The organism is Candidatus Pantoea deserta (assembly GCF_003813865.1).
In the GTDB taxonomy this organism is placed as follows: Bacteria; Pseudomonadota; Gammaproteobacteria; order Enterobacterales; family Enterobacteriaceae; genus Pantoea; species Pantoea deserta.
Genome location: NZ_RMVG01000002.1, coordinates 339535 through 453125 on the forward strand (window position 1 = coordinate 339535; position 113591 = coordinate 453125).

Annotated in this window: 107 protein-coding genes, 10 tRNA genes and 1 riboswitch (2 of these 118 only partly in view); of the genes, 63 read left to right on the top strand and 54 right to left on the bottom strand. The window is 58.0% G+C overall.

Annotated features, from left to right (window positions below; all coding sequences use genetic code 11):
* From rsfS to leuS, 5 genes are all read right to left on the bottom strand, one after another.
* A protein-coding gene (rsfS, locus tag BBB56_RS04230) for a ribosome silencing factor (RefSeq protein ID WP_123799090.1) crosses the window boundary here: on the bottom strand, positions 1-124 show its 5' portion. The gene continues 194 nt to the left of window position 1, outside the view; only the first 124 of its 318 coding nucleotides appear in the window; it begins with the start codon at positions 122-124; its stop codon lies beyond the left edge, outside the window.
* 120 nt (positions 125-244) lie between these two features.
* Complete coding sequence (gene nadD / locus BBB56_RS04235) at positions 245-889, bottom strand: nicotinate-nucleotide adenylyltransferase (RefSeq protein ID WP_123799092.1); 645 nt, start codon at positions 887-889, stop codon at positions 245-247.
* The gene (holA, locus tag BBB56_RS04240) at positions 882-1913 is read right to left on the bottom strand and encodes a DNA polymerase III subunit delta (protein WP_123799094.1); all 1032 of its coding nucleotides are present in this window, start codon (positions 1911-1913) and stop codon (positions 882-884) included. Before holA ends, nadD begins: the two co-directional genes overlap by 8 nt.
* The gene (gene lptE / locus BBB56_RS04245; RefSeq protein WP_123799096.1) at positions 1910-2503 is read right to left on the bottom strand and encodes an LPS assembly lipoprotein LptE; all 594 of its coding nucleotides are present in this window, start codon (positions 2501-2503) and stop codon (positions 1910-1912) included. The genes holA and lptE overlap by 4 nt, the downstream gene beginning before the upstream one ends.
* A gap of 14 nt (positions 2504-2517) precedes the next feature.
* Positions 2518-5100 carry a leucine--tRNA ligase gene (gene leuS / locus BBB56_RS04250; RefSeq protein ID WP_123799098.1) on the bottom strand — a complete coding sequence of 861 codons (2583 nt, stop codon included), beginning with the start codon at positions 5098-5100 and terminating at the stop codon, positions 2518-2520.
* 224 nt (positions 5101-5324) lie between these two features.
* On the opposite strand from leuS, the gene BBB56_RS04255 reads away from it, so the two are divergent.
* The gene (locus BBB56_RS04255) at positions 5325-5813 is read left to right on the top strand and encodes a zinc ribbon-containing protein (protein WP_123799100.1); all 489 of its coding nucleotides are present in this window, start codon (positions 5325-5327) and stop codon (positions 5811-5813) included.
* Between the two features lie 249 nt (positions 5814-6062).
* On the opposite strand, the gene BBB56_RS04260 is transcribed toward BBB56_RS04255, so the two are convergent.
* The 9 genes from BBB56_RS04260 to miaB all read right to left on the bottom strand — a co-directional run bounded on the left by BBB56_RS04260 (position 6063) and on the right by miaB (position 15329).
* Positions 6063-6788: an amino acid ABC transporter ATP-binding protein gene (locus BBB56_RS04260; protein WP_123799102.1), complete on the bottom strand. Its 726-nt coding sequence runs from the start codon at positions 6786-6788 to the stop codon at positions 6063-6065.
* Positions 6789-7466: a glutamate/aspartate ABC transporter permease GltK gene (gene gltK / locus BBB56_RS04265; RefSeq protein ID WP_123799104.1), complete on the bottom strand. Its 678-nt coding sequence runs from the start codon at positions 7464-7466 to the stop codon at positions 6789-6791.
* Complete coding sequence (locus BBB56_RS04270) at positions 7466-8206, bottom strand: amino acid ABC transporter permease (RefSeq protein WP_123799106.1); 741 nt, start codon at positions 8204-8206, stop codon at positions 7466-7468. The genes gltK and BBB56_RS04270 overlap by 1 nt, the downstream gene beginning before the upstream one ends.
* Positions 8207-8361: 155 nt before the next feature.
* Complete coding sequence (locus tag BBB56_RS04275; RefSeq protein WP_123799108.1) at positions 8362-9261, bottom strand: glutamate/aspartate ABC transporter substrate-binding protein; 900 nt, start codon at positions 9259-9261, stop codon at positions 8362-8364.
* Positions 9262-9681: 420 nt separating this feature from the next.
* A complete protein-coding gene (gene lnt / locus BBB56_RS04280; RefSeq protein ID WP_123799110.1) occupies positions 9682-11205 on the bottom strand; it encodes an apolipoprotein N-acyltransferase in 1524 nt (507 codons plus the stop codon).
* A 4-nt stretch (positions 11206-11209) separates the two neighbouring features.
* Positions 11210-12091, bottom strand: coding sequence for a CNNM family magnesium/cobalt transport protein CorC (gene corC / locus BBB56_RS04285; RefSeq protein WP_123799112.1), 882 nt, complete (start codon positions 12089-12091; stop codon positions 11210-11212).
* Positions 12092-12173: 82 nt separating this feature from the next.
* Positions 12174-12647 carry an rRNA maturation RNase YbeY gene (gene ybeY, locus BBB56_RS04290; protein WP_123799114.1) on the bottom strand — a complete coding sequence of 158 codons (474 nt, stop codon included), beginning with the start codon at positions 12645-12647 and terminating at the stop codon, positions 12174-12176.
* Positions 12644-13705 carry a PhoH family protein gene (locus BBB56_RS04295; protein ID WP_123799116.1) on the bottom strand — a complete coding sequence of 354 codons (1062 nt, stop codon included), beginning with the start codon at positions 13703-13705 and terminating at the stop codon, positions 12644-12646. Before BBB56_RS04295 ends, ybeY begins: the two co-directional genes overlap by 4 nt.
* Positions 13706-13904: 199 nt before the next feature.
* Positions 13905-15329, bottom strand: coding sequence for a tRNA (N6-isopentenyl adenosine(37)-C2)-methylthiotransferase MiaB (gene miaB / locus BBB56_RS04300; protein WP_123799436.1), 1425 nt, complete (start codon positions 15327-15329; stop codon positions 13905-13907).
* Between the two features lie 224 nt (positions 15330-15553).
* Here miaB and ubiF point away from each other — a divergent pair, with 224 nt between their 5' ends.
* Positions 15554-16726, top strand: a complete 1173-nt coding sequence (gene ubiF / locus BBB56_RS04305) for a 3-demethoxyubiquinol 3-hydroxylase (protein ID WP_123799119.1) — start codon at positions 15554-15556, stop codon at positions 16724-16726.
* A 301-nt stretch (positions 16727-17027) separates the two neighbouring features.
* Here ubiF and BBB56_RS04310 read toward each other — a convergent pair.
* From BBB56_RS04310 to nagB, 12 genes are all read right to left on the bottom strand, one after another.
* Positions 17028-17102 (bottom strand) — tRNA-Gln (locus BBB56_RS04310).
* Positions 17103-17129: 27 nt separating this feature from the next.
* A tRNA-Gln gene (locus BBB56_RS04315) sits at positions 17130-17204 on the bottom strand.
* 6 nt (positions 17205-17210) lie between these two features.
* Positions 17211-17287, bottom strand: a tRNA-Met gene (locus tag BBB56_RS04320).
* A gap of 25 nt (positions 17288-17312) precedes the next feature.
* Positions 17313-17387, bottom strand: a tRNA-Gln gene (locus tag BBB56_RS04325).
* 35 nt (positions 17388-17422) lie between these two features.
* Positions 17423-17497 (bottom strand) — tRNA-Gln (locus tag BBB56_RS04330).
* Positions 17498-17518: 21 nt separating this feature from the next.
* Positions 17519-17603 (bottom strand) — tRNA-Leu (locus tag BBB56_RS04335).
* Between the two features lie 8 nt (positions 17604-17611).
* Positions 17612-17688: transfer RNA gene (locus BBB56_RS04340), tRNA-Met, on the bottom strand.
* A gap of 217 nt (positions 17689-17905) precedes the next feature.
* The gene (gene asnB, locus BBB56_RS04345) at positions 17906-19573 is read right to left on the bottom strand and encodes an asparagine synthase B (protein ID WP_123799121.1); all 1668 of its coding nucleotides are present in this window, start codon (positions 19571-19573) and stop codon (positions 17906-17908) included.
* Positions 19574-19873: 300 nt separating this feature from the next.
* Positions 19874-20626, bottom strand: coding sequence for an HAD-IIA family hydrolase (locus BBB56_RS04350; RefSeq protein ID WP_033751787.1), 753 nt, complete (start codon positions 20624-20626; stop codon positions 19874-19876).
* Between the two features lie 20 nt (positions 20627-20646).
* Positions 20647-21867, bottom strand: coding sequence for a DNA-binding transcriptional regulator NagC (nagC, locus tag BBB56_RS04355; protein WP_123799123.1), 1221 nt, complete (start codon positions 21865-21867; stop codon positions 20647-20649).
* Between the two features lie 7 nt (positions 21868-21874).
* Complete coding sequence (gene nagA / locus BBB56_RS04360) at positions 21875-23023, bottom strand: N-acetylglucosamine-6-phosphate deacetylase (RefSeq protein WP_123799126.1); 1149 nt, start codon at positions 23021-23023, stop codon at positions 21875-21877.
* A gap of 57 nt (positions 23024-23080) precedes the next feature.
* The gene (gene nagB / locus BBB56_RS04365) at positions 23081-23881 is read right to left on the bottom strand and encodes a glucosamine-6-phosphate deaminase (RefSeq protein ID WP_123799128.1); all 801 of its coding nucleotides are present in this window, start codon (positions 23879-23881) and stop codon (positions 23081-23083) included.
* Positions 23882-24192: 311 nt separating this feature from the next.
* Between nagB and nagE the strand changes: the two genes are divergently transcribed.
* From nagE to BBB56_RS04380, 3 genes are all read left to right on the top strand, one after another.
* Positions 24193-26226, top strand: a complete 2034-nt coding sequence (gene nagE, locus BBB56_RS04370) for an N-acetylglucosamine-specific PTS transporter subunit IIBC (protein WP_123799130.1) — start codon at positions 24193-24195, stop codon at positions 26224-26226.
* Between the two features lie 162 nt (positions 26227-26388).
* Positions 26389-28056 (top strand): glutamine--tRNA ligase, encoded by a 1668-nt coding sequence (glnS, locus tag BBB56_RS04375; RefSeq protein WP_123799132.1) that lies wholly within the window; start codon positions 26389-26391, stop codon positions 28054-28056.
* Between the two features lie 233 nt (positions 28057-28289).
* On the top strand, positions 28290-28685 hold the full coding sequence (locus BBB56_RS04380) for a hypothetical protein (RefSeq protein ID WP_123799134.1): 396 nt from the start codon (positions 28290-28292) through the stop codon (positions 28683-28685).
* Between the two features lie 58 nt (positions 28686-28743).
* Here the strand turns inward: BBB56_RS04380 and fur are convergent, their stop codons facing one another.
* The 4 genes from fur to ybfF form a co-directional block, all read right to left on the bottom strand.
* Complete coding sequence (gene fur / locus BBB56_RS04385) at positions 28744-29187, bottom strand: ferric iron uptake transcriptional regulator (protein WP_123799136.1); 444 nt, start codon at positions 29185-29187, stop codon at positions 28744-28746.
* 354 nt (positions 29188-29541) lie between these two features.
* On the bottom strand, positions 29542-30072 hold the full coding sequence (gene fldA, locus BBB56_RS04390) for a flavodoxin FldA (protein WP_123799138.1): 531 nt from the start codon (positions 30070-30072) through the stop codon (positions 29542-29544).
* Between the two features lie 135 nt (positions 30073-30207).
* Positions 30208-30483 carry a LexA regulated protein gene (ybfE, locus tag BBB56_RS04395; protein ID WP_123799140.1) on the bottom strand — a complete coding sequence of 92 codons (276 nt, stop codon included), beginning with the start codon at positions 30481-30483 and terminating at the stop codon, positions 30208-30210.
* A 155-nt stretch (positions 30484-30638) separates the two neighbouring features.
* Positions 30639-31403 carry an esterase gene (ybfF, locus tag BBB56_RS04400; protein WP_123799142.1) on the bottom strand — a complete coding sequence of 255 codons (765 nt, stop codon included), beginning with the start codon at positions 31401-31403 and terminating at the stop codon, positions 30639-30641.
* Between the two features lie 250 nt (positions 31404-31653).
* On the opposite strand from ybfF, the gene seqA reads away from it, so the two are divergent.
* Together seqA and pgm are read left to right on the top strand one after the other, a co-directional pair.
* Positions 31654-32208, top strand: a complete 555-nt coding sequence (seqA, locus tag BBB56_RS04405) for a replication initiation negative regulator SeqA (protein WP_123799144.1) — start codon at positions 31654-31656, stop codon at positions 32206-32208.
* A gap of 25 nt (positions 32209-32233) precedes the next feature.
* Positions 32234-33874: a phosphoglucomutase (alpha-D-glucose-1,6-bisphosphate-dependent) gene (gene pgm / locus BBB56_RS04410; protein ID WP_123799146.1), complete on the top strand. Its 1641-nt coding sequence runs from the start codon at positions 32234-32236 to the stop codon at positions 33872-33874.
* 195 nt (positions 33875-34069) lie between these two features.
* On the opposite strand, the gene kdpE is transcribed toward pgm, so the two are convergent.
* Positions 34070-34744, bottom strand: coding sequence for a two-component system response regulator KdpE (gene kdpE, locus BBB56_RS04415; RefSeq protein WP_123799148.1), 675 nt, complete (start codon positions 34742-34744; stop codon positions 34070-34072).
* 234 nt (positions 34745-34978) lie between these two features.
* On the opposite strand from kdpE, the gene BBB56_RS04420 reads away from it, so the two are divergent.
* From BBB56_RS04420 to nei, 11 genes are all read left to right on the top strand, one after another.
* Positions 34979-35179 (top strand): YbfA family protein, encoded by a 201-nt coding sequence (locus BBB56_RS04420; protein ID WP_123799151.1) that lies wholly within the window; start codon positions 34979-34981, stop codon positions 35177-35179.
* Positions 35180-35339: 160 nt separating this feature from the next.
* Positions 35340-36296: a YbgA family protein gene (locus tag BBB56_RS04425; RefSeq protein WP_123799153.1), complete on the top strand. Its 957-nt coding sequence runs from the start codon at positions 35340-35342 to the stop codon at positions 36294-36296.
* A gap of 4 nt (positions 36297-36300) precedes the next feature.
* Positions 36301-37728 (top strand): deoxyribodipyrimidine photo-lyase, encoded by a 1428-nt coding sequence (phrB, locus tag BBB56_RS04430; RefSeq protein ID WP_123799155.1) that lies wholly within the window; start codon positions 36301-36303, stop codon positions 37726-37728.
* A 17-nt stretch (positions 37729-37745) separates the two neighbouring features.
* Positions 37746-38489 carry a type 2 GTP cyclohydrolase I gene (locus BBB56_RS04435; RefSeq protein ID WP_123799157.1) on the top strand — a complete coding sequence of 248 codons (744 nt, stop codon included), beginning with the start codon at positions 37746-37748 and terminating at the stop codon, positions 38487-38489.
* A 136-nt stretch (positions 38490-38625) separates the two neighbouring features.
* Positions 38626-39282: a 5-oxoprolinase subunit PxpB gene (gene pxpB / locus BBB56_RS04440; protein WP_123799159.1), complete on the top strand. Its 657-nt coding sequence runs from the start codon at positions 38626-38628 to the stop codon at positions 39280-39282.
* A complete protein-coding gene (pxpC, locus tag BBB56_RS04445; protein ID WP_123799161.1) occupies positions 39276-40208 on the top strand; it encodes a 5-oxoprolinase subunit PxpC in 933 nt (310 codons plus the stop codon). The genes pxpB and pxpC overlap by 7 nt, the downstream gene beginning before the upstream one ends.
* A complete protein-coding gene (pxpA, locus tag BBB56_RS04450) occupies positions 40198-40935 on the top strand; it encodes a 5-oxoprolinase subunit PxpA (RefSeq protein WP_123799163.1) in 738 nt (245 codons plus the stop codon). Before pxpC ends, pxpA begins: the two co-directional genes overlap by 11 nt.
* A 54-nt stretch (positions 40936-40989) precedes the next feature.
* A complete protein-coding gene (locus BBB56_RS04455; protein WP_123799165.1) occupies positions 40990-41718 on the top strand; it encodes a DUF969 domain-containing protein in 729 nt (242 codons plus the stop codon).
* A complete protein-coding gene (locus BBB56_RS04460) occupies positions 41715-42734 on the top strand; it encodes a DUF979 domain-containing protein (protein ID WP_199756194.1) in 1020 nt (339 codons plus the stop codon). The genes BBB56_RS04455 and BBB56_RS04460 overlap by 4 nt, the downstream gene beginning before the upstream one ends.
* 7 nt (positions 42735-42741) lie before the next feature.
* Positions 42742-43389 (top strand): pyroglutamyl-peptidase I, encoded by a 648-nt coding sequence (pcp, locus tag BBB56_RS04465; protein WP_123799169.1) that lies wholly within the window; start codon positions 42742-42744, stop codon positions 43387-43389.
* Positions 43390-43399: 10 nt separating this feature from the next.
* Positions 43400-44188, top strand: coding sequence for an endonuclease VIII (gene nei / locus BBB56_RS04470; RefSeq protein ID WP_123799171.1), 789 nt, complete (start codon positions 43400-43402; stop codon positions 44186-44188).
* A 393-nt stretch (positions 44189-44581) separates the two neighbouring features.
* Here nei and BBB56_RS04475 read toward each other — a convergent pair whose 3' ends face one another.
* The gene (locus tag BBB56_RS04475; RefSeq protein ID WP_123799173.1) at positions 44582-45865 is read right to left on the bottom strand and encodes a citrate synthase; all 1284 of its coding nucleotides are present in this window, start codon (positions 45863-45865) and stop codon (positions 44582-44584) included.
* A gap of 632 nt (positions 45866-46497) precedes the next feature.
* On the opposite strand from BBB56_RS04475, the gene sdhC reads away from it, so the two are divergent.
* The 22 genes from sdhC (at position 46498) to BBB56_RS04585 (ending at position 66194) form a co-directional block, all read left to right on the top strand.
* On the top strand, positions 46498-46887 hold the full coding sequence (gene sdhC, locus BBB56_RS04480) for a succinate dehydrogenase cytochrome b556 subunit (protein ID WP_123799175.1): 390 nt from the start codon (positions 46498-46500) through the stop codon (positions 46885-46887).
* On the top strand, positions 46881-47228 hold the full coding sequence (gene sdhD, locus BBB56_RS04485; RefSeq protein ID WP_123799177.1) for a succinate dehydrogenase membrane anchor subunit: 348 nt from the start codon (positions 46881-46883) through the stop codon (positions 47226-47228). The genes sdhC and sdhD overlap by 7 nt, the downstream gene beginning before the upstream one ends.
* Positions 47229-48995 (top strand): succinate dehydrogenase flavoprotein subunit, encoded by a 1767-nt coding sequence (gene sdhA / locus BBB56_RS04490; protein ID WP_123799179.1) that lies wholly within the window; start codon positions 47229-47231, stop codon positions 48993-48995.
* Positions 48996-49009: 14 nt separating this feature from the next.
* Positions 49010-49726 carry a succinate dehydrogenase iron-sulfur subunit gene (locus BBB56_RS04495; protein WP_123799181.1) on the top strand — a complete coding sequence of 239 codons (717 nt, stop codon included), beginning with the start codon at positions 49010-49012 and terminating at the stop codon, positions 49724-49726.
* 202 nt (positions 49727-49928) lie between these two features.
* The gene (sucA, locus tag BBB56_RS04500; protein ID WP_123799183.1) at positions 49929-52736 is read left to right on the top strand and encodes a 2-oxoglutarate dehydrogenase E1 component; all 2808 of its coding nucleotides are present in this window, start codon (positions 49929-49931) and stop codon (positions 52734-52736) included.
* A gap of 16 nt (positions 52737-52752) precedes the next feature.
* A complete protein-coding gene (gene odhB, locus BBB56_RS04505) occupies positions 52753-53973 on the top strand; it encodes a 2-oxoglutarate dehydrogenase complex dihydrolipoyllysine-residue succinyltransferase (protein WP_123799184.1) in 1221 nt (406 codons plus the stop codon).
* A gap of 73 nt (positions 53974-54046) precedes the next feature.
* The gene (gene sucC, locus BBB56_RS04510; protein WP_123799186.1) at positions 54047-55213 is read left to right on the top strand and encodes an ADP-forming succinate--CoA ligase subunit beta; all 1167 of its coding nucleotides are present in this window, start codon (positions 54047-54049) and stop codon (positions 55211-55213) included.
* Positions 55213-56088 carry a succinate--CoA ligase subunit alpha gene (sucD, locus tag BBB56_RS04515; RefSeq protein WP_013025067.1) on the top strand — a complete coding sequence of 292 codons (876 nt, stop codon included), beginning with the start codon at positions 55213-55215 and terminating at the stop codon, positions 56086-56088. The genes sucC and sucD overlap by 1 nt, the downstream gene beginning before the upstream one ends.
* 614 nt (positions 56089-56702) lie before the next feature.
* Positions 56703-58274, top strand: coding sequence for a cytochrome ubiquinol oxidase subunit I (cydA, locus tag BBB56_RS04520; RefSeq protein ID WP_123799188.1), 1572 nt, complete (start codon positions 56703-56705; stop codon positions 58272-58274).
* Between the two features lie 11 nt (positions 58275-58285).
* The gene (cydB, locus tag BBB56_RS04525) at positions 58286-59425 is read left to right on the top strand and encodes a cytochrome d ubiquinol oxidase subunit II (RefSeq protein ID WP_123799191.1); all 1140 of its coding nucleotides are present in this window, start codon (positions 58286-58288) and stop codon (positions 59423-59425) included.
* Positions 59426-59440: 15 nt separating this feature from the next.
* Positions 59441-59554: a cytochrome bd-I oxidase subunit CydX gene (gene cydX, locus BBB56_RS04530; RefSeq protein ID WP_123799194.1), complete on the top strand. Its 114-nt coding sequence runs from the start codon at positions 59441-59443 to the stop codon at positions 59552-59554.
* Positions 59554-59847 (top strand): cyd operon protein YbgE, encoded by a 294-nt coding sequence (ybgE, locus tag BBB56_RS04535; RefSeq protein ID WP_123799196.1) that lies wholly within the window; start codon positions 59554-59556, stop codon positions 59845-59847. Before cydX ends, ybgE begins: the two co-directional genes overlap by 1 nt.
* A 177-nt stretch (positions 59848-60024) precedes the next feature.
* The gene (ybgC, locus tag BBB56_RS04540) at positions 60025-60429 is read left to right on the top strand and encodes a tol-pal system-associated acyl-CoA thioesterase (RefSeq protein ID WP_120451485.1); all 405 of its coding nucleotides are present in this window, start codon (positions 60025-60027) and stop codon (positions 60427-60429) included.
* The gene (gene tolQ, locus BBB56_RS04545; RefSeq protein ID WP_123799199.1) at positions 60426-61112 is read left to right on the top strand and encodes a Tol-Pal system protein TolQ; all 687 of its coding nucleotides are present in this window, start codon (positions 60426-60428) and stop codon (positions 61110-61112) included. The genes ybgC and tolQ overlap by 4 nt, the downstream gene beginning before the upstream one ends.
* Positions 61113-61125: 13 nt before the next feature.
* Positions 61126-61554: a colicin uptake protein TolR gene (gene tolR, locus BBB56_RS04550; protein WP_033751683.1), complete on the top strand. Its 429-nt coding sequence runs from the start codon at positions 61126-61128 to the stop codon at positions 61552-61554.
* Between the two features lie 26 nt (positions 61555-61580).
* Positions 61581-62888, top strand: a complete 1308-nt coding sequence (gene tolA / locus BBB56_RS04555; protein WP_123799201.1) for a cell envelope integrity protein TolA — start codon at positions 61581-61583, stop codon at positions 62886-62888.
* Between the two features lie 112 nt (positions 62889-63000).
* A complete protein-coding gene (gene tolB, locus BBB56_RS04560; RefSeq protein ID WP_123799204.1) occupies positions 63001-64296 on the top strand; it encodes a Tol-Pal system beta propeller repeat protein TolB in 1296 nt (431 codons plus the stop codon).
* Between the two features lie 51 nt (positions 64297-64347).
* Complete coding sequence (gene pal / locus BBB56_RS04565) at positions 64348-64872, top strand: peptidoglycan-associated lipoprotein Pal (RefSeq protein ID WP_123799207.1); 525 nt, start codon at positions 64348-64350, stop codon at positions 64870-64872.
* Between the two features lie 9 nt (positions 64873-64881).
* On the top strand, positions 64882-65688 hold the full coding sequence (gene cpoB, locus BBB56_RS04570; RefSeq protein ID WP_123799210.1) for a cell division protein CpoB: 807 nt from the start codon (positions 64882-64884) through the stop codon (positions 65686-65688).
* A gap of 166 nt (positions 65689-65854) precedes the next feature.
* Positions 65855-65930, top strand: a tRNA-Lys gene (locus BBB56_RS04575).
* A 68-nt stretch (positions 65931-65998) separates the two neighbouring features.
* Positions 65999-66074 (top strand) — tRNA-Lys (locus BBB56_RS04580).
* A 44-nt stretch (positions 66075-66118) separates the two neighbouring features.
* A tRNA-Lys gene (locus tag BBB56_RS04585) sits at positions 66119-66194 on the top strand.
* Between the two features lie 487 nt (positions 66195-66681).
* Here the strand turns inward: BBB56_RS04585 and BBB56_RS04590 are convergent.
* Entirely contained in the window at positions 66682-68157 is a 1476-nt protein-coding gene (locus tag BBB56_RS04590) for a DNA-3-methyladenine glycosylase 2 family protein (RefSeq protein WP_123799213.1), read from the bottom strand.
* 157 nt (positions 68158-68314) lie between these two features.
* On the opposite strand from BBB56_RS04590, the gene BBB56_RS04595 reads away from it, so the two are divergent.
* The 3 genes from BBB56_RS04595 (at position 68315) to pnuC (ending at position 70766) form a co-directional block, all read left to right on the top strand.
* Positions 68315-68845 (top strand): methylated-DNA--[protein]-cysteine S-methyltransferase, encoded by a 531-nt coding sequence (locus BBB56_RS04595; RefSeq protein WP_123799216.1) that lies wholly within the window; start codon positions 68315-68317, stop codon positions 68843-68845.
* Positions 68846-68971: 126 nt separating this feature from the next.
* Positions 68972-70033, top strand: coding sequence for a quinolinate synthase NadA (gene nadA, locus BBB56_RS04600; protein ID WP_123799219.1), 1062 nt, complete (start codon positions 68972-68974; stop codon positions 70031-70033).
* A gap of 10 nt (positions 70034-70043) precedes the next feature.
* Entirely contained in the window at positions 70044-70766 is a 723-nt protein-coding gene (gene pnuC / locus BBB56_RS04605) for a nicotinamide riboside transporter PnuC (protein WP_123799438.1), read from the top strand.
* Here pnuC and zitB read toward each other — a convergent pair.
* The 4 genes from zitB to BBB56_RS04625 form a co-directional block, all read right to left on the bottom strand.
* Positions 70760-71722 (bottom strand): CDF family zinc transporter ZitB, encoded by a 963-nt coding sequence (gene zitB, locus BBB56_RS04610; protein ID WP_123799222.1) that lies wholly within the window; start codon positions 71720-71722, stop codon positions 70760-70762. The two genes, pnuC and zitB, sit on opposite strands and share 7 nt — an antisense overlap.
* On the bottom strand, positions 71712-74774 hold the full coding sequence (locus tag BBB56_RS04615; RefSeq protein ID WP_123799225.1) for a hybrid sensor histidine kinase/response regulator: 3063 nt from the start codon (positions 74772-74774) through the stop codon (positions 71712-71714). The genes zitB and BBB56_RS04615 overlap by 11 nt, the downstream gene beginning before the upstream one ends.
* Positions 74756-75337, bottom strand: a complete 582-nt coding sequence (locus tag BBB56_RS04620) for a response regulator transcription factor (protein WP_123799228.1) — start codon at positions 75335-75337, stop codon at positions 74756-74758. The genes BBB56_RS04615 and BBB56_RS04620 overlap by 19 nt, the downstream gene beginning before the upstream one ends.
* A gap of 88 nt (positions 75338-75425) precedes the next feature.
* Positions 75426-75782 carry a YbgS-like family protein gene (locus tag BBB56_RS04625; RefSeq protein ID WP_123799231.1) on the bottom strand — a complete coding sequence of 119 codons (357 nt, stop codon included), beginning with the start codon at positions 75780-75782 and terminating at the stop codon, positions 75426-75428.
* A 288-nt stretch (positions 75783-76070) separates the two neighbouring features.
* Here BBB56_RS04625 and aroG point away from each other — a divergent pair, with 288 nt between their 5' ends.
* Positions 76071-77123: a 3-deoxy-7-phosphoheptulonate synthase AroG gene (gene aroG / locus BBB56_RS04630; protein ID WP_123799233.1), complete on the top strand. Its 1053-nt coding sequence runs from the start codon at positions 76071-76073 to the stop codon at positions 77121-77123.
* A 215-nt stretch (positions 77124-77338) separates the two neighbouring features.
* Here aroG and gpmA read toward each other — a convergent pair whose 3' ends face one another.
* From gpmA to modE, 6 genes are all read right to left on the bottom strand, one after another.
* A complete protein-coding gene (gene gpmA, locus BBB56_RS04635) occupies positions 77339-78091 on the bottom strand; it encodes a 2,3-diphosphoglycerate-dependent phosphoglycerate mutase (RefSeq protein WP_103794935.1) in 753 nt (250 codons plus the stop codon).
* Positions 78092-78248: 157 nt separating this feature from the next.
* Entirely contained in the window at positions 78249-79283 is a 1035-nt protein-coding gene (gene galM, locus BBB56_RS04640) for a galactose-1-epimerase (protein WP_123799235.1), read from the bottom strand.
* On the bottom strand, positions 79277-80425 hold the full coding sequence (gene galK / locus BBB56_RS04645; protein WP_123799237.1) for a galactokinase: 1149 nt from the start codon (positions 80423-80425) through the stop codon (positions 79277-79279). Before galK ends, galM begins: the two co-directional genes overlap by 7 nt.
* Positions 80425-81468, bottom strand: coding sequence for a galactose-1-phosphate uridylyltransferase (galT, locus tag BBB56_RS04650; protein WP_123799239.1), 1044 nt, complete (start codon positions 81466-81468; stop codon positions 80425-80427). The genes galK and galT overlap by 1 nt, the downstream gene beginning before the upstream one ends.
* A gap of 299 nt (positions 81469-81767) precedes the next feature.
* Positions 81768-83240, bottom strand: coding sequence for a molybdate ABC transporter ATP-binding protein ModF (gene modF, locus BBB56_RS04655; protein WP_123799241.1), 1473 nt, complete (start codon positions 83238-83240; stop codon positions 81768-81770).
* 76 nt (positions 83241-83316) lie between these two features.
* Entirely contained in the window at positions 83317-84099 is a 783-nt protein-coding gene (modE, locus tag BBB56_RS04660) for a molybdenum-dependent transcriptional regulator (RefSeq protein ID WP_123799243.1), read from the bottom strand.
* Positions 84100-84232: 133 nt separating this feature from the next.
* On the opposite strand from modE, the gene BBB56_RS04665 reads away from it, so the two are divergent.
* From BBB56_RS04665 to modC, 4 genes are all read left to right on the top strand, one after another.
* Positions 84233-84385 carry an AcrZ family multidrug efflux pump-associated protein gene (locus BBB56_RS04665; protein WP_123799245.1) on the top strand — a complete coding sequence of 51 codons (153 nt, stop codon included), beginning with the start codon at positions 84233-84235 and terminating at the stop codon, positions 84383-84385.
* 134 nt (positions 84386-84519) lie between these two features.
* Complete coding sequence (modA, locus tag BBB56_RS04670; protein ID WP_123799247.1) at positions 84520-85293, top strand: molybdate ABC transporter substrate-binding protein; 774 nt, start codon at positions 84520-84522, stop codon at positions 85291-85293.
* The gene (gene modB / locus BBB56_RS04675) at positions 85290-85979 is read left to right on the top strand and encodes a molybdate ABC transporter permease subunit (protein ID WP_123799249.1); all 690 of its coding nucleotides are present in this window, start codon (positions 85290-85292) and stop codon (positions 85977-85979) included. Before modA ends, modB begins: the two co-directional genes overlap by 4 nt.
* Positions 85979-87037: a molybdenum ABC transporter ATP-binding protein ModC gene (gene modC / locus BBB56_RS04680; RefSeq protein WP_123799251.1), complete on the top strand. Its 1059-nt coding sequence runs from the start codon at positions 85979-85981 to the stop codon at positions 87035-87037. Before modB ends, modC begins: the two co-directional genes overlap by 1 nt.
* Here modC and BBB56_RS04685 read toward each other — a convergent pair whose 3' ends face one another.
* Positions 87038-87856, bottom strand: a complete 819-nt coding sequence (locus tag BBB56_RS04685; protein ID WP_123799253.1) for a pyridoxal phosphatase — start codon at positions 87854-87856, stop codon at positions 87038-87040.
* A 157-nt stretch (positions 87857-88013) separates the two neighbouring features.
* On the opposite strand from BBB56_RS04685, the gene pgl reads away from it, so the two are divergent.
* Complete coding sequence (gene pgl, locus BBB56_RS04690) at positions 88014-89012, top strand: 6-phosphogluconolactonase (RefSeq protein ID WP_123799255.1); 999 nt, start codon at positions 88014-88016, stop codon at positions 89010-89012.
* Positions 89013-89197: 185 nt separating this feature from the next.
* Here pgl and BBB56_RS04695 read toward each other — a convergent pair whose 3' ends face one another.
* Complete coding sequence (locus tag BBB56_RS04695) at positions 89198-89674, bottom strand: kinase inhibitor (RefSeq protein WP_123799257.1); 477 nt, start codon at positions 89672-89674, stop codon at positions 89198-89200.
* A gap of 87 nt (positions 89675-89761) precedes the next feature.
* Positions 89762-91054 (bottom strand): adenosylmethionine--8-amino-7-oxononanoate transaminase, encoded by a 1293-nt coding sequence (gene bioA, locus BBB56_RS04700; RefSeq protein WP_123799259.1) that lies wholly within the window; start codon positions 91052-91054, stop codon positions 89762-89764.
* 87 nt (positions 91055-91141) lie between these two features.
* On the opposite strand from bioA, the gene bioB reads away from it, so the two are divergent.
* From bioB to bioD, 4 genes are read left to right on the top strand one after another with little or no spacing between them, the layout of a single operon-like run.
* On the top strand, positions 91142-92173 hold the full coding sequence (gene bioB, locus BBB56_RS04705) for a biotin synthase BioB (RefSeq protein WP_123799261.1): 1032 nt from the start codon (positions 91142-91144) through the stop codon (positions 92171-92173).
* Positions 92173-93315 (top strand): 8-amino-7-oxononanoate synthase, encoded by a 1143-nt coding sequence (gene bioF, locus BBB56_RS04710; RefSeq protein ID WP_123799263.1) that lies wholly within the window; start codon positions 92173-92175, stop codon positions 93313-93315. Before bioB ends, bioF begins: the two co-directional genes overlap by 1 nt.
* Positions 93296-94051: a malonyl-ACP O-methyltransferase BioC gene (bioC, locus tag BBB56_RS04715; protein ID WP_123799265.1), complete on the top strand. Its 756-nt coding sequence runs from the start codon at positions 93296-93298 to the stop codon at positions 94049-94051. Before bioF ends, bioC begins: the two co-directional genes overlap by 20 nt.
* On the top strand, positions 94048-94716 hold the full coding sequence (gene bioD / locus BBB56_RS04720; RefSeq protein ID WP_123799267.1) for a dethiobiotin synthase: 669 nt from the start codon (positions 94048-94050) through the stop codon (positions 94714-94716). Before bioC ends, bioD begins: the two co-directional genes overlap by 4 nt.
* 3 nt (positions 94717-94719) lie before the next feature.
* On the opposite strand, the gene BBB56_RS04725 is transcribed toward bioD, so the two are convergent.
* Positions 94720-95442, bottom strand: coding sequence for an ABC transporter ATP-binding protein (locus tag BBB56_RS04725; RefSeq protein WP_123799269.1), 723 nt, complete (start codon positions 95440-95442; stop codon positions 94720-94722).
* An 881-nt stretch (positions 95443-96323) separates the two neighbouring features.
* Here BBB56_RS04725 and uvrB point away from each other — a divergent pair.
* On the top strand, positions 96324-98345 hold the full coding sequence (gene uvrB / locus BBB56_RS04730; protein WP_123799271.1) for an excinuclease ABC subunit UvrB: 2022 nt from the start codon (positions 96324-96326) through the stop codon (positions 98343-98345).
* Positions 98346-98349: 4 nt separating this feature from the next.
* Here the strand turns inward: uvrB and BBB56_RS04735 are convergent, their stop codons facing one another.
* The gene (locus BBB56_RS04735) at positions 98350-99255 is read right to left on the bottom strand and encodes a gluconeogenesis factor YvcK family protein (RefSeq protein ID WP_123799273.1); all 906 of its coding nucleotides are present in this window, start codon (positions 99253-99255) and stop codon (positions 98350-98352) included.
* Between the two features lie 176 nt (positions 99256-99431).
* A riboswitch (molybdenum cofactor riboswitch) is annotated at positions 99432-99568 on the top strand.
* Here BBB56_RS04735 and moaA point away from each other — a divergent pair.
* From moaA to moaE, 5 genes are all read left to right on the top strand, one after another.
* Positions 99558-100544 carry a GTP 3',8-cyclase MoaA gene (moaA, locus tag BBB56_RS04740; protein ID WP_123799275.1) on the top strand — a complete coding sequence of 329 codons (987 nt, stop codon included), beginning with the start codon at positions 99558-99560 and terminating at the stop codon, positions 100542-100544. Its footprint overlaps the riboswitch before it by 11 nt.
* Before the next feature lie 15 nt (positions 100545-100559).
* Positions 100560-101075 carry a molybdenum cofactor biosynthesis protein B gene (gene moaB / locus BBB56_RS04745; protein WP_123799277.1) on the top strand — a complete coding sequence of 172 codons (516 nt, stop codon included), beginning with the start codon at positions 100560-100562 and terminating at the stop codon, positions 101073-101075.
* Between the two features lie 3 nt (positions 101076-101078).
* A complete protein-coding gene (moaC, locus tag BBB56_RS04750; protein WP_123799279.1) occupies positions 101079-101561 on the top strand; it encodes a cyclic pyranopterin monophosphate synthase MoaC in 483 nt (160 codons plus the stop codon).
* A complete protein-coding gene (gene moaD / locus BBB56_RS04755; RefSeq protein ID WP_123799282.1) occupies positions 101554-101799 on the top strand; it encodes a molybdopterin synthase sulfur carrier subunit in 246 nt (81 codons plus the stop codon). The genes moaC and moaD overlap by 8 nt, the downstream gene beginning before the upstream one ends.
* 1 nt (position 101800) lies before the next feature.
* Positions 101801-102253, top strand: a complete 453-nt coding sequence (moaE, locus tag BBB56_RS04760; protein WP_123799285.1) for a molybdopterin synthase catalytic subunit MoaE — start codon at positions 101801-101803, stop codon at positions 102251-102253.
* Here the strand turns inward: moaE and BBB56_RS04765 are convergent.
* A complete protein-coding gene (locus BBB56_RS04765) occupies positions 102250-103035 on the bottom strand; it encodes an OBAP family protein (protein WP_123799289.1) in 786 nt (261 codons plus the stop codon). The genes moaE and BBB56_RS04765 overlap by 4 nt on opposite strands.
* A gap of 150 nt (positions 103036-103185) precedes the next feature.
* On the opposite strand from BBB56_RS04765, the gene BBB56_RS04770 reads away from it, so the two are divergent.
* Together BBB56_RS04770 and BBB56_RS04775 are read left to right on the top strand one after the other, a co-directional pair.
* Entirely contained in the window at positions 103186-104280 is a 1095-nt protein-coding gene (locus BBB56_RS04770; protein ID WP_123799292.1) for a DUF1615 domain-containing protein, read from the top strand.
* 91 nt (positions 104281-104371) lie between these two features.
* A complete protein-coding gene (locus BBB56_RS04775; protein ID WP_123799294.1) occupies positions 104372-105079 on the top strand; it encodes a Bax inhibitor-1/YccA family protein in 708 nt (235 codons plus the stop codon).
* 47 nt (positions 105080-105126) lie between these two features.
* Here BBB56_RS04775 and BBB56_RS04780 read toward each other — a convergent pair whose 3' ends face one another.
* The 3 genes from BBB56_RS04780 to BBB56_RS04790 are packed head-to-tail and all read right to left on the bottom strand — an operon-like array spanning position 105127 to position 108097.
* On the bottom strand, positions 105127-106095 hold the full coding sequence (locus BBB56_RS04780; RefSeq protein WP_123799296.1) for a lysylphosphatidylglycerol synthase domain-containing protein: 969 nt from the start codon (positions 106093-106095) through the stop codon (positions 105127-105129).
* Entirely contained in the window at positions 106095-107339 is a 1245-nt protein-coding gene (clsB, locus tag BBB56_RS04785) for a cardiolipin synthase ClsB (protein ID WP_123799298.1), read from the bottom strand. The genes BBB56_RS04780 and clsB overlap by 1 nt, the downstream gene beginning before the upstream one ends.
* A complete protein-coding gene (locus tag BBB56_RS04790; protein WP_123799300.1) occupies positions 107336-108097 on the bottom strand; it encodes an endonuclease/exonuclease/phosphatase family protein in 762 nt (253 codons plus the stop codon). Before BBB56_RS04790 ends, clsB begins: the two co-directional genes overlap by 4 nt.
* A 179-nt stretch (positions 108098-108276) precedes the next feature.
* Here BBB56_RS04790 and BBB56_RS04795 point away from each other — a divergent pair, with 179 nt between their 5' ends.
* Positions 108277-108669 carry a YbhQ family protein gene (locus tag BBB56_RS04795; RefSeq protein ID WP_123799302.1) on the top strand — a complete coding sequence of 131 codons (393 nt, stop codon included), beginning with the start codon at positions 108277-108279 and terminating at the stop codon, positions 108667-108669.
* Positions 108670-108948: 279 nt separating this feature from the next.
* Here the strand turns inward: BBB56_RS04795 and BBB56_RS04800 are convergent, their stop codons facing one another.
* Positions 108949-110655, bottom strand: coding sequence for an amidase (locus tag BBB56_RS04800; protein ID WP_123799304.1), 1707 nt, complete (start codon positions 110653-110655; stop codon positions 108949-108951).
* Between the two features lie 157 nt (positions 110656-110812).
* Positions 110813-112210, bottom strand: a complete 1398-nt coding sequence (locus BBB56_RS04805; protein ID WP_123799306.1) for an APC family permease — start codon at positions 112208-112210, stop codon at positions 110813-110815.
* A 238-nt stretch (positions 112211-112448) separates the two neighbouring features.
* Between BBB56_RS04805 and BBB56_RS04810 the strand changes: the two genes are divergently transcribed.
* Positions 112449-113591, top strand: the 5' portion of a protein-coding gene (locus tag BBB56_RS04810; protein WP_123799308.1) for a sigma-54 interaction domain-containing protein. 309 nt of this gene lie beyond the right edge of the window; 1143 of the gene's 1452 nt are visible here — the first part of the coding sequence; its start codon is at positions 112449-112451; its stop codon lies off the right edge, out of view.

Consider the following 113591-nt stretch of genomic DNA (forward strand, 5'->3'; position numbering starts at 1 on the left):
CGGTGCAGATAATCATGCAGTCGGTAATACTGGATTTGCCCTGAACGTTGAGTGCGACGATGTCCTGACCTTTAAGATCATCAATCTTATCAATAACGAAATCTTGGAGTGCTTTACCTTGCAAAAGGTTCCCCTTCAATACGGATAGTAGCGGGCCGGCTGCTGGCCCCGATGACGCAGCCAAAAAATTAAGCCGCGCAGTATACCACGGCATTAACCTGCGCGATATATGCCCGGCTTGCGGTTATTTGAGATAAAGACCCGCCTGGTCGATATAGTCAATGACCGCTGGCGGCAGCAGATGGGCGCACGATAGCCCCTGGTGACGGCGCTGACGGATTTCCGTCGCAGAGATGGCGACCAGCGGCGTATCGGCCAGCCAGATCAGGCCGGCGGGCTGCTGATGCAGCTGTTGAGGGGCGTCGGCAAGATGGGCGTCCAGCCAGTGCTGCATCTCTGGCGACGCCATTTCCGCCGCGTAGCCCGGCCGTTTGCACACCAGCAGGTGGCACAGCGACAGCAGATCCTGCCAGCGATGCCAGCCTGACAGGCTTAACAGCGAGTCCTGCCCGATAATAAACCCCAGCGGCTGCTGCGGGCCGCGTTCGGCGCGCAGTTCTTCCAGCGTCGCCACCGTCCAGGACGGGGTTTCGCGTCGCAGTTCGCGGGTATCGATGTCGAACAGCGGGCGATCGCGTATGGCGCAGCGCAGCATCTCAAGGCGCTGCGTCGAGCTGGCTTCGGGCTGCGGACGATGCGGCGGCACGTTATTCGGCAGCAGCAGCACGCGCGCCAGCCCGATCTGCTGCGCCAGCGCTTCCACCGGGCGCAGATGGCCGAAGTGCACGGGATCGAAAGTGCCGCCGAACAGGGCATGCAGTTCAGACATAAACGAAACCTGTTGGGAAGTGGCGATGGCAGAGCATCAGCGACAGGGTCTCCAGCTGCGGCCAGATACGCTGTCCGTAATCCTGCTTCAGGGATAATTCAATCTGCGCCAGCAGGTGGACCGCGCGTTGCAGACGAGCGCCGTCAACCCTTTGCAGCGCCTCGGTAAACAGGCCGCGGCGGTTCTGCCAGATACGCTGCTGATCCATTAATGTCCGCAGCGGCTGCTGCGCCTGGTGTCGTTGCAGATGCAGCAGCGTCATCAGGTCGCGCTGGAGGGTGCGCAGCAAAATAACCGGTTCGCTCTCCTCTTTTTCCAGCTGATGCAGGATATGCAGGGCGCGTTTGCTTTTTCCCGCCAGCAGCGCGTCTACCCAGTGGAACGGGGTAAAGTGCGCGGCGTCGCTGACCGCCTCTTCCACGCGCGGCAGCGTCAGTTTGCCGTCGGGCCACAGCAGAGACAGGCGCTCCAGCGCCTGCGCCAGCGCCAGCAGGTTGCCTTCATAGCAGTAGCAGAGCAGCTGAATAGCCGCATCATCAACCGATAGCTTCAGGCTTTTCGCGCGCGCCGCCACCCAGCGCGGCAGCTGCGCCTGTTCCGGGGTCTGGCACGGCACCAGCACCGCCTGCGCGGAGAGCGCCTTAAACCAGGCGCTGTTCTCCTGAGCTTTGGTGAGCTTCGCCATATGGCAAATCAGCAGAATATCGCTGTGCAGCAAAGCTGCCAGCTTGCTGAGCTGTTCAGCCATCGCCGCGTTAGGGCCGTTTTCGGGAAAGATCAGGCTAAGGGTCTGACGCTGAGCGAATAAACTCAGCGACTGACAGCTGGCAAACAGGCTGTCCCAGTCGGTCTGGGCATCAAGGGTAAAGCTGAAGTGTTCCTCAAACCCCTGGGCGGCGGCAGCCGATCGCACCGCATCGGCGCTCTCCTGCAACAGCAGCGGTTCGTTTCCGGCCAGTAAATAGCAGGCGCGCAGCCCCTCGCGGAGCTGCGCGCCGAGTTGTTCAGGATAGATCCTGATCATTGCAGACTGGTAGCGGAAGAGGAGGGTGTTTCCGCTGGCGTCGCAGATTCGCTGGCCGAGGCCGGCAGCGTGTCTTTATTGTTGATCTGCGCAGCGTGAACGGTCAGCAGTTTACGCACCAGCTGTTCGGCGGCGCGCTGGCGCATCTCCTGCACAATCAGATCCTGCTCGGCATCTTTCGCCAGCGCGGCGTTCGGGTTATCGAAGAAGGAGCGATAAACCGCCGTGCTGATCGGATAGATGCCTTTGCCCGGCAGCAGAACCTGCGCCGACACGCGCATTACCATTGAGTATTCCGCCGTCGTGCCGCTGATAAACACCGACGCGGTATCGCGGCCCAGCACTTCCCCACCCAGACGCAGCGTAGGGATGTCGGTGCGGTTCTGTTTGGTATCTTCAACAATGGTGACGTTGTTGATACGCAGCTGCTGACGCACCGTGCGGGCCAGCGGGCCGTAAGGGTCGCCGCTGTTTACGATCAGCGTTTTCAGCTCGGTTGGCACCTGAGTGGTGCCGCGCGGATGAAACCCACAGCCAGCGGTGATGGTCACCGCCAGCAGGACAAACAGCCTGATAATCAGATGTCGCACAGTTCCTCCTGAACTTAACCTACGACCAGGTTAAGCAGTTTGCCGGGTACATAAATCACTTTGCGGATAGTGACGCCGTCAAGGTACTTCGCCACCAGATGTTCCTCTGCGGCGCGCGCCTGAACCTGTTCCTGCGTCGCGTCGGCAGCCACGGTAATTTTACCACGGACTTTGCCGTTTACCTGCACCACGACCAGCAGGGAGTCTTCGACCATCGCGGCTTCGTCCGCGACCGGCCAGACGGCGTTGTCTACGCTGCCTTCGCCGCCCAGCGCCTGCCACAGCACGTAGCTGGCATGCGGCGTGAACGGATAGAGCATACGCACCACGGCCAGCAGGGCTTCCTGCATCAGCGCGCGATCCTGCTCGCTCTCCTGCGGCGCGCGCGCCAGTTTGTTCATCAGCTCCATAATCGCCGCAATAGCGGTGTTAAAGGTCTGACGACGGCCAATGTCATCGGAGACTTTGGCGATGGTTTTGTGCAGGTCGCGACGCAGCGCTTTCTGATCGTCGTTGAGACCATCCAGGTTCAGCGCGGCCGTCGCGCCTTTCGCCGTGTGCTCATAAGCCAGCTTCCACACGCGCTTCAGGAAGCGGTTAGCGCCTTCAACGCCTGACTCCTGCCACTCCAGCGTCATTTCCGCCGGTGACGCGAACATCATAAACAGGCGCACCGTGTCTGCGCCGTAGCGCTCTACCATCAGCTGCGGATCGATACCGTTGTTTTTCGACTTCGACATCTTGCTCATGCCGGCGTAGATCACTTCGCGGCCCTGCGTGTCGGTCGCCTTCACGATGCGGCCTTTTTCATCGCGCTCTACGGTCACGTCAACCGGAGAGACCCAGTTGCGCTCGCCGTTTGCGCCGAGATAGTAGAAGGCGTCCGCCAGCACCATCCCCTGACACAGCAGACGTTTCGCCGGTTCGCTGGAGGTCACGAGGCCCGCATCGCGCAGCAGCTTGTGATAAAAGCGGAAATACATCAGGTGCATGATGGCGTGTTCGATACCGCCGACATACTGATCCACCGGCAGCCAGTAGTTGGCCGCAGCCGGATCCAGCATGCCTTCATCATAGTTGGCGCAGGTATAGCGCGCGTAGTACCAGGAGGACTCCATAAAGGTGTCGAAGGTGTCGGTTTCGCGCAGCGCAGGCTGGCCGTTAACCGTGGTTTTCGCCCACTCCGGATCGGCTTTGATCGGGCTGGTAATGCCGTCCATCACCACGTCTTCCGGCAGAATAACCGGCAGCTGATCTTCAGGCGTCGGCATCACGGTGCCGTCTTCCAGCGTCACCATCGGAATCGGCGCGCCCCAGTAGCGCTGACGTGATACGCCCCAGTCACGCAGGCGGTAGTTCACTTTGCGCACGCCTACGCCTTTCGCGGCCAGCGCATCGGCGATAGCGTTGAAGCCCTCTTCGTGGCTCAGGCCGCTGAACTCGCCTGAGTTGAACAGGGTGCCTTTTTCCGTCATCGCGGCGGCGCTGACGTCCGGCTCGCTGCCGTCTGCATTTAACACCACCGGTTTAATCGGCAGATCGTATTTGGTGGCGAATTCCCAGTCGCGCTGGTCATGCGCGGGAACCGCCATGACCGCGCCGGTGCCGTACTCCATCAGGACGAAGTTGGCGACCCAGACCGGAACTTTGTCGCCGGTCAGCGGGTGGATGGCGAACAGACCGGTCGCCATACCTTTTTTCTCCATGGTCGCCATATCGGCTTCGGCCACTTTAGTGTTGCGGCATTCAGCGATAAAGTCGGCCAGCACCGGGTTGCCCATCGACGCCTGAAGCGCCAGCGGATGGCCCGCCGCCACAGCGACGTAGGTTGCGCCGAGGAAGGTGTCCGGACGCGTGGTGTAGACGGTGACTTTTTCTTCGCTGTCGGCGACGTCGAAGGTGATCTCTACGCCTTCAGAGCGGCCAATCCAGTTACGCTGCATGGTTTTGACCTGCTCCGGCCAGTCTTCCAGCGTGTCCAGGTCGTTGAGCAGCTCGTCCGCGTAGTCGGTGATTTTTACAAACCACTGCGGGATCTCTTTACGCTCGACTTTGGTGTCGCAGCGCCAGCAGCAGCCGTCAATCACCTGCTCGTTCGCCAGCACCGTCTGATCGTTCGGGCACCAGTTCACCGCCGAGGTTTTTTTATAAACCAGGCCTTTTTCATACAGCTTAGTGAAGAACCACTGTTCCCAGCGGTAGTACTCCGGCTTACAGGTCGCCAGTTCACGGCTCCAGTCATAGCCGAAGCCCAGCAGTTTTAGCTGGTTCTTCATGTATTCGATGTTGTCGTAGGTCCAGGGCGCGGGCGCGGTGTTGTTTTTGACCGCAGCGCCTTCGGCGGGCAGACCAAACGCATCCCAGCCAATCGGCTGCAACACATTTTTGCCGAGCATACGCTGGTAACGGGCAATCACATCGCCGATGGTGTAGTTGCGTACGTGGCCCATATGTAGGCGGCCGGAAGGATAGGGCAGCATGGAGAGGCAGTAATATTTCTCTTTGCTCTCATCTTCGGTCACTTTGAACGTTTGGTTTTCGTCCCAGTGTTGCTGGACGCGGGATTCTATCTCTTCCGGGCGGTATTGCTCTTGCATGGCAGCCTGTGGTCCTTAATGAATAACGCTTAGCTTACTTTAAGATCCGCATAGCATACCCATATGGCTGCCGGTCAACAACACTTCACCGCCCTGTTGCGGCGATTTCTCGCGGAACGCCGTATCCCGCCGGGTTATTCTGATTCGTCTGGCTAAACAGCACGGCAAACGGCGCAAAGCGGCTAAACTTAAAGCTGGCTTATCCGCGCAGAAAGGAGAATAAAATGAATAAAGTGGCGCAACTTTATCGCGAATCCCTGGCCGTGCTCACCGAGCGTCTGCGCCATGGCGATCGGGACATTGATGCACTGGTGGCCGCCCGCCGTCGGGAACTGATGGCCAGCGAGTCGGCGACGCCGGGCCAGATCGATCAGGCGCTGGCCGCTGTCCGCCGTGATTTAGAAGAGTTTGCACGCAGCTATCAGGAGGTGCATCAGCCAGAGAGCGTCAGCGACTCGCTGTTTATGCGCATTATCCGCGAGAGCGTCTGGAAAGAGCTGGCGGATATTACCGACAAGAGTCAGCTGGAGTGGCGCGAGGTATTTCAGGATCTGCATCATCACGGCGTCTATCAGAGCGGAGAGGTGGTCGGTCTGGGCAATCTGGTGTGCGAGAAGTGCCACTTTACGCGCGCTATCTACACCCCTGAGACCTTAACGCGCTGTCCGGAATGCGGCCACGATCAGTTTCAGCGTCAGCCGTTTGAGCCTTGAGAAAGCGCGGGCGAGGCGAGGGCGCGAACGCGGATGAGGTCGCCCGATCGCAAAGGCACTTTACGCATCCCGGTTCGCTCGTCCCGCGCGGATACGCACCTCATCTCTGAGGTGCGTTGGTAAACAGGCTTACGCGCTGCGTTCCGGCGTTTTGTCCGCGGCGCGGAACGCTTTGCTCCTCAGGCCGTCCCATCCGCTTGCCAGGCGAATGCGCTAACGTCTGGTTCTTAATGAAGCGCGCCGGGCGAGTTAGTGCAGGATCTTCGCCAGAAACTCTTTCGCGCGATCCGACTGGGGATTGTTAAAGAAGTCGTCTTTACGCGTATCCTCAATAATCTTTCCTTCGTCCATAAAGATAACGCGGTTCGCTACTTTACGGGCGAAGCCCATTTCGTGCGTCACCACCATCATCGTCATGCCTTCATTGGCCAGTTCGACCATGACGTCCAGCACTTCGTTGATCATCTCTGGATCGAGCGCTGAGGTCGGCTCGTCAAACAGCATAGCGATAGGGTCCATGCAGAGCGCGCGCGCAATCGCCACGCGCTGCTGCTGCCCGCCCGACAGCTGACCGGGAAATTTCTGCGCGTGAGCAGACAGCCCGACGCGATTCAGCAGCTTCAGACCTTTTTCGCGCGCCGCCGCTTTATCGCGCTTCAGCACTTTCACCTGAGCCAGCACCAGGTTATCCACGATGCTGAGATGCGGGAACAGTTCGAAATGCTGAAATACCATGCCGACCTTGCTGCGCAGCTGGGCCAGATTGGTCTTTCTGTTGTTAACTTCGGTGCCGTTCACCAGAATGCTGCCCTGCTGAATCGGCTCCAGACCGTTGACGGTTTTGATCAGGGTAGATTTACCGGAGCCGGACGGTCCGCATACGACCACGACTTCCCCTTTCTGAACTTCGGTCGTGCAGTCGGTCAGCACCTGAAAGTGACCATACCACTTAGAAACGTTTTTCAGGTTAATCATTTAAACCGTCCTTTTTCTTTTTAGATAGCTGACCAACAGCGAAGCGCTCAGGCTGATTGCGAAGTAAACCAGCCCGGCGAAGAGAACCATTTCTACCTGAGTGCCGTCACGCTCGCCGATGGTTGAGGCGGTGCGGAAGAAGTCGGCCAGGCTCAGCACGTAAACCAGCGACGTATCCTGGAACAGCACGATGCCCTGCGTCAGCAGCAGCGGCACCATGGCGCGAAACGCCTGCGGCAGAATAATCAGCTGCATTGACTGCCAGTGCGTCATGCCCAGCGCCAGCGCGGCGTTAGACTGACCGCGCGAGATGCTCTGAATACCGGCGCGAATAATTTCGGAGTAGTAGGCCGCTTCAAACAGCGAAAAGGCGATCATCGCTGAAATCAGGCGGATATCGGTTTTCGGCGACAGCCCCAGCACCTGCTGCAAAAAGCTCGGCACGACCAGATAGAACCAGAGCAGCACCATCACCAGCGGAACGGAGCGAAACAGGTTGACGTAAAGCCGGGCGAACCAGCTAATCGGTTTGAAGGTCGACAGCCGCATGACCGCCAGCAGGGTGCCCCAGATAATGCCGAACACCACCGCCGTGACGGTGATTTTTAGCGTAATCCCCAGGCCGTTAAGCAGATAGGGCAGGCTGGGAGGAATAGAACTCCAGTCAAACTCGTACATTATTTCCCTCCCAGATTACCCGGCAGACGCACCTTGCGCTCTACCAGACTCATAATCAGCATGATCACCAGGTTGATGGCGATATAGGCCAGCGTAATGGCCGTAAAGGACTCGTAGGCATGCGCCGAATAGTCGAGCAGCTTACCCGCCTGCGCCGCCATATCCACCAGCCCGATGGTCGAGGCGATGGCCGAATTCTTTACCAGGTTCAGCATTTCCGACGTCATGGGCGGCACGATAACGCGATAGGCGTTGGGCAGCAGCACATAGCGATAGGTCTGCGGCAGCGTCAGCCCCATCGCCAGCCCGGCGTTTTTCTGCCCGCGCGGCAGCGACTGAATCGCGGCGCGAACCTGTTCACAGACGCGCGCAGCGGTAAACAGGCCGAGGCAGATCACCGAGGCGGTAAAGAACTGAACGTTGGGGTCCAGCTCCGATTTAAACCACATGCCGAGTTTTTCGCCCACCAGCTCCGGGGCGACCAGATACCAGAAGAAGAACTGCACGATCAGCGGAATATTGCGGAACAGCTCCACGTAACAGGTGCCGAGTGTCGCCAGCAGGCGGTTAGGCACGGTACGCAGAATGCCGAAGAAGGAACCTACAAGGAAGGCGATAATCCAGGCGCAGCAGGAGACCGCAACGGTCACCTGAAATCCGGACCACAGCCAGCCGAGGTAAGTCGTGTTGCCGAACGGGGCCTGTTCGAGAAAGATGCCCCAGTTCCAGTCGATACCCATAACGAGCTCCGGTAAAAAAGGGTAGCTAAGCTACCCTGAAGATTGATGAACGGCGTCTGTATGGCCTGCTTCAGGGGAACGACCTGAGCAGCTTGTCTGTCCGCGCCGGGTTTTCAGCAATCGAGAGGGCAGCGAGGCCGCCCTTGTTGTCGTTGTTAGTTAAGTGCTTTGTCGTTTGGCGTTTTAAACAGCGCCTGCATCTCGCTTGACAGATCAAAGTTCAGGTTCAGATTCTTCGGCGGAATCGGCTGCTTGAACCAGGTATCAAACCATTTCGCGGCCTGGCCGGAGGTTTCCGCTTTCGCGATGGTGTCGTCTACCAGCGTTTTAAACTGCGCATCATCTTTACGCAGCATACAGCCGTAGGCTTCCTGCGACTGCGGCGTGCCGACGATCTCCCAGTTGTCTGGCTTCTTCGCCTTAGCGCGTTCGCCTGCCAGCAGGGCGTCATCCATCATAAAGGCCACCGCGCGACCGGTTTCCAGGGTGCGGAAGGAATCGCCGTGGTCTTTAGCGCTGATGATGCGCATCTCCATTTTTTTCTCATCGTTCAGCTTATGCAGCAGCACTTCAGAGGTGGTGCCGGAGGTCACGACTACGGTTTTCCCTTTCAGGTCAGGGAAGTCTTTAATGTCGCCGCCCTTTTTCACCAGCAGACGCGTGCCGATAACAAAAATGGTATTGGAGAAGGCCGCCTGTTTCTGACGCTCAACGTTATTGGTGGTGGAGCCACACTCAAAATCGTAGGTGCCGTTCTGTAACAGCGGGATACGGTTTTGCGATGTGATCGGGATCATTTTGACCTGCAAATCCGGCTTATTCAGCTTCGCTTTGATGGCATCGACGATGGCACTGGAGAACGCCTGTGAGTAGCCCACGACTTTTTGCTGGTTGTCGTAATAGGAAAAAGGAACAGACGACTCGCGGTGACCGACGACAATAACGCCATTGTCGCTGATCTTCTTCAGGGTGCCGCTGAGATCTTCCGCCTGGGCCGCGCCCGCTGCTGCTACGCCCGCCAGCAAAAGCGATAATGCCACTTTGCGTATCTGCATGGTCCAACTCCTTCAAGAGATATTGCACAGAATATAAACTGCGCAGATGTGTGATGTTGTGTGTATTTCCTGCTGCTTTTTTTGTTTTCCCATCGCGCAAGCGCGCTGAGAATATTCACTAACATAGCGGATTGTTAACGTTATGAAACGAAAAAGTTTCTTTTTTTGCGAGGTGTTCCGCACCAAATTGAGGCGAGTTTCACGGGTTGCGCGTTAACGGTGCACAGCCTTGCCTTTTTACGGTGCGGAGCGGCTCGCATCAGCCCGCCATGCCGCCAGGTTTGCAGGAAACCGGGTTACTAAAAGCAAGCCGCGTGCCAGTTATCAGGCGCAGCAGAAAATCGCGGAAGAGGAGGAGAGATAAGCGGAAAATGGGGAAGAGGCGGCGGCGAGAAAAGCGCTCGCCGCTCGCACATCGCATCAGGCTTTACGACGCCACAGCGCCAGCAGCGCGGCGCACAGCGTCAACAGCCAGACCGGCCACAGGCCAGCGTGGGCGTAAGGGGTTTCGCCGGTGGCAGGCGTGACCTTATCCAGCAATACGTCGCGGGTAAACTGCGGCAGAATTTTGTCGACCTCGCCCTGCGAATTCACCACGGCGGTAACGCCGTTATTGGTGCTGCGCAGCAGCGGTCGGCCTAACTCCAGCGCGCGCATCCGCGCCATCTGAAAGTGCTGCCAGGGTCCGATAGAGTGGCCGAACCATGCATCGTTGGATACGGTCAGCAGAAAATCGGTATCCGGGCGGAAGTTCGCGCGCACCTGCTCGCCCAGCACTATCTCATAGCAGATGGCGCTGGTGAGGCGATAGCCCGCGGCGCGCAGCTGCGGTTGCAGATAGTCGCCGCGGCTGAAGCCGGACATCGGCAGATCGAAGAAGGGAGCCAGCGGACGCAGCAGGCTCTCCAGCGGCACAAATTCCCCAAACGGCACCAGGTGATTTTTCTGGTAGCGGTTCATGCTCTGATAACTGTAAGGCGCGTCGCCGCCCAGCACGATCACCGAGTTATAGTCGTGATAGCGATTATGCTCCAGCCGGGAATCCACGATGCCGGTGATCAGCGAACTGCCGCGCTCGCGCAGCAGGCCGTCCAGCGAGCGCAGGAAGGGCTGCTGGTTGCTCTCCAGATCGGTAATGGCTGACTCTGGCCAGATAATCAGCGGCGCTTTGCCCATCAGCGGCTGGCTCAGGCCGGTATAGGCGCGCAGCGTGGTGAGCAGCTGCTGCGGATCCCACTTCATTGACTGCGGGATATTGCCCTGCACCAGCGCGACCTCGACGCTGCGCGCCGGCTGCGGCTGAGTCCAGTGGATATAGCGCAGCGGCCAGGGCAGCGCCAGCAGCAGCAGCGCGGCGACCGCGCTTTTTACGCTGCGCTGGCGCAGCGCATACGCCAGCAGGCCCGCGACGATCATAAGGATAAAGGTCAGCGTTTCGACCCCGGCCAGCGGTGCAAGGCCTTTCAGCGGGCCGTCGATCTGGCTATAGCCGAACTGAAGCCAGGGAAAGCCCGTCAGCACCCAGCCGCGCAGAAACTCGCTGATTTGCCACAGCGCAGGAGCCGCCAGCGCCAGACGCCAGAGCGTCGCGCGCGGCCAGAAGCGGCTGAGCACGCCGGCAAACAGGGCGGGATAGAGTGACAGATAGGCCGCCAGCAGCACCACCAGAAAGACGTTGACCGGGCCGGGCATGCCGCCGAAGGTGGCGATGCTGACGTAGACCCAGTTGATGCCGCTGCCGAACAGGCCAAAGCCCCAGGCGAAGCCGAGAGCCGTGGCCTGGCCGGCGCGCCGATCCAGCGTCAGAAGTTGTAAGCCCACCAGCGACAACAGCGCGGCGGGCCAGACATTGTAGGGTGAGAACGCAAGGGTGCCAGACGCACCCGTTAATAATGCCAGCAACAAACGTACCCGCTGGCGCGGGTAAAGTGAGGCAAAGGACATAAAGTTATTCGTCATCCAGTTGGGGTAACGGCGAGTTCTCTGGGATCTTCACATGCACCTGGATGATACGACGGCTGTCGGCCATAGCGACCTTGAAATGATACCCGTCGATGTCAATGCTCTCTCCCCGTGCGGGAAGGTGGCCAAATCCCTGCATGACCAGTCCGCCAATCGTGTCCACTTCTTCGTCGCTGAACTGCGTGCCGAAAACCTCGTTGAAATCTTCAATCGGGGTCAGCGCGCGCACGGTATAGGTCTGGCGGTTGAGCTGGCGAATATCGCGATCTTCTTCGTCGTCATATTCGTCTTCAATCTCGCCGACGATCAGCTCAAGGATGTCCTCGATAGTGACCAGGCCGGACACGCCGCCAAACTCGTCGATGACGATAGCCATATGGTAGCGCTGCGAACGAAACTCTTTCAGCATGCGATCGACGCGCTTGCTTTCCGGCACCACGACCGCCGGACGCAGGACTTTTTCCATGCTGAACGGCTCTGACTCGCTGCTCATAAACGGCAGCAAATCTTTGGCCATCAAAATGCCTTCAACGTGATCTTTATCTTCGCTGATCACAGGGAAACGCGAGTGCGCCGACTCGATAATCACGTCCAGACACTCATCCAGCGTCTGGTTGCGCTTCAGGGTAATCATTTGCGAACGCGGGATCATGATGTCGCGCACGCGCTGATCGGCAATGTCCAGTACGCCTTCGAGCATGTCGCGGGTGTCTTCGTCAATCAGCTCTTTTTGCTCGGAGTCGCGGATCAGCTCCAGTAGTTCATCACGGTTTTGCGGTTCGCCGTGAAACAGTTGGTTGATAAGCAGGGAAAAAAATCCCTTTTTACTACTGGGTGCATCGCTGTTTTGAGAATGGTCGTCGCTCATGGCGTTCTTTTACAGATCTCTCTGGTTGGAGGTGGGGCGCTGTCGGCGTCCTCGCCGACAGCAGGTAAACTGAGCCAGCGGCTCAGGCATCTTCTTTTTCCGAAATGTACGGATCGGGGTAACCAAGAGCAAGCATTATCTCTGTCTCTAATGCTTCCATCTCTTCGGCTTCGTCGTCTTCGATATGGTCGTAACCGAGCAGGTGCAGCGTTCCGTGCACCACCATGTGCGCCCAGTGGGCCTCACGGCTTTTTCCTTGCTCATCCGCCTCTTGCTCCACAACCTGACGACAGATAATCAAATCGCCCAGTAGCGGCAATTCAATCCCCGGCGGCGCCTCAAAGGGAAAAGACAGCACGTTGGTGGGCTTGTCTTTACCGCGATAAGTCAGATTAAGCTCATGGCTCTCCACTTCGTCCACCAGGCGAATGGTGACTTCGCTTTCGGGCTGGAAAGGGGCAACGGCCGCGTCCAGCCAGCGCTGAAAAGCGGCTTCGTCAGGCAGACCCTGGGTCTGCTCACAGGCCAGTTGCAGGTCGAGAATGGCTGCGCTCATTTACTCTCCTGCGCCTCTGTTTGTGCTGCCAGCGCTTCACGCTTTCGCTCTTCCGCTAGTTTATCGCGGCGCTTTTGGTCCGCTTCCTCCCAGGCTTCATAGGCGGTTACGATGCGGGCCACCACAGGGTGACGCACCACGTCTTCGCTCTGGAAGAAGTTAAAGCTCAGCTCGTCGACTTCCGAGAGGACTTCGATCGCATGGCGCAGGCCTGACTTGGTGCTGCGCGGCAGGTCAATCTGTGTCACGTCGCCGGTGATCACCGCTTTAGAGTTGAAGCCGATACGTGTCAGGAACATCTTCATCTGCTCGATAGTGGTGTTCTGGCTCTCATCGAGAATGATAAAGGCGTCATTAAGGGTACGACCGCGCATATAGGCGAGCGGGGCGACCTCAATCACGTTGCGTTCCATCAGCTTCTCAACGCGTTCAAAGCCGAGCATTTCAAACAGCGCATCATAGAGCGGACGCAGATAGGGGTCGACTTTCTGGCTCAGGTCGCCCGGCAGGAAGCCGAGCTTCTCGCCGGCTTCCACCGCCGGGCGCGTCAGCAAAATACGACGGATCTCCTGACGCTCCAGCGCATCGACCGCGGCGGCCACCGCCAGATAGGTCTTGCCGGTACCGGCTGGGCCGATGCCGAAGGTAATGTCGTGGTCGAGGATATTGGCGATGTACTGCGCCTGATTCGGCGTACGCGGCTTAATAACGCCGCGCTTGGTCTGGATATGCACCGCTTTGCCGTAGTCCGGGACGCTGTCGGCGGTCTGCTCCAGCACGCGGCTCTCTTTAATGGCCAGATGGATCTGCTCTGGCTCAATATCGGGAATGGTGCCGCGCACCGGGGCCGTATCCACATAGAGCGTACGCAGAATGTCTTCTGCGGCATTGACGCACAGGGCACGGCCAACCAGCTTGAAGGTGTTGTCGCGACGGTTGATCTCAATACCCAGACGGCGCTCAAGCTGTTTCACGTTGTCGTCAAACGGACCACACAGGCTCATCAGTCGGCGGTTATCGGCCGGTTCGAGGGTGATTTCATGCGTTTCGATATTCAAACGAATCCTTTGGGTCACTCAGGGCCAGTTAGAATGTGTATTCGATGCCGGGTTGGCTAACATCGGCACTTTTAGAAATTATTTATGGCATGTCGCCAGGGCGCAAGCGTAGCTAGAGATATTTGGGCAGCGCGTCCAGAAACCAAGGGCAGGAAAAGAAAAGAGCGGCAGCGTGCGCTGCCGCTTGCTGAAGACAGGATCAAGGCTGGAACGTACCGACGCCGATGTCGTTTTCTTTACGCGTGCGCGCAATGACCGATGCCGGGCTTTCCACAATACGCAGGCCCATCTCATCCTCAGTGCGCACCACTTTGCCGCGCAGCGAGTTGGTGTAGACGTCGACAATTTCAACGTCAACGAATTTGCCAATCATCTCTGGCGAGCCTTCGAAGTTCACCACGCGGTTGGTTTCGGTACGGCCAGACAGCTCCATCACGTTTTTACGCGAGGTGCCTTCGACCAGAATACGCTGGACGGTTCCCAGCATACGGCGGCTCCAGGCCATCGCCTGCTGGTTGATGCGATCCTGAAGAATATAAAGACGCTGCTTTTTCTCTTCTTCCGATACGTCATCCGGCAGATCGGCCGCTGGCGTGCCGGGACGCGCGGAGTAGATAAAGCTGAAGCTCATGTCGAAATTGACGTCGGCGATCAGCTTCATGGTCTGTTCAAAGTCCTGCTGCGTTTCGCCGGGAAAGCCGATGATGAAGTCGGAGCTGATTTGAATATCCGGACGCGCGGCGCGCAGTTTGCGGATAATCGCCTTGTACTCCAGCGCGGTATGGGCGCGCTTCATCAGCGTCAGAATACGGTCTGCGCCGCTCTGGACCGGCAGGTGCAGGAAGCTGACCAGCTCTGGCGTATCGCGGTAGACCTCAATAATGTCGTCGGTAAACTCGATCGGATGGCTGGTGGTAAAGCGGATGCGGTCGATGCCGTCAATCGCCGCCACCAGACGCAGCAGTTCGGCAAAGGTGCAGATTTCGCCGTCGAAGGTTTCGCCGCGATAGGCGTTGACGTTCTGACCCAGCAGGTTTACTTCACGCACGCCCTGCGCCGCCAGCTGAGCGATCTCCAGCAGGATGTCATCGCAGGGGCGGCTGACCTCTTCGCCGCGCGTATAGGGCACCACGCAGAACGTACAGTATTTATTACAGCCTTCCATAATGGAGACAAAGGCGGTCGGGCCTTCCGCGCGCGGCTCCGGCAGGCGGTCAAACTTTTCAATTTCCGGAAAGCTGATGTCAACGATCGGGCTTTTGCTGCCGCGCACGCTGTTAATCATCTCCGGCAGGCGGTGCAGGGTTTGCGGGCCGAACACGATGTCAACATAGCTGGCACGCTGACGAATATGATCCCCTTCCTGCGACGCCACGCAGCCGCCGACACCGATAATCAAATCAGGGTTGCGCTCTTTCAATGTTTTCCAGCGGCCCAGCTGATGGAAAACTTTCTCCTGCGCCTTTTCGCGAATAGAGCAGGTGTTGAGCAGCAGAACGTCCGCTTCGTCAGCTTCCTCGGTCAGCGTATAGCCGTGAGTGCTGTTCAGCAGGTCAGCCATCTTGGATGAATCGTACTCATTCATCTGACAGCCCCAGGTTTTGATATGCAGTTTTTTCATTATCGAACTAGCCATTGATTCAGTGCAGTGAGGTGCAGGGCGCGTATTGTAATGCTTTGACGCTGTTGTGACCAGCGCGCAGCCGTCATACTTGCCGGATGATGCGCAGGGTCGGGCTATTCTCGCACGCTTTGCCGGGCTTTTCTGCCGGTCAGGCGTTTTTCCGGTACACTTTGCGCCAGTGGATCCGTCTCTGACGGCGGATAAAGATCAGAAGGAGATGAGCAATGCAGGATAACCGCTTTGATGTAGTGGTGGTGGGCGGCGGCATGGTCGGCGCGGCGCTGGCGTGCGATCTGGCGCTACAGCAGTTCCGCGTCGCGGTCGTAGAGCGCGCTGAGCCTGCGCCATTCGATGCCGCCAGCGATCCCGACGTGCGTATCTCTGCGATTGGCAGCGCGTCGGTAGGGCTGCTGAAGCAGCTCGACGTCTGGCCGCGCGTCGAGGCGATGCGCTGCGCGCCTTATCGTAAGCTGGAAACCTGGGAGTGGCAGACGGCGCATGTGAATTTTGACGCCGCGTCGCTGGGGCTGCCTGAACTGGGCTTTATGGTTGAGAACAACGTGTTGCAGCGCGCGCTGTGGGAGCGGATGCAGCAACTGAATATTCATCTGCGCTGTCCTGCGACGCTGGCTGGCCTTCAGGAGGAGAACGGCGGCTGGCGGCTCGATCTGACGGAAGGCGAATCGCTGCATACCCGACTGGTGGTAGGCGCCGACGGCGCAAATTCCCAGGTGCGGCAGATGGCGGGCATCGGGATTGACGGCTGGAGCTATGCGCAATCCTGTCTGCTTATCAGCGTGACCTGCGAACATCCGGCGGGGGATTCGACCTGGCAGCAGTTTACGCCGCACGGGCCGCGCGCTTTTTTACCGCTGTATGACAATCGCGCCTCGCTGGTGTGGTATGACGCCCCGGCGCGTATTCGTCAGCTACAGGCGATGCCGTTGCCGCAGCTGGAGAAAGAGATCGCCGCCGCTTTTCCTGCCCGACTGGGACGGTTTAAAGCCCATGCGGCAGGCGGCTTTCCGCTGGTGCGGCGTCATGCGCAGCGCTATGTGCTGCCCGGTCTGGCGCTGATCGGCGACGCCGCCCATACCATTAATCCGCTGGCGGGGCAGGGCGTCAATCTGGGCTATCGCGACGTGGATGCGCTGTCGGCGGTGCTGACAGAGGCGCGAAGCAACGCGCAGGACTGGGCTTCGGAGTGCGTGCTGCGCCGCTATCAGTCGCAGCGTCGTCGCGATAATTTGCTGATGCAGAGCGGAATGGATCTGTTCTACTTCGCCTTTAGCAATCGTCTGCCGCCGCTGAAGTTTGCGCGTAATCTGGGGCTAATGGCCGCGGAGCGTTCGGGAGTGTTGAAGCGCAAGGTGCTGCGCTACGCGCTGGGGCTGTAGAGGCGGGAAAGGCAGTGAGCGTCGTCAAACCCGGCCCCGGCTGCCTGCGCGCGGCCGCCGCTGCTCTCCCCTAATCGCAAAGTCGCTTTTCGTCATCCACGCGACGCGACCTGTCTCAGACGGCGGCGCGCCCGTCAACGGGACAACGCGTCGCGTTATTCGAAACGCTCCCGGCGTTTTGGTTCTGTCGCCGGATGCGTTGCTTTTGGCTAAGAGGCGCGGCTGCCAGTGAACGACCAGGTGGAAAGTGGCCAGACGACAAAAACAACAAAGCCCGCAAAAGCGGGCCTGTTGTGCAATTTGGCTGGGGTGCAGGGATTCGAACCCCGGAATGCCGGAATCAGAATCCGGTGCCTTACCGCTTGGCGACACCCCAATAGTGTCTGTTCAAATTGTCTTTGTATGGCTGGGGTACGAGGATTCGAACCTCGGAATGCCGGAATCAGAATCCGGTGCCTTACCGCTTGGCGATACCCCAATAATTTGGTGGCTACGACGGGATTTGAACCTGTGACCCCATCATTATGAGTGATGTGCTCTAACCAGCTGAGCTACGTAGCCAGGTACTGCTTACTGCATCCAATGATGGCTGGGATACCTGGATTCGAACCAGGGAATGCCGGTATCAAAAACCGGTGCCTTACCGCTTGGCGATATCCCATCTGTCGATCTCGTATCCACGAGAATACATCGGATTGGCTGGGGTACCTGGATTCGAACCAGGGAATGCCGGTATCAAAAACCGGTGCCTTACCGCTTGGCGATACCCCATCCGGCTGCCGAAGACTGAAATGGTGCGGGAGGCGAGACTTGAACTCGCACACCTTGCGGCGCCAGAACCTAAATCTGGTGCGTCTACCAATTTCGCCACTCCCGCAAAAAAGATGGTGGCTACGACGGGATTTGAACCTGTGACCCCATCATTATGAGTGATGTGCTCTAACCAGCTGAGCTACGTAGCCATCTTTTTTCGCGTAACCTTCATCGGCGTTGCGGGGCGCATTATGCGTATTGAGCTGTTGAGCGTCAACACATTTTTTGCCGATTTTCGCCCTGATGCGCCTGTTTGTCTGGCTTGTAACCAGGCTGATGAATAATTCGGCGAATTTTGATCGTAAGGGCATCAACGCTAAAACAAAAGGGCCTGACCAGGCCCTTTTTCGTTATGACATCGCTGACTTATTTATAAGCCGACTGATGGACGCCCACTGCGCGGCCAGACGGATCGTCCATGGATTTAAAGGCTTCGTCCCACTCAATGGCTTTGGCCGACGAACACGCCACTGACGGGCCGCCCGGCACACACTCGGCCGCGCTCGGCAGCGGGAACAGCTCTTCGAAGATCTCGCGATAGAGATAGGCTTCTTTCGACGCTGGCGTGTTATACGGGAAGCGGAAATGGGCCGTTGCCAGCTGCTGATCGCTGATCTGCTTCGCCGCCACCTCTTTCAGCGTATCAATCCAGCTGTAGCCGACGCCGTCAGAGAACTGCTCTTTCTGACGCCAGGCGACGCTTTCCGGCAGATAAGAGGAGAAGCATTCACGCAGGATATGTTTTTCCATCTTGCCGTTGCTGCCGCACATCTTGTCCTGCGGGTTAATACGCATCGCCACATCGAGAAATTTCTTGTCGAGGAAAGGTACGCGCGCTTCGACGCCCCAGGCGGACATCGCCTTGTTGGCGCGGGCGCAGTCATACATATGCAGCGCCATCAGCTTGCGTACGTTCTCTTCATGAAACTCTTTCGCGTTCGGCGCTTTGTGGAAGTAGAGGTAGCCGCCGAAGACTTCGTCCGCCCCTTCGCCAGAGAGCACCATCTTAATGCCCATCGCTTTGATTTTACGCGACATCAGGTACATCGGCGTGGAGGCGCGAATGGTGGTGACGTCGTAGGTTTCAATGTGATAGATCACATCGCGAATCGCATCCAGCCCTTCCTGCACGGTGAAGTGAATCTCATGGTGCACGGTGCCCAGATGATCCGCGACAGCTTTCGCAGCCTTCAGGTCGGGCGAGCCTTCCAGACCGACTGCAAAAGAGTGCAGCTGCGGCCACCAGGCGTCGCTCTTGTCCTGGTCCTCAACGCGCTTCGCGGCAAAGCGTTTGGTGACGGCGGAGATAATCGAAGAGTCCAGACCGCCAGAGAGCAGCACGCCATAGGGAACGTCTGACATCAGATGGCTTTTCACCGACTCTTCCAGCGCATGCTTCAGGCCCGCGGCATCGGTGGTGTTGTGCTCAACCGCTGCGTACTCCATCCAGTCGCGCTGCCAGTAACGGCGAATTTCGCCGTCGATGCTGGAAAGGTAGCTTCCCGGCGGAAACTCTTTGATTGAGCGACATACTGGCACCAGCGCCTTCATCTCTGAGGCGACGTAGAGGTTGCCGTGTTCGTCGTTGCCCATATAGAGCGGAATAATGCCGATATGATCGCGGCCAATCAGATACTGCTGCTTAACGCTGTCCCACAGGATAAAGGCAAACATGCCTTCGAGGTCGTCGAGAAAATCAACGCCTTTTTCCTGATAGAGCGCGAGGATCACTTCGCAGTCGGAGCCGGTCTGGAACTGATAGCGATCGCTCAGCTCAGCGCGCAGCGCCTGATGGTTGTAAATTTCGCCGTTAACGGCCAGAACATGGGTGTGATCGGCGTTATACAGCGGCTGAGCGCCGTTGTTGACGTCGACAATTGACAGACGCTCATGGGCGAGGATGGCTTTATCATCCGCGTAAACGCCAGACCAGTCTGGTCCACGGTGACGCATCAGACGCGAACTCTCCAGCGCTTTTTTACGCAGTTCAACCGGATCGCTTTTCAGATCCAACACACCAAAAATAGAACACATATTCTGACTCCTGAGCTCGCCTGTCGGCGATGTTATCGTTGCCTTGTCCGGCAGCCAGCGGCTGCGTGATGTATAAGAAAATGCGCTATTTCCACTGTCCAATGCAAGCATATTCGCTTTTTACTGATAAAAAGGTTGTTGGTCAGGGCTTAAATTTGAATATTATCTAATTTAAATCGTATTTCATTGATGAATCGTCAATGAACAGGCAAAAGCGGCGAAAAAAACAACAGCAAGAGAGAGGCGGCGGCGGAAAAGGTTTGCCGCCCAATCGCAGGCGGCGCAATACAGGGATGCAAATCAGAACAGATCGATGTCGGCGACAGAAGGGTAAATCCAGTCTGGCCGGAAAGGCATGGCGTCGATGTCGCTCAGCGTAGAGACGCCGGAGAGCACCAGAATCGTTTCCAGCCCCGCCTGAAATCCGGCAAGAATATCGGTTCGCAGATTATCACCCACGATAACGGTCTCTTCAGAGTGGGCCTGCATCTTATTCAGCGCCGCGCGCATGATGTACGGGCTGGGTTTGCCGACATAGAAGGGACGACGGCCGGAAATTTTTTCAATACCGGCGCAGAGCGCGCCGCAGGCCGGAACAAAGCCGCGCGCATGGGTGTCGGGATTGGTGGCGATAAAGCGCGCGCCGCTGGCGACGAAAAAGGCCGCTTTATGCATCATCTCCCAGTTAAAGGAGCGCGTCTCGCCGACGATAACGAAATCCGGATTGACGTCGGTAATGGTAAAGCCCGCTTTATACAGCTCATGGATAAGCGCGCCTTCACCAATGACATAGGCTTTCTTGCCCTCCTGGCGACGCAGGAAGTCGGCGGTCGCCATTGCCGAGGTGTAAAACACCGAGTCAGGCACCTCAACGCCCGCGTTGGCAAAGCGGTTGGCCAGATCCTGCGCCGTCTGCGACGGGTAGTTGGTCAGCACCACCAGCGGCATCTCTTTTTGCAAAATGCGCTGTAAAAACTCCTGCGCGCCGGGTACGGCGGTGTTGTCATGCATTAACACGCCGTCAATATCGCAAATTACGCTTTTTATCGTCATAGGTTCAGTCCGGGTCGCGTTTATTCTTCCAGTAAATGTTGCAGCAGAATGCCGTTAAGCATGGCACGTTTTGCCAGCGCAAACGCACCGATTGCGGAACGATGATCGAGTTCAGAACGTACCACCGGCAAATTTTTGCGGAAGGCGTTGAGCGCCTGGGTGTTGATGCAGCCCTCAATCGCCGGGAGAAGCACCTTCTCAGCCTCGGTAATTTCGCCTGCCAGCACGATTTTTTGCGGATTGAACAGGTTAATCGCGATCGCCACGGCCTTGCCAAGATAGCGCCCGACATATTCGATAACCTCGCACGCCAGCGCATCGCCCTGATTCGCCGCTTTGCAAATCTGCCCGATTTGACAGGCATCCTGCGTCAGCAGGCTGGGATAACCCTGGCTAAGCAGGTGGCGGACGCGGTTTTCAATCGCGCCGTTGGCGGCGATGGTTTCCAGACAGCCAAAGTTGCCGCAGTGGCAGCGTTCGCCGAGCGGATCGACCTGAATATGTCCAATTTCGCCCACGTTGCCATTGCTGCCGAGAAAAATGTGGCCGTTAGCGATAATGCCTGCGCCTGTTCCGCGATGCAGTCGCACCAGGATCGAGTCGGCGCAGTCGCGGCTCGCACCAAAATAGTGCTCTGCCAGCGCCAGGCTGCGAATATCATGGCCCACAAAGCTGGTGACGTTAAAGCGTTGTTTCAGAACGGCCACCAGCGGCCAGTGGCTGACGGCAATGTGCGGCATATAGCGGATGACGCCGTTTATCGGGTCGACCAGACCGGGCAGGATCACCGAAATAGCGATCAGTTCCCGGATCTTACGCTGATGGGCGGCGATAAAGCTGCCGATCGCCGAAAACAGGGCGTGCTCCAGCGTCTCCTGGGTGCGCTCCGGCAGCGCATAGTCTTCCTGCGCCAGCGATTTGCCGCTGAGATCGAACAGCGTCAGCGTCGCGTCATTACGCCCAAGGCGCACGCCGATAGTATGGAAATTGCGGGTTTCGGTAACGATGGAAATGGCGCGGCGACCGCCGGTAGAAGCCTGTTGGTCTACCTCTTTGATCAAACCGCGCTCAATCAACTGACGAGTAATCTTGGTGACGCTGGCGGGCGCAAGCTGGCTAAGTTCGGCAATCTGTATCCGCGAAATAGGGCCTTGCTGATCGATTAGCCGGTAAACGGCTGCGCTGTTGAGTTGCTTGACAAGATCGACATTTCCTATTTGTGTCTGGCCGCCAGTGGTCATTCAGTGCTTACTCGCTCAGGACGTCGTCTCCGTTGACAAACGTCTTAATAATAGTGAAATCATGCGTAAAAACGGTCAGGTTGGCGACTTTTCCTGCTTCGACAGTGCCTAACTGCTTATCCATGCCCATAGCCTGCGCCGGATAAAGCGTCGCCATACGCAGCGCCTCATCCAGCGCGATGCCGGCATGTTCAACGGCGTTGCGTACCGATTCAATCATGGTGATAGCCGAACCGCTCAGCGTACCCTTCTCATCCACGCACAGGCCATTGCGATAGTATATTGTTTTACCAGCGAAAATAAATTTATCAATCGCCGCACCGGCAGGGGCGGTGGCGTCGGTAACCAGCACCAGCTTATTACCTTTGATACGTTTCGCGTTGCGCACGTTAGCGTAGTGGACGTGTAAACCATCCGCAATAATGCCGCAGTATACATCAGGCGAATCAAACAGCGCACCGATCAGGCCGGGTTCGCGTCCGGCGAAGGCAGGCATCGCGTTATAAAGATGGGTCGCAAAGGTCACGCCGGCGCGGAAGCCCGCTTTGGCTTCGTCATAGGTGGCGTTGGAGTGACCCGCCGAGACAATAATGCCCGCCTGGGTCAGCTGGCGGATAACCTCTTCCCCCGCGTTTTCCGGCGCCAGCGTGATTTTGGTAATCACGTCGGCATTGTCGCACAGGTAGCGCACCAGCGCCGGATCGGGCAGGCGAATCAGATCGGGATTATGGGTGCCTTTTTTGGCTTTATTCAGCCATGGCCCTTCCAGATGCAGGCCGAGCGCCTGATTCTGATGCTTAAGCTTATAGGCGCGCATGGTCTCAATGGCGCGCTTCATCAGCTCGTCGCTGCTGGTGATCAAGGTGGGCAGAAAGCTGGTGCAGCCCGATTTTTCGTTGGCGCGCTGCATAATCTCCAGCGTCTCGACGCTCAGCGCATCGATGTCGTCGTTGAACTGCACGCCGCCGCAGCCGTTGAGCTGTAGATCGATAAAGCCGGGAGCAATCAGCGCGCCAGCCACGTCGCGTAGCGCCATATCAGCAGGCAGCGCATCGCGTGGACAGACGCGCGCGATTAGCCCATCGGCGATAACCACCGCGTGGTTATCCAGAATCTCGTGGCCCGTATAAATGCGGCCGTTTACTAATGCGTACATGGTATTTCTCCCGGCTAAGCCCGCCCGAACGGCACGGCGGGCGCTTACAACATCGTCTTAGACGCCTTGCATATTTTCCGCTTCCATTTCGCGGAAATATTTAACGGTTTTCACTTTCAGTTCCATGGTGGCTGGCTCGTCGCACACCACGACCGATTTGGCATGCAGCTGGAGGCAGCTAATGGTCCACATATGGTTGACGTTGCCCTCAACCGCAGCCTGCAACGCCTGGGCTTTTACATGCCCGGTCACCAGGATCATCACCTCTTCGGCATCCAGTAGCGTCCCCACACCCACCGTCAACGCGTATTTCGGCACCTGATCCACATCGCCGTTAAAGAAGCGTGAGTTGGCTACGCGCGTGTCGTGCGTCAGGGTTTTAATGCGGGTACGGGAGGCCAGAGAAGAGGCCGGCTCGTTAAACGCGATGTGTCCATCGTTACCCACGCCGCCCATAAACAGGTGAATTTTTCCCAGCGCGCGAATCTTTTCTTCATACTGGCGACATTCTGCGTCAATATCGGCGGCATTACCATTCAGCAGGTTGATGTTTTCTGGTTGAATATCAACATGATCAAAAAAGTTGCGATACATAAAGCTATGGTAGCTTTCCGGATGCTCTTTCGGCAGGCCGACATATTCATCCATGTTGAAGGTCACCACATGCTTAAAGCTAACCTGGCCCGCTTTATGCATCTCAATCAGGTGCTTGTAAGCTTCCAGCGGCGTACCGCCGGTCGGCAAACCTAAAACAAAGGGACGATCCGCTGTCGGATTAAACGCGTTGATGCGGTTGACGATATGGCGAGCGGCCCATTTGCCGACCTGGCCCGGTGTTGCCAAAGGAATAAGTCGCATGTTTCACCTCATTCTGAGAAAAGAAAAGGGTGATGCAGAGAGTAACAGGTTCGCGCTCAATGGCGAACGCACTGCATCGTGATATTTTTCATCTTAAAATAAGTTGCGAGCAATCACCATATGCCTCGGCTTTAAATCATGGTTTTTGGTGATAATTATCACATATAAGACGGTTTTAATTTGCGAGGCGAATTAATTTATCAGTACACTGCGCAAGGTGAAGTGTAGTGGCAATCAAACCCCTGCGGCTGATAAAAAATAAGGAAGCGGCGGCGGGGCGACAAGTCAGTTTTATAGGGGGAAAAGGGCAAATGTTAGGTTACTTACAGAAGGTTGGCCGCGCGCTAATGGTGCCGGTAGCGGTGCTGCCGGCGGCAGCGATATTAATGGGGGTTGGCTACTTTATCGATCCCGATGCCTGGGGCGCAGGCAACGCCTTCGCTGCGCTGCTGCTCAAGTCGGGCGCGGCGATCATTGAAAATATGTCGGTGCTGTTCGCTATCGGCGTAGCCTATGGACTCTCCAAAGATAAAGACGGCGCGGCAGCGCTGACCGGCTTTGTCGGATTCCTGGTTGTCACTACTCTCTGTTCGCCCGCCGCCGTCGCGATGATTCAAAAGATTCCGGCCGATCAGGTGCCCGCCGCGTTCAGCAAAATCAACAACCAGTTTGTCGGCATCATGGTCGGTATTCTGTCGGCGGAGGTGTATAACCGCTTCAGCCACGTCGAACTGCCAAAGGCGCTCTCCTTCTTTAGCGGGCGGCGTCTGGTGCCGATCCTTGTCTCCTTCCTGATGATTTTTGTCGCCTTTATTCTGATGTATATCTGGCCGATGATTTTCAACGGCCTGGTTAACTTCGGCGAACATATTCAGAAACTGGGTTCCGTCGGCGCTGGCGTTTACGCCTTCTTTAACCGCCTGCTGATTCCGGTAGGACTGCATCATGCGCTTAACTCGGTGTTCTGGTTTAACGTGGCCGGCATTAACGATATTCCGAATTTCCTCGGCGGCGCGCAGTCTATCGCCAACGGCACCGGCATTGTCGGCATCACCGGTCGCTATCAGGCGGGCTTTTTCCCGATTATGATGTTTGGCCTGCCTGGCGCGGCGCTGGCGATTTACCATTGCGCGCGTCCGGAAAACCGCGCCAAAGTCGGCGGTATTATGCTGGCGGCGGCCTTTGCGGCCTTCTTCACCGGCATTACCGAGCCGCTGGAGTTCTCCTTTATGTTTGTGGCGCCGGTGCTGTATGTGATTCATGCTGTGCTGACCGGTATCTCAGTGTTTATCGCGGCCAGCATGCACTGGATGTCGGGATTCGGCTTTAGCGCCGGGCTGGTGGATATGGCGCTGTCGAGCCGCAACCCGCTGGCGACGCACTGGTGGATGCTGATCCCGCAGGGCATCGTGTTCTTTGCGATCTACTATGTGGTGTTCCGCTTTACCATTAAGAAATTCAACCTGATGACGCCGGGCCGCGAGCTGGCGGTGGCAGGCGATGAAAGCGACGGCTATGACGTCAACGTGGATAAAACCGGCGACGGCGAAAGCGAAACCGAATCGCTGGCGCGCCGCTATATCGGCGCGGTGGGCGGCTCGGATAACCTGACCGGCATCGACGCCTGCATCACCCGTCTGCGTCTCAACGTCAAAGATTCCGCGCAGGTAAACGAGTCCGTTGCTAAACGTCTGGGCGCTTCTGGCGTTATTCGCCTCAATAAGCAGAGCGTGCAGGTGATTGTAGGAACTCAGGCGGAAAGCATCGCGTCTGCGATGAAGCGCGTGCTGACCAAAGGGCCGGTCGCCTCGGCGGGCGGCGCGACAGCGGCAACTGCCCCTGCGGCAGCGGTAAAACCGCAGGCGATACGCAACAGCGAAACTAAGGTGATCGCCACCCTGGTGGCGCCAGTGAGCGGAGAGATAGTGGCGCTGGAAAGCGTTCCTGACGAGGCCTTTGCCAGCGGAGCCGTTGGCGATGGTCTGGCGATCAAACCAACCGGTAAAACGGTGGTCGCGCCGGCAGACGGTACGGTAGTGAAAATTTTCGACACCAACCATGCTTTCTGCCTGGAAACCCGCGACGGCGTCGAAGTAGTGGTGCATATGGGGCTGGATACCGTGGCGCTGGGCGGCAAAGGCTTTACCCGTCAGGTAGAAGAGGGCGCAACGGTAACGGCGGGTCAGCCGGTACTGGAGATGGACCTCGACTTCCTCAACGCCAGCGCGCGTTCGATGATTAGCCCTGTGGTGGTCAGCAACAGCGAGGATTTTGCCGGGCTGGCGCTGCTGGCCAGCGGTTCGGTTGTGGCCGGAGAAACCCTGCTGTATGAGGTAAAAGGCTAAGCCCTTACCCGTAGTGACGGAAAAAAAAGCAGGCAGGAAGCGATTCCTGCCTTTTTCATTTTATCACCGCAACAAACCGGTTGTTTCCCTTCGACGCTTTGTGGATCATACTCCGTTACTTCGTGGTACAAATCACCCGCTATACGTATTGAGGATTGAGAGATGAGTGAGGCTGAAGCCCGCCCAACTAACTTTATTCGTCAGATCATTGACGAAGACTTGGCGAGCGGTAAGCACAGCAGCGTGCATACCCGTTTTCCGCCGGAGCCTAATGGCTACCTGCATATTGGCCATGCGAAATCCATCTGCCTGAACTTCGGCATTGCTCAGGATTATCAGGGTCAGTGCAACCTGCGCTTCGACGATACCAATCCGGTCAAAGAGGATATGGAGTTCGTTGAATCCATCAAGCGCGACGTGCAGTGGCTGGGCTTTGAGTGGAGTGGTAACGTTCGTTACTCCTCAGACTACTTCGATCAGCTTTATCACTACGCGGTTGAATTGATCAATAAAGGCCTGGCTTATGTCGATGAGCTGACGCCGGAAGAGATCCGCGAATATCGCGGCACGCTGACCGCGCCGGGTAAAAACAGTCCGTACCGCGATCGCAGCGTGGAAGAGAACCTGGCGCTGTTTGAAAAAATGCGTAACGGCGAATTTGCTGAAGGCAAAGCCTGCCTGCGCGCCAAAATCGATATGGCCTCCAGCTTTATCGTTATGCGCGATCCCGTGCTGTATCGCATTAAGTTCGCAGAGCATCACCAGACCGGCAACAAGTGGTGCATCTACCCGATGTACGACTTCACCCACTGCATCTCCGATGCGCTGGAAAATATTACGCACTCGCTCTGTACGCTGGAGTTCCAGGATAACCGCCGCCTGTATGACTGGGTGCTGGATAACATTACCATTCCGGTGCATCCGCGCCAGTATGAGTTCTCGCGCCTTAACCTCGAATATGCCGTGATGTCGAAGCGTAAGCTGACGCAGCTGGTGAACGAAAAGGTGGTGGAAGGCTGGGACGATCCGCGCATGCTGACCGTATCTGGTCTGCGCCGTCGCGGCTATACGGCCGCCTCTATTCGGGAATTTTGCCGCCGCATCGGCGTGACCAAACAGGACAACGTCGTGGAAATGGCGTCGCTGGAGTCCTGTATTCGTGACGACCTCAATGAACATGCGCCGCGCGCGATGGCCGTACTCGATCCGCTGAAAGTCGTTATTGAGAATCTGCCGGCAGGGCATCACGAAATCATCACCATGCCAAATCATCCGAACAAGCCGGAGATGGGCACGCGTGAGGTGCCTTTTGGCCGGGAAGTCTGGATCGATCGCGCCGACTTCCGTGAAGAAGCCAACAAGCAGTACAAACGTCTGGTGCTGGGCAAAGAAGTGCGGCTGCGCAATGCCTATGTTATTCGCGCCGAGCGCGTCGCGAAGGACGAAGCGGGCAACATCACCTGCATCTACTGCACCTGTGATGTCGATACCTTAAGCAAAGATCCGGCGGATGGTCGTAAGGTCAAAGGGGTAATCCACTGGGTAGCAGCCGAGCACGCGCTGCCAGCGGAGTTCCGTCTGTACGACCGTCTGTTCAGCGTACCCAACCCGGGCGCGGTAGAGGATTTCCTCACCACCATTAACCCGAACTCGCTGGAAATTCGTCAGGGATTTGTTGAGCCTGGCCTGCGAAACGCCTCGCCTGATGCGCCTTATCAGTTTGAACGCGAAGGCTATTTTTGCGCTGACAGCCACTACTCCCGTCCGAATCAGCTGGTCTTCAACCGCACCGTCGGCCTGCGTGATACCTGGGCAAAAACAGGCGATTAAATTTTTGCATTAACAGCATGACAAAATGATGACAGGGCGAGCAATCGCCCTTTTTTGTGGCTGCTATCTGAGGTAGCACACGCTTTTATGCTGCGCGGGATAATAAAGACTTGTCGGACCAGTTGAGCCTTTTCTGAGTTAATGAAAATTAATCAATTTCCAGATGTGAATTTGCTATTTTCAGGTAGGCTATCCGCTTAAAAAAGGCTACGCGGGCATAAAAAGGAAAAAAAATGACGGCTCTCGCTCAGGAAGCAAGACACAGCGTTGTGGTTTTACATCAGCTCATTGAACGTATATTCAATCAGCCTACAGGAGAAGATGACAGCTTCCATCTGCTGCTTTCGCACTTCCATCCGGATTTCCGTATGGTTACGCCGCAGGGCAGGGTGCTGGATCTGAATCAGACGGAAGAGCTGTTTCGCCAGTTGCAGGGCAAGCGGGAAGGAATGCGTATCGCTACCAGCGAGCACGCCGTGATTTCCCTGCAAAAAGATGAAGTCACCATTCAGTATCGCGAGCTGCAAATGATGAACGGCAGCGATCAATCGCGCATTTCGCTGGCCATTCTGGATTGCAGCACCTCTATCCCGCGCTGGCGCTACCTGCACGAAACCCTGGTCGCCTGACGCGCATAAAAAAAGCCGGTAGGCATACCGGCTTTTAAAATTACTGCATAGCACATTTTTACTGGTCGTGAAGCGTCTGGTCTTCGCGGCAGTCGCCCAGCGCGCAGTGGCCATAAAGGTAGAGGCTGTGGTTAGTCAGCTTAATACCGTGGCGGGTGGCGATGTCGCGCTGACGCGCTTCGATCGATTCATCGCTGAACTCAATCACTTTACCGCAGTCGAGGCAGATCAGGTGATCGTGATGATGTTGCTGAGTCAGTTCGAAAACCGATTTGCCGCCTTCAAAGTTGTGGCGTGTCACAATGCCGGCATCATCAAACTGGTTAAGTACGCGATAAACGGTAGCCAGACCAATCTCTTCGCCCATATCAATCAGGCGTTTATACAAATCTTCCGCGCTGACGTGATGGCACTGAGGTTCCTGAAGCACTTCCAGAATTTTTAGTCTGGGCAGCGTGACTTTCAGGCCAGCCTTCTTTAATGCGGTGTTGTTGTCAGTCATGCGGATAGTGTCCTGTTACTTTGCTGGTTACTTGAGGCGGCTTGCCTTGAATGTCGTTCGGTGTCTATTCTCATTTGCGTCTCATTATAGAGGCGAAGCATTGAAATGAAAACCGAGGTAAACGCCTGAAATCCACACGGTCAGTTAAAAAACGCAGAACGACGCCGGGCGGAGAAATGCAGGAGGTTCGTTATCATCTCGCTAACTTTCTGACCTCGCAGGAGAAATAAGCAGATAACCGATGTGGGTATTGTACAGAATCGCAGTTAAAAGTTAAAAATCTGTAGCTATTATTTCTATAGGAAAAACCTTTAGCTCAATGTGAGCCAGCGCCCACATTGAGTAGCTGGATAATCAGGCTTCGATGATGGATTGAAGCTGTAACTCATCGTAAATCTGTTTGACCCAGGCGTCGACGCGCTGGCTGGTCAGCTCCGGCTGGCGGTCTTCATCGATAGCCAGGCCGAGGAAGTGTTTATCATCCGCCAGACCTTTAGAGGCTTCGAAATGATAGCCTTCGGTTGGCCAGTGACCCACAATCACCGCGCCGTTCGGCTCGATAATGTCGCGGATGGTGCCCATCGCGTCGCAGAAATATTCCGCGTAGTCTTCCTGATCGCCGCAGCCGAAAAGCGCGACCAGTTTACCGGTAAAGTCGATCTCTTCCAGCGTAGGGAAAAAGTCATCCCAGTCACACTGCGCTTCGCCGTAGTACCAGGTCGGGATACCCAGCAGCAGAATGTCGAATGCTTCCAGATCTTCTTTAGTGCTCTTGGCAATGTCATGAACTTCTGCAACTTCGCTACCCAGCTGTTTCTGGATCATTTTTGCAATGTTTTCGGTGTTGCCGGTATCGCTGCCAAAGAAGATGCCTACGATTGCCATGGAGTAAATAACCTCTTAAATCCTGATAATGAGATGCATGCGCGGTGCGCACAATTAAGCGAATGATAGCAGAGCGGGCAAAGGGGCGGAACTTGAAAAGCCGCGACATTTGCTTCTGCGTGCGCTTTGCGCGATTCAGTCCATTTTGAGTTGCGCCAGCAGCATTTGTTCAATCAGTTCGCTGCGGCTGATGTTGCGTTGCTCAGCCAGGGTGTTAAGCGCATCCACGGCTTCGCGCGTCATTTTGAGTTCGACACGGCGCAGCCCGCGCACCTTGTCACGTTTCAGTTGATTGCGCTTATTGATGCGCAGCTGTTCATCACGCGATAGCGGACTGGTTTTCGGGCGACCGGGACGACGCTCGTTTGCAAACAGATCCAGCGTGGTGCGGTCAGTGTGTTCTTTTGCCATGGCTCAGTAAAACTTGAGGCGCGAACAGGCGCGTTTATGACGATATGGGCCATTGCCGCCGCAAAAAAACAGGCAGCGGCAAAATTTAGCGCGCCATCATACTCCAGCCGGAGAGATGACGCCAATGCAAAACCGCGAACGGCAAGCTTTTGCTTTTAAAGCGCAAAAAACCGACGAACGCTGCGCAATACGGCATCAGGTTTCTCGGCGTGAACCCAGTGACCCGCCCCGCTAATCACGTGCGCATGGGCTGCCGGAAACTGACGCAGCAGCGCATCGCGATACTGATTGTCGAGATAGGAGGAGTCGCCGCCGCGAATAAATAGCGCCGGATGCGGCCAGGCCGGCACCTCTTCCCAGCCAGATAGTGTAGCGTAATTCTCCCACAGCGCCGGAACGTTGAAGCGCCATTCGCCATCCTGAAAGGATTTAAGAATAAACTGGATCACGCCCTCTTCTTTAATAAGCGCGCGCATCACCTGCGCCGCCTCGCTGCGCTGACGCACGCCGGCTTCGCTTACGGCGCGCACGGCAGCAAAAATATTATCGTGACGACGCGTCTGATAATCCACCGGCGCAATGTCAATCATCACCAGCCGCTCCAGACGCTGCGGAGCCAGCGCGCTCATCGCCATGGCGATTTTTCCGCCCATAGAGTGGCCGATAACGGCGACGCGATCCATCTGGTGCGCGTCCAGCGTGTCAAACATATCCTGCGCCATTGCGCGATAGCTCATCGCATCGGCGCGCGGCGACAGACCGTGGTTGCGCACGTCGACCTGAATCAGCGGGCGCGCCTCTTTCAGTCCGCGCGCCAGCACGCCAAGGTTATCAAGGCTGCCGAACAGGCCGTGAATAAGCAGGACAGGCAGGGAATCAGCAACGGATTGGTCAGTTTGCAGACGAGCATTTAAAATCATGGCAAAGTTCTTAAGATGGGGACCTCGGCTTAGGTTATCATGCTTTCACCTTTCCAGGCGCGCTGACAGGGCAGGCTTTAGGGCATATTCCGACTTTTGCCTTCTGAACGTGCGAATGCTATCTGCTCGTCTGGATTTAACTTTATAATCCTTATGTTAGAACCCGCCCGCCTTTTGCATGACAGATGTCTGCACAGGTTTTTTTCAGGCTGGCGTGGTTCTGTCACAAGTCTGAAACGTACGGAACAAGATGAAAACGATCGAAGTTGACGAAGACCTTTATCGCTATATCGCCAGCCACACGCAGCACATCGGCGAAAGCGCCTCTGACATTTTACGGCGGATGCTGAAATTTACCGCCGGTCAAAGCGCGCCTGCGGCGACGGCAGCGCCCCTGGCTGCAGGCGATACGGCGCAAAAAGCCATTCAGCCGGTACGTGCGGAAAACCGTCCTCAGGATCGCGTGCGCGCCGTACGTGAGCTGCTGCTGTCCGACGAATACGCCGAACAGAAGAAAGCGGTTAATCGTTTTATGATGATTCTGTCAACTCTCTATCGTCTTGATCCTTCAGCATTTGCTGAGGCTACCGCGTCGCTGCAAGGCCGCACTCGCGTTTATTTTGCGGGCGACGAGCAGACGCTGTTGCAAAATGGCACCCATACCAAGCCGAAGCACGTTCCCGGCACGCCGTACTGGGTGATCACCAACACCAATACCGGCCGTAAATGCAGCATGGTGGAACACATCATGGTCTCAATGCAGTTCCCGCAGGAGCTGGCTGAGAAAGTTTGCGGCACCATTTAAACCGAAGCGTCAGGGAGAAGCGCCAATGGCCAGTCACCCCCGTGCCGGGCAACCCGCCCAGCAGAGCGATTTGATTAACGTTGCACAGTTAACCTCACAGTATTATGTCCTTCAGCCCGACGTGACGAACCCGGATCATGCGGTAAAATTCGGCACCTCCGGTCATCGCGGCAGCGCGGGACGTCAGAGTTTTAACGAGCACCATATTCTGGCGATCGCGCAGGCTATCGCAGAAGAGCGCAAGAAGAATGGTATTACCGGCCCGTGCTATGTGGGTAAAGATACGCATGCGCTCTCTGAGCCAGCGATCCTCTCGGTACTGGAAGTGCTGGCCGCTAACGGCGTAGACGTCATTGTGCAGCAGGACAACGGCTATACGCCGACGCCCGCTATCTCTAACGCTATTCTTGAGCACAACAAGCAGGGCGGGGCGCAGGCGGACGGCATCGTGATCACGCCGTCGCACAACCCGCCGGAAGACGGCGGCATCAAATACAATCCGCCAAACGGCGGTCCGGCCGATACTAACGTCACTAAAGTGGTAGAGGATCGCGCCAACCAGCTGATCAAAGCGGGCCTTAAAGATGTTAAACGCCTGCCGCTGGATCAGGCGTGGGCGAGTGGTCACATCGTCGAGAAAGATCTGATCCAGCCTTATGTCGAAGGTCTGGCGCAGGTGATCGACTTTGCTGCTATTCAGAAAGCCGGCCTGAAGTTAGGCGTCGATCCGCTGGGCGGCTCCGGTATCGAATACTGGAAGCGCATCGCTGAACACTATCAGCTCGATCTGACGCTGGTTAACGATGCGGTCGATCAGACTTTCCGCTTTATGCATCTCGATAAAGATGGCGTCGTGCGTATGGACTGCTCTTCTGAGTGCGCGATGGCTGGCCTGCTGGCGTACAAAGACAAGTTCGATCTGGCGTTCGGCAACGACCCGGATTATGACCGTCACGGTATCGTCACGCCGTCTGGTCTGATGAACCCGAACCACTATCTGGCCGTCGCCATTAACTACCTGTTCCAGCATCGTCCGCAGTGGGGCCAGGATGTCGCCGTGGGTAAAACGCTGGTCTCCAGCGCCATGATTGACCGGGTAGTCAACGACATCGGCCGTAAGCTGGTGGAAGTGCCGGTTGGCTTTAAATGGTTTGTCGACGGCCTGTTCGACGGCAGTTTTGGCTTCGGCGGCGAAGAGAGCGCAGGCGCCTCTTTCCTGCGCTTTGATGGCTCAGCCTGGTCAACCGATAAAGACGGTATCATTCTCTGCCTGCTGGCGGCGGAAATCACCGCGGTAACCGGCAAGAACCCGCAGCAGCACTATGACGAGCTGGCGCAACGCTTCGGCGCGCCGAGCTATAACCGCTTACAGGCACCGGCGACCTCTGCGCAAAAAGCCGCGCTCTCTAAGCTGTCGCCTGAAATGGTCAGCGCCGACACGCTGGCGGGCGACCCGATTACCGCGCGTCTGACGGCGGCGCCGGGCAATGGCGCCTCGATCGGCGGTCTGAAAGTGATGACGGAAAACGGCTGGTTCGCCGCGCGTCCGTCAGGCACCGAAGACGCCTATAAAATTTATTGCGAAAGCTTCCTGGGCGCAGAACATCGCGCGCAGATCGAGAAAGAAGCGGTAGAGATCGTCAGCGAAGTGCTGAAAAACGCCTGACGGTAAGGAGCAGGCTGCTGCGTCCTGAGCCGTTCACGCGGCGCATACCGCGGCAGTCGGCGCAATGGGCCGGGAGCCTGTTGCTCCACGCAGCATCGGCGCGCGGCGCGCAGGGGGGAAATTCCCTGAGCAACCGCGCCTTTCTCTCTGCGTCAGCGCCATGCCGTCTTCCTCAAGCGCCCCAGGGCGCTTTTTTTATGGCATAAAGCGATAGCCGATACCGGTTTCCGTCAGCAGATGCTTTGGCTGTGTCGGGTCCGCCTCCAGCTTCTGGCGTAGATGCGCCATATAGATACGCAAATAGTGGCTGTGCTCCACTGCATTGGGTCCCCATACCTGACTCAGCAGCTGCCGCTGCGTCAGCACCTTGCCTACATTTTTCAGCAGGACGCCCAGCAGGCGAAATTCAATGGGCGTCAGGTGGATCTCCTGCCCGGCGCGTAACACGCGGCGCGTCGCCAGATCGACGCTGACATCGCTAAAGCGAATCTCCGGCTCCGGCTGCGGGCCAGCATGGCGGCGCAACGCCACGCGCACGCGCGCCAGCAGCTCACCGATGCCAAAAGGTTTGGTGAGATAGTCATCGGCGCCCGCATCCAGCGCGGCGATCTTATCCTCTTCGTCCACGCGCGCCGACAGCACAATCACCGGCACAGCGCTCCACTGCCGTATTTCTTCAATAAAATCGCGTCCGTCGCCGTCGGGCAATCCAAGGTCCAGGATCACCAGATCGGGTTTGCGCGTTGCCGCCTCGATCAGCCCGCGCTGCAAGGTATCGGCGTCATACACTTTCAGCGCTTCGCCCTCCAGCGCGAGGCGCACAAAGCGCCGGATCTCTTTTTCATCTTCGACGATTAATACGGTGGTCACGCCCTGATGCTCCATGCCTGATAAGGTGTCGTCACTCTACCAGCAATTTCGCCGCAGCTATATGCGCCTGAAAAGAACACACCATTAACTTTTATGTAACTTAATTTCATCACTGCGCATTTTATGAAGAAAAAAACAGCAAAATGGTGGTCGGATGAGTAGTAAAATTACGCCAGTCAGCGTAATATCTGAGCAAGATCACATTATTCACCATCGCTCCTGAGGAGGCAGATTATGTATCAGGCTTATCCGCGCTATAAAATCATCCTGCGCCGCGCGTTGGTTACTCTTATCGGCGTGCTGGCCTTGCCGGTCATGCTTTTCCGCAAAGATCGCGCGCGCTTTTACAGCTATCTGCATCGTGTCTGGTGCAAAACCAGCACCCGGCCGGTCTGGCTGGCGCAAACCGAATCGGCAGGCGGCGTTTTCTGGTAATCCGCGGCCATAGCGAAAAAAGCCCAATGGAGACATTGGGCTTTGTTGTTTCTGATGCGCCCCTCACAGAGAAAAGCCCTCACTTACTGGCGTGGGAGTGTATTTCGCACGTTTTTCGGCTACACTTAAACCTCTACAAGATTTCGGAGGTTGTACAAGTATGAGCGTAAAAATTCCGCTGGGTATCAGTGCCTGCCTGCTGGGAGAACAAGTGCGTTTCGATGGCGGTCACAAACGACTGGCCTTTGCCGTCAACGAACTTGCGCCCTTTGTACGTTTCGAGCCGGTTTGTCCCGAAATGGCGATAGGATTGCCGACACCGCGTCCGGCGCTGCGCCTGGTTAAGCAGGAAGACGAAGAGATTCATCTCTGCTTTAGCAAAGACGGCGGCCAGGAGGTCACGCAGCAGATGCGCGACTGGTCGGCTGAACGGGTTAAGTCGCTGCATCATCTGTGCGGCTACATCCTGTGCGCAAAATCGCCCAGCTGCGGCATGGAGCGCGTGCGCGTCTACGAGCCTGACACCAATAATAACCGCAAAGCCGGGATGGGCCTGTTTGCTGAAAAGCTACAGGCGGAAATGCCCTGGCTGCCGATCGAAGAGGATGGCCGCCTGCACGATCCCATACTGCGCGAAAACTTTGTCGGGCGCATCTGCGCGCTGCACGAATTTAACCAGATGTGGAAACAGGGTCTGAGCCGCGGGCAGCTTATCGCTTTTCACAGCCGCTATAAGCTGCTGATGCTGGCGCATTCGCAGGAAAAATACCGCGAGCTGGGTCCGTTCGTCGCCTCGATGAGCCAGTGGGATTCGCTGGAAGCCTTTGCCTTTGAATACCGTAACCGCATGATGGCGCTGCTGTCCCAGCCCGCCACGCGTCGCAACCACACCAATGTGTTGATGCATGCGCAGGGCTATTTCCGCCGTCAGCTCAGCTCGCCTCAGCGTCAGGAGCTGGCGGAGCTGATCGATCGCTATCGCTGCGGCGTTCAGCCGCTGCTGGCGCCGATCACTATGCTGAAGCACTACATGACGCAATATCCGCACCCGTGGCTGACGCAGCAGCGCTATTTCGATCCCTATCCGGAGGCGCTGCGTCTGCGCTACGGTCAGTAATCAGATGCGTACCCATCTGGTCTGGCTGCGCAACGATTTGCGCATCAATGATAACCTTGCGCTCAGCGCCGCCTGTCGCGATGCCGACGCGCAGGTTATCGCGCTCTATATCGCTACGCCGCAGCAGTGGCGTCAGCACGATATGGCACCGAAACAGGCGGCTTTTATCTATGAGAGCCTGCTGGAACTTCAGCAGACATTAGCCGAGCGCGGCATCCCCCTGTTCACGGAAACCTGTGAGGATTTCGCCGCCTCGATTGAGGTGCTGCTCGCTTTTTGCCAGCGCCACCAGGTTGATGCCCTGTTTTATAACTATCAGTACGAATTAAACGAACGGAAGCGCGATGCAGAGGCGGAAAAACGCCTCGATAAGGCGGACGTGGTGTGTCAGGGATTTGATGACAGCGTCCTGCTGCCGCCGGGCAGCATACAGACCGGCGACGGCAAAATGTATAAGGTGTACACCCCGTTCAGCAAAGCCTTTGTCCGTCGGCTGCATCAGTCCCTGCCGGAGTGCGTCGCCGCGCCGAAAACGCGCGCCAGCGGCGCGGTGAAGATTAAAAACAAGGTGCCGCGTTTTGATTACCCGATGGAGGCGTTTGACCGCGAACGCTTTCCGCCGGGCGAGACGGCCGCGCTTGAACGCCTGCGCCACTTTGCCCGGCAGTCAATATGCGATTACTCTCGCCAACGCGACACCCCTGCCATCGATGGCACCAGCCGCCTTTCGGTGTATCTCACAACCGGCGTGTTATCGCCGCGTCAGTGTCTGCGCCGCGTGCTGACAGAACACCCGCGCGCGCTGGAGGATGAGAAAATCTTTGTCTGGCTTAACGAGCTAATCTGGCGCGAGTTTTATCGTCATCTGATGGTGGCGTTTCCTGCGCTGTGCCGACATCAGCCTTTTGTGGAGTGGACGCGCAACGTTGACTGGCAGCGCAACGAGGCGCATTTCGCCGCCTGGAAAGCGGGCAAAACCGGTTATCCCATTGTTGATGCGGCCATGCGCCAGATGAAAGCGCTGGGCTGGATGCATAACCGCCTGCGCATGATCACCGCCAGCTTTCTGGTGAAGGATCTGCTGATCGACTGGCATGAAGGCGAACGCTACTTTATGCAAAATCTGATCGATGGCGACCTGGCGGCGAACAACGGCGGCTGGCAGTGGGCGGCGTCGACGGGCACCGATCCGGTGCCCTATTTTCGCATCTTCAATCCTACGACGCAGGGCGAACGCTTTGACAAGCAGGGCGCTTTTATTCGCCAGTGGCTGCCTGAACTCGCCGAGGTGCCGGATAGCGATATTCATCAGCCGCAGCGCTGGGCCGAGAAAAACCACAAGAAACTCGATTATCCCTCGCCAATCGTGGAACATAAGCAGGCACGTAAAAAGACATTAGACGCCTTTGTGCGCGCGAAAAACGCAGCCTGAGGCGGCACGGAGCCGTTATGAATCACTACGAACTTGAAAACATTGTCAATCAGCAGCTAAACAGCAGCGCCTTCAGCGACTATGCGCCCAATGGGCTACAGGTCGAAGGGCGCGCCGAGGTTAAAACCGTTATTACCGGCGTCACCGCCAGCCAGGCGCTGGTAGATGAGGCGGTCGCGCGGCACGCCGACGCCATCCTGGTGCACCATGGCTATTTCTGGAAAAACGAGCCGGCGGCCATCAAAGGGATGAAGCGCAACCGCCTGCGCGCGCTGTTGAGCAATGACATTAATCTCTATGGCTGGCACCTGCCGCTTGATGCGCATCCCGTTCTGGGCAACAACGCGCAGCTGGCGAAGCTGCTGGATATAGAGGTAAAAGGCGAAGTGCAGCCGCTGGTATTCTGGGGCGAGCTGGCGACGCCGCTGAGCGGCGCGGCGCTGGCGCAGCGTATCGAAGAAAAGCTGGGACGCGCGCCGCTGCACTGCGGCGATAACGCGCCGGCGCAAATCCGTCGCATCGCCTGGTGCAGCGGCGGCGGCCAGGGGTTTATCGACAGCGCCGCCGCCTTTGGCGTTGACGCCTATCTCACCGGCGAAGTCTCCGAGCAGACCATCCACAGCGCCCGCGAGCAGGGTATTCACTTCTTCGCCGCCGGTCACCATGCGACCGAGCGCGGCGGCATCAAAGCGCTGGGCGAATGGCTGGCTGAACACCATGGTCTCGACGTTACCTTTATCGATATTCCCAATCCCGCCTGATTAATCTCTGCTTTTGCGCCCTGGCCCGGGCGCAAATCTGTTGACAGATTTCTGCCACTTTCGCATAACTAGTTGCTTTATTCTGATAAGCGACAGCCGCAGCGCGCTTAGCGCAGCGGGGAACGGGAGGTGGATTTTGCAACAAGCACGATGTTATCTGCTTGGGGAACAGGCGGTGGTGCTGGAGCTTGAACCACCGGTATCGCTGCAAAGTCAGCAGCGTATTTGGGGATTAACGCAGCGCCTGCAACAGCATGAGCAGATCGCTGACGTCATTCCCGGCATGAACAATATCACGCTGCTGCTGCGCGAGCCGCAACAGAGCGCGCAGGCTGCCGTTGAGCGCCTGCAACGCTGGTGGGAAGAGAGCGAAGCCCAGGAAGCGGCGTCGCGCCTGGTAGAAATTCCGGTTATTTACGGTAAAGAGGCCGGGCCGGATCTGCAATTTGTCGCCGATCACGCCGGGCTGACGCCAAAACAGGTGGTAGAGCTGCACAGCAGCACGGACTACGTGGTCTATTTTATCGGCTTTCAGCCGGGATTCCCCTATCTGGGCGGCCTTGACAGCCGTCTGCACACGCCGCGTCGCGCCGAACCGCGCGTCAGCGTGCCCGCCGGATCGGTCGGCATCGGCGGAAGTCAGACCGGCGTCTATCCGCTGTCCACTCCCGGCGGTTGGCAGCTGCTCGGTCAGACGCCGGTTGCGCTGTTCACCCCCCATCAGCAGCCGCCAACGCTGCTGCGTCCCGGCGACAGCGTGCGCTTTGTGCCGCAAAAGGAGGGCGTATGTTAAGGATCCTGCGAGCGGGACTGGCGACAACCATTCAGGACAGCGGCCGTACCGGCTGGCGTCAGTCCGGTATCAGCGTAGGCGGCGTGCTCGATCTGCCCGCTATGCGCACCGCTAATCTTTTAGTGGGCAACGATCCCGACAGCGCGGTGCTGGAAATCGTGCTGGGTCAGTTCAAAGCGGAATTTATGCGCGACGGCTGGTTCGCGCTGACGGGAGCCGGCTGCAACGCCGAGCTGGACGACAAGCCCGTCTGGACCGGCTGGCGGCTGCCGGTGAAAAAAGGGCAGGTTTTGACGCTGTCGATGCCTGTACACGGTATGCGCAGCTATCTGGCGATCCACGGCGGTTTCGACATCGCGCCGACGCTTGGCTCGGTCAGCACCGACCTCAAGGCGGAATTTGGCGGCTGGCAGGGGCGCAAGCTGGAAGATGGCGATCGGTTGCCGCTGGGAAAACCCACCCGCCGCTTTACGCGTAAAGCCGGGGTGCGGCAGTTGCTCTGGAGCAACCGCATTCGCGCGCTGCCCGGACCGGAATATCATGAATTTAGCCGTGAAGCGCAGATGGCTTTCTGGCGTACGCCCTGGCTGCTCAGCCCGCAGAGCAACCGCATGGGCTATCGCCTGCAAGGCCCGGAGCTGAAGCGTGAGACATCGCGCGAGCTGCTGTCGCATGGCCTGGTGCCCGGCGTAGTTCAGGTGCCGCCCAACGGTCAACCGATCGTGCTGATGGCCGATGCGCAGACCACCGGTGGCTATCCGCGCATCGCCTGCATTATTAATGCCGATCTTTACCAGCTCGCGCAAATCCGTCTGGGCGAGCCGATTCACTTTATCCAGAGCTCGCTGCCAGCGGCGATGCAGGCCCGTATGCATCAGCAGCGCGCGCTGGATCACATGGCATGGGGACTTGCTGATGAAGATTGATCTGAATGCCGATCTGGGCGAGGGCAGCGGCAGCGACCGTGAACTGTTACAGCTGGTCAGCTCGGCCAATATCGCCTGCGGCTTTCATGCGGGCGATGCGCAGACCATGCTGCAATCGGTGCGCTGGGCGAAAGAGTTCGGCGTGGCTATCGGCGCGCATCCGAGCTTTCCGGATCGGGAGAATTTTGGCCGCACCGCGATGCAGCTGCCGCCGGAAACGGTCTATGCGCAGATGATCTATCAAATCGGCGCGCTGAAAAGCCTTGCCGAAAGCGAAGGCGAGAAGCTGGCGCACGTTAAGCCGCACGGCATGCTCTATAACCAGGCCGCCGCTGACGCGACGCTGGCGGACGCCATTGCCCGCGCGGTGAAAGCGGTCGATGCCGATCTGATTCTGGTCGGGCTGGCGGGTAGTGAATCGGTGCGCGCCGCAGCGCATCATGGATTGCGCACGCGGGAAGAGGTGTTTGCCGATCGCGGTTACCTCAGCAGCGGCGCGCTGGTGCCGCGCAGCCAGCCAGGCGCAATGATTGAAGAGGAGGCGCGGGCGATTGCGCAGACGCTGACCATGGTCAGGGAGAAAAAAGTACAAAGCATCAGCGGCGACTGGGTGGCGGTGAATGCGCAGACCGTCTGCCTGCACGGCGACGGCGCTCATGCGCTGCTGTTTGCGCAGCGTCTGCGTGACGTCTTTGCCGCTGAGCGGATCGCCGTCACCTCCCGGTAAATTTTCGTCTTTTGCCCGGTTTTATCGCCGGGCCTTTCCAACCTAAGGGTAAACATGGATAACATGATAAACCTCTGGCCGCTTCTGGGTATCGCGGCAATTATTGTGGGCTTTCTGCTGCGCTTTAATCCGGTACTGGTCGTTATTGTCGCCGGTTTTGTTACTGGCTTCGCCGCGTTTATGCCGCTGGGCGATATTCTGGAAAAACTGGGCGCAGGCTTTCTTAATACCCGCAACCTGCCGCTGATCCTGCTGCTGCCGCTGGCGGTCATTGGCCTGCTGGAACGACACGGCCTGAAAGAGCGCGCGCAGGCCTGGATCGCGCAGATCAAAACCGCGACCGCGGGTCGTCTGCTGATCGTCTACCTGTTTGTGCGCGAGATTACCGCCGCGCTGGGGCTGACCAGCCTCGGCGGGCATCCGCAGATGGTGCGTCCGCTGCTGGCGCCGATGGCGGAAGGGGCAACGGAGAATCGCTATGGCGACGTTTCGCCGGAGGTGCGCCATCGTCTGCGCGCCATGTCGGCCGCGACAGATAACGTCGGCCTGTTCTTCGGCGAGGATATTTTCGTCGCCTTTGGCGCGATTATCTTTATGCATAACTTTATGCTGGAGTCCGCCAACATCCATACCGAACCGCTACATATCGCAGTCTGGGGCATTCCGACCGCTATCGCCGCTTTTCTTATTCATTCGGTCCGTCTGGTTCGCCTGGACCGTCGGCTGGCGCGCGAACTCCATGCGCTGAACGGCGCGGCGCTGAAAGCCAAAGGAGGCCGCTGATGTTTCAACAACAGTATCTGATGTGGCTGGCGGGTATTATTTTGCTGGTGGTAGCGATGCTTTCCTGGCGCGACAGCCATAACCCGCGTCGCTTCACGACCGGTCTGTTCTGGGCGCTGTACGGCCTGGTCTTTCTGATCGGTGACTGGACGACGCGGTTAATGACGTCGCTGTCCGGCACGCCGGAGCTGGGCGCGCGCTATCTGCACATTAGCGTAGGCGTGCTGGTGGTGGTAATGGCGCTGATTGCCGGTTTCGGCGGCGTACGCCTGGGCCGTTACCATCAGCGCAGCGATGAGGAGAAGCAGGGCAGTGCGCGTCGTCTCGGCAACAGGCTGTTTCTGCCCGCGCTGGCGATCCCGCTGGTCACGGTGGCGGGCGTACTGGCGTTTAATCATATCCCTGGTTTGCAGGAGGCAGTATTTGGCGCGGGCAATCACGCGACGCTGGTGACGCTGTTCTCGATGATGATCGGCTGTCTGCTGGGCTGGCTGATTGCGCTGAAGATGACGCATGAGAAGCCGGTACAGTCAATGCAGGAGACGCGTCGTCTGCTGGATGCTATCGGCTGGGCCTTTATTTTGCCGCAAATTCTGGCCACGCTCGGCCTGCTGTTTACCAGCGCGGGCGTCGGCAGCGCGATTTCGCATCTGACCGAAAGTTATCTCGCCGTTGATAATCGCTTCGTCGCTGTAACGGTGTACGCCGTCGGCATGGCGCTGCTGACGATGGTCATGGGCAACGCCTTTGCCGCGTTCCCGATTATCACCGCAGGCGTCGGCATTCCCGTGCTGGTGCTGCAGCACCACGGCGATCCGGCGGTCATGGCGGCGATTGGTATGTTTTCTGGCTACTGCGGCACGCTGATGACGCCGATGGCGGCCAATTTCAACATTGTGCCCGCCGCGCTGCTGGAGCTGCCGGATCGCAATGCGGTGATTAAGGCTCAGGTTCCAACCGGTGTGCTACTGTTAATCGTTAACGTCTTTCTGCTCTATTTCTTAATGTTCCGGTGAGGTCTGGATGAAAAAGGTGCTGGTGACGGCGTTTGAACCTTTCGAGGGCGAAACGCTGAATCCTTCCTGGGAAGCGGTGCGCGCGCTGGATGGCAAGGCGATCGGCGGCGCGCGCATTGTGACACGTCAGCTGCCGGTGGTTTTCAGCGACGTGCTGGGCGTGCTCTATCGCGCAATGGATGAGATTCATCCTGATTTAATCCTGTCCGTTGGCCAGGCGGGCGGACGTAGCGACATCACCGTGGAGCGCATCGGCATCAACGTGGATGACGCGCGTATTGCCGATAACGCCGGGCAGCAGCCGGTTGACGAGCCGATTGTGGCAGGAGGACCGGCTGGGTATTTCTCTACGTTACCGATTAAAGCCATTGTCGCGGCGCTGCGCGCGGCAGGGATCCCCGCCTCGGTTTCGCAAACCGCTGGAACCTTTACCTGTAATCGCGTGATGTATGGCCTGTTGCATCGGCTGCATACTGAGGGCAATCGCGTGCGCGGCGGCTTTATCCATATTCCTTATCTGCCTGAGCAGGCCGTTCAGCATCCTGGCGCGCCCAGCATGGCGCGGGATAACGTCATACAGGCGCTGGAGATCGCGATTCGCGTTGCGCTGGAAACGGAAACGGATGTGAAAGTCGCCGGCGGCGCTACCCACTAAGAGGACGAGCATGCCAGAAGGACCGGAGATCCGCCGCGCGGCGGATCAGCTTGAGGAAGCCATTGTCGGTAAACCGTTGACGGACGTCTGGTTTGCCTTTCCTGAACTCAAAACCTATGAGCCTGCGCTGCTGGGCGAGCAGGTAAAGGCTATCGAAACGCGCGGTAAGGCGCTGCTGACGCATTTCACCAACGGGCTGACGCTCTACAGCCATAACCAGCTGTACGGCGTCTGGCGGGTGGTTGAGAGCGGCACGGTGCCGGAAACCCGTCGTCAGCTGCGCGTACGGCTGGCGGTGGCCGATCGTGCGATTCTGCTCTACAGCGCCTCCGATATTGAGCTGCTCAATGCCGAGTCGCTGGCGGCGCATCCCTTTTTAAATCGCGTCGGGCCGGATGTGCTGGATGCGAGCCTTGACGTCGCGACGGTGCGCGAGCGTCTGCTGTCGCCGCGCTTTCGGCGTCGCCAGTTCAGCGGGCTGCTGCTCGATCAGGCGTTTCTTGCGGGCTTAGGCAACTATCTGCGCGTGGAGATCCTGTGGCAGGCAGAGCTGCTGGCGCAGCATCGCGCGCAGGATTTGACGGATCGGCAGCTTGATGCGCTCAGCGAGGCGCTGCTGGCGATACCGCGGCACTCTTACCGCATGCGCGGCACCATGAAAAAGTACCATCACGGCGCGGCGTTTCGCTTCGAAGTGTTTCATCGGCAGGGCAAGAAGTGCCGCCGCTGCGGCGAGATTATCCAGAAGGGAACGCTGTCGTCACGACCGTTTTACTGGTGTCCAGGCTGCCAGCACTGAGATAAATCGGAGACGTTTTTTAATAAAAGACGGATCAAAAGCTTGAGGAGTGGGTAACCGGACCCGAGGAGCAAAGCGTCGCGCGCCAGGGATGGCGCGCGCCGAGCTGGCAAGGATGCCGTTTTTTGCGTTTTTGCGATCGGGTCCGGTTACCCGCGACTAGCATCTGTCTTTCAGACGATAAGTTTCAGCATTCATAAAAAAAGCGGAGATTTCTCTCCGCTCCCAGTCTGATATAGCGAGCCGACGCGGGTAACATAGCCCGATCGCAAAGTCGCTTTACGCATCCCTGCGCGCTCGGCCCACGCCATCCCTGGCGTGGGACGCTTTGCTCTTTGGTCTATGTTACCCGCTTTCCAAACTTTTGTGCGGCCTGAACAGAATCCGCTGCGTTTATTTCTTCAGCGCGGAAGTAAACTCGCGCTCGGTATAGCCGGTATAGAGCTGACGCGGACGGGCAATTTTCATGCCTTCGTCGTGCATCTCTTTCCAGTGCGCAATCCAGCCTACCGTACGCGCCATCGCGAAGATCACCGTGAACATGGAAGACGGAATACCCATCGCTTTCAGAATAATACCTGAGTAGAAATCGACGTTCGGGTAGAGTTTGCGCTCGATAAAGTACGGGTCGTTCAGCGCAATATGCTCCAGCTCCATGGCCACTTCCAGCAGGTCATCCTTCATGCCCAGCTCGTTCAGCACTTCATGGCAGGTCTCACGCATCACGGTTGCGCGCGGATCGTAGTTTTTGTAGACGCGGTGACCAAAGCCCATCAGGCGGAAAGAGTCGTTTTTGTCTTTCGCGCGGCGGACAAATTCCGGAATATGATCAACGGTGCTGATCTCTTCCAGCATACGCAGCGTCGCTTCGTTCGCGCCGCCGTGCGCCGGTCCCCACAGCGAGGCGATGCCCGCGGCGATACAGGCGAACGGGTTCGCGCCAGACGAGCCGGCGGTGCGCACGGTAGAGGTAGAGGCGTTCTGCTCATGGTCGGCGTGCAGGATCAGAATACGATCCATTGCGCGCTCCAGCACCGGGTTCACCTTGTACTCTTCGCACGGGGTGGCGAACATCATATGCAGGAAGTTACCGGCGTAAGAGAGGTCGTTACGCGGATAAACGAAAGGCTGGCCGATAGAATACTTGTAGCACATCGCGGCCATGGTCGGCATTTTCGACAGCAGACGGAACGCGGCGATTTCACGGTGACGCTCAATATTGACGTCCAGCGAATCGTGGTAGAACGCAGCCAGCGCGCCGGTCACGCCGCACATAACCGCCATCGGATGCGAATCGCGGCGGAAACCGTGGAACAGACGGGTAATCTGCTCATGGATCATGGTGTGGCGGGTAACGGTTTCACGAAATTCTTCATATTGCTGTTGGGTCGGCGCTTCGCCGTTCAGCAGGATATAACAGACTTCAAGATAGTTAGAGTGGGTCGCTAACTGATCGATAGGGAAGCCGCGATGCAGCAGGATGCCTTCATCGCCATCAATATAGGTGATTTTGGATTCGCAGGACGCTGTAGACGTGAAACCTGGATCGAAAGTAAAAAGACCTTTAGAACCCAGGGCGCGGACATCAACCACATCCTGGCCCAGCGTGCCCTTCAGCACGTCCAGCTCAAGAGGCGTTTCATCTTGTAGGGTTAGCGTCACTTTTTTATCTGTCATTTTCGTCTCCATAGCGCCTTATGTAAGTATGGATCTTAGACACCTGAAAAGCGGTCATGTTGCGGTCGCCGTTAACTTCACAATAACACTCTGCATAACAAGTCGGGTGCAGGGCACAGAGTGAGAGGCGTGTCCCGTCTGGGAGCGAAGCCGTCATGAGAATCTGCATATCGCGGTTGTTAAAGATCCGGTCTGGACATAACTTTCTGGTAATCAATAAGCTGCTGTTTTAGGGTGCTCACACCCAGAATGTTACATAACTTGTGCTTAGGGGAAAGTGTATCCCCATAACTTTTGTGCATCACTGGGGTTTTCTGCCCTAGTTTGTAACTGAATTGTTGAACTTTTGTCAAATCAGATAATTAAATTTGTATTAAATGTGAAATTCGTGAGTCCGATCACTGTTTCACGCAAATGTACCCAAAGAGATTGTAGGGTAATTGTAATAAGAATGTGATCGTCCTATACTGCCGCCAGGTCTCCGGAAACCCCCTGACACCAGGAGCCACCCAGCGTTTCTACCGCGTCAATTAACACTGGATGTTGCTGATTTGGTGACGGTTAAAGTCTGAACACACCTGTGATTCGACTCCGCCTCAGGGACCGGAGGAAGCAAAATAAAAAAGAGCTGTGTGGGCAAAACCGTGAAAAAACAAAGACCTGTCAACTTGGATCTCTCGACGATCCGGTTTCCCGTTACTGCAATATCGTCCATTCTCCACCGCGTATCCGGCGTCATTACCTTTGTGGCTCTCGGTATTCTGCTCTGGTTACTGGGTACGTCACTCTCTTCCCCGGAAGGTTTTCAGCACGCTGCTGCCATCATGGATAGCTTCTTTGTGAAGTTTATTCTGTGGGGCATTCTCACCGCGCTGGCATTCCATACGGTGGGCGGGATTCGTCATATGTTGATGGATTTTGGTTATCTTGCGGAGACGCTGGCTGTTGGCCGTCAGTCCGCATGGGTCACCTTTGGCATTACTGTCGTGCTTTCAATTTTGGCTGGAGTTCTCGTATGGTAAGCAATGCATCCGCGTTAGGCCGCAACGGCATTCAGGACTGGCTGCTGCTGCGCGCTTCGGCAATCCTCATTACGCTCTACATCCTCTATATTGTGGGCTTTATCGCCCTGACCGACACGCTGACCTATGACGTCTGGCGCGGCTTCTTCGCCTCGTCGTTCACCAAAGTCTTCACCCTGCTGACGCTGTTTTCCATTCTGATCCACGGCTGGATTGGAATGTGGCAAGTGCTGACCGACTACGTTAAGGGTCTGGCCGTCCGTCTGATTCTACAGCTGGCGATTGTGGTCGCGCTGTTGTCGTATGCAATTTATGGAACTGTTGTGGTGTGGGGTGTGTAAATGAGTTTGCCAGTCAGAGAATTTGATGCCGTGGTGATCGGCGCAGGCGGCGCAGGTATGCGCGCCGCACTGCAAATCTCCCAGTCGGGCCAGACCTGCGCCCTGTTATCAAAAGTTTTTCCGACCCGTTCCCACACCGTGTCTGCGCAGGGCGGTATTACCGTCGCCCTTGGCAACACCCATGAAGACAACTGGGAATGGCACATGTATGACACCGTCAAAGGGTCCGACTATATCGGCGACCAGGACGCGATTGAATACATGTGTAAAACCGGCCCGGAAGCGATTCTGGAACTGGAACATATGGGCCTGCCGTTCTCCCGTCTGGAAGATGGCCGCGTCTATCAGCGCCCGTTCGGCGGCCAGTCGAAAAATTTCGGCGGCGAGCAGGCTGCGCGTACCGCAGCGGCAGCGGACCGTACCGGCCACGCGCTGCTGCATACGCTCTATCAGCAAAACCTGAAGAACAAAACTACCATCTTCTCCGAATGGTATGCGCTCGATCTGGTGAAAAACGAAGAGGGCGCCATCGTCGGCTGTACCGCCATCTGTATTGAAACCGGCGAGACCGTCTACTTCAAAGCCAAAGCCACCATTCTGGCGACCGGCGGCGCGGGCCGTATTTATCAGTCCACCACCAACGCGCACATCAATACCGGCGACGGCGTCGGCATGGCGCTGCGCGCGGGCGTGCCGGTGCAGGATATGGAGATGTGGCAGTTCCACCCGACCGGTATCGCGGGTGCGGGCGTGCTGGTAACGGAAGGCTGCCGCGGCGAAGGCGGCTATCTGCTTAATAAACACGGCGAACGCTTTATGGAGCGTTATGCGCCGAACGCCAAAGACCTGGCGGGCCGCGACGTGGTCGCGCGTTCGATGATGATCGAAATCCGTGAAGGTCGCGGCTGCGACGGTCCGTGGGGACCGCATATCAAGCTGAAACTCGACCATCTGGGCGCGGACGTCCTGGAATCCCGCCTGCCGGGCATCCTGGAGCTGTCGCGCACCTTTGCTCACGCCGATCCGGTGAAAGAGCCTATCCCGGTGATCCCAACCTGCCACTATATGATGGGCGGCATCCCCACGAAAGTGACCGGGCAGGCGCTGCGCGTAAATGCGCAGGGCGAAGATGAAGTTATCCCCGGCCTGTTCGCCGTTGGCGAAATCGCCTGCGTATCGGTTCACGGCGCTAACCGTCTCGGCGGCAACTCGCTGCTGGACCTGGTGGTATTCGGCCGCGCGGCGGGCGTGCATCTGATGGAGTGTATTGAACAGCAGGGTCCGCTGCGCGATGCCACTCAGGAAAATATTGATGCCGCCATGGCGCGCTTCAACCGCTGGGAAAACAACACCACCGGCGAAGATCCGGTAGAAATTCGTAAGGCGCTACAGCGCTGCATGCAGAATAACTTCTCAGTATTCCGCGAAGGCGATGCGATGAAGCAGGGTCTGGAAGAGCTGAAACAGATTCGCGAGCGTCTGAAATCAGCCCGTCTGGATGACCGTTCACCGGACTTCAATACCCAGCGTATTGAGTGCCTGGAGCTGGATAACCTGATGGAAACGGCTTACGCCACGGCGGTTGCGGCGAACTTCCGCACCGAAAGCCGCGGCGCGCACAGTCGATTCGACTTCCCGGATCGCGATGATGAAAACTGGTTGTGCCACAGTCTCTACGTCCCCGAAACCGAGAGCATGACGCGCCGTGAGGTGAACATGCAGCCGAAACTGCGCGCGGCCTTCCCGCCGAAAGTGCGTACCTACTAATAGCGGAGACGATCATGAGACTCGAGTTTTCCATTTATCGCTACAATCCTGAGGTTGACGCCGCGCCGCGCATGCAGGATTACACCCTGGAATCCGAAGACGGTCGCGATATGATGCTGCTGGACGCGCTCATCCGTCTGAAAGAGAAGGACCCTACGCTGGCGTTTCGTCGCTCCTGCCGTGAAGGCGTCTGCGGCTCTGACGGCCTGAACATGAACGGCAAAAACGGCCTGGCGTGCATCACGCCGGTCTCCGCGCTGGGCAACGGCAAGCAGAAGATCGTGATCCGTCCGCTGCCGGGCCTGCCGGTTGTTCGCGACCTGGTTGTGGACATGGGGCAATTCTATGCGCAGTATGAGAAGATTAAGCCTTACCTGTTGAATAATGGGCAGAATCCCCCAGCACGCGAACATCTGCAATCGCCGGCTGAGCGTGAGCATCTGGACGGCCTGTATGAGTGTATTCTCTGCGCCTGCTGCTCCACGTCCTGTCCGTCGTTCTGGTGGAACCCGGACAAGTTCGTGGGGCCTGCCGGTCTGCTGGCTGCCTATCGCTTCCTGATTGACAGTCGCGACACGGAAACCGAGGCGCGTCTGGATAATCTGAATGATGCTTTCAGCGTTTTCCGCTGTCACAGCATTATGAACTGTGTGAGCGTGTGTCCGAAAGGACTGAACCCGACGCGCGCCATCGGCCATATCAAGTCGATGCTGCTGCAACGGGGCGCGTAAACCTTTTTCGTCCGGGAACCTCAGGTTCCCGGCGTTTTACGGAAGCCTTGCTAAGCGCGGCGGAGCCACGCTTAGCAAGGTTCCCTTACGGGCAGGGCGCGTGTGAGCGCACAGGCTCGTATCGCTGAACTCACTACGGCAAACCGCGAAAGCGGCAACAAATGAAACCTCAAAAAAGCATAGTAATGCTTAAGGGATCACAATGCAGAACAGCGCGATGAAGCCCTGGCTGGACTCCTCCTGGCTGGCCGGCGCGAACCAGTCTTACATAGAGCAACTCTATGAGGATTTCCTGACCGATCCGGACTCTGTCGATGCAGTGTGGCGCACGATGTTCCAACAGCTGCCGGGCACCGGCGTGAAGCCTGAACAGTTTCACTCCACGACACGCGAATACTTCCGTCGCCTGGCGAAAGATGCAACTCGTTACACCTCCACCGTTTCCGACCCGGCCGCTAATTCCAGGCAGGTTAAAGTCCTGCAACTGATTAACGCCTTCCGCTTTCGCGGTCATCAGCATGCTAATCTCGACCCGCTTGGACTGTGGAAGCAGGATCGCGTCGCTGACCTCGATCCGGCCTTTCACGATCTGACCGACGCCGATTTTCAGGAAAGCTTTAACGTAGGTTCTTTCGCCATCGGCAAAGAGACCATGAAGCTGGCCGATCTCTATGATGCCTTGCAGCAGACCTATTGCGGCTCTATCGGTGCAGAGTACATGCACATCAACAACACCGAAGAGAAGCGCTGGATCCAGCAGCGTCTGGAATCGGTTGCAGGCCGCGCTACATTCAGCAGCGAAGAGAAAAAAGGTTTCCTGAAAGAGCTGACGGCGGCAGAAGGGCTGGAAAAATACCTGGGCGCGAAATTCCCCGGCGCGAAACGCTTCTCGCTGGAAGGGGGCGATGCATTGATCCCCATGCTGCGCGAAATGATCCGTCATGCAGGCAAAAGCGGCACGCGCGAAGTGGTGCTGGGTATGGCGCACCGCGGTCGTCTGAACGTGCTGATCAACGTACTGGGTAAAAAGCCGCAGGATCTCTTCGACGAGTTTTCCGGCAAGCACAAAGATCACCTCGGCACCGGCGACGTGAAATACCATATGGGCTTCTCGTCCGATGTCGAAACCGAGGGCGGCCTGGTGCATCTGGCGCTGGCCTTTAACCCCTCTCACCTGGAAATCGTTAGCCCGGTGGTCATGGGATCGGTGCGCGCGCGCCTCGATCGTCTCGACTCGCCAGGCAGCAACCAGGTTCTGCCGATCACCATCCACGGCGACGCCGCGGTTATCGGCCAGGGCGTGGTGCAGGAAACGCTGAACATGTCGCAGGCGCGCGGCTATGAAGTCGGCGGCACCGTGCGTATCGTTATCAATAACCAGGTGGGCTTTACCACGTCGAACCCGCGCGATGCGCGTTCAACGCCGTACTGTACCGACATCGGCAAAATGGTGCTGGCGCCGATTTTCCACGTCAACGCCGACGATCCGGAAGCCGTGGCCTTTGTGACTCGCCTGGCGCTGGATTATCGCAACACCTTTAAGCGCGACGTCTTTATCGACCTGGTTTGCTATCGTCGTCATGGCCACAACGAGGCCGACGAGCCGAGCGCAACCCAGCCGCTGATGTACCAGAAAATCAAAAAGCACCCGACGCCGCGTAAGCTTTACGCCGATCGTCTGGCGGCGGAGGGTTCCGCCAGCGCGGAAGACGCCACCGAAATGGTGAACCTCTATCGCGATGCGCTGGACGCGGGCGAATGCGTGGTGCCGGAATGGCGTCCGATGAGCCTGCACTCTTTTACCTGGTCGCCTTATCTCAACCATGAGTGGGATGAGAGCTATCCGGCCACCGTCGATCCAAAACGACTGCAAGAGCTGGCGCGTCGCATTAGCCAGATCCCGGAAGCGGTTGAGGTGCAGGCGCGCGTGGCGAAGATTTACAACGACCGCAAAGAGATGGCGGAAGGCAACAAGCCTTTCGACTGGGGCGGCGCGGAAAACCTGGCCTATGCCACGCTGGTGGATGAGGGCATCCCGGTGCGTCTCTCCGGCGAAGACTCAGGTCGCGGCACCTTCTTCCATCGCCATGCGGTGATCCACAACCAGTCTAACGGCTCGACCTATACGCCGCTGCACCATATCCATAATGGCCAGGGACAGTTCAAGGTGTGGGACTCGGTGCTGTCCGAAGAGGCGGTGCTGGCGTTTGAATACGGCTACGCTACCGCTGAGCCGCGCACCCTGACTATCTGGGAAGCGCAGTTTGGCGACTTCGCCAACGGCGCGCAGGTGGTTATTGACCAGTTCATCAGCTCCGGCGAGCAGAAGTGGGGCCGCATGTGTGGTCTGGTGATGCTGCTGCCGCACGGCTACGAAGGTCAGGGGCCGGAACACTCCTCGGCGCGTCTTGAGCGTTATCTGCAACTCTGCGCTGAGCAGAATATGCAGGTATGCGTGCCTTCGACGCCTGCACAGGTTTACCACATGCTGCGTCGTCAGGCGCTGCGCGGTATGCGCCGTCCGCTGGTGGTGATGTCGCCGAAATCGCTGCTGCGTCACCCGCTGGCTATTTCCTCGCTGGACGAGCTGGCTAACGGCAGCTTCCAGCCGGCTATCGGCGAAATCGACGCGCTCGATCCGCAGCAGGTGAAACGCGTGGTGCTCTGTTCCGGTAAGGTTTACTACGATCTGCTTGAGCAGCGCCGCAAAAACGAGCAGACCGATGTCGCCATCGTGCGTATCGAGCAGCTCTATCCGTTCCCGCATAAAGCGGTGCAGGATGCCCTGAAAGATTATGCCCATGTGCAGGATTTCGTCTGGTGTCAGGAAGAGCCGCTGAATCAGGGCGCATGGTATTGTAGCCAGCATCACTTCCGCGAAGTGGTTCCGTTTGGCGCCTCGCTGCGCTATGCGGGCCGTCCGGCTTCCGCTTCACCGGCAGTGGGCTATATGTCCGTACATCAACAACAGCAGCAAGACCTGGTTAATGACGCGCTGAACCTTGGTTAATTTAAAAGGAAAGATAATGAGTAGCGTAGATATTCTCGTTCCCGACCTGCCTGAATCCGTTGCCGATGCCACCGTGGCAACCTGGCACAAAAAACCAGGCGATGCGGTAAGCCGCGATGAAGTGCTGGTAGAGATCGAAACTGACAAAGTGGTGCTGGAAGTACCGGCTCAGGCTGATGGCGTACTGGAAGCCGTGCTGGAAGACGAAGGGGCGACCGTCACCTCGCGTCAGATTCTGGGACGACTGAAAGAGGGCAACAGCGCGGGCAAAGAAACCAGTGCGAAAGTGGACACCAAAGAGTCGACGCCAGCACAGCGCCAGACCGCGTCGCTGGAAGAAGAGAGCAACGACGCGCTCAGCCCGGCCATTCGTCGCCTGATCGCCGAGCACGATCTGGACGCGTCGCAGATTAAAGGCAGCGGCGTGGGCGGACGTATCACGCGCGAAGATGTTGAGAAACATCTGGCGAACAAACCCGCCGCCGCGAAAGCCGCGCCGGCCGCTGCTGAAGCCGCGCCGCAGCCCGCCGTGGCTAACCGCAGCGAAAAACGCGTGCCGATGACCCGTCTGCGCAAGCGCGTGGCCGAGCGTCTGCTGGAAGCGAAAAACAGCACTGCGATGCTGACCACCTTCAACGAAGTGAACATGAAGCCGATCATGGATCTGCGCAAGCAGTACGGCGAATCCTTCGAGAAGCGTCACGGCGTGCGTCTGGGCTTTATGTCCTTCTATCTCAAAGCCGTGGTGGAAGCGCTGAAGCGTTTCCCGGAAGTGAATGCCTCTATCGACGGCGAAGATGTGGTTTACCACAACTACTTCGACGTCAGCATTGCCGTCTCTACGCCGCGCGGTCTGGTGACCCCGGTGCTGAAAGATGTTGATGCGCTGAGCATGGCGGACATCGAGAAGAAAATTAAAGAGCTGGCGATCAAAGGTCGCGACGGCAAGCTGACGGTTGATGAGCTGACCGGCGGCAACTTCACGATTACCAACGGCGGCGTTTTCGGCTCGCTGATGTCGACGCCGATTATCAACCCGCCGCAGAGCGCCATCCTGGGCATGCACGCCATTAAAGACCGTCCGATGGCGGTCAATGGTCAGGTTGTGGTGCTGCCGATGATGTATCTGGCGCTCTCCTACGATCACCGTCTGATCGATGGCCGTGAATCGGTCGGCTATCTGGTGGCGGTGAAAGAGTTGCTGGAAGATCCGGCGCGTCTGCTGCTGGACGTCTGATTTTTGCCGGGCGCGCCAGCCTCACGCGCGCCCAACCTTATTAATCTTTTCAGACCTGAATGGATAGAACATCATGAACTTACACGAATACCAGGCGAAACAGCTGTTTGCACGGTATGGTATGCCGGCACCCACTGGCTACGCCTGTACTACGCCACGCGAAGCGGAAGAAGCGGCCTCTAAAATTGGCGCAGGCCCGTGGGTAGTAAAATGTCAGGTTCATGCCGGTGGACGCGGTAAAGCGGGCGGCGTGAAAGTGGTTAACAGCAAGGAAGAGATTCGCGCTTTCGCTGAGCACTGGCTGGGCAAACGCCTGGTGACTTATCAAACTGACGCCGAAGGCCAGCCGGTTAACCAGATTCTGGTTGAAGCCGCGACCGACATCGATCAGGAACTCTATCTGGGCGCGGTGGTTGATCGCGCGACCCGTCGCGTGGTCTTTATGGCCTCTACCGAAGGCGGCGTTGAGATCGAGAAAGTCGCGGAAGAGACACCGCACCTGATCCACAAAATGGCGCTCGATCCGCTGGCTGGTCCGCAGCCTTATCAGGGCCGCGAACTGGCGTTCAAACTGGGCCTGACCGGCAAGCAAGTTAGCCAGTTCACGAAAATCTTTATGGGCCTGGCGACCATGTTCCTGGAGCGCGATCTGGCGCTGGTTGAGATCAACCCGCTGGTCATCACCAAACAGGGCGATCTGGTCTGCCTCGACGGCAAGCTGGGCGTGGACAGCAATGCGCTGTTCCGTCAGCCGGAGCTGCGTGAAATGCGCGATCCGAGCCAGGAAGATCCGCGCGAAGCGCACGCCACGCAGTGGGAACTGAACTACGTCGCGCTGGAAGGCAACATCGGCTGTATGGTCAACGGCGCAGGTCTGGCGATGGGCACCATGGACATCGTGAAGCACCACGGCGGCCAGCCGGCTAACTTCCTTGACGTAGGCGGCGGCGCGACCAAAGAGCGCGTAACCGAAGCCTTTAAAATCATTCTCTCCGACGACGCGGTAAAAGCGGTATTCGTGAACATCTTCGGCGGCATTGTGCGCTGTGACCTGATTGCCGACGGCATCATCGGCGCGGTGGCGGAAGTGGGCGTCAACGTACCGGTAGTGGTACGTCTGGAAGGTAACAACGCTGAGCTGGGCGCGCAGAAACTGGCGGACAGCGGACTGAACATCATTGCAGCAACCAGCCTGACAGACGCGGCACAGCGCGTCGTTGCGGCTGCGGAGGGGAAATAATGTCTATTCTGATCGACAAAAACACTAAAGTGATTTGCCAGGGTTTCACTGGCGGTCAGGGTACGTTCCATTCTGAGCAGGCGCTGGCATATGGCACGCAGCTGGTTGGCGGCGTAACGCCGGGCAAAGGCGGCACCACGCATCTCGGCCTGCCGGTGTTCAACACCGTGCGCGAAGCGGTCGAAGCCACCGGCGCCACCGCAACGGTAATCTACGTTCCGGCTCCGTTCTGCAAAGACGGTATTCTGGAAGCGATCGACGCGGGCATCAAACTGATCATCACCATCACCGAAGGCATCCCGACGCTGGATATGCTGACGGTGAAAATGAAGCTGGACGAAGCGGGCGTGCGCATGATCGGCCCGAACTGTCCGGGCGTGATCACCCCAGGCGAATGCAAAATCGGCATCATGCCGGGCCACATTCACCAGCCAGGCCGCGTTGGCATCGTGTCGCGTTCAGGCACCCTGACCTATGAAGCCGTTAAGCAGACCACGGACATTGGCTACGGCCAGTCTACCTGCGTGGGCATCGGCGGCGACCCGATCCCTGGCTCTAACTTCATCGACATTCTGAAAATGTTCCAGGATGACCCGCAGACCGAAGCGATTGTGATGATCGGTGAAATCGGCGGCAGCGCGGAAGAAGAGGCGGCGGCCTTCATTAAAGAGCACGTGACCAAACCGGTTGTGGGCTACATCGCCGGAGTGACCGCGCCGAAAGGCAAGCGTATGGGCCACGCGGGCGCCATCATTGCCGGTGGCAAAGGCACGGCGGACGAGAAGTTTGCTGCGCTGGAAGCCGCAGGCGTCAAAACCGTTCGCAGCCTCGCGGACATCGGCGACGCGGTAAAAGCGGTACTGCCGGCAAAATAAGTCAGCGCGGCTGATCTGTCAGGCCACCTGTTGAGGTGGCCTTTTTTTTACTGTGGCCAGGCAAAGTGAACAGAGAATTAGCATTTTTGAAATAAGAAAAAAACAATTCTGGTTTAAATAATGAGTTCCCCGCTGGACCCAGAGTTAATAAATAACAGCACAAGTAAGTCTTTTTTTTATTTTTGCTATTTGTGCGTGACAAATAATTAACAACCATCTCAACCATACATATCTCTAAATTTAAAGCGTTAATCCAGATCAAAAATCATCGATATTTAACAAACTTTACCGCTGGCAAAGCGCAAGCCAACCGGTTTAAATTGCGCTGCATCAATTCAGTCGTTTCCAGTAAGATTCAGGCGTTTGTGCCAGGCATTTATCAGCGCTGTCGGCACCTTCTTTGTCATACCTGCCTGAAAGGACTGAAGTGAAGATTTTAGGGAATGTTCACCACTGTTACTCGCTCATTTCGGGCCGTGGATAACGCTAATCCGTCGGTAACAAAAAACTGGAATCAATAATTAGCCGTTCCTGAATCTTATTCTGCGCATCAATGCCTGCTGTTTGCCGTTGTTATTCGCAGAAAATATTCATGCGAGGAGCAAGGAGTCACTATGTTAGATATCGTCGAGCTGTCGCGTTTACAGTTTGCCTTGACGGCGATGTACCATTTTCTGTTTGTCCCGCTAACGCTGGGTATGGCGTTTTTGCTGGCAATCATGGAAACGGTCTACGTCCTGAGTGGTAAACAAATTTATAAAGACATGACCAAATTCTGGGGCAAGTTATTCGGAATTAACTTTGCGCTGGGCGTGGCCACCGGGCTGACCATGGAGTTTCAGTTCGGCACCAACTGGTCCTATTACTCTCACTACGTCGGCGACATCTTTGGTGCGCCGCTGGCTATCGAAGGCCTGATGGCGTTCTTCCTGGAGTCGACCTTTGTCGGTCTGTTCTTCTTTGGCTGGGATCGCCTGAGCAAAAAGCAGCACCTGGCGGTGACCTGGCTGGTAGCGCTAGGCTCTAACCTCTCCGCGCTGTGGATTCTGGTCGCGAACGGCTGGATGCAAAACCCTATCGCCTCTGAATTTAACTATGAAACCATGCGTATGGAGATGCTGAGCTTCTCGGAGCTGGTGCTGAATCCTGTCGCCCAGGTGAAATTCGTTCACACCGTGGCGGCGGGCTACACCACCGGCGCCATGTTCATCCTCGGCATCAGCGCCTGGTATTTGCTGAAAGGCCGCGACATCGCCTTTGCTAAACGCTCCTTCGCCATCGCGGCGAGCTTCGGCATGGCGGCGGTGCTGTCGGTCATCGTGCTCGGCGATGAGTCAGGTTACGAAATGGGCGACGTGCAGAAAACCAAACTGGCGGCCATTGAAGCAGAGTGGGATACCCAGCCTGCGCCTGCGGCCTTTACGCTATTTGGCTTGCCCGATCAGGATAAACAGGAAAATAGCAGCGCGGTGCAGATCCCTGCGCTGCTGGGCTTGATCGCCACGCGCTCGATCGATACGCCGGTAACCGGACTGAAAGATCTGATGGCTCAGCATGAAGTCCGTATCCGCAACGGTATGAAAGCCTACACGCTGCTCAATGAGCTGCGCAGCGGCAGTCACGATCCGGCAGTACGCGAAGCCTTTAACCAGCATAAACAGGATCTGGGGTACGGTCTGCTGCTGAAGCGCTACACGCCAGACGTGGCGAATGCCAGCGAAGCCCAGATCCAGCAGGCGGTGAAAGACTCCATTCCACGCGTCGCGCCGCTCTATTTCGCCTTCCGTATTATGGTGCTGGCCGGCGTCCTGCTGCTGGGCATTATCACCTTCTCCTTCTGGAGCGTAATCCGTAACCGCGTCGGTCAACATCGCTGGCTGCTGAAAGCCGCGCTGTACGGCATTCCGCTGCCGTGGATCGCCGTAGAGGCGGGCTGGTTTGTGGCGGAATATGGCCGTCAGCCATGGGCGATCGGCGAGGTGCTGCCGACCTCGGTGGCCAACTCCTCGCTGACCGTGGGCGATCTGCTGTTCTCCATGCTGCTGATCTGCGGTCTCTATACGCTGTTCCTCGTGGCGGAGATGTATCTGATGTTCAAATTTGCCCGTCTCGGTCCGAGCAGTCTGAAAACCGGACGTTATCACCATGAGCAGGTCGCGACAGCGGCTGAGCCGGTACGCGGATAAGGAGAGCAACGATGTTTGATTATGAAGTTTTGCGCTTTGTCTGGTGGCTGCTGATTGGCATTTTGCTGGTGGGTTTCGCGATTGCCGACGGCCTGGATATGGGCGTAGGGATGTTGACGCGTTTTATGGGACGCAGCGACACCGAGCGTCGCATTCTGATCAACAGCATCGCGCCGCACTGGGACGGCAATCAGGTCTGGCTGATCACCGCAGGCGGCGCGCTGTTCGCGGCCTGGCCAATGGTCTACGCCGCGGCCTTTTCCGGTTTCTATGTGGCGATGATTCTGGTGCTGGCATCGCTGTTTTTTCGTCCGGTAGGATTCGATTATCGTTCTAAAATTGAAGATATGCGCTGGCGCGGCATGTGGGACTGGGGCATTTTCCTCGGCAGCTTTGTGCCGCCGCTGGTGATAGGCGTGGCGTTCGGCAACCTGCTACAGGGCGTGCCGTTCCATGCCGATGATTTCCTGCGCCTTGAGTACACCGGCAACTTTTTCCAGCTGCTGAACCCGTTTGCTCTGCTGGCGGGCGTGATTAGCGTGGCGATGATCCTGACGCAGGGAGCGACCTATCTCCAGATGCGCACCAGCGGCGAACTGCACCTGCGTTCACGCGCGGTGTCGCAGGTGGCGGCGCTGGTTATGATGCTGTGCTTCGTGCTGGCGGGCGTCTGGGTAAAATACGGCATCGATGGCTATGTGATCACCAGCGCTATCGATCATCACGCGGCGTCGAACCCGCTGGGCAAAACCGTCGTGCGTGAAGCCGGCGCCTGGCTGGCGAACTTCAATGCCATGCCTGCGCTGTGGCTCTTCCCGCTGCTGGGCGTGGCGCTGCCGCTGCTGACGGTGCTGTTCTCACGCTGCGAGAAGGGCGGTCTGGCGTTTGTCAGCTCGTCGCTGACGCTGGCGTGCGTGATTATGACCGCAGGCATTGCGCTGTTTCCCTTTATCATGCCGTCGAGCATTGAACCCGGCATGAGCCTGACGATGTGGGATTCCACTTCAAGCCTGCGCACGCTAACGGTGATGACCTTTGCGGCTATGGTTTTCGTGCCGATCATTCTGGCGTACACCAGCTGGTGTTACTACAAAATGTATGGCCGCATCACCAAAGAAGATATTGAGCGCAACACGCACTCACTTTACTGATTAAGGAGACGACGCATGTGGTATTTTGCCTGGATTCTCGGCACTCTGCTGGCCTGTGCTTTTGGCGTCATCACCGCGCTGGCGATTGAACACGCGGAAGACAGCGCTGCTCAGGACGAGCGTGCGTGATGCGCAAGTTTATTCGGACGGCCTATCGTCTGATGAACAAAGGGCCTTTGCGGGCCCTTTCGCTCATTCTCGCGCTTATCGTCGCCGGCTGTTTATTCTGGGACCCGTCGCGCTACGCCGCGCACACCAGCACTCTGTCAGTGTGGCAGGGCATCCTGGTGATCTGGGCCGTATGCGCCGGCGTGATCCACGGCGTAGGCTTTCAGCTGCGCCGCACGCGCTGGATGGCGTTCTTTGCGCCGCTGCTGGCTCAGATTGCGCTGCTGTTTGGTCTCTACTGGTTCTGGCGTTAGCGCGCTGTGACCGTCGCTGGCGGTGGAGTAGTGTCAGCGACAGGTCAAGAAATCTGCTGAAAATCCTTCCTTTTGTTTCCGTCTGATAATTATTTTCTCCTGGCTCTGGCAGCCCATTCCCAACCCGAAATCTCTTGCGTATAGTAGCAACGTTTAAAAACGAGACCGGGATGTAGAGTGAGTACAACGCTGTTTCGCTGGCCGGTTCGGGTCTATTACGAAGACACTGATGCCGGTGGCGTGGTTTACCATGCCAGCTATATTGCTTTTTATGAACGAGCACGTACCGAAATGCTGCGACAGCACCATTTCAATCAGCAAACCCTGCTGGAAGAGCAGGTTGCTTTTGTGGTGCGGCGTATGACGGTGGACTATGTTTCGGCGGCACGTCTCGATGACCTTCTGGAAATTCAGAGCGAAGTCACGGCGATGACGCGTGCGACCATGACGTTCTCTCAGCGTATCGTAAATGCAGAAGGCAAGGTCCTGAATGAAGCAGAAGTCCTGATTGCCTGCATCAACCCACATCTTATGAAGCCGATTGCGCTTCCCAAGTCTATTGTCGCGGAGTTCAAGCAGTGACTGACATGAACATTCTTGATTTGTTCCTGAAGGCAAGCCTTCTGGTCAAACTTATCATGTTGATTTTGATCGGCTTTTCCATTGCCTCCTGGGCCATCATTATTCAGCGTACCCGCATCCTGAATGCGGCAGGACGCGAGGCGGAAGCGTTTGAAGACAAATTCTGGTCCGGCATTGAGCTTTCGCGTTTGTATCAGGAAAGCCAGGGCCGTCGCGAAGAGCTGAGCGGCTCTGAGCAGATTTTCTATGCGGGCTTTAAAGAGTTCGCTCGTTTGCATCGCGTCAACAGCCATGCGCCGGAGGCGGTGGTCGAAGGGGCCAGCCGCGCCATGCGCATCTCCATGAATCGCGAACTGGAAACGCTGGAAAACCATATTCCTTTCCTTGGCACCGTCGGCTCCATCAGTCCTTATATCGGTCTGTTCGGTACCGTCTGGGGCATCATGCACGCCTTTATCGCGCTGGGCGCGGTCAAGCAGGCGACGCTGCAAATGGTGGCGCCGGGTATCGCCGAAGCGCTGATCGCGACGGCGATCGGTCTGTTCGCGGCGATCCCTGCGGTTATGGCCTACAACCGCCTGAATCAGCGCGTAAATAAACTGGAACAGGGCTACGACAACTTTATGGAAGAGTTCACGGCCATTCTGCACCGTCAGGCCTTCTCCAGCGAAAACACGAAGTAAGCGGGGGTAAACCATGGCCAGAGTACGTGGTCGCGGCCGCCGCGATCTGAAATCGGAAATCAATATCGTTCCGCTGCTCGACGTCCTGCTGGTGCTGCTGCTGATCTTTATGGCGACAGCGCCGATCATTACTCAGAGTGTCGAGGTCGATCTGCCAGATGCCACCGATTCGAAAACGGTCTCCAGCGACGATAATCCGCCGGTGATTGTCGAAGTCTCAGGCGTTGGCCAGTACAGCCTGGTAGTGGATCACGATCGTATGGAGCAGCTGCCGCCGGAGCAGGTAGTCAGCGAAGCGCAGCGTCGCATCGAGGCCAATCCCAAGACCGTCTTTTTGATTGGCGGCGCGAAGGATGTGCCTTATGACGAAATTATTAAAGCGCTAAACCTGCTGCATCAGGCAGGGGTTAAATCTGTCGGTTTGATGACGCAGCCGATCTAAAGTCGAACCGTTTTTGGGAACCGAGAGTGTCGAAGGCAACCGAGCAAAACGAAAAGTTAAAGCGCGCGATAATTATATCGGTGGCTCTGCACGTCGTGCTGATCGCGCTGCTGGTGTGGAGTTCGTTTCACGAAAACATTGAAGCCAGCGGCGGCGGCGGCGGGAGCGATATTGACGCGGTCATGGTCGATCCCGGCGCCGTAGTCGAGCAGTACAATCGCCAGCAGAACCAGAAAAGCGACAGCCAGCGCGCCGAGCAGCAGCGTCAGAAACAGGCGCAGCAGCAGGCGGAAGAGCTACAGCAGAAACAGGCCGCTGAACAGCAGCGTCTGAAGGCGCTGGAAAAAGAGCGCCTGCAGGCGCAAGAGGCAGCAAAAGCGCAGGCTGAACAGCAGAAACAGGCGGAAGCGGCGGCCAAAGCGGCTCAGGAACAGCAGAAGGCGGCTGAAGCGGCCGCCGCACAGGCTAAAGCCGACGCGAAAGCCGAGGCGCAGGCGCAGGCTAAAGCCGCTGCCGAGGCGAAGCAGAAGGCCGAAGAGCAGGCGAAGCAGGCTGCCGCCGACGCGAAGAAAAAAGCGGAAGAGCAGGCGAAAGCCGCCGCCGCTGCCGCCGCGAAAGAGAAAGCGGTAGCAGAGGCTAAAGCTGCGGCCGATGCCAAAGCCAAAGCTGACGCCGAAGCGAAAGCCAAAGCCGCAGCGGATGCAAAAGCTAAGGCCGCTCAGGAAGCCAAAGAGAAAGCCGAGGCCGCCAAAGAGAAAGCGGCGCAGGAAGCCAAAGAGAAGGCCGAGGCCGCGAAAGAGAAAGCGGCGCAGGAAGCTAAAGAGAAGGCGGAAGCCGCGAAAGAGAAAGCGGCGGCAGAAGCAAAAGCGAAAGCGGATGCGGCGGCGAAAGCCAAAGCGGCTGCCGACGCAAAGAAAAAGGCGGCAGCGGAAGCGGCGAAAAATAGCAGCGACGTTGACGATCTGCTTGGCGGTCTGACCTCCGGCAAAAACGCGCCGAAAAGCGGCAGCGCCAGCGGCGGTGCGCCAGCAGGGCAGGGCAACCAGAAAAAATCTGGCGCATCCGGGGCGGATATCAGTAACTATGCGGGACAGATCCAGGCAGCGATTCAGAGTAAGTTTTACGATTGGGAAAACTACAAGGGCCGCACCTGTACTCTGCGTATTAAGCTGGCTCCGGATGGCTTACTGATTGATGCCAAAGCAGAAGGTGGCGATCCGGCGCTGTGTCAGGCAGCCTTAGCGGCCGCGCGTCAGGCGCGCATTCCTAAGCCCCCGACGCAGGACGTTTATCAGGTCTTTAAGAACGCGCCGCTGGATTTCAAACCGCAATAATGCAGTATCTTACAGCAGCTTGATCTATGGTTAAGCCGTAAACAAACAGAAGTCGTGTTTTTCAGGAACTGTGCCAGTTATCTTGGACTGAGGTTCAGATAAGGGAGATAAAATGAAGCAAGCTCTTCGTGTCACATTAGGCTTTTTTGTACTGTTGTGGGCGGCCATGCTGCACGCAGAAGTCCGCATTGAGATTACACAGGGCGTCAACACGGCGCGCCCGATCGGCGTCGTGCCCTTTAAATGGGCCGGTTCCGGCGCTGCGCCGGAAGACGTCGGCGGCATCGTCGGCGCTGACCTGCGTAACAGCGGCAAATTCAACCCTCTCGACGTTTCTCGTCTGCCGCAGCAGCCGACCAGCGCGCAAGAGGTGCAGCCCGCCGCATGGACCGCGCTTGGTATTGATGCGGTCGTTGTCGGCCAGGTTCAGCCGAACCCGGACGGCAGCTATCAGATCTCTTATCAGCTGGTGGATACCGCTGGTTCGCCGGGCAACGTGATCGCGCAGAACTCGTATAAAGTCACCAAACAGTGGCTGCGCTACGCCGCGCACACCGCCAGTGACGAAGTGTTCGAGAAGCTGACCGGTATCAAGGGCGCGTTCCGCACCCGCATCGCTTACGTGGTGCAGACCAACGGCGGCCAGTTCCCCTATGAGCTGCGCGTGTCGGACTACGACGGTTTCAACCAGTTCGTCGTGCACCGTTCACCGCAGCCGCTGATGTCGCCGGCCTGGTCGCCAGACGGGTCTAAAGTGGCTTACGTAACCTTTGAAAGCGGCAAGTCGGCGCTGGTTGTCCAGACGCTCTCTAATGGCGCGATCCGTCAGGTGGCCTCTTATCCGCGTCACAATGGCGCGCCGGCCTTCTCGCCGGATGGCACTAAGCTGGCTTTCGCCCTCTCTAAAACCGGCAGTCTGAACCTCTATGTGATGGATCTGGCTTCGGGTCAGACCCGTCAGGTGACGGATGGTCGCTACAACAGCACTGAACCGACCTGGTTCCCGGACAGCCAGACGCTGGCCTATACCTCGGATCAGGCCGGTGCGCCTCAGATTTATAAAATTGGCATTAACGGCGGCGCGCCGCAGCGCATCACCTGGGAAGGTTCGCAAAACCAGGATGCTGATGTGTCTGCCGACGGTAAAACCATGGTGATGATTAGCAGCGCCGGTGGCGCTCAGCATGTCGCCAAACAGGATCTGGAAACGGGAGCCGTTCAGACGTTAACGAGCACGTTCCTGGATGAATCGCCAAGTCTGGCGCCAAACGGCACGATGGTAATCTATAGCTCTACTCAGGGGATGGGTTCCGTGTTGCAGTTGGTATCCACAGATGGGCGTTTCAAAGCGCGTCTTCCGGCAACCGATGGACAGGTAAAATCACCTGCCTGGTCGCCGTATCTGTAATATCCGCCTCTGCGGATAGAGCAAACATCTAACAATAATGGGATTTTTGAAATGCAACTGAACAAAGTGCTGAAAGGGTTGATGCTGGCTCTGCCGGTTCTGGCTGTAGCCGCTTGTAGCTCACACAAAAACAACAACAACGACCAGACTGGCATGGGCGCTGATGGCGCATACGGCAATGGTTCTGGCATGAACGGCAGCGGTAACATGTCTTCTGACGAGCAGGCGCGTCTGCAGATGCAGCAGCTCCAGCAGAACAACATCGTTTACTTCGGTCTGGACAAATATGACGTCCAGTCTGACTACGCTCAGATGCTGGACCAGCACGCGGCGTTCCTGCGTAGCAACCCGTCATACAAAGTGACCATCGAAGGTCATGCGGATGAGCGCGGTACGCCGGAATACAACATCGCGCTGGGCGAGCGTCGTGCTAATGCCGTGAAGATGTACCTGCAAGGCAAAGGCGTATCGGCTGACCAGATGTCTATCGTTTCTTACGGTAAAGAGAAACCTGCTGTTCTGGGTCATGACGAAGCGGCTTACTCTAAAAACCGTCGTGCCGTTCTGGTCTACTAAGAGAATCACATGATTAGTAACTTCAGACTTCATCTGTTAAGTCTGTCGTTACTGGTTGGCGTAGCGGCCCCCTGGGCCGCTAATGCCCAGGCGTCAATCAGTAGCGTCGGCTCAGGCTCGGTCGAAGACCGTGTCACCACCCTTGAACGAATTTCTAATGCCCAGGCTCAGCTTCTGCAACAATTGCAGCAGCAGATGAGTGACAACCAAAGCGACATCGATTCGCTGCGCGGGCAAATCCAGCAAAACAGTTATCAGCTTAATCAGGTCATCGAGCGGCAGAAGCAGCTTTATCAGCAGATCGATAGCCTGAGCAGCGGCGGCGGAAACGCAGCGGCGCAAAGCAGCGGCGACGCCTCTGCGCCTGCGGCAAGCGCAGGCACGGGCGCAGCGGCGGCGGCAGGCAGCGCGGACGCCTCCTCAGGCGCGCCGGCTCAGAGCGGCGACGCCAACAGCGACTATAACGCTGCGGTGGCGCTGATTCTGGAAAAGAAACAGTACGACCAGGCAATTACTGCGTTACAGGCGTGGGTAAAGCGTTACCCCGATTCGACCTACCAGCCGAATGCCAATTACTGGCTGGGACAGTTGAATTACAACAAGGGTAAAAAAGACGACGCGGCGTACTACTACGCTACCGTAGTTAAAAACTATCCCAAGTCGCCCAAGGCGGCTGAAGCCCTGTTAAAGGTTGGCGTCATCATGCAGGAAAAAAACGATACGGCAAAAGCCAAAGCGGTTTACCAGCAGGTGGTCAAACTTTACCCGAACACCGATTCAGCAAAGCAGGCGCAAAAACGCCTCGCCGGGCTGTAATTTATGCAGCCAGCGCCAGATATTGCCTGATTTCTGGTCTGGCAGCATGAAAGGTAAGCAGTTGAACCCGCTGGCGGAAAATAAGGGTTGCGCTACCTCGGTAAATCAGTAATATATGCCGCCGTTGCCGGGACAGATTGTTAATGTGTCTGGCAAGCCTGAAGATGGGTCGTTAGCTCAGTCGGTAGAGCAGTTGACTTTTAATCAATTGGTCGCAGGTTCGAATCCTGCACGACCCACCATCTTCGCAGTGAACATTCAGCTTCATGCGTCGCCGGAAAACTTCAGCATTGCTTCACAGCCTAAAGATGGGTCGTTAGCTCAGTCGGTAGAGCAGTTGACTTTTAATCAATTGGTCGCAGGTTCGAATCCTGCACGACCCACCATCTTTTTACGCAGGCTTCGGCTTTGCGGGTTGTAAGCTCAGAGCGGGTCGTTAGCTCAGTCGGTAGAGCAGTTGACTTTTAATCAATTGGTCGCAGGTTCGAATCCTGCACGACCCACCAATTCAGAGAAAAGCGCCCAATGGGCGCTTTTTTCGTTTCAGCCTCTCCCTGTTTCCTGAAGCCACTCCATAGTCGGATGGGGCAGGGGGAGCGGGCGCGAAGAGCAAAGCGTCCGAGCCAGGATGGCGAGGCCGGCCCACAGGGATGTGGGTTTTCTTTGCGATCGCGCCCGCTCCCCCTGCGCCGCGCAGAGTTCTCACAACGCTACTCACCGCACAGAGCCGCTCCTGCGCCGCGCAGAGTTCTCACAGCGCTACTCACCGCACAGAGCCGCTCCTGCGCCGCGCAGAGTTCTCACAGCGCTACTCACCGCACAGAGCCGCTCCTGTGCCGCGCAGAGTTCTCACAGCGCTACTCACCGCACTCAGAGCCGCTCCTGCGCCGCGCAGAGTGCTCACAGCGCGACTCGCCGCCCTCAGAGCAGCCTTAGCACCAGAACGTCCTCAGCATTACGCACAGCCCCTCGCAGCGACTTCTGCGCTTCCCCTCACGCCCCTTTCTTCGGCTTCGCCGCGGCCAAATTCTCCCAGATATGCATCACCGCATAGCTGCGCCACGGTCGCCACAGCTGCGAACGCGCCTCCGCCTCAGCGGGCTTCAGACCGCCAAGATTATTACGGATAGCAATATCCTCTTTAGGGAAAGCATCTGGCCAGCGCAGGGCGCGCATCGCAATATAGTGCGCTGTCCAGGGACCAATTCCCGGCAGGGCGACCAGCTGCTTCATTACCGTCTCAGGGGACTGCGTCGCGTTAAAGCGCAGCGTCTCCCCAGCGCACGCCTGCGCAAAGGCGATAATGGCGCGCGAGCGCGCGCTGACAATACCCAAGGGAGCGACATCATCTACCGTCAGACTGGCAACCCGCGCGGGTTGCGGCGCATAGCGCGTCAAATCGGCGAAAGGCGTCTCGCAGGGTTCGCCAAAGGCGGCGGCAAAACGGCTGCTCACGGTGGTCGCGGCTTTCACCGTCACCTGCTGACCGATAATAGCGCGAACCCCTAACTCAAAAGCGTCGAAAGCGCCCGGCACGCGCAAACCCGGATTCCGCGCCAGACCTGGTGCCAGCAGCGGGTCCTGCCCCAGGCGAGCGGCAATCAGCTGCGGCTGCGCGTTGAGATCAAAAAGATCGCGCAGGCGACGCAGCAGCACCGGCAGCACCGGCGTCAGCGAGACAGAAAACTCCAGCTGCAACGCATTCTTCTGCGGAAGATGCGACACGCTAATCCAGCCGCGACAGCGGCCCAGCGCCACGGTGCGTCTCCAGCAGCCATCCTGCACCGCCTCCACCTCTTTCATCAGGTGCGACTGCAAAAACGCCAGCATGGATTCCCAGTCATACGGCGGGCGATAGCTAAGACGCAGCGTGGCGCTGTCGCCTGGCTGGGCGCGCGTCGACACCACCACCGTGCGTTTACGCAGCGCGCCCGGCGTCATGCGATAGCGCGCCTGAAACACATCGTTAAAACGCCGCAGGCTGCTAAAACCGCTGGCATAAGCCACCTCCGTCACCGGCAGGCTGGTTTCCGTCAGCAGCTGCTTAGCCAGCAGCATCCGCCGCGTCTGCTTCAGCTCCAGCGGCGAGACGCCCAGCTCCTGCTGAACGATACGGCGCAGCTGGCGCAAACTGACGCCAAACTCAGCGGCGATCTCCTCCAGCCCCTGATGCTGTTCCAGCATCCCCTCTTCAATGCGCTGAATCAGCCGCTCAGCCAGGCGATGCGGCTGATCCACCGGCGCATTGCCTGGGGCAAGCTCAGGACGACAGCGCAGACAGGGGCGAAAATGCGCTTTTTCCGCCGCTTCGGCGCTGGAAAAAAACAGGCAATTCTTTTGCTGCGGCGCTTTAACCGGACAGATCGGGCGACAGTAAATCCCGGTCGAGGTCACGCCGACAAAAAACACACCGTCGAAACGGGGATCGCGCGAGGTTAACGCCTGCCAGGCAATCTCAGGATCGAACATAATGACTCCCGTAAATAAACAAAGCCTATACCCGATTTCTGATGCAGACTCGCTGTTTTCGGACAGCAAAGCAGTTTACCCTGATGACCGAAAACGGCCAGCGCGCCTCAGGCGAAATGCGATAATAACGGACGTCTCAATCAGGGAGAACGGCATCATGTATCACTTCAAACTTGTCTCTACGCCAGTGGGCGAACTGAAACTGGTGGCGAGCGAGCGCGGACTCGCAGCAATTTTATGGAAAAACGACGATCCTCACGGCGCGCGCTTCTTACCGCAAACGTGCGATGACGCGCATCCTGTGCTTATCGAAACCGAGCGCCAGCTACGGGAGTATTTTGCCGGAGAGCGCCGCTGCTTTGAGCTGCCCCTCGACTTTGTGGGCACGGACTTTCAGAAAAAAGTCTGGAACGCGCTGGTCACCATTCCCTTTGGCGAAACCCGCAGCTATAGCGAAATCGCCCGGCAGATTGGTCATCCACAGGCCGTGCGCGCGGTTGGCGCGGCCAACGGCAGAAATCCGCTCTCAATCGTGGCGCCTTGCCATCGCGTCATCGGCGCAAACGGCAAGCTGACAGGATTTGCTGGCGGTCTGGAGGTAAAAGCCTTTCTGCTGGATCTGGAGATGCCGCAAACAGCGGGCGTGCTGCCGCTGTTTGCGGAGGAATCGGCTAAACAGGCGATATAAAAAGAGCAGGACACCGCTGTGCGTTTCCGCTATCTTGTTTAGCATATAAAACAGGATGGCGGTATCATCACGATTTATTGCCGTCTTCAGCGATATTCGTTCATTTGATAAAACGAGAGCGGTGTAATGAGTGCTTTATTCGATCCAGAAAACGCTATTTATCCTTTCCCGGCCAAACCCGCCCGGCTCAGCGCCGATGAAAAAACCTTTTATATTGAAAAAATCAAAGGGTTGCTAAAAGAGCGCAACGCCGTAATGGTGGCTCACTACTACACCGATCCCGAAATCCAGGCGCTGGCGGAAGAAACCGGCGGCTGCGTGGCGGATTCGCTGGAAATGGCGCGCTTCGGCAGCACCCATCCGGCCTCAACGCTGCTAGTCGCCGGCGTGCGTTTTATGGGCGAAACCGCCAAAATCCTCAGCCCGGAAAAAACGGTGCTGATGCCAACGCTTCAGGCCGAATGCTCGCTCGACCTCGGCTGCCCCATTGATGAGTTTAACGCCTTCTGCGACGCCCATCCTGACCGCACCGTCGTGGTCTACGCCAACACCTCCGCCGCGGTCAAAGCGCGCGCTGACTGGGTTGTCACCTCCAGCATCGCGGTTGAGCTGATCGACCATCTCGACAGCCTCGGCGAGAAAATCATCTGGGCGCCGGATCGTCATCTCGGTCGCTACGTCACGCAGAAAACCGGGGCTGACGTGCTGTGCTGGCAGGGTGCCTGCATTGTGCATGACGAGTTTAAAACCCAGGCGCTGCTGCGCATGAAAACGCTCTATCCCGACGCGGCGGTGCTGGTGCACCCGGAATCCCCTCAGGCGATAGTCGAGCTGGCGGACGCGGTCGGTTCCACCAGCCAGCTGATTCAGGCGGCGCGGCAGCTGCCGCATCCGCAGATGATCGTGGCGACCGATCGCGGCATCTTCTACAAAATGCAGCAGGCGGTGCCGGACAAAATTCTGCTGGAAGCGCCGACGGCGGGCGAGGGCGCAACCTGCCGCAGCTGCGCGCACTGCCCGTGGATGGCGATGAACGGCCTGAAAGCCATTGCGGAAGGGCTGGAGCAGGGCGGCGCGCAGCATGAAATAGCGGTTGACCCCGCGCTGCGCGAGGCGGCATTACTGCCGCTCAACCGCATGCTATCCTTTGCAGCAGAACTCAAGCTTAAGGTAAAAGGGAACGCCTGAGGAAGACATGATGGATTTTTTTAGTACAAGCAATATCCTGGTACACATTCCGCTCGGCGCAGGCGGCTACGATCTCTCATGGATTGAAGCCATCGGCACCCTGGCTGGCCTGCTCTGCATCTGGCTAGCCAGCCTGGAAAAAGTCATTAACTACCCCTTTGGACTGATCAACGTCACGCTGTTCGCCGTGATCTTTTTTCAGATCCAGCTCTACGCCAGCCTGCTGCTGCAACTCTTCTTCTTTGTCGCTAACGTCTATGGCTGGTACGCCTGGAGCCGACAAAACGACGACCACCAGGCGGCGCTGAAAATCCGCTGGCTGCCGTTACCGAAAGCGCTGGGCTGGGGAGCCGCCTGCGTCATCGCCATTGCGCTGATGACGCGCTATATAGATCCGGTCTTTGCCTTCCTGACGCGTATTGCGGTGTCGCTGATGAACACGCTTGGCCTGGAGGTGGCGATGCCGACCTTGCAGCCTGATGCCTTCCCGTTCTGGGATTCCTGCATGATGGTGCTCTCGATTGTGGCGATGATCCTGATGACGCGCAAATATGTGGAAAACTGGCTGCTGTGGGTGGTGATCAACGTAATCAGCGTGATGATCTTTGCGCGCCAGGGCGTCTATGCGATGTCGCTGGAGTACGCCATCCTGACGCTGATCGCGCTGAACGGATCGCGCATGTGGATTCAGAGCGCGCGCCAGCATGGCTCGCGCGCGCTGTCGCGTCAGTGAGGGTGGACCTCTTCGCCGTGATGATGATGATGATGGTGCGCCGCCGCTGACCCGTCATCATAGCCAAGCTCGCAGTCCGGCGTGGCGCACGGCTGGTACTCCATCTGCACCGTCGCATGAGCGATATGGTATTTCTGGTGCAGATAGTGATGGATGCGCTGCAACAGCGCATCGTGATCGTAAGGGGGGATCACATGCACATGCAGCGTCACCACCGGCTTCTCGCCCACCTGCCAGACATGCACATGATGCACATTACGCACTTCCGGAATCGTCAGGGTTAAATCGCGCGCCAGTTTCTTTGCGTCAATCACGTCTGGCGCGCCTTCCAGCAGCTCATGCAGGCTTTCGCGCAGCAGCGCCCAGGCGCTGCGCAGCACCAGCAGCGAGACCAGCAGCGACAGAATCGGGTCGATGGGCGTCCAGCCGGTATAGAGAATAATTAACGCTGCCGCAATGGCGCCGACCGAGCCGAGCAGATCGCCCATCACATGCAGCGCGGCAGCGCGTACGTTAAGGTTCTTCTCCTCGCTGCCGTGATGCAGCAGCCAGAATGACAGCAGGTTAGCCAGCAGGCCCGCAACGGCAATGCCAAGCATCAACCCGCCCGTTACCGGCTGCGGCTGATAGAAGCGGCGCAGCGCCTCCCAGACAATCAGCGCGGTAATCACCAGCAGAGCGATAGCGTTAACAAAGGCCGCCAGCGTAGTAAGACGCAGCAGGCCGAAAGTATGACGCGCATTGGGTTTACGCTGAGCGAACTGCACCGCCAGCAGCGCCATCAGCAGCGCAGCGGCGTCGGTCAGCATATGTCCGGCGTCCGCCAGCAGCGCCAGCGAACCGGAAAGCCAGCCGCCGATGGCCTCCGCCAGCATAAAAATTGCCGTGACGGCGAAAGCGGCGGCAAGACGTTTACGGTTGCCCGCCGGCGCGCTATGAGTGTGGTTATGAGCCATAAGAGTCCAGTTTTTTCAGTAACCTGTTGGTGAGTAAGAGTAGCAAATTCCATTCCTGCGGCGCGTCCTGCTGCTGTTTCGCTCGATCGGCCAGCTGCTGACTCAGCTCGGCTCCCTGTTGCAGGCCAATCAGCAGCCAGCTTCCCTTCATGCGGTGCGCGGCCTCCGCCAGCTGCGGCCAGTCGCCGGCCGCACGCGCCGCGGTAATACGCGCCACATCGCCGTTTAGCGCGTCGCGCAGCGTCTGGCTGAGGCGCGTCAGAAACTTATCATTCTGCTGCGCCAGCTGGCGCAGATTCTCATCCAGCGCTGCCAGCGGATCCCGATCGAAGTGCGCCAGCAGCGCGGCGATGTCGCTGAGCTGAACCGGCTTAATCAGCACCCGCTCATTCTCCTGCAACGGCAGGCTGAGCATCTGCGCGTCGGCGGAGCACAGTACGTGCAGCGCCGGCTTACGGCGCTGGCGATCGCGACGACGCAGCAGCCGCAGCAGCAGCTGCCCGTCAGGGCGCGGCATCATCTGATCGATAAACAGCAGATCGTAGGGCTGCGCCGCATCGGCGCGCAGCAGCGCGCGGCCCTCGGCGAAACAGTCCGCCTCAATGGCAAAACGCGCCAGCTGCTGCTGCAACACCAGCAAATTAGCCGGATGGTCGTCGACCACCGCGACGCGCAGCGCGGCATAGCGGGGCAGCACCGCGCTCTCCTGCGCGGCGGCCTCGCAGCGCGTCAGCGGCAGGCTGACCTTGACCTCGGTGCCTTTACCGGGCTGTGAGCGCAGCGCGATGCTGCCGCCCATGCGCTGCACAATCTCCCGACAGATAAACAGGCCCAGCCCACTGCCCTGCACCGAGACCTTTTTCCCTGAAGGCGCCTGATACCAGGGATCGAACAGCTTCGGCTGCTCCTGCGGCGGAATGCCGCTGCCGCTGTCCTGCACGGTAAAAATCAGCTGCTCGCTGGCGGCCAGCGTCAGGCGAATCGTTCCCTGCGCGGTAAACTTCAGCGCGTTGGTCATCAGATTATTGATCACCTGCTGTAGCCGGTCCGCGTCGATCAGCACGCTTTCCGGCAGGGGCGTCACCGCCTCGACAATCAGCTCAGGGCCGCCTGCGCGCATCAGAGGATGGTAAAAGTGCTGCTGCCGCGCCAGCCATTCGCGCAGCGCCAGCGGGCGCGGGGCGAGGGTAAAACTGTTGCTCTCGATGCGCGCGTGATCCTGCAAATCGTTTAACAGCGTCATCAGCGAGCTGGCGCTGCTGTGGATCAGCGCCAGGCTGCTGGAGCGATCCTTTTCCAGCTCAAGCAGGCCGAGAATCGCCTGCATCGGCGTACGCAGCTCGTGGCTGACGGTGGCGAGAAACTGACTCTTCATGGCGTTGGCGCGTTCGGCCTGCTGGCGCTGAATACGCTCGCGGCGCTGCTGCCAGTAACGTCGCGCCAGCAGCACCAGCAATATCACGATAGCCACGCCCGCGGCGATCAGCACCAGCAGCGGCAGAGAGCGCATCGTCATCGCGTTGCCGGGCTGCGGCGGCGTGAGCCAGCCATCGCGCATCTGGCGCTGGGTATCAACCGGGATCTGCTGTAGCGCGCGGTTAAGCAGCGGGCGCAGCAGCGGCTGATCGCTGGCCACGCCCAGCGCGACCGGCCATGCGATATCGCTGGCGGCGAAGGCCAGATGCAGACGATCGCCGTAGCGTCCGGCGATGCGCCAGCGCGCCGACAGCACGTTATCCGCCAGCGCGTCGATCTGGCCGTTTGCCAGCGCGTCGTACAGGCTGGCGCGGTCGGCAAACACCTGAGGCGTCACGTCAGCGGGCAGCAGCTGCGCCGCTACCGCATCGCGTAAAATTCCGACGCGCTTGCCCGCCAGATCGTGCCAGCGGCTAAAGGGGGCGTCGCGCTGACTGTAAATACCCCACAGGGCGCGCCAGACCGGCATCGTGGCGTTCTGGATCGCTTCGCCGTTGAGCGGCTGCATCAGGCGCAGCTGAACCTGATGCTGCGCCAGCAACTCTTCAGCCTGCTGTGGACCCGCAACCCAGCGCGGCGCGAAGCGGATGCCGCTGCTCTGCGCAATGGCGTTCAGCAGATCGACGCTGTAACCGCGCGCCGCGCCGTTGCCGTCCCGATAGCTCCAGGGCGCGTTATCGCTCTCCGCCGCATAATAGATCACCGGATGCGCAGCCAGCCACTCACGCTCCGCCGCGCTCAGCATCAGGGTTTGCGTATCCTGATAGCGCGGCAGCGGGGCGCCCCAGCGCGACTGCAAATAGGTGACCAGCTCGGCGGGCAGCTGGCGCAGGCTGCCGTTCAGCCAGTTGATGAGCGCAGCGTCGCGGGCGAAGGCGCGCAGCGTCAGCTGGCCGACATCCTGGTCCGAGGCAATCTGGTAAATCTCTCCCTGCTGAAGCTGGCTAAGCAGGAAGCTGGCGCTGATCTCATCCGCCACTACATAATCATTCTGCTGGTTGAGCAGCGTAGAGAGCGCCTGAAGATCGTTGCTGTAGGTGCGCCAGCGATGTTTCTCTGCCACGGCCGCTGGCAGCTGCGCGAGGGTAATATCGCTGATGGCGAGCTGCGCATTCTGACTGTTAAACATCACCGCGCGCGCGTTGCGCTGGCTGCGATAGATCCGCAGCGGGCTGGTAAACCAGCTTTCGCTGTGCAGCACGCCGTCCGGCAGAGGATTCGGCAGCGCCCCCAGCGCAAAATCGATCTGGTTAGCCTGTAAGGCGGCCATAAGCCGGGCGCGATCGGCAAACAGGCTCAGCGAAAAACGCGCGCCGGTGAGCTGGTGCAGCGCGCTCAGCGCATCGGCGTCCAGACCGTAAAGTTCATCGCCGACGCGCATCGTCCAGGGGGCGTTGCTCTCTTCCAGCAGCCCGACGCGCAGGGTTTTTCCCTGCATCGCATCGGCGCCGTTGACCGGCATCATCATCGGTAGATCGAGACTGCTGACCGGGCGGAGGTCCGCCAGCGCCAGCGTCGTGGTCAGGCTGAGAACAAGTATCAGCAGCAGCGTACGTATCACTGCTGCGCTTTCCATAGATCGGCCAGCTCCACCACCGAGCGCGCGCCGGTTTTTTCCAGAATATTCTTTTTATGGGTGCTGACGGTTTTGTTGCTGATATGCAGCCGCTCGGCAATTTGCAGATTTGACAGACCGTTGGCCAGCAGCGCCAGCACCTGCTGCTCTTTACTGGTTAACGGCAGGGCAGGGGCGGTGACCGCAGGCGGGAAAGCCTGCTTCCCGCCCAGCACGGCGAGGATGGCGCTGAGCAGCTGCTCCATGCGCTGGCTTTTGACGACATAGCCTGCCGCGCCCAGCGCCTGCGCGCTGCGCAGGTAGTGATTGCCTTGCTGCGCGGAATAGATCAGCACCGGAATATGGGGAAAATGCAGGTTCAGACGGCGCAGAATTTCCAGACCATCGCTGTCCGGCAGGCCAATATCCAGCACGATAATATCGGTGGGCTGCGTCAGCAACTGACGCGCCTGCCGCTCGCTGGCGGCGGAACGCAAGGTAATGGGAAAAGGAGCCTGTTCAAGCGCGGCTTCCAGCGCGACTTCAACCAGCGGGTGATCGTCTATTAACAACAGCGAGGCCATGAAAATATCCTGACAACATTCATTGCCCCAGCATAGCGGAAGTTAGCACAGAGAAAAATAAAGGAGAGCCGAAGCTCTCCAGAAGATATTACTGCGAGGTGCCGTCGGTTTTGCGGTCAACGGTGCCGCCACCCTCTTTGGTTTGCACCTTGCTGTTTATATCCGGGCATTTGCCGTCTTTACACTGACTGTTCTGGTCCATTTCATTGGCGGACATATTGCCGCTGCCCGTGCTGCTGCCGCTAGCCGCAGGATTGGTGTTGGTGTCAGTGTTATTAATTTTGCTGTTATCGACTTTGTTTGGCGGCAGATTCTGTTTTGCGCCGCCGGCCGCCGCACCTGCTTCCGCTGCCTGGTTAGCCGTGCCGTTGTTGTCGGCCATTGCCGCGCCGCTGCCTAATGTCATTGCTGCCGTCAAAAAGATAATTGCAAACTTATTCATCATTATGCTCCTGTAATCAATGATAGCTGCTGTTTTGAACCCGATGGTGCAGTTTGACGCAAAGAGGTTCCGGCGAAATTAAATTTCACCCAGAGGACATCCTGAAGAGGTAAATAATGTAAGCGAAGCATTACTCAGTGCTTACAAGTTAAAAGCCTAGTTGATAACCCTATAAATGCAAATTTCACACATGCATTTAAGACGCGTCCTGATTTTACTCTCCGGACGCAACGGGATAAATTGACCGGGTTGCGCCCGACGCGCGTTGGGCCAGGAATAATGGAATGAGTTATGAATTACCAGAACGATGATTTACGCATTCGGGACATTAAAGAGCTGCTGCCTCCCGTTGCGCTGCTGGAAAAATTTCCCGCCACCGACAATGCTGCGCGCACCGTAGCCAGCGCTCGCCAGGCGATCCATCAGATCCTGCAAGGCGAGGACGATCGCCTGCTGGTGGTGATCGGCCCGTGCTCTATTCACGATCCGCAGGCCGCCAAAGAGTACGCTTCGCGCCTGCTGACGCTGCGCAATGAGCTGAAAGGCGAGCTGGAAGTGGTCATGCGCGTCTATTTTGAAAAGCCGCGCACCACGGTTGGCTGGAAAGGACTGATTAACGATCCCTATATGGACGGCAGCTTTCAGCTCAATGACGGACTGCGCCTGGCGCGCCAGCTGCTGCTGGAGATCAACGACAGCGGCCTGCCGGCAGCGGGTGAGTTTCTCGATATGATTACGCCGCAGTACGTGGCGGATCTGATGAGCTGGGGAGCGATCGGCGCGCGCACCACCGAATCGCAGGTGCACCGCGAGCTGGCGTCTGGTCTCTCCTGTCCGGTCGGCTTCAAAAACGGCACCGACGGCACCATCAAGGTGGCGATCGACGCCATCAATGCCGCCGGCTCTCCACACTGTTTCCTGTCGGTGACCAAGTATGGCCACTCGGCCATTGTTGAAACCAGCGGCAATGCGGACTGCCATATTATTCTGCGCGGCGGCAAAGAGCCGAACTATAGCGCGCATCACGTCAGCGCGGTGAAAGCCGGGCTGGAGAAGGCAGGGCTGCCGCAGCAGGTGATGATCGATTTCAGCCACGCCAACAGCAGCAAGCAGTTCAAAAAACAGATGGAGGTTGCTGGTGACGTGGCCGCGCAGATTTCAGGCGGCGAGCACGGCATTATCGGCGTGATGATCGAAAGCCATCTGGTAGAAGGCAATCAGAGCCTGGAGAGCGGCGAGCCGCTGGTCTATGGCAAGAGCGTCACCGATGCCTGTATCGGCTGGGACGATACCGATAAGGTGCTGCGCCAGCTCGCGGCTGCAGTTAAGCAGCGTCGCGGTTAATTAAGCGTGCCGGAAACGCGGGCGGCGTAAATCAAAGCGCCAGGCGTTATACCGACGGCAGAACGCGCCGCGCCTTTTTAGCCGCGCGGCGCGGGTTATGACCGACGCCGACTCTCTGAAGACGCCGGTCGGGCAGAGCCGCCGCCTTTGCGAGCGATCGACAGCCATAAAAAAGGCCAGACAGCTGTCTGGCCTTTCTGCATTTCAGCGGGCGCTTACTTTGCTTTACCCTGGTTAGCAACGGCTGCGGCTTTCGCTGCGATCTCGTCGGCATCGCCCAGATAGTAGTGTTTGATCGGTTTGAAATTCTCGTCGAACTCATACACCAGCGGCACGCCGGTCGGGATGTTCAGTTCCAGAATTTCGTCTTCGCTCATGTTGTCGAGGTATTTCACCAGCGCGCGCAGCGAGTTGCCGTGGGCGGCGATGATGACTTTCTCACCGCTCTTGATGCGCGGCAGAATGCTCTCGTTCCAGTAAGGAATAACGCGATCGATGGTCAGCGCCAGGCTTTCGGTGGTCGGCAGCTGCTCAGCGCTCAGTTTCGCATAGCGCGGGTCGTGGCCAGGGAAACGCTCATCGCTGCGATCCAGCTCCGGCGGCGTAACCGCGAAGCCGCGACGCCACTGTTTTACCTGGTCGTCGCCGTATTTAGCGGCGGTTTCTGCTTTGTCCAGACCCTGAAGCGCGCCGTAGTGACGCTCGTTCAGACGCCAGGATTTTTCAACCGGCAGCCAGGCCTGATCCAGCTCATCGAGAACATTCCACAGCGTGTGAATGGCGCGTTTCAGCACGGAAGTGTAAGCAAAATCAAAGACGAAACCTTCTTTTTTCAGCAGCTGACCGGCTGCTTTGGCTTCGGTGCGACCTTTATCAGAAAGATCGACGTCATACCATCCGGTAAAGCGGTTTTCCTGGTTCCACTGACTTTCGCCGTGGCGGACCAGAACCAGCTTAGTTACGGCCATAGTTAACTCCTTAACTCTTTGATGTTTCTACGATAATGGAAACCTGTTGCCGCCATCCCGGCGCGTGCGCCCGATGGCACAATGATAGCGCCATACCATAGCGGAAAACGGCGCAGGGTGTAAGCCTGTCGGCGACGCACTGCGCGTTTTTCATTCGCTAGCGCGGCGTAAAGCGGTAGCGCGTCACGGATTCCCAGCGTTCGCCCGGCTGTAACCAGCACGACGGCTGCGGCCACTCAGGATGATTCGGCGAATCGGGTAAAAATTCGCTTTCCAGCGCAATGCCCTGGAAAGCAGTATAGCTTTCCTGTTCGCGCGCGCGCGTTCCGGCCAGATAGTTGCCGGTATAGAACTGTAGCGCAGGCGCGGCGGTCAGCACGGTCAGCTGCAACTGGCCGTCTTCAGACCAGAGGTGCGCGGCAGGCTGGCTGACATCCCCGCCGCTGTTAAGCAGGAAGGCGTGATCGTAGCCTTTCACCGCCTGCTGATCCGCATCTGCCAGAAAATCCTGCGCGACCGTTTTCGCTTCACGAAAATCGAAGCTGGTGTCGGCCACCTCTTTTAATGGCGCACTGGGAATACCGGCGCTATCAACAGGCAGATAGTGTTCGGCCAGCAGTTGTAAGCGATGCTGGCGCGCGTCGCCATGACGCGCGTCAAGATTGAAGTAAGCATGGTTCGTCAGGTTAACCGGGCAGGGTTGATCGACCTCAGCCTGATAGCTGATCGACAGCGTATTATCGTCCTCCAGCGCGTAGCGCACCTGCGCCTGCAAGTTGCCGGGATAACCCTGGTCGCCATCCGGCGAGTCGATACGGTAGACCACGGCGTTGTCGCTCTGGCTGACAATCTGCCAGCGGCGTTTGTCGAAACCCTGTGGCCCGCCGTGCAGCTGATGTTCGCCCTGATTAGCCGCTAACTGCCTGTTTTGCGACGTCAGCGTGGCGTTCGCGATGCGGTTGGCGTAGCGGCCAATGGTCGCGCCGAGATAGGCATCCTGATGCAGATAGTCAGAAGGCGTGGCGCAGCCGAGCAGGGCCTCGCGCACGCTGCCGTCGCGCATGGGCACGCGCGCCGAAAGCCAGGTGGCGCCCCAGTCCATGAACGTCGCGACCATGCCGTTTGCGTTGCGTAACACGGTTATGCGCCACGGCTGGCCGTCAGGCGCATGGGAATTGGCGTCGTTTAGCATTGGCCCGCTCCTTCCGACGCGGTGCAGACGTAGAAGGTCTCTTTAATGCCGGTTTTCGCTTCATACTGCTCGGCAACCACGGCTTTCACCCGATCCACCAGATCAGACGGCATCAGCGCCACCACGCAGCCGCCAAAGCCGCCGCCGGTCATGCGCACGCCGCCGCGCTCGCCGATTTCCGCCTTGACGATGTCGACCAGCGTATCGATCGGCGGAACGGTGATTTCGAAATCATCGCGCATTGAGGCGTGAGATTCGGCCATCAGCTCGCCCATGCGTTGCAGGTCGCCTTTGCTCAGCGCTTCAGCCGCCTCCAGCGTGCGGGCATTTTCCGTCAGCACGTGGCGCACGCGTTTGGCGACCTGCGGGTCCAGCTCATGCTCTACCGCCTTGAACTGGGCAATATCGACGTCACGCAGCGCAGGCTGGGCGAAGAAGCGCGCGCCGGTCTCACACTGTTCGCGGCGGGTATTGTATTCGCTGCCGACCAGGCTGCGACGGAAATTGGAGTTGATAATCACCACCGCGACATCTTTCGGCATAGAGACGGGACGCGTTCCCAGCGTGCGGCAGTCGAGCAGCATAGCGTGATCTTTTTTACCCAGCGCGGAGATCAGCTGGTCCATAATGCCGCAGTTACAGCCGACAAACTGGTTTTCCGCTTCCTGGCCGTTTAGCGCGATAGCGGCGCCGTCAAGCTTAAGGTGGTAAAGCTGCTGAAACACCGTGCCCACCGCGACTTCCAGCGAGGCAGAAGAGCTGAGACCCGCGCCCTGCGGCACGTCGCCGCTGATCACCATATCCACGCCGCCAAAGCTGGCGTCGCGCTGTTGCAGATGTTTCACCACGCCGCGCACATAGTTGGCCCACATCGGCTCTTTAAGGCTGAGAATCGGCTCATCCAGGGAGAAGCTGTCCTGCTGGTTATCGTAATCCACCGCCACGACGCGCACCTGGCGATCGTCGCGCTTCGCGCAGGCGATCACGGTCTGATAGTCAATGGCGCACGGCAGCACGAAGCCGTCGTTGTAGTCGGTGTGTTCGCCAATCAGGTTGACGCGGCCCGGCGCCTGAATGGTATGGGTCGGCGCATAGCCGAAGGTGTCGGTGAAAACCTGCTGCGTGGTGGTTTTTAAGCTCATTATTGTGCCTCGCGGAAATGAATGTCGCTGACGGCGCGCAGACGTTCTGCCGCCTGTTCCGCCGTTAAGTCGCGTTGGGTTTCAGCCAGCATTTCGTAGCCGACCATAAATTTGCGTACCGTTGCCGAGCGCAGCAGCGGCGGGTAGAAGTGCGCGTGCAGCTGCCAGTGTTCGTTCTCTTCGCCGTTAAAGGGCGCGCCGTGCCAGCCCATTGAATAGGGGAAAGAGCACTGGAAGAGGTTGTCATAGCGGCTGGTTAACTGTTTGAGCGCCTTCGCCAGATCCGCGCTCTGGGCTGGCGACAGCTCGTTCAGACGTTTGACCGGGGCTTTTGGCAGCAGCAGCGTCTCAAACGGCCAGGCCGCCCACCAGGGCACCACCGCCAGCCAGTGTTCGGTCTCTACTACGGTGCGGCTGCCGTCGTTCAGCTCGCGCGCAGCGTAGTCCACCAGCATCGGCGAGTGGTGTGCGGCGAACCAGGCGCGCTGATTAGCATCTTCGCGCTGCGCTTCGTTCGGCAAAAAGCTGTTGGCCCAGACCTGGCCATGCGGATGGGGGTTAGAGCAGCCCATCGCCGCGCCTTTGTTTTCAAACACCTGTACCCAGGGATAGTGCTGACCCAGCTCGGCGGTCTGCGCCTGCCAGGTTTTTACCACCTCTTCCAGCGCTGGCAGCGACATCTCCGGCAGGGTTTTACTGTGATCCGGCGAGAAGCAGATAACCCGGCTGGTGCCGCGCGCGCTTTCGCAGCGCATCAGCAAATCACTGCTTTCGGGCGCTTCCGGCGTGTCGGTCATCAGCGCAGCGAAGTCATTCGAGAAAACATAGGTGCCTTTATAGTCAGGATTCTTGTCGCCGGTGACGCGCGTATTGCCCGCGCAGAGAAAACAGTCCGGATCGTGCGCCGGCAGCGTTTCTTGCGATGGGGTTTCCTGCGCGCCTTGCCAGGGACGTTTGGCACGGTGAGGAGAGACAAGGATCCACTGATCGATCAGCGGATTGTAACGGCGATGCGGATGATCGACCGGGTTGAATTTTTCCATGTTGAGTCCTGGTTAACGTCAAAAAGCCAGACAGGCATTGTTAAAAAATAGCACATCAGCGACCGGTAAAGCGTGATCAAGTCTGGATAAATGGAATCGTTTACACAAGCTGAAAATTCTTATTCAAAGGGGTTTTCGGCACAGACTGGTAGCCTGAACGCTAATGTAATGGTAGCGGTTACATAGGCAGGCAGCGGCTAAAGGACGCCGCCATAGGGCGTCCTGGAGATTAGCGCGGGCGTTGCTGCTGATAGTGACAACTGTCTGCTGACAAACGCCGGCTGGCGGCGTTCCGGAGATTAGCGCAGAGATTCCTGCTGATAGTGATAGCCGTCTGCAACCGGCACAAAAGAGAGGCGGTGGGTGATACAGTGCGGGGCGTCTTCAGCGTGGTGTGAAACAAACAGCAGCTGCGTGCGGCCCTCGCCAATCAGAATATCAACGAAGCGGCGGACCAGCTGGCGGTTAATGGGGTCCAGTCCCTGCAAAGGTTCGTCGAGGATCAGCAGCGTCGGGTGCTTCACCAGCGCGCGGGCGATCAGCACCAGCCGCTGCTGGCCCCATGACAGACCGTGGAAGGGGGCATCGGCCAGCGCATTATCCATGCCGAGCAGCGCCAGCCACTGCCGCGCCAGCGCTTTTTGCCGTTCCGACGCCGCCTGATAAAGCCCAATCGAGTCGAAAAAGCCGGAGAGGATCACGGTGCGCACGTTGGCGCTGACGCGATAGTCGAGGTGCAGGCTGCTGCTGACATAGCCGATATGCTGCTTAATGTCCCAGATAGTTTCGCCGCTGCCGCGCTTAATGCCGAACAGGGTTAAATCGTTGCTGTAGCCCTGCGGGTGATCGCCGGTCACCAGGCTCAGCAGAGTTGATTTTCCCGCGCCGTTCGGGCCGACGATCTGCCAGTGTTCGCCTGGGTTAACCTGCCAGTTCAGCCCGTTAATCACCGCTTTGTCGTTGTACGAAACGACGCCGTTGCGCAGCGTCACGCGCGGCGCATGGTCAGCAAGCCGCGGGAGTTGATCGGGGACGTCTGGCTCAGGCAGCGCCATGCCTGCCAGCCGTTCGCTGTGAGCCAGCTGCGCCACCAGCGCTTGCGCCAGAATGGCGTCGCGTGCGCCGACGTGGGTCAGGGTACATTCCGCCAGCACGCCGATCCGCTGAATAAAATCGGGGATGTCGTCAAAGCGATTCAGCACCAGCACCAGCGTGACGCCGGGCTGTTGCAGGCTCGCCAGCGTCTCCGTCAGGCTGGCGCGCGAGGCGACGTCCAGCCCGTCGAAGGGTTCGTCGAGGATCAGCAGATCCGGCTGTTTCATCAGCGCCTGACACAGCAGAACTTTACGCGTCTCGCCGGTGGAGAGGTATTTAAAGCGGCGTTCGAGCAGACCGGTAATGTTGAACTGCGCCGCCAGCGCCTGCGCGCGCGCGACATCCTTAACCTCGTCCTGAATAATCTCCAGCGCGGTGCGGCCAGTGTCGTTTTCGCCTTCGCTGAGCAGATCGGTGTTGTTGCGCTGCCACTCATCCGTCACCAGCTGCTGTAGCTGCTCCAGCGACAGGCGCGTCGGGCGAACGAACCCACTGCGGAAGACGCCTTTTTCCGGCGGCAGCTCGCTGGCCAGCGCCCGCGCCAGGGAGGATTTACCGCTGCCGTTCGCGCCGACAAAGGCCCAGCTCTGGCCGCCTTCCAGCTGTAATTCGTCCAGACTGAGTAACCGGGTAGCGCTAAGACGAAACGTGCCTTGCGAAATTTGCAATGAAGCCATGATGTGTCCCATTTTCTGCATCGTATTACTGAGTTGTAACCACAGCCGCCGATGAAGTCAAATCATGGCGCAGACGTCAGAGCAGGGTGGCGATAATCGCGTGCTCAGCGGCAAAACTGGCCGTCACGCTGTCGCCCGGCTGCAATTTCATCAGCTGGACCTGCTGGCTGGGCAGCGTAGCGCAGAGCACTTCGCCGCTCGGCAGCGTCATCAGCACTTCGCTCATCGCATCGCCTGGCTCAATCTGGCTAATCTCTCCTGCCAGCTGATTATCGGCCTGTGATGGCTCGCGGCTGACCTGAATCCAGGGCGCTTTGATCAGCACCAGCACCTCTTTGCCTGCTTCGAGCTGCAGGCGTTCTGCGCTGCGCTGGGTCAGCGCGACATTCAGCAGCGTTTCGCCGTCGGCCAGCCTCACCTGAAGATGCTGCACCACCTGACGATCGTCATGAGCCAGCACCGTGCCGAACAGCTGATTGCGCGCGCTGGTCTGTAGAGAGAACCGCGCAATCGTCGCCAGCAGGCTGTCGAGCGGCACCGCGTCGTTTTGCAGAGCGTCAAACGCCTTTTGCTGGATCTGCTCCAGCAGATGAAACAGCTGGATAAGTCGCTCACCGTAGCGCGTCAGCTGCGCGCCGCCGCCGCCTTTGCCGCCGGTTGCGCGTTCCACCAGCGTCTCGTCCGCCAGCTGGTTCATCTCATTAATCGCATCCCAGGCGCTTTTATAACTGATGCCCGCCAGCTTCGCGCCCTGGCTGATGGAGCCGGTTTCGCGGATGCGTTGCAGCAGCGCCATACGGCGCGGATCGGCAAACAGCTTTTGCTGAAGCCGAATAGTAAGGGAAAGTTCAGCCTGCATTGTGGCTCTCCAGGAGAAGTGACTGCGTCGATCATAGCGGTGACAGACGTAAAAAGTAAAAGCACGAAAAGGGCAGTGCGTTTTTTTCTTCAGACGTTACAATCACTTTTTTGTTTTGTTGAGTGAGACTTCCATGCTGGAACTGATTAAAAGCCTTGTGGTGGCGGTGATTATGGTGCCGGTGGTGATGGCGATTATGCTGGGCCTGATTTACGGTCTGGGCGAGGTGTTCAACGTCATCTCGAAATTTGGCCGCCGCGAGCACTCCTCACGCTCCAGTCATTGATTCCCCGACGCCCGCCTTTGCGGGCGTTTTTATTTGCTCCCGCTCAACCTTCTCCGTTTTATGCCGATAATTTTATAACGCTCCCCAGACGCGCGCTGTATTATTTTCTATACAACGCATTACAGGAGAAAACCATGTCATTACGATTGACCCGCTGGGGTACGGCTGCTGCGCTGAGCGTGACGCTGGCCGGACAGGCGGTTGCCGCTGAAAAAGTCACGGTATTTGCTGCCGCCTCGCTGACCAACGCGCTTCAGGAGATAGCGGCGCAGTATAAAAAGAAAACCGAGGTTGAGGTGGTGTCGTCATTCGCCTCCTCCTCGACGCTGGCGCGTCAGATTGAGCAGGGCGCGCCTGCCGACATTTTTATCTCTGCGGATCAGCAGTGGATGGATGACGCCGTTGCCAAAAAAAGCATCGATGAGGCCACGCGCGTCACGCTGTTGGGCAACGAACTGGTGCTGGTTGCGCCGCGCGGCGGCGATACAAAGCCCGTGACCCTGAATGAGCAGACCGACTGGAAAAGCCTGCTGAAAGGCGAGCGGCTGGCCGTCGGCGATCCTGACCATGTTCCGGCGGGTATCTATGCGCAGGAAGCCTTGCAAAAGCTCGGCGCCTGGGATGTCGTGTCGCCGGCGCTGGCGCGCGCGAATAACGTTCGCGCCGCGCTGGCGCTGGTAGAGCGCAATGAAACGCCCTATGGCATTGTCTACGCTTCGGACGCGGTCGCCAGCCGCAAGGTACAGGTAGCCGGCACCTTTCCGGAGACCAGTCATAAACCGGTCGAATACCCTGTGGCGATTGTCAAAGCGCATAACAACGCCGCCGTTAAGGCGTTTTATGATTACCTGAAAGGGCCGGAAGCGGCCGCGGTGTTTAAACAGTACGGATTCTCCCCGAAAACATGATACTCAGCGATCCCGAATGGCAGGCGGTGATGCTCAGCCTGAAAGTTTCCAGCATCGCCGTGCTGTTTAGTCTGCCGTTTGGCATTTTTATCGCCTGGATTCTGGTGCGCTGCCGGTTTCCGGGCAAATCTCTGCTCGACAGCATTATTCATCTGCCGCTGGTGCTGCCGCCGGTGGTGGTGGGCTATCTGCTGCTAATTGGTCTGGGACGCCGTGGCCTCATCGGCCAGTATCTTTACGACTGGTTCGGCTTCTCCTTTGCGTTTAGCTGGCGCGGCGCGGCGCTCGCGTCGGCGGTCATCGCCTTTCCGCTGATGGTGCGCGCCATCCGGCTGGCGCTGGAGGCGGTAGATCCGCGGCTGGAGCAGGCGGCGCGCACCCTCGGCGCCGGACGCTGGCGGGTATTCTTTACTGTCACCCTGCCGCTGACGCTGCCCGGCATCATTGTCGGCACCGTACTGGCGTTTGCCCGTTCGCTGGGTGAGTTTGGCGCGACCATTACCTTTGTTTCCAATATCCCGGATGAAACGCGCACGCTGCCGCTGGCGATGTTTACCCTGATTGAAACCCCTGGCGCAGAAGGCGCAGCGGCGCGGCTGTGCGTTATCGCTATCGTGCTGGCGCTGCTCTCTCTGCTGATATCCGAATGGCTGGCGCGCTGGGGCCGCAAGAGGATGGGAGCCTGATGCTGAAACTACATTTTTCGCAGCGGCTGGGCGAACACCAGCTGGATATCGATGCGCAGATCCCGGCGAAGGGCATTACGGCGGTGTTCGGCGTCTCAGGCGCGGGCAAAACCTCGCTGATTAACGCTATCAGCGGGCTGACGCAGCCGCAGCGCGGCACCATCGCGCTCAACGATCGACTGCTGCTTGACGTAGAAAAAGGCATCAGCCTGCCGCCGGAAAAGCGCCGCGTCGGCTATGTGTTTCAGGACGCGCGTCTGTTTCCGCACTATCGCGTGCGCGGCAATCTGCTCTACGGTCTCTCTCCGGCGATGAAAGGACAGTTTGACGCGCTGGTCTCGCTGCTGGGGCTGGAGACGCTGCTGGATCGCTTTCCACTCTCGCTTTCGGGCGGCGAAAAACAGCGCGTCGCTATTGGCCGCGCGCTGCTGAGCGCGCCCGATATTCTGCTGATGGACGAACCGCTGGCGTCGCTCGATCTGCCGCGCAAGCGCGAGCTAATGCCCTATCTGCAAAAGCTGGCAAAACAGATTGATGTTCCGGTGCTGTATGTGACGCATAGCCTGGATGAGATTTTACAGCTGGCGGAGAACGTGCTGGTGCTCGATCGCGGCAGCGTTAAGGCTTTCGGTCCGCTGGAAAAGGTGTGGAGCAGCAGCGCGATGCGTCCCTGGCTGCCGGTCAGTGAACTGACCAGCGTGCTGCGTGTGCAGGTGCTGGAGCATCATCCTGATTATCCGATGAGCGCGCTGGCGCTGGGCGACCAGCATATCTGGGTGAATCGGGTCAATTTTCCGGTTAAAACCTCGCTGCGCATCCGCATCGCCTCGGCAGACGTGTCGCTGGCGCTACAGCCGCCGCAGCACAGCTCGATACGCAATATTTTACCGGCGCAGGTGATGGAGCTGCTTGAGGTGGGCGATCAGACAGAGGTGCGGTTGCGCATTGGCAGCAGCGAACTCTGGGCGCGCATTTCGCCGTGGGCGCGAGACGAACTGGGCATTCGGCCGGATCAGTGGCTGTATGCCCAGATTAAAAGCGTGTCGGTAACGACCTGATTACAGCAGGTGTTGCTCGATCAGCCTGGCGATGCCCGGCTCCAGGTTAGTGCCGATAACCTGCTTCGCGCGCGCCTTGATCGCCTCATCGGCGTTGCCCATAGCCACGCCCAGCCCGACGGCTTCCAGCATGCTGAGATCGTTGTAGTTATCGCCAAAGGCAATCACGTCCTGCATGCTGAGGCCCAGCGAGGCGACCCATTCCGCCAGTCGCTTGCCTTTGCTGTTGCCGCGCTGAGCGATATCGACCTGATCGTGCCATGACCATTCGCACGCCAGCCCCAGCTCGGCCTCCACACGTTCAGCGAACTGTTGCAGTTCGGCGGTGTTTTCATGGGACAGCGCGAACTTCCAGATGGCGTGCGCATCACGCGCCGCCTGCGCCAGACTGGGGACCTGGACAAACAGCGGACGCTGGTGCGGCGGCAGCGACTCCGCCCACTTTAGCGTGCGCGTCACATGCCCCGTCGGCGTCTGATAGAGCATCGCGTCATCTACATAGAGCAAACCGTGAATACCCTGTTCGTCCAGCATCTCAATGACGCGCAGCGCCTGTTCTTTATCCAGCGGGTTGGCGGCCAGCACCTTTTTTGCCTGATAATCATACAAATAAGTGCCGTTACAGCAGATTGCGGGTGTATCCAGCTCCAGCGCCTGATAAAAAGGGTGGATGGCGCAGTGGTGACGGCCAGTTACGATAGCTACCCGGATGCCCGCCTGACGGGCGCGCGTTAGCGCGTCGATAGACTGGGGCAGGATGGTTTTAGTGGGCGTCAGCAGTGTGCCGTCAAGGTCGAGGGCGATTACGCGATAGCTCATGTCTCATTCCGTCTGAAGGGGTAAGAGGCACCGAGTCTACACCTGAGCGCGGTCCTGAGACAAAAAGCAGGGCACAAATGATTCCGGCGCACCATAGCAAAACAGGCTACAGTGAGCCACAGAGATACTACTGACAGGCTGCGAACAAGGAGAATGCATGAAACAAGTCGTTTATACCGCCAGTCCAGAGAGCCAGCAGATCCATGCGTGGCGGTTAGATGAGGATGGCGCGCTTTCACTGTTACAGGTGACGGATGTCTCCGGCCAGGTTCAACCGATGGTGGTCAGCCCGAAGAAAGATTTTCTTTACGTCGGCGTGCGTCCGAACTTCCGCGTGCTGGCGTTTCGCATTGCGGCTGACGGCACCCTGAGCGAAGCGGGCGAAGCGCCGCTGCCGGGCAGTCCTACCCATATTTCTACCGACCGCACGGGCAGCTATCTGTTCTGCGGATCCTATAACGATGCCTGCGTCAGCATCAGCCCCATCGGCGAAGACGGCGTGCCGCAGGCTCCGACTCAGGTGATCCGCGAGCTGGAGGGCTGTCACTCCGCCAATATCGATAACGCCAACCAGACGCTGTTTGTTCCGGCGCTGAAGCAGGATCGCATCTGCCTCTACGCCCTGAACGCCGACGGCACGCTGACGCCGCGCGAACAGGCGCAGGTGACCACGGTAGAGGGCGCCGGTCCGCGCCATATGGTTTTTCATCCCAACGGCAGCTACGCCTACTGTGTTAACGAGCTGGACAGCACCGTTGACGTCTGGGCGCTGGCGAATGCTCACGGCGAGGTCGAGCGCGTTCAGTCGCTGGATATGATGCCGCCAGGCTTCAGCGAAACGCGCTGGGCAGCGGATATTCATCTGACGCCGGATGGCCGCTACCTCTACGCCTGCGATCGCACCAGCAGCACCCTTACCGTCTTTAGCGTCAGCGAGGATGGCGGTTTGCTCACTATCGAAGGTTATCAGCCGACGGAAACGCAGCCGCGCGGTTTCAATATTGATAACAGTGGCCGTTATCTGGTGGCGGCAGGGCAGAAGTCGCATCATATCGAGCTGTACCGCATTGAGGAGCCGCAGGGGCTGCTGACGCCGCTGGCGCGCTATGCCGTAGGCCAGGGACCCATGTGGGTGGTGATCCATCAGCTGGATTAAGCCATCGGCCGGGGCGGGGCTTAATCCTGCTCTGGCTGTTCTGAATGCAGCGTCGTCGCGCTGAGATCAAGAGCGAACCATTCTGGCTTACAGGAAGTCACTGGCCTGAGCGAGGCGGATCTGGCGCAGATCCGTCACTGAGTCTGGCGCAGCGGCACCGCGCGCGGGTGCCGCTTCTCTACCGGTCAGGCATAGTTGACCGTGATGCTGGCGCTCGCCAGCGCGTGGAAATGCACGTTGAACCCCACCATCGCGCCGCTGGCTTCCTCATCCACCTCAAGGGCTTCCACATCCAGCGCATGCACGGTAAAAATGTATCTGTGGCTTTCGCCCTGCGGCGGCGCCGCGCCGCCGTAGCCGGCCTTGCCGAAATCGGTACGGGTCTGTAATGCGCCTGCCGGCAGCATCGCCAGCCCGGAACCCGCGCCTTGCTCCAGCAGCTGGGTGCTGGCGGGAATATTGACCACCACCCAGTGCCACCAGCCGGAACCGGTAGGCGCATCAGGATCGTAACAGGTCACAACAAAACTTTTGGTGCCCTGCGGCGCGTCATCCCACGCCAGATGGGGAGAGATATTATCGCCCTGGTAACCCATACCGTTAAATACCTGGCGCTCCGGCATTTTATCGCCGTCTTTAAAGTCATTGCTGTAAACGCGCATCTTCTCTCCTCGATTGTCAGGATCTGTTCACTACGAACCTATTCCATCTTATCCAAAAAAGCTGTCTGTTCCAGCGCTTAGCGGCGTTCAGACACTAAAATGCGCCTTTTGCGCTAACGCCTCGCCAATGGCCTGAGTGAGTTTGCGCAGCGCTTCCGGCGTAATGATATAGGGCGGCATCAGATAAATCAGACGGCCAAACGGGCGGATCCAGACGCCGCGATCGACAAAAAAGCGCTGTAGCGCAGCCATGTTTACCGGATGATGCGTCTCGACGACGCCGATAGCGCCCAGCACGCGCACATCCGCCACCTGCGGCGCGGCGCGCAGCGGCAGCAGTTCGTCGCGTAGCTGTTGCTCAATACGCGCGACCTGCTGCGGCCAGTGGCCTTCGTTAAGCAGAGAGAGGCTCGCCGTCGCAACGGCGCACGCCAGCGGATTACCCATAAAGGTGGGTCCATGCATAAAGCAGCCTGCCGGACTGTTGCTGATGGTGTCAGCAACGTGGCGCGTGGTAAGGGTCGCCGCCAGCGTCATCATTCCGCCGGTCAGCGCTTTGCCGACGCAAAGAATATCGGGCGTCACCCCGGCATGTTCGCAGGCGAAAAGCTTGCCGGTGCGTCCAAAGCCGGTGGCGATCTCATCGGCGATCAGCAGCACGCCGTAGTGGTCGCAGCATGCGCGCACCCGTTGCAGATAGCGCGGATGGTAAAAACGCATACCGCCCGCGCCCTGCACGATCGGCTCAAGGATCACGGCCGCCAGCCTGGTGTGATGCTGCTCAATCAGGCGCACAAAATCGTCGGCGTCGCTCTCGTCCCAGCAGTCGTCGAAGCCGCACTGCGGCGCGGCGGCGAAGTGATGCTCTGGCAGATAGCCGCGCCACAGGCTGTGCATAGAGTTTTCAGGATCGCATACCGACATGGCCGCAGAGGTGTCGCCATGATAGCCGCGCCTGAGCGTCAGAAATTGCTGACGCGTCTCGCCGCGCCCCAGCCAGTACTGCAACGCCATCTTCATGGCCACTTCCACCGCTACCGAACCGGAATCGGCGAGAAAGACGCACTCCAGCGCGGCAGGCGTCATCGCCACCAGCTGGCGGCAGAGCGCTACCGCTGCGGGATGCGTAATGCCGCCAAACATCACATGCGACATTTGCGCTATTTGATCCTGCATGGCCTGGTTAAGGCGCGGGTGGTTATAGCCGTGGATCGCCGCCCACCAGGAGGACATGCCGTCCACCAGCTCGCGGCCATCCGCCAGTTGCAGCTGCGTTCCGTGCGCCGCGACAACAGGGTAGCAGGGCAGGGGATCGCGCATCGAGGTGTAGGGGTGCCAGATATGGCGGCGGTCAAATTCGGCGTCGTAAGCGGTGAACATCGTTGTTGTAAACCAAAATAAAAAGATTTAGTTTACAAGTATAACCACGTTAACTGTCGGGATGACACCCTTTTTTTGGAGTAAGCAATGGCACAACACTGGACGCTGGCGCAGGCGCAGGCGCTGTTTGATAAACCTTTTCTTGAGCTGATGTTTGAGGCGCAGCAGGTTCACCGGCAGCATTTCGATCCGCGCCAGGTGCAGGTCAGCACCCTGTTGTCGATCAAAACCGGCGCCTGCCCGGAAGACTGCAAATATTGTCCGCAAAGCGCGCGTTACAAAACCGGGCTGGAGTCAGAGCGACTGATGGAGGTGCAGGAGGTGCTGGCATCGGCGCGCAAAGCCAAAGCCGCGGGGTCGAGTCGTTTCTGCATGGGCGCGGCGTGGAAAAACCCCAACGACCGCGATATGCCTTACCTTGAACAGATGGTGCAGGGCGTCAAGGCGCTGGGCATGGAAACCTGTATGACGCTCGGAACGCTGAGCGACGATCAGGCGCAGCGGCTGGCGGGCGCGGGTCTCGATTTCTACAACCATAACCTCGACACCTCGCCGGAATTTTACGGCAATATTATCACCACGCGTTCGTATCAGGAGCGTCTGGATACGCTCGGCAAAGTGCGCGATGCCGGTATCAAAGTCTGCTCCGGCGGTATCGTCGGGCTGGGGGAAACCATCAGCGATCGCGCGGGCCTGCTGGTGCAGCTGGCAAACCTGCCGACGCCTCCAGAGAGCGTTCCGATCAACATGCTGGTGAAAGTGAAGGGGACGCCGCTGGCCGATAATGACGACGTTGAGCCGTTCGACTTTATCCGCACCATCGCCGTGGCGCGCATTATGATGCCAACCTCGCACGTGCGTCTCTCAGCGGGACGTGAGCAGATGAGCGAACAGACCCAGGCGATGTGTTTTATGGCCGGCGCCAACTCTATTTTCTACGGCTGCAAGCTGCTGACCACGCCGAACCCGGAAGAGGATAAGGATCTGCTGCTGTTCCGCAAGCTGGGTCTCAATCCAGAGCATACGCAAACCGCGCATGGCGATAACGAACAGCAGCAGCAGCTGAGTGAGCAGCTGTTTCATGCCGATACCGACCAGTTCTACAACGCGGCGGTGTAATGACGTTCTCGACACGCATGGCGCAGGCGCTGGACGCGCGCCGCGCCGCTGACGGCTGGCGGCAGCGACGGCTGGTGACGCGCAACGATACCCGCACGCTGGAGGTCGACGGGGTCACCTACCGCCACTTCTCCAGTAACGACTACCTCGGCCTGAGCCAGCATCCGGCGGTCATCGCCGGGTGGCGTCAGGGCGCGCCCGGCGCGGGCGCGTCGGGACACGTTACCGGCTACAGCCGCTGTCATGCAGAACTGGAAACGCGGCTGGCTGAATGGCTGGGCTATCCGCGCGCGCTGCTGTTTATTTCTGGTTTTGCGGCCAATCAGGCCGTTGTGCATCTGCTGGCGCAGAAAAACGATCGGCTTATTGCCGATAAACTGGCGCACGCTTCGCTGCTTGACGCCGCCAGCCATACGCCTGCCACCCTGCGTCGCTTTCACCACAATGATGTTATGAGTCTGACGCAGCGGCTGGCGACGCCGTGCGACGGCGGCAGCCTAGTCATCACCGAAGGCATTTTTAGCATGGACGGCGACAGCGCGCCGCTGGCCGCGATAGCGGACGCCACGCGCCGCGCTGACGGCTGGCTGATGGTCGATGATGCGCACGGCATCGGCGTGGTAGGGGAGCAGGGGCGGGGCAGCTGCTGGCAGCAGGGGGTCAGACCCGATCTGCTGGTGGTAACCTTCGGTAAAGCGTTCGGCGTCAGCGGCGCGGCGCTGCTGTGCAGCGAGGCCGCCGCCGACTACTTTCTTCAGTTTTCCCGTCACCTGATCTATTCAACGGCGATGCCCCCTGCGCAGGCAAGCGCGCTGCTGGCGGCGCTGCATGAAGTTCAGCAGGGCGACGCGCTGCGTCAGCGCCTGAACGACAATATTCAGCGTTTTCGCGCCGGCGCCGCGGCTCTGCCCTGGAGGCTGATGCCCTCGCAAAGCGCGATTCAGCCGCTTATCGTTGGCGAGAATGGCGCCGCGTTAGCCCTGTCGCAACGGCTGGCGCAGGCGGGCTGCTGGGTCAGCGCTATACGCCCGCCGACCGTGCCGCCGGGTACGGCGCGATTGCGCATTACCCTGACCGCAGCGCATCAGAAAGAGGATATCGATCGGCTGCTGGAGGCGCTGCATGACGCTGCGGGTGAATAAACAGGCCGTAGCGCGCGCGTTTGGCCGCGCGGCGAGCCACTACGAGCAGCATGCCGAGCTACAGCGCCGCTGCGGCGATGCGCTGCTGGCGCTGGCGCCGCCCGTTTCCGGCGGCGATCTGCTGGACGCCGGCTGCGGTACCGGCTGGTACAGCCATCTCTGGCGGCAGCGCGGCCTGCGCGTCGTGGCGCTCGATCTCTCCCCTCAGATGCTGCGGCAGGCGCGCAGCCGCGACGCGGCAGACAGCTATCTGGCGGGCGATATTGACGCGCTGCCTTTAGCGAGTCGCAGCGTGGATCGGGTGTGGAGCAACCTGGCGGTGCAGTGGAGCAGCGATCTGCGCACCGCTTTGCAGCACTTCGCGCGCGTGCTGCGTCCCGATGGCGTGATGCTGTTTTCGACGCTGCTGGCCGGTTCGTTGCAGGAGGTGCATGACGCCTGGCGGCCGCTGGGCGCGGGCGAGCACGCCAATCGCTTTCTGACCGAGTCGCAGGTGCGCGCGGCCGGCGACGGGCTGAATCTGCGCTTTATTCCCCAGACGCTGGTGATGCATTTCCCCAGCGCGCTCGACGCAATGCGCTCGCTGAAAGGCATCGGGGCGACGCATCTGCATCAGGGCCGTGACGGCGCCCCGGTGACGCGGCAGCGGCTGGCGCAGCTGGAAACGCTGTGGCCGCGCGATGCGCAGGGCTATCGTCTTACCTATCAACTGCTTTATGGAGTCACCCAACGATGAAATGGTTTATTACCGGCACGGACACCGAGGTCGGCAAAACCGTTGCCAGCGGCGCGCTGCTACAGGCGGCGAGCGCCGCAGGCTATCGCACCGCAGGCTATAAGCCGGTCGCCTCTGGCTGTGACGTCACGCCGGAGGGCATTCGCAACAGCGATGCGCTGGCATTGCAGCGCTACAGCAGCCTGACGCTGAGCTATGAACAGGTCAATCCGCTGGCGTTTCTTGAGCCGACCTCGCCGCATATCGCTAGCGCGGAAGAGGGCAGGCCGATCACCTTTGCGGCGCTGACGCAGGGGCTGCGCGCGCTGACGTCGCAGGCGGAATGGGTGCTGGTGGAAGGCGCGGGCGGCTGGTATACGCCGCTGTCGGAAACGCAAACCTATGCCGACTGGGTCGCGCAGGAGCAGTTGCCGGTGATTCTGGTGGTCGGGGTGAAACTGGGCTGCATTAACCATGCCATGCTCACCGCCGATGCGGTGCTGGCGCGCGGCCTGCGGCTGGCTGGCTGGATCGCCAACGACATCGAGCCGCCGGGCAAGCGTCATCAGGCTTATATGGCGACGCTGAAACAGCGCATTCCCGCGCCGTTTCTCGGCGAAATTCCCTGGCTGACGGAGGCGGCGCAGCAGGCGGACTGCGGCCGTTTCCTGACGCTGCCGCGCTAGCCGTCAGCTTACCGTCAGCCATTTGTTGACGGTAACATCGTCCAGCTGGGCCACGCGGCCCTGCGCCACGTTGCGGCCGCGGTGCAGCAGCAGAAAGTAATCGGCGACGCGGCGGATCAGCGAAACGCGCTGCTCCAGCAGTAAAATCGTCAGGCCGTAATCCAGATTCAGGCGACGGATAAGGTTGCCCATCTCCTCTTCCAGCCAGGGCGACATGCCGTCTGTAGGTTCGTCAAGGATCAGCAGTCTGGGACGCAGCACCAGCGCGCGCGCCAGCGCCAGCTGCTGCTGCTGATCGACAGGCAGCTCGCCGCTGCGCTGTAGCCGCAGCGAATAGAGCGCAGGAAAAAGGTCGAACACCATCTCCGGAATCACGTGCGGCTTATCGCTCTGGCCGCTGCCCGCCAGCAGCGCGATCAGCAGGTTATCCTCCACGCTCATCTGCGAGAAGATATGACGGCCTTGCGGCACATAGCCGATGCCCATGCGCGCGCGCTGTTCAGCCGGTTGCAGCAGCAGGTCGCGCGGCGGGGAGCCATCTTCCTGCCAGGTCATGGAGCCGCTGTTAATCGGCAGGCGACCCATTATGCAGTTTACCAGCGTGGTTTTGCCCATCCCAGGACGGCCCAGCACGCCCGTGCAGGTGCCGGGCGGCAGGTCAAGATCCACATCCCACAGAATATGGTTCTGACCGTAGAACTGATTCACCGAACGTAAACTCAGCATCTGACTCTCCTCTTCCAGATTTTGCCTGAATGCTTCCGCTCTTTGACGTCTGGCAAACAAGTCTTCAACGGTGGCGTTATCGCAAATGTCGTCCTGTAAACGGCTTCCAGGATAAACCTGCAATTCCTGGGCCAGATCCAGATTAGGCTTCTGCGCAGGGCAAAAGGGCGGAAAAAACCCATTATTGATGAAAATTGCTTAACAATTGCTGGAAGTAATCAGGCAGCTGCACTTTCACGGTGCCAGTGACTTGACGTTTATGGTGCAAGCGTGCTGCAACAAGGCAGCCCGTTGAATTATGTCTGGTCTTAAAAGCCGGGAGGGCTGGACGAAAATCCAGCGCTGCGCTGAAAAAGCATAGCTAACGGCAGCGTTTCTGACAGGAATTTAAGCGGAAAAAAAAATTTTTCTCGCGGATGGCTTAACGGTAAAAAATTATGCACAGCCGATGGTGAAAGGGCTGCCTGTAGTTATCCACTATTCCTGTGGATAACCTTGTGCATTAGACAATGAAAACAGAGCGCAAGCGAGGAAATACGCGGCCTGGTTACATAATGCTGAGAAACTGGGCTTTTTACATATTTTCTTTATAAACAGCGAGTTAATAAAAAACAAGCCTGAGATTTTTCCGCTGCGTCATCAAGCTGAAATTTCATGACGTTCTCTTGACAAATGTTATTAGTCCGCTTCGGCTGGGGATAACCTTGCGCAACAGCGAAAATGTTGTCACCTCGTTATTGCGTCTTAAGCAGAGTGTTGCGTCATCCCTTCACTCTGCCGCGTTACTGGTGATTTATCCAGTATTAATTTCTGGCAAAATCGCCACGGCAGAGTAAAATGACTCGGCTAGCCGCCGTATTCTTCAGCAGGAACCGCATGTCATGAGTAAAGTCTTTAAACTAAATTCCGCCTTTAAGCCCTCCGGCGACCAGCCAGAGGCGATTCGTCGTCTCGAAGAGGGGCTTGAAGATGGTCTCGCCCATCAGACGCTGCTCGGCGTAACCGGCTCCGGCAAGACCTTTACCGTCGCCAACGTGATCGCTGACCTGAACCGGCCGGCGATGGTGCTGGCGCCTAACAAGACCCTGGCGGCGCAGCTGTACGGCGAGATGAAAGAGTTTTTTCCCGATAATGCGGTGGAATTTTTCGTCTCCTATTACGACTACTATCAGCCCGAAGCCTATGTTCCCAGCTCCGACACCTTTATCGAAAAAGACGCCTCGGTAAACGAACATATCGAGCAGATGCGTCTGTCGGCGACCAAAGCGCTGCTGGAGCGGCGCGACGTCATCGTAGTGGCCTCGGTTTCGGCCATATACGGTCTGGGCGATCCCGACCTCTACCTGAAAATGATGCTGCACCTGACGCGCGGAATGATTATCGACCAGCGCAGCATTTTGCGTCGCCTGGCGGAGTTGCAGTATGCCCGCAACGACCAGGCGTTCCAGCGCGGTACCTTCCGCGTGCGGGGCGAGGTTATCGATATTTTCCCGGCAGAGTCGGAAGACATTGCGCTGCGTGTGGAACTCTTTGACGAAGAGGTGGAACGGCTGTCGCTGTTCGATCCGCTCACCGGGCAGATTGTGTCCACCATCCCGCGCTTTACCATCTATCCGAAAACGCACTATGTTACGCCGCGCGAACGCATCTTGCAGGCGATGGAAGAGATCAAAGACGAGCTGGCGGATCGCCGCAAGGTGCTGCTGGAAAATAACAAGCTGCTGGAAGAGCAGCGCCTGACGCAGCGCACGCAGTTCGATCTGGAAATGATGAACGAGCTGGGCTACTGCTCTGGTATCGAAAACTACTCGCGCTATCTCTCCGGGCGCGGGCCAGGTATGCCGCCGCCGACGCTGTTTGACTATCTGCCTGCCGACGGCTTGCTGATCGTCGACGAGTCTCACGTCACTATTCCGCAAATCGGCGGCATGTATAAAGGGGACCGCGCGCGTAAAGAGACGCTGGTGGAGTATGGTTTTCGTCTGCCTTCGGCGCTGGATAACCGACCGCTCAGGTTTGAAGAGTTTGAGGCGCTGGCGCCCCAGACCATCTACGTTTCCGCCACGCCGGGCAATTATGAACTGGAAAAATCGGGCGGCGAGGTGATCGATCAGGTGGTGCGTCCCACCGGCCTGCTCGATCCGCTGCTGGAGGTGCGTCCGGTGGCGACGCAGGTCGACGATCTGCTGTCGGAGATCCGCAAGCGCGTCGCCATTAACGAGCGCGTGCTGGTCACCACTCTGACCAAGCGCATGGCGGAAGATCTCACCGAATACCTGGAAGAGCACGGTGAAAAGGTGCGCTATCTGCACTCCGACATCGATACCGTCGAGCGTATGGAGATCATTCGCGATCTGCGCCTCGGCGAGTTTGACGTGCTGGTGGGGATCAACCTGCTGCGTGAGGGGCTGGATATGCCGGAGGTGTCGCTGGTGGCGATCCTTGATGCCGACAAAGAGGGCTTCCTGCGCTCTGAACGCTCGCTGATCCAGACCATTGGACGTGCCGCGCGTAACGTTAACGGCAAGGCGATCCTCTACGCGGACAAGATCACTAACTCGATGGCGCGCGCTATTGAGGAGACTGAGCGTCGTCGCGAGAAGCAGCAGAAGTACAACGAAGAGAACGGCATTGTGCCGCAGGGGCTCAACAAAAAAATCACCGACATCCTGGAACTGGGACAGAACGTGGTCAAAACGCGCGGCAAAGCCAAAAACAGCAGCCGCAGCGCGGCCGAGGCGGAAGCCAGCTATATGGCGCTCAGTCCGCAGGCGCTACAGAAGAAAATTCACGAGCTGGAAACTCAGATGCAGCAGCACGCGCAGAATCTGGAGTTCGAAGAGGCGGCAAACGTGCGCGACCAGCTGCATCAGCTGCGCGAACTCTTTATCGCCGCCTCATAGCGGCTTAGCTAAAGCGCTGAATAGCGTGCTCCAGCGCCACGCGCAGCAGCTGGCGGTCGTGACGATAGGGAATATCGGCGGCCTCCAGCGGTTCGCGTACGATAAGGCGATTCTCCACCCCCGACGTATCGGCCGCCGGGCTGATCACTACCGCGTCAATGACCCGCTTGCCGATATATTTCTCCATCATGGCCAGCTTATCGGCGACCGTCAGGCTGGCGGCGGCCGGGCTGAGTTCGCGGCCCAGATTGCCAATAAAAACCATGGTGGCCGGCGTGCGGCGCAGCGCGCGCGCCATCTCTTCCATCAGCAGGATCGGCATCAGGCTGGTGTAAAAACTGCCGGGTCCGATCAGAATCAGATCCGCTTCGGCGATGGCGTCCAGCGCTTCGCGCGTCGGCGCGACGTTCGGATGCAGCATCAGCTCCTGCGGCGGCTGTTTCATGGCGTCGATGTCGGTTTCGCCATAAACCATATTGCCTTCGCTGTCTAACGCCACCAGATCCACCGGCTGCTCTGACATGGGGATCAGAAACGCGTCTACCTTAAGCAGATTGCGAATAATGTTGATCGCTTCCAGCGGGCGTACGCTCAGATGATCCAGCGCCTTAAGCATCAGATTGCCCAGGTTATGCCCGGCCAGTTCGCCGTTGCCGGCAAAGCGGTATTCAAACATCGCCGAGGCTACGCTGGGTTCGGTAATCAGCTGATTAATACAGTTACGCATATCGCCCCAGGCGATGCCGCCTTCCGAGCGGCGAATACGTCCTGTCGAGCCGCCGTTGTCGGTGGTGGTGACAATGCCGGTCAGGCGTGAACCCAGCGGCGAAAGTGCCGACATCACGCGTCCCAGGCCATGTCCGCCGCCCAGCGCCACTACGCGATCGAGGTCTGACAAAGTTCGGTTCATATTTCCTCTTTACACCCGCTGTTATCTTGCCGTACCGGCAGGGGTTTCAGCGGCTATGTTAACCGTACTGCCGCGAAAATGCGGCGAAAAATCGTTATATATCAAGATATATAGCGTAATTATTTGATGATGGTTTAGCAAAATCGCGCTACCATTTATCCACCATGTCGCCCGTGTTGGGCCACATACACTCAAAGCCTGAATGCCTAAGTCAACAGATAGGGGATTCAGGCCGCAGCCAGCGCGCTGCCAGGGTGCAGAAAGAAATGCCTGCATCTCCCGTACTTGGAAAAGGTGTTCTGGTGTCACAATTTACTGATGCATTTGCACGTCGGTTTTATTACCTGCGTCTGTCTGTAACGGATGTCTGTAACTTCCGTTGTACCTATTGCCTGCCCGACGGCTATAAACCTCAGGGCGTGCGCAACAAAAGTTTCCTTTCGCTCGACGAGATTCGACGCGTTACGCGCGCTTTCGCCGCCGCAGGCACTGAAAAAGTGCGCCTGACCGGCGGAGAGCCGTCGCTGCGCCGCGACTTTACCGACATTATTGCCGCCGTGCGTGAGAACCGCGCGATTCGCCAGATTGCCGTTACCACTAACGGCTATCGGCTGGCGCGCGACGTCGCCGCCTGGCGCGAAGCCGGTCTTACCGCGCTGAACGTCAGCGTAGACAGTCTTGATGCGCGCCAGTTCCACGCCATCACCGGACAGGACAAGTTCCACCAGGTTATGGCGGGCATCGACGCGGCCTTTGACGCTGGCTTCCAGCAGGTCAAAGTCAACAGCGTGTTGATGCGCGACCTCAATAGCCGCAGCCTGCAAACCTTCCTGGACTGGATCCGCACGCGTCCTATTCAGCTACGATTTATCGAGCTGATGGAAACGGGCGAGGGCGGGACGCTGTTTCGCCAGCAGCACGTCTCCGGCGCGGTCATTCGCGACCAGCTGGTGGCGCAGGGCTGGCAGCGTCGCGAGCGCGGCCGCAGCGACGGTCCGGCGCAGGTCTTCTACCATCCTGACTATGTCGGCGAGATCGGCCTGATTATGCCCTATTCGCGTGACTTCTGCGCCAGCTGCAACCGTCTGCGCGTCTCGGCGCACGGTAATTTGCATCTTTGCCTGTTTGGCGACAGCGGCGTGCCGCTGCGCGATCTGCTGGTTTCCGACAGTCAGCAGGCGGAGTTGCAGGCGCGCATCGCCCACAGCCTCGGCGAGAAGAAGCAAACGCACTTTCTGCATCAGGGCAATACCGGTATTACGCAGAACCTTTCCTTCATTGGCGGTTAATCTCAGGAGCGAGTAATGGGCAAATCTACGGGTGAATTTATTCCGGTCAACCTGGCGGTGCTGACCGTTTCCGATCGGCGCGACGCCAGCAACGATACCTCCGGCGACTACCTGCGCGCGGCGGCGCGCGAAGCCGGGCATGTGGTGGTCGATCACGCGATCGTCGGTGAAGACCGCTACCGTATTCGCGCCATCGTGTCGCGCTGGATCGCCAGCCAGGATGTACAGGTGGTGGTGGTGAACGGCGGCACCGGCTTTAATGCCAAAAACAACACGCCTGAAGCGCTACAGCCGCTGTTCGATCGCGAGATCGCCGGGTTCGGCGAACTGTTTCGCATGTTCTCGTATGAGGACATTGGCGGATCGACGCTTCAGTCGCGCGCCGTGGCCGGTATGGCAAACGGCACCCTGATCTTCGTCGTGCCGGGTTCCACCAGCGCCTGCGAGAGCGCCTGGGAGCGCATTATTGCCGACCAGATTGACGCCCGTACCGCTCCCTGTAATTTCGTTTCACACTTAAAGAAGCTGTAAGCCATGCAACTGACCCACATTAACGCCGCAGGCGAAGCCCATATGGTTGACGTCTCGGCCAAAGCGGAAACGACCCGTGAAGCGCGCGCCGAAGCGCTGGTGCTGATGAACGCCGAGACGCTCCAGATGATCGTTGACGGCAGCCATCATAAAGGCGATGTCTTCGCCACCGCGCGTATTGCCGGTATTCAGGCCGCCAAGCGCACCTGGGAGCTGATCCCGCTGTGTCATCCGCTAATGCTGAGCAAAGTCGAAGTCAACCTTGTCGCCGAGCCGGAGCATCAGCGCGTGCGTATCACCTCGCTGTGTCGCCTGAGCGGCAAAACCGGCGTGGAAATGGAAGCCCTGACCGCCGCCTCTGTGGCCGCGCTTACTATCTACGACATGTGCAAAGCGGTACAGAAAGACATCGTCATTGACCAGCTGAGGCTGCTGAGCAAAAGCGGCGGCAAATCCGGCGATTTTCAGGCGGTGGCCCATGATTAACGTGCTGTTTTTCGCGCAGGTGCGCGAGCTGGTCGGCACTGGCGCGCTGCAAGTCGCCGATGAATTTAGCGATGTGGCGGCGCTGCGCGGCGCGCTGGCGCAAAAAGGCGACCGCTGGGCGCTGGCCCTCGATTCCGGCAAGCTGCTGGCGGCGGTTAATCAGACGCTGGTGCCGCTGTCGCATCCGCTGAAAGCGGGCGACGAGGTGGCATTCTTCCCACCAGTGACGGGAGGCTAAGATGGCAACGCAGATCCGCGTCGGCGCAGCGCCTTTCAGCATGGCCGACGAATACGCCTGGCTCTCTACCTCCGACGCAGACGGCGCGGTGGTGACTTTTACCGGCAAGGTGCGCAATCACAACCTGGGCGACAGCGTGGCTGCGCTGACGCTGGAGCACTATCCGGGCATGACGGAAAAAGCGTTGCGGGAAATTGTCGACGAGGCGCGCAGCCGCTGGCCGTTGCAGCGCGTGAGCGTGATCCATCGTATCGGCGAACTCTTTCCCGGCGATGAGATCGTATTCGTTGGCGTGACCAGCGCGCACCGCAGCAGCGCCTTTGCCGCTGCGGAATTTATCATGGACTATCTTAAAACCCGCGCGCCTTTCTGGAAGCGCGAAGCCACCGAACAGGGCGACCGCTGGGTTGACGCCCGCGACAGCGACCAGCAGGCCGCGCAGCGCTGGGATTAAGGCTTGCTGAGCTGCTCCGCTGGACCAAAACTGGTCTGGCCGTGACGGTGCTCGCCGCCGCCTGAGACGCGTTTTAGCTGGATTACCTCGCCGCGCTGCCACGCATTTGCGCCCGGCAAGACCGGCTGCGCGACAATATCGGCGCGCGATGCCCGTATCTTACGGCTGTCAACGTCAAAGCGTTTGTCGCGGTCGGCCAGCAGACGGTTATCCAGCTGGCCGTCGGCGGTAAAGCCCATCATCAGCGCCGGAATGCCCGTCGGCAGCGTTTTGTCGCGATCGGTATGCCAGGTGTGCCAGGTTTTTCCGTAGGTATTGGCGATGCGCGCCATAAGCGCGTGATCCGCCGCCTGCGGCAGGCCCGGCGCTATCAGCGTGCCGGATTTCACCTCATAGTCGTGGCTGTGCCACAGCTTCTTCTCTTCCGGCGGCAGGGTCTGATAGAGCCGCGCGCTGATAATGTATTCAACTCCCATCAGGCGCGCGTCTTTGGTGTTGCCGTCGTATATCACCGCCTGCATCACATCGTCGTTAAGCACCGTGACGTAGTGATGCGCCTCCATCTGGCCGTTTCGGTCGCCGTTGTAAAAGTGGAAGCCGTCCAGATAGGTATTGATGGCGTCAATGGGCGGACGCGACTGCAACAGATCCGCGCCTGCCCCCAGGGTTTTCATTTTCGTTGAGACAGGCGCGCCGGGCGAAGCGACCTGTGCAGGCGTATTATTCGCGCCGCATCCGCTGAGCAGCAGCGCGACGGCGGCGCCGATCCAGAGTTTTTGCATCACAATTTCCTTTTATGCGAGAAAATCTGAGCCTGGCTGAGAACCTGCGATACGCAAGCGCGACGGCTGGCAAAGGAATTTACACCCTGTCTGATGGCGCGCCCGCGCTTCGGTGCTAAGGTAAGGTTTTGTTTTCACGCAAGGACAGGTATGTCAGTTTCAGGATCCCTTAAGCGTCTTTCGCTGCTCGCCGCGCTGGTGCTGGCGGGCTGTAGCAGCAAAAAAACACCCGAAGCGCCGGTACGTCAGCCTGCCGACGTCAAGGCGCAGATCCAGCGCCTGCTGCCCGCGCACGTCAGCGACAAGCCCGGCTGGGCGACCGACATCTATACGTCGTTCCGCACCCAGCAGATCGATCCCAGCGTCAGCAATCTGTGCGCGGCTATTGCCGTGGCGGACCAGGAGTCAAATTTCAGCGCGGAAGCCGCCGTCCCCGGCCTGCCGAAAATCGCCTGGGGCGAAATCGACCGCCGAGCCGCGAAGGTGCACGTGCCTGCCTTTGTTGTGCGCACCGCGCTGATGATTAAATCTTCTAACGGGGAGAGTTATGCGGCGCGGCTCGACAAAGTGCGCAGCGAAAAAGAGCTGAGCGCCATTTTCGACGATTTTATTGATATGGTGCCGATGGGGCAGACGCTGTTTGGCAATCTCAATCCGATCCATACCGGCGGTCCTATGCAGGTCAGCATCCTCTTTGCCGAGGCTCACGCCAAAGGCTATCCGTGGCCGGTGGACGGCTCGATCCGCCGCGAGGTCTTTACCCGTCACGGCGGCATGTATTTCGGCATCATGCATCTGCTTGGCTATCCGGCGGACTACAGCAAGCCGCTCTACCGCTTTGCTGATTTCAATGCGGGCTGGTATGCCAGTCGCAACGCGGCGTTTCAGGCGGCGGTGGCGCGCGCGACCGGCATGAAGCTGGCGCTGGATGGCGATCTGATCCTCTATGGCTCAGACAAAGCCGGATCGACTGAGCTGGCGGTGCGCACTCTGGCGAAACAGATCGACATGAGCGACAGCGCTATTCGTCGCGACTTAGAGAAAGGGGAGCAGGCGAGCTTCAGCGACAGCACGCTGTGGAAGCAGGTGTTTGCGCTGGCGGACAAGATGGCCGGTCGCCCGCTGCCGCGCGAAATGTTGCCCGGTATTAAGCTGGAAAGCCCGAAAATCACCCGCAATCTGACCACGGCCTGGTTCGCGCAGCGTGTCGATAGCCGCTATCAGCAGTGTTTATCGCGTCGCTAGGGCGCGCATTGTGGCGCAGTTCAGCCGGGCTGTGCCACACTGAACTATGTCTGTCGGGTTTCCGACCCTGTTCATCAACACGAGGTGCGTCATGGATCGATATCCACGCAATGATTCTCTGGTGCAGCCCGCCACAAGCGGGTTGCAAACTTATATGGCGCAGGTCTACGGCTGGATGACCTGCGGTCTGCTGCTGACCGCGTTTGTTTCCTGGTATGCCGCAGGAAATGAACGCATCATGTTCTTTATCTTTTCCAGTCGTATGACCTTTTTCGGCCTGATCATCGCGCAGCTGGCGGTGGTCTTTGTGCTCTCTGGCCTGGTGAATCGTCTGAGCGGCGCGGTGGCCACCGCGCTGTTTATGCTCTATTCCGCGCTGACGGGATTAACGATGGCCAGTATTTTCATTGCCTACACGGCAACGTCAATCGCCAGCACCTTCTTTATTACGGCGGGGATGTTTGGCGCGATGAGTTTTTACGGCTACACCACTAAACGCGACCTGAGCCGCTTTGGCAGCCTGCTGTTTATGGCGCTGATCGGCATTTTGCTGGCGTCTCTGGTGAACTTCTGGCTGAAAAGTCCGGCGTTGATGTGGGCGATTACCTATATCGGCGTGGTGGTCTTTGTGGGGCTGACCGCCTATGACACCCAGCAGCTGCGCCAGATCGGCGAGCAGATCGACGTGCGCGATCGCGAGTCGCTGCGCCGTTATTCAATTATGGGGGCGCTGAAGCTCTATCTGGACTTTATTAACCTGTTCCTGATGCTGTTGCGTATTTTCGGCAGCCGCCGTTAACCCAGGCTCTGCCCCTTCTGCTGATGAGAAGGGGCAGAGAGGCCTCTCTAGGCGCTCTTCTGAAGTTTCTGCTCGTTTTTCTCACGTAAATGCTTCGCGCGGCTCTCCAGAATCAGGTAGAGCACCAGCGCCAGCAGCAGCGGTAAAATAAAATAGAGCACGCGGTAAGCCAGCAGCGCGGCGATAATGGTGCCGTGCGAGGCGTGCTGCCCGCTGAGCAGGGCCAGAAACACCGCTTCAAGCACGCCGATCCCGGCGGGAATATGAATAATCACGCCGGCAATGCTGCTGATCAGCAGCACGCCCAGCACGATGGGGTAATCCACCTGCCGCGCCAGCAACAGCCAGATAATCGCCCCCATAACCAGCCAGTTAGCGCATGAGACCACAAACTGAAACAGCGCCATGCGCAGCGACGGCAGCTGTAGCGTCTGACGCTTGATGGTCCACTTGCGGCGTTTAGAAAAGGCGCAGGCCCAGAGGTAAACCGCGACGGTGATCAGCAGTACCACGCCGATAATGCGCAGGGTGGTCTCGCCGATAAACCAGCCGCCGGGGATCGGCACCATACCAGCGCTGAAGACCACGCCCGCCAGCAAAATATAACCAAGCCAGTTGGTGGCGATACTCAGCGAAAAGATGCGCGTAATGGTGCCGCTGTTAAGGCCAAGCCGGGAATAGAGCCGATAGCGCATCGCCACGCCGCCGACCCAGGTGCTCAGCGTCAGGTTAAAGGCGTAGCAGATAAACGACACCAGCATAACCTGCCGCTTCGCCAGTTTGTGGCCGCAGTAGGCGCGGCCAATCAGGTCATAGCAGCCATAGGTGAGATAGCTCAGGATCACCAGCCCTACCGCGCTCAGCACGGCAAAGCGGTTATAGTTAACGATAACGTTGTAGACGTCTTCCCAGTTCACCTTGCGCGCATAAACCACCAGCAGCACAATCACCGCGATAAAAAAGAGCCAGGTGAGTACTTTCTTCGCCCGGTTCCAGCCTGGGTGTTTTTTCGCCATCAGGATTTCGCTCCTTCATTGTTCGTTTCGACACGGTCCTGCGTCTCCATCTCCGGCTGCTTTGGCGGATCGACCTGGGCAAGCAGGGGAGTATGAGCGGGGAGCCAGCCTGCAATCGCCGGGAAATGACGTAAGAAGTGGAAAACAACCACGCTTTTGGTGAGCTGCCACCAGGTGCGCGGCGGCAAGCGATCCTCCTGAACGCGCTGGCAGTCTCGCGCCAGCAGGCCCTCCAGGTTGTCGCGCAGCGTCTGGTTAAAGTCACGATCGTAAACAATCAGGTTCGCTTCGAGATTAAGCGACAGGCTCAGCGGATCGAGATTGCTGGAACCCACGGTAGACCACTGCTGATCCTGAATCGCCACCTTGCCGTGCAGCGGGCGGCGAATATATTCATAAACCTCGACGCCCGCATCGACCAGGTAGTTATAGAGCAACTCCGCGCCTACCTTAACGATGGGCATATCCGGCTCGCCCTGCACGATCAGCCTGACCCGGACGCCGCGCTGCGCCGCGCTGCGCATCTCGCGCAGCAGGCGATAGCCGGGGAAAAAGTAGGCGTTGGCGATAATAACGTCCTGTTTCGCGGTGCGCAGCATATCGAGGTAGTGCTTTTCAATGTCGTCGCGATGCTCGTCATTATCGCGATACACAAACAGCACCTGAGCGTTGCCGGGCGTCGTGTTAACGGCGGGGCGATGCGAACGGCCTCCCCACCAGCGGCGCGTGACCGCTTCGCTGCCCATCGCCTGACGTACGTAGGCGGTAATATTAGCCACAATCGGGCCTTTCACCTCAACCGCATAGTCCTGCTTGGCTTCCGGGCCGTAGCTGGTGTTGTGCTCGGCGGAGAAGTTAATGCCCCCGACAAAGGCGATGGTTTCGTCCACCACGACAATTTTACGGTGCAGACGACGGAAGACGTTGGTGCGCATTCCCATCACCAGCGGGCGCGGATCGTAGTAGATGAAACGCACGCCTTCAGCGGTCAGGCTGTTGACAAACTGATCGGAGAGATCGGGCGAGCCGTAGCCGTCCACCATCACCTCTATTTTTACGCCGCGCTGCGCGGCGGCCAGCAGTTCGCGGTGCAGCGCGTTGCCCACGTCATCTTCAAACAGGATAAAGGTTTCCAGCAAAACCGTTCGCTCGGCGCGCTGAATAGCGCCAAAGACGCGCGGGAAAAACTCTTCGCCATTCTCCAGCAGGCGCAGCTTGTTGCCTTCTTGCCATTCAAAATTCATAGATGGATCTCCACGGCAAGCGGGGCGTGATCTGACAGATGCGACCAGGGTTTGCGCGGCAGCGCCCAGGGATGACTGACCGTCGCGTTGCGCACATAGATGCGGTCAAGGCGCAGCAGCGGAAAGCGGGCCGGAAAGGTGCGCGCCGGACGGCCGTGCTTCATGCTAAACACCTCTTTTAATCCCGCGCCGTGTTTCAAAATGCGGTTAGCGCGCAGCTGCCAGTCGTTGAAATCGCCCGCCACCACCAGCGGCGCGTCGTGCGGCAGCGAGGCCACCATATCGCACATCATTTTCATCTGCGCATGACGGTGCGACGCTTTTAGCCCCAGATGCACGCAAATAACGTGCAGGGTGCCGTGCGGCTCCGGCAGCGTAATCTGGCAGTGCAACATGCCGCGGTTTTCACTGCCCGCCACAGAAATATCACGATTTTCGTACTCCAGAATGGGAAACCGTGACAAAATCGCGTTCCCGTGATGTCCTTCCGGATAGACGGCGTTACGTCCGTAGGCGAAATCATTCCACATGGTGTCGGCCAGAAACTCGTAGTGTGGCGTGCCAGGCCAGTTTTCATGGTGCAGGGGATGGATGGCATGAGTGCCCATCACCTCTTGCAGGAACACGATATCCGCCGATGTCGCGCGTACGGCCTCACGGAGTTCCGGCAGGATGAAACGGCGGTTAAAAGTGGTAAATCCCTTGTGGGTGTTAATCGTCAGGACTTTAAGGGAAAATCCTTGCTTAGTTTGTGGCATACTCTCGACGCACTCCTTTTCATCAGCAACAGAAGTAAAGTGTAGTCTTTGTCACAAACGGGTGCGGATAAGGATGGAAATTTAGGGCGTTATCTGAAAATTGCTTTACATTGAGGAAACCGTTACCGGCCTGTGCCGGTTGCACTTGGGCGACCTGTTGGGTCTGCCAGGAGAAAAGAATGAAATGGTCTAATCGTGTTCAAATCATCACCGGACAAACCTGCGTGCATATAGCCATGCACGCGCTGGTGATTGCCGCGCTGGTCTGGGGCTGGAAGCATAAGGCTCTGACCGAAGTGTGCAGCACGCTGGTAGCCGCCTATGCGCTGGTGTTTATCGCCATGCTGGTCCTACAGCGTAGTGTTCGTTTGCGCAGCATCGGTGATTATCTTGAAGAGGCCACCACCACCTACTACTTTGGCGCGGCGATGATGACGTTGTTCATTGTTTCCCGCTATGTCCATAACGCGCTGCTGATCGGCACGCTGGGCGTGGTGATGCTGGTGGGACCGGCGCTGGTCTCGCTGCTGGCGAAAGAGCCGGCAGGACGCATCGAAAAGAAGCGGAGCTAAGCGGCCGCGCAATAAAACAAAGCCACCTTACTAATCTGAACCCTGAAAGCTGCGTATCCAGCCAGTAGGGGTTTGTTGTTTTTATGCTCAGGAAAACAGGCAGCGAAAGACACTATCTGAGCTGCTCTGCCTTTGTCCAACCGGAGAACCCTGACCTGAAGAAAGATAAGCCTGAGTCTGGTTCAGTACCGGGCTCAGGCTGAATCATGCACCGAAAAAGTATCCGGGATGGAAAAGTATTTCCCGGATGACAGGGTTCCAGAGGGTTTGCCCCCTGTATTATTTTTTTAGCGGCGGTGTACGCGGTGGGATCAGACGTCTGCTGCCTGTTGCTTCAAAGGCTGCGGCAAAACGCAGCAAATTATTATCGTCATAGGCGCGGCCAGCGATAGTCAGCCCTACAGGCATACCAATATCAGCCATCACGCCCATAGGAACAGTGACAGTAGGCACGCCCAGGTGGCGAATGGCCAGGTTACCGTTAGCCACCCAGATGCCATTGCTCCAGGCGATGTCAGCCGACGCAGGGTTAACATCGGCATCTGCTGGCGCCACATCCGCCACGGTAGGGAACAGCACGGCGTCAAGCCTGAGTGCATCCATCCAGTCTTCCAGATCCAGCTGGCGGGTTTTCTCAAGACCACGCAGGCCATCCGGAATGCTGGCGATCTGGTTATATGACTTGAGACCCCGTCTGGCCATATTGACATATTCTTCCATACCGGCGGCCAGATCGCCCTCGCGATTCGGCAGCGTGCCTAAATCGTGTGGGAAAATAAGAGGTCCATTGGCGTCAGCCAGTTTATTCAGATGCGGATCGTTGTTGGCGCGCAGAAACTCATCGAATGCCCAGCCTGACAGTTCCCATAACTCATCGTTGAGAAATTCAGGTGAGACGATGCCCCGGTTAAACACCGTAGGCGCGCCGGGACGATCGCCTTCGCAATTTGAAACCAGCGGAAAATCCACTTCCACGACTTCAGCGCCAGCCCGCTCCAGAGCTTCACGCGCGGATTCCCACAGATCGATGACCGAGGCCCTGGTGTGGATGCGCTGACCGGTCGGCCCGCCAATGCCAGGATTTTCACTGGTGCCAGCAAGATCATCTTTATTAATGAACATCCGCGGCACGCCGAAACGCTTGCCCCTGAGGGTATCGTTGCCGGCAGCGAGATCCAGATAGGAGGCAGGACGTACTTCAGATGCTTTAGGAATCTTCACCCAGGGTTGCAGGCGCCACAGGTCGCCACGCGTAATGGGATCGTCAGCAACAATAACATCCAGAACTTCGAGTAATTCGGTCATTGTGCGGGTGTAGGGGACGACCACATCCATCGTCGGTGTTAATGGCCAGTTACCCCGGACGGAGATGACGCCGCGTGAAGGCGTATAGGCGCACAGACCATTATTTGAGGCGGGACCGCGACCGCTTGACCACGTCTCTTCTGCCAGGCCAAAAGCGGCAAAGCTGGCGGCTGTAGCCGTGCCAGCACCGTTGGACGAGCCAGAGGCAAAGGGGGCGGTGAGATAGCGCGCATTATAAGGGCTTTCAGCTCGGCCGTAGTGGCCCCGCTGCATGCCGCCGTTAGCCATCGGCGGCATGTTTGTCTTGCCCAGACAGATGGCGCCGGCATTACGCAGACGTTCGACGGCAAATGCATCGTATTGCGCGACCAAATCCTTGAAGGCGGGGCTGCCGGAAGCCGCGGTCATTCCCTTAACCAGATAGCTATCTTTGGCCGTATAAGGAATGCCGTCCAGCGGACTCAGAACCTCACCACGCGCGCGGCGTGCATCTGAGGCTTCGGCCTCCTTCAGCGCATCAGGGTTACGAACCACGACCGCATTCAGTTTAGTCTCGGTCTCAGGTCCGTTATAGGCGTCGATACGAGCCAGATAGGCTTTGACCAGTTCCACCGCCGTGGTCTGGCCAGATTCAAGCGCTTTACGCAGCTCAGCAATTGAAACTTCCGTTACCTCAATCATGCTGCTGTCTCCTGATGAAAATGATGATGCCTGGTGTATATAGCGGGCACAGGGCACTTTACGTTTTCTGATTTCATAAAGATGATCCTTCTGAATAGTATTTATCCGTTGCGCCTCATGATTAACCTGGTGGTTACGCATGAAAATAGGCGGAAATTTACTTTGTGGCGTAGTTAAGCCGGGTATGGGCTTTTTCAGCCCGACGAATAATCATCTCCCCTACGATCAATACAAGGACAACGCCGGTCAGAATGGGACCGCTATGGCTCCAGTCGACAACGCCTTTTGGCAGGTCAGGGAAAATAAATAACAGCGCGCAGGTGAATATAAATGCCATGCATAATAATGAGCAGCCTATAGCGACAGGTATGCCGCCCGGAACTTTAAATGGCCTTGGCGTGGATTTATCGGACAGGCGCAATTTTATAAAGGAGGCAAAGAACAGCAGGTAGCTGATGATGATACAGGCGCTTGAGAAAGAGAAAACAGACCAGAACATACTGGCGTTATCACCCTGTGCAAACCAGGCGTAGACCAGCGTAATCACCGTCGAAACGATGCCAAGAATACGATTGGCCCAGTAAGGGGTATTATTTTCAGGATGCCAGCGGCCAATACAGGCGGGTAATTCTCCTTCTCTGGCCGCTTCCGCAGCAGCCCGGCTGGGCGCCATCGCCCATGTAACCTGGTTGCCAATAATAGAAAGCATAAAAAAGAGACACACCAGAATAATCAGGGGGCTGCCTTCGCCAAGCAACGGACCAAGCGCATCTACGATGCCTGAAACCAGATTGAGGTTTGCCAGGGGAATGGCCATCAGGATCCCCATTGAGCCAAAGACATACAGAAAAGCGATTGCCAGCGAGGCAAGCAAAATGGCGCGCGGCATATCTCTGACGGGGTTACGTAGCTCTTTTCCCATGCAGGCAACCAGTTCCAGACCGACAAGGTTATATACAATGACGGCCAGGAAGCCGATACCGGATGAGGCGGAGGGAAGCATGGTTTGCAGTGAAAATTCGTTAGCCGGGCCATGCATAAACAGATGGTAAAAACCCGCCACGCCGAGGATCATTATCACTGTAATTTTAAACACCGCGCCAGATACGGTTAGCCAGATCCCTACGCTGGTTTTAAAATTGATAAAGGCGATCGTCAGCCAGCTCATAACCAGAACAATCACGACCTGCCCCATCAGGGATAATTCCGGCATAAACACGCGAGCAAACATGCCAGCGAAAAGGATATATCCGGCAGGCATCCATAATCCTCCCGCCAGCCAGTATAAATAAACCGCCCTGGTAGACATTCTTGCGCCAAATGCCCGGCGTATCCAGTCATAGATACCGCCTTCAGCCGGATAGGTCGTGCCCAGTTCCGAAGTAATGAGCGAATAAGGAACAATAAAAAATACCAGGGTTATGCCCCACCAGAAAAGTCCGCTGGGTCCTATTGAGGCCGAAGCCGTTAGCGTTTCAAGGACAATCACCGCGCACATGCAAAACAAGGCGATTTGTGATATTCCCATTTTCCCTTTGCTGCTATTTAAGCCCATAAAGCGTTCCTTTATTAATGAATGGTTGGCTGCTGTGATAAATCAAAGGTTCTTCATTCACATTGAGTCGGCTACTCTGCTTAAGTACCAGAGTGCTGGAGCAAAACGCATGCCATATTCTGTTTTTCATTAACATGCTGAAATGGCTTGGGTTTTAGAAAAACAAGCTGCTCAGCATTCAGCAACATGCTTAAATTTAAGCGCAGTGATTAATCTTTATTCAGGGAGAGGCGGGGGGATGAAAGCAAATATTGAACCGGAATTAGCCATCGCACTTAACGTATTTGGCCGCTTTTTTGATGTGCTTGGACAACCTTTTTCCGTGTTGAATGCGGAAGGCCAGCATATTTATTACAATCAGGAAAATGCCGAACTCGATGAATGTCAGCGTCAGGCGGTGCTGGGCAAGCACATGCTAAGTGCGTTTCCGTCCATTCTGGCTGAGGATAATGAAATGCTCAGGGCCTTACAGTATGGCGAAGAATCAATCGGTCATCAGAAAAGCTATTTTACGTCAAGCGGTAAACTTATTGATTATCAGCATACCACCGTCCCGCTCTTTAGCTCTTCCGGTAAAATTATCGGGGTCATCGAATCCGGTCAGGATCTTTCCCGCTACCGGAAATTGCAGCGAAATTTATCCGAACTGAATGAAAAACTTTTTGGTGAAGAGAAAAGCGAACAGCGGGAAATTATCTGTAACTCACATTCAATGCGGCAGGTTCTTGACCGCGCATCCCGACTGGCCGCAAGTAGTGTACCCGTCATGGTGCTGGGCGAAACAGGGACAGGAAAGGAGTTGCTCGCCAGCTTCATCCATGACCATAGCCCTCGGCGGCATAAGCCCTTTATCGCGCTTAACTGTGGCGCGCTGCCGGTAACATTAATAGAGAGCACGTTGTTTGGAACAGTGAAGGGCGGATTTACGGGGGCAGAGAATACCAGGGGTTACCTGGAGCTTGCCAATGGCGGGACACTCTTTCTGGATGAGTTAAATGCCATGCCTGTTGCCGTTCAGGGGAAGATTCTCCGTTTTCTTCAGGAGAAAACGTTCTGGAAAGTCGGAGGGAATAAAGAGCTAAAGGCGGATATCCGCATCATCGCGGCAATGAACGAATCTCCTTATGAAATGATCAGACAAAAAAGACTGCGCGCCGATCTTTTTTACCGGCTTGAAATAGGCATGGTTGTTATCCCGCCTCTGCGGGAGAGGAAAGATGAAATTATTCCGCTTGCCAGTCACTTTATGGCCAAACATCAGGCCAGCAGCAACAGGGAGGTTTATCCTTTCCCGGCATGGGTTGAAAAACAACTGGTGGAACACGACTGGCCCGGAAATGTAAGAATGCTGGAAAACGTTATTGTGCGCAGCCTGATTCTT

Bases quoted from the DNA above. Each gene is read 5' to 3' on its own strand.
- nadA (WP_123799219.1), top strand. From the start codon at position 68,972: ATGAGTGCTTTATTCGATCCAGAAAACGCTATTTATCCTTTCCCGGCC.
- BBB56_RS04275 (WP_123799108.1), bottom strand. From the start codon at position 9,261: ATGCAGATACGCAAAGTGGCATTATCGCTTTTGCTGGCGGGCGTAGCA.
- moaD (WP_123799282.1), top strand. From the start codon at position 101,554: ATGATTAACGTGCTGTTTTTCGCGCAGGTGCGCGAGCTGGTCGGCACT.
- modA (WP_123799247.1), top strand. From the start codon at position 84,520: ATGTCATTACGATTGACCCGCTGGGGTACGGCTGCTGCGCTGAGCGTG.
- pgl (WP_123799255.1), top strand. From the start codon at position 88,014: ATGAAACAAGTCGTTTATACCGCCAGTCCAGAGAGCCAGCAGATCCAT.
- cydB (WP_123799191.1), top strand. From the start codon at position 58,286: ATGTTTGATTATGAAGTTTTGCGCTTTGTCTGGTGGCTGCTGATTGGC.
- BBB56_RS04350 (WP_033751787.1), bottom strand. From the start codon at position 20,626: ATGACGATAAAAAGCGTAATTTGCGATATTGACGGCGTGTTAATGCAT.
- galT (WP_123799239.1), bottom strand. From the start codon at position 81,468: ATGGAAAAATTCAACCCGGTCGATCATCCGCATCGCCGTTACAATCCG.
- modE (WP_123799243.1), bottom strand. From the start codon at position 84,099: ATGCAGGCTGAACTTTCCCTTACTATTCGGCTTCAGCAAAAGCTGTTT.
- BBB56_RS04790 (WP_123799300.1), bottom strand. From the start codon at position 108,097: ATGCCACAAACTAAGCAAGGATTTTCCCTTAAAGTCCTGACGATTAAC.
- moaC (WP_123799279.1), top strand. From the start codon at position 101,079: ATGCAACTGACCCACATTAACGCCGCAGGCGAAGCCCATATGGTTGAC.
- cydX (WP_123799194.1), top strand. From the start codon at position 59,441: ATGTGGTATTTTGCCTGGATTCTCGGCACTCTGCTGGCCTGTGCTTTT.
- galK (WP_123799237.1), bottom strand. From the start codon at position 80,425: ATGAGCTTAAAAACCACCACGCAGCAGGTTTTCACCGACACCTTCGGC.
- sucA (WP_123799183.1), top strand. From the start codon at position 49,929: ATGCAGAACAGCGCGATGAAGCCCTGGCTGGACTCCTCCTGGCTGGCC.
- nagA (WP_123799126.1), bottom strand. From the start codon at position 23,023: ATGTACGCATTAGTAAACGGCCGCATTTATACGGGCCACGAGATTCTG.
- odhB (WP_123799184.1), top strand. From the start codon at position 52,753: ATGAGTAGCGTAGATATTCTCGTTCCCGACCTGCCTGAATCCGTTGCC.
- BBB56_RS04780 (WP_123799296.1), bottom strand. From the start codon at position 106,095: ATGGCGAAAAAACACCCAGGCTGGAACCGGGCGAAGAAAGTACTCACC.
- sdhA (WP_123799179.1), top strand. From the start codon at position 47,229: ATGAGTTTGCCAGTCAGAGAATTTGATGCCGTGGTGATCGGCGCAGGC.
- BBB56_RS04475 (WP_123799173.1), bottom strand. From the start codon at position 45,865: ATGACAGATAAAAAAGTGACGCTAACCCTACAAGATGAAACGCCTCTT.
- bioC (WP_123799265.1), top strand. From the start codon at position 93,296: ATGACGCTGCGGGTGAATAAACAGGCCGTAGCGCGCGCGTTTGGCCGC.
- modC (WP_123799251.1), top strand. From the start codon at position 85,979: ATGCTGAAACTACATTTTTCGCAGCGGCTGGGCGAACACCAGCTGGAT.
- moaB (WP_123799277.1), top strand. From the start codon at position 100,560: ATGGGCAAATCTACGGGTGAATTTATTCCGGTCAACCTGGCGGTGCTG.
- bioB (WP_123799261.1), top strand. From the start codon at position 91,142: ATGGCACAACACTGGACGCTGGCGCAGGCGCAGGCGCTGTTTGATAAA.
- BBB56_RS04795 (WP_123799302.1), top strand. From the start codon at position 108,277: ATGAAATGGTCTAATCGTGTTCAAATCATCACCGGACAAACCTGCGTG.
- modB (WP_123799249.1), top strand. From the start codon at position 85,290: ATGATACTCAGCGATCCCGAATGGCAGGCGGTGATGCTCAGCCTGAAA.
- aroG (WP_123799233.1), top strand. From the start codon at position 76,071: ATGAATTACCAGAACGATGATTTACGCATTCGGGACATTAAAGAGCTG.
- moaE (WP_123799285.1), top strand. From the start codon at position 101,801: ATGGCAACGCAGATCCGCGTCGGCGCAGCGCCTTTCAGCATGGCCGAC.
- bioD (WP_123799267.1), top strand. From the start codon at position 94,048: ATGAAATGGTTTATTACCGGCACGGACACCGAGGTCGGCAAAACCGTT.
- nagE (WP_123799130.1), top strand. From the start codon at position 24,193: ATGTTAGGTTACTTACAGAAGGTTGGCCGCGCGCTAATGGTGCCGGTA.
- nagC (WP_123799123.1), bottom strand. From the start codon at position 21,867: ATGACCACTGGCGGCCAGACACAAATAGGAAATGTCGATCTTGTCAAG.
- sucD (WP_013025067.1), top strand. From the start codon at position 55,213: ATGTCTATTCTGATCGACAAAAACACTAAAGTGATTTGCCAGGGTTTC.
- tolR (WP_033751683.1), top strand. From the start codon at position 61,126: ATGGCCAGAGTACGTGGTCGCGGCCGCCGCGATCTGAAATCGGAAATC.
- pxpA (WP_123799163.1), top strand. From the start codon at position 40,198: ATGAAGATTGATCTGAATGCCGATCTGGGCGAGGGCAGCGGCAGCGAC.
- ybgE (WP_123799196.1), top strand. From the start codon at position 59,554: ATGCGCAAGTTTATTCGGACGGCCTATCGTCTGATGAACAAAGGGCCT.
- holA (WP_123799094.1), bottom strand. From the start codon at position 1,913: ATGATCAGGATCTATCCTGAACAACTCGGCGCGCAGCTCCGCGAGGGG.
- BBB56_RS04695 (WP_123799257.1), bottom strand. From the start codon at position 89,674: ATGCGCGTTTACAGCAATGACTTTAAAGACGGCGATAAAATGCCGGAG.
- ybfE (WP_123799140.1), bottom strand. From the start codon at position 30,483: ATGGCAAAAGAACACACTGACCGCACCACGCTGGATCTGTTTGCAAAC.
- nadD (WP_123799092.1), bottom strand. From the start codon at position 889: ATGTCTGAACTGCATGCCCTGTTCGGCGGCACTTTCGATCCCGTGCAC.
- BBB56_RS04380 (WP_123799134.1), top strand. From the start codon at position 28,290: ATGACGGCTCTCGCTCAGGAAGCAAGACACAGCGTTGTGGTTTTACAT.
- BBB56_RS04665 (WP_123799245.1), top strand. From the start codon at position 84,233: ATGCTGGAACTGATTAAAAGCCTTGTGGTGGCGGTGATTATGGTGCCG.
- BBB56_RS04455 (WP_123799165.1), top strand. From the start codon at position 40,990: ATGGATAACATGATAAACCTCTGGCCGCTTCTGGGTATCGCGGCAATT.
- ubiF (WP_123799119.1), top strand. From the start codon at position 15,554: ATGCAGGATAACCGCTTTGATGTAGTGGTGGTGGGCGGCGGCATGGTC.
- BBB56_RS04800 (WP_123799304.1), bottom strand. From the start codon at position 110,655: ATGATTGAGGTAACGGAAGTTTCAATTGCTGAGCTGCGTAAAGCGCTT.
- BBB56_RS04495 (WP_123799181.1), top strand. From the start codon at position 49,010: ATGAGACTCGAGTTTTCCATTTATCGCTACAATCCTGAGGTTGACGCC.
- cpoB (WP_123799210.1), top strand. From the start codon at position 64,882: ATGATTAGTAACTTCAGACTTCATCTGTTAAGTCTGTCGTTACTGGTT.
- seqA (WP_123799144.1), top strand. From the start codon at position 31,654: ATGAAAACGATCGAAGTTGACGAAGACCTTTATCGCTATATCGCCAGC.
- ybfF (WP_123799142.1), bottom strand. From the start codon at position 31,403: ATGATTTTAAATGCTCGTCTGCAAACTGACCAATCCGTTGCTGATTCC.
- tolB (WP_123799204.1), top strand. From the start codon at position 63,001: ATGAAGCAAGCTCTTCGTGTCACATTAGGCTTTTTTGTACTGTTGTGG.
- BBB56_RS04270 (WP_123799106.1), bottom strand. From the start codon at position 8,206: ATGGGTATCGACTGGAACTGGGGCATCTTTCTCGAACAGGCCCCGTTC.
- BBB56_RS04805 (WP_123799306.1), bottom strand. From the start codon at position 112,210: ATGGGCTTAAATAGCAGCAAAGGGAAAATGGGAATATCACAAATCGCC.
- BBB56_RS04595 (WP_123799216.1), top strand. From the start codon at position 68,315: ATGTATCACTTCAAACTTGTCTCTACGCCAGTGGGCGAACTGAAACTG.
- BBB56_RS04260 (WP_123799102.1), bottom strand. From the start codon at position 6,788: ATGATTAACCTGAAAAACGTTTCTAAGTGGTATGGTCACTTTCAGGTG.
- BBB56_RS04420 (WP_123799151.1), top strand. From the start codon at position 34,979: ATGTATCAGGCTTATCCGCGCTATAAAATCATCCTGCGCCGCGCGTTG.
- BBB56_RS04435 (WP_123799157.1), top strand. From the start codon at position 37,746: ATGAATCACTACGAACTTGAAAACATTGTCAATCAGCAGCTAAACAGC.
- corC (WP_123799112.1), bottom strand. From the start codon at position 12,091: ATGAGCGACGACCATTCTCAAAACAGCGATGCACCCAGTAGTAAAAAG.
- zitB (WP_123799222.1), bottom strand. From the start codon at position 71,722: ATGGCTCATAACCACACTCATAGCGCGCCGGCGGGCAACCGTAAACGT.
- bioA (WP_123799259.1), bottom strand. From the start codon at position 91,054: ATGTTCACCGCTTACGACGCCGAATTTGACCGCCGCCATATCTGGCAC.
- gpmA (WP_103794935.1), bottom strand. From the start codon at position 78,091: ATGGCCGTAACTAAGCTGGTTCTGGTCCGCCACGGCGAAAGTCAGTGG.
- bioF (WP_123799263.1), top strand. From the start codon at position 92,173: ATGACGTTCTCGACACGCATGGCGCAGGCGCTGGACGCGCGCCGCGCC.
- BBB56_RS04685 (WP_123799253.1), bottom strand. From the start codon at position 87,856: ATGAGCTATCGCGTAATCGCCCTCGACCTTGACGGCACACTGCTGACG.
- BBB56_RS04735 (WP_123799273.1), bottom strand. From the start codon at position 99,255: ATGAACCGAACTTTGTCAGACCTCGATCGCGTAGTGGCGCTGGGCGGC.
- glnS (WP_123799132.1), top strand. From the start codon at position 26,389: ATGAGTGAGGCTGAAGCCCGCCCAACTAACTTTATTCGTCAGATCATT.
- BBB56_RS04765 (WP_123799289.1), bottom strand. From the start codon at position 103,035: ATGCAAAAACTCTGGATCGGCGCCGCCGTCGCGCTGCTGCTCAGCGGA.
- leuS (WP_123799098.1), bottom strand. From the start codon at position 5,100: ATGCAAGAGCAATACCGCCCGGAAGAGATAGAATCCCGCGTCCAGCAA.
- asnB (WP_123799121.1), bottom strand. From the start codon at position 19,573: ATGTGTTCTATTTTTGGTGTGTTGGATCTGAAAAGCGATCCGGTTGAA.
- phrB (WP_123799155.1), top strand. From the start codon at position 36,301: ATGCGTACCCATCTGGTCTGGCTGCGCAACGATTTGCGCATCAATGAT.
- pnuC (WP_123799438.1), top strand. From the start codon at position 70,044: ATGGATTTTTTTAGTACAAGCAATATCCTGGTACACATTCCGCTCGGC.
- pcp (WP_123799169.1), top strand. From the start codon at position 42,742: ATGAAAAAGGTGCTGGTGACGGCGTTTGAACCTTTCGAGGGCGAAACG.
- BBB56_RS04770 (WP_123799292.1), top strand. From the start codon at position 103,186: ATGTCAGTTTCAGGATCCCTTAAGCGTCTTTCGCTGCTCGCCGCGCTG.
- uvrB (WP_123799271.1), top strand. From the start codon at position 96,324: ATGAGTAAAGTCTTTAAACTAAATTCCGCCTTTAAGCCCTCCGGCGAC.
- cydA (WP_123799188.1), top strand. From the start codon at position 56,703: ATGTTAGATATCGTCGAGCTGTCGCGTTTACAGTTTGCCTTGACGGCG.
- ybeY (WP_123799114.1), bottom strand. From the start codon at position 12,647: ATGAGCGCAGCCATTCTCGACCTGCAACTGGCCTGTGAGCAGACCCAG.
- BBB56_RS04615 (WP_123799225.1), bottom strand. From the start codon at position 74,774: ATGGAAAGCGCAGCAGTGATACGTACGCTGCTGCTGATACTTGTTCTC.
- BBB56_RS04255 (WP_123799100.1), top strand. From the start codon at position 5,325: ATGAATAAAGTGGCGCAACTTTATCGCGAATCCCTGGCCGTGCTCACC.
- BBB56_RS04590 (WP_123799213.1), bottom strand. From the start codon at position 68,157: ATGTTCGATCCTGAGATTGCCTGGCAGGCGTTAACCTCGCGCGATCCC.
- sdhD (WP_123799177.1), top strand. From the start codon at position 46,881: ATGGTAAGCAATGCATCCGCGTTAGGCCGCAACGGCATTCAGGACTGG.
- BBB56_RS04620 (WP_123799228.1), bottom strand. From the start codon at position 75,337: ATGGCCTCGCTGTTGTTAATAGACGATCACCCGCTGGTTGAAGTCGCG.
- galM (WP_123799235.1), bottom strand. From the start codon at position 79,283: ATGCTAAACGACGCCAATTCCCATGCGCCTGACGGCCAGCCGTGGCGC.
- pxpC (WP_123799161.1), top strand. From the start codon at position 39,276: ATGTTAAGGATCCTGCGAGCGGGACTGGCGACAACCATTCAGGACAGC.
- BBB56_RS04775 (WP_123799294.1), top strand. From the start codon at position 104,372: ATGGATCGATATCCACGCAATGATTCTCTGGTGCAGCCCGCCACAAGC.
- BBB56_RS04425 (WP_123799153.1), top strand. From the start codon at position 35,340: ATGAGCGTAAAAATTCCGCTGGGTATCAGTGCCTGCCTGCTGGGAGAA.
- nei (WP_123799171.1), top strand. From the start codon at position 43,400: ATGCCAGAAGGACCGGAGATCCGCCGCGCGGCGGATCAGCTTGAGGAA.
- pgm (WP_123799146.1), top strand. From the start codon at position 32,234: ATGGCCAGTCACCCCCGTGCCGGGCAACCCGCCCAGCAGAGCGATTTG.
- nagB (WP_123799128.1), bottom strand. From the start codon at position 23,881: ATGCGACTTATTCCTTTGGCAACACCGGGCCAGGTCGGCAAATGGGCC.
- modF (WP_123799241.1), bottom strand. From the start codon at position 83,240: ATGGCTTCATTGCAAATTTCGCAAGGCACGTTTCGTCTTAGCGCTACC.
- fldA (WP_123799138.1), bottom strand. From the start codon at position 30,072: ATGGCAATCGTAGGCATCTTCTTTGGCAGCGATACCGGCAACACCGAA.
- BBB56_RS04625 (WP_123799231.1), bottom strand. From the start codon at position 75,782: ATGATGAATAAGTTTGCAATTATCTTTTTGACGGCAGCAATGACATTA.
- BBB56_RS04725 (WP_123799269.1), bottom strand. From the start codon at position 95,442: ATGCTGAGTTTACGTTCGGTGAATCAGTTCTACGGTCAGAACCATATT.
- fur (WP_123799136.1), bottom strand. From the start codon at position 29,187: ATGACTGACAACAACACCGCATTAAAGAAGGCTGGCCTGAAAGTCACG.
- pal (WP_123799207.1), top strand. From the start codon at position 64,348: ATGCAACTGAACAAAGTGCTGAAAGGGTTGATGCTGGCTCTGCCGGTT.
- gltK (WP_123799104.1), bottom strand. From the start codon at position 7,466: ATGTACGAGTTTGACTGGAGTTCTATTCCTCCCAGCCTGCCCTATCTG.
- lnt (WP_123799110.1), bottom strand. From the start codon at position 11,205: ATGTCCTTTGCCTCACTTTACCCGCGCCAGCGGGTACGTTTGTTGCTG.
- sucC (WP_123799186.1), top strand. From the start codon at position 54,047: ATGAACTTACACGAATACCAGGCGAAACAGCTGTTTGCACGGTATGGT.
- clsB (WP_123799298.1), bottom strand. From the start codon at position 107,339: ATGAATTTTGAATGGCAAGAAGGCAACAAGCTGCGCCTGCTGGAGAAT.